This is a genomic window from Paenibacillus sp. J22R98 (genome assembly GCF_059383835.1).
This window is the reverse complement of record NZ_JBXENW010000010.1, coordinates 1-115,343: the sequence shown is the minus strand read 5'-3', so window position 1 is coordinate 115,343 and position 115,343 is coordinate 1. Positions and strand designations below refer to the sequence as shown.

The following is a 115,343-nucleotide window of genomic DNA, read 5'->3' as shown; positions in this document are numbered from 1 at the left end:
GCGGCGGGCTATGCGGTGGAGGTTGTGCGCCGTCCAAGGCCGGATATTATCACCTGTATGGGGGGCGGTTACACAGCCTCCGGGGCAGTTGGCATTGAGAAGCAGGCGCAGGTGTATTTGCCGGAGGGACTGGAGTTGTTTCCTCTTGAGGGGGCAGGCGAAGTGCAAACGCCCCTGCGCGTTCTAAAGAACGGGATTGCGCCTGCGATTGGCGACCCGGTCTACTTCCGTCATGCCAAAGCAGGCGAGCTGTGCGAGCGGTTCTTGCACATGGTTGCCGTGTCGAATGGGCAAATCGTCGGCGAATATGCAACCTATCGCGGAATGGGGGCTTGTTTTCTATGAATGGACATGCGGCGATGCGCGTAGCGTGGTCGAATTGGTCAGGCTCCGTACAGGCCACACCGAGTGTGATTCTGTATCCCGAATCGATAGAGGCGGTCGCCGATATCGTGCGATCGTGCAGGCGCGAGGGGAGGAAGCTCCGGGTTGTCGGAACGGGGCATTCGTTTACGCCAATTGCAGCTTCCGGCGATGTGCTTGTTTCACTAGACCGGATGCAAGGTTTGGTTGAGGTCGACTCCGAAGCTGAGACGGCAACGGTCTGGGCCGGTACGAAGCTGAAATTGCTTGGCGATCTGCTGTTTAAGCAGGGTCTGGCACAGGAGAACCTTGGCGACATTGACGTCCAATCCATTGCAGGTGCAATAAGCACAGGCACGCATGGTACGGGCCGGGCATTCGGCAACATAGCGACGCAGGTTATTGGGCTGACGCTTGTAACCGGGAGCGGCGAGGTCGTCGAATGCTCGATGGAGTCCCATCCGGAGACGTTTCGAGGGATGCAGGTCTCGCTAGGTGCACTTGGCATACTGGTGCAGGTGAAGCTGAGACTTCGTTCGGCATTCAAAATGCGCTACGAGAGCAAGCGGGCGAAGCTGACGGAAAGCTTAACGCAGCTGTCAACGCTTGCTGATTCGCACCGTCATTTCGAGATGTACTGGTTCCCCTATGCGGAGTCGTGTCAGCTCAAAATCATGAATGAAACGTCCGAGCCTGTCACACCGCGGCGGGTAGGCGATTATATCAGCGATGTGGTGCTTGAGAACGGCGCATTCGGTCTGCTCTCGGGACTGTGCCGCCGGATTCCGAAGCTGTGCAGATCCGTGAGCCGATTCTCTGCGGCGCAGTTCCCTCTGTTCAGTAAGGTGTCGTATAGCCATCGTCTGTTCGCGACGCAGCGTCTCGTGCGTTTCAACGAAATGGAATACAACTTGCCTGCGGAGGCTATGCCGGCAGTCATCGAAGAGATGCGTGCGGTTATGGAGCAGGAGCGGTTCGCGGTTCATTTTCCGATTGAATGCCGGTATGCCAAAGGGGATGAGATCTGGCTGAGTCCTGCTTATGGCCGGGATTCTGCCTATATTGCCGTACATATGTATAAAGGGATGCCGTATGGGACTTATTTTGCGGCTATGGAGAAGATCTTCCTGCGTCACGGAGGACGGCCGCACTGGGGCAAAATGCATTCCCTTCGCGCGTCGCAGCTGCAGGAGCTCTATCCGATGTGGGACGCATTCGTCCGTCTGCGGGAACAGTACGATCCGGATGGCGTGCTGCTGAATCCTTATCTGGAGAAACTGTTTGGCGTTCCGGAGCTGTCGTTATGACGGGGGGCACGCGCTGGTCCGTTATCGCTGCTTATGCGGGGTTAGTGGCTGTCACTCAGCTGCTGTGGGTGACTTTTACGCCCATTACAACAGATGCCTCCGAATACTGGGGGGTATCTGTAGATGCCGTTGGGTGGCTGTCACTGGTCTTTCCGCTTGTCTATGTTCTGTTATCTATACCATTTGGCCTCGCATCGGATCGCAGCTTCCGCGGTGCACTTGCTTGGGGTGCCGGACTTACCGTAGCCGGTGCGCTAATCCGGGTCGTACCCGGTTATGAATATGCGCTTGCCGGGCAGTTCGTCATCGCCGTAGGCCAGCCTCTGGTGCTCAATGCGGTAAACAAAATGGCGGTGCTTTTTGCGGCACCGCCCAAACGTCCAATTGCCATTGCGGCCGGCACAGCCAGCTTATTTGTAGGCATTATGATTTCCAATGTGACGGTGCCTTTTCTGCTGGGATGGGGCGGAATGCCTGCCGTCCTGTGGACGCAGGCGATGATTAGTGCAGTCGCTTGCTTGGCGCTGCTGATGACGCTTCGCAAGCCTCCCTTGTATGAAGGGGCGACGGATACAGAGCCGGCTCCTGCGCTTCGTACCTTGAAGGCGCTGTGGTCGCAGCGGTGGGTTCGGTTGTTTAGCTTGCTCCTATTCGCAGGCTTCGGCATTTTCATTACGCTGGCGACATGGCTCGAAGTGTTGGCGGATGCAATCGGTTACAACTCGGTGCAGGTCGGAACAGGCCTTGGACTCATGACGGCGGCTGGTATTATCGGGGCGGCGGTGCTGCCGGACTTCGCAATGCGCGGGAATCGTGCACGAAACGTGCTTGTGCTGTCACTCGCGGTCAGCGCGATACTGCTTGTGTTCCTTGCGACAGGGATGCCGACTTGGCTGTTTATGTCGCTGCTGGCATTAGCCGGTCTACTGCTGCTGGCGGACTTGCCTATTGTGCTTTCGTTTGCCGAGGCCAAAGCGGAGCCGCGCACTGCAGGCGCAATAACGGGGCTGCTGCTCTTGTTCGGCAATATGGGCGGCATCGTATTATCTCTGCTCGTGCAGCTGCTGCTCGATGAACGCGTTCTGGCAATCGGCGCTCTAGCGGTCGTAACGGTCATCCTTGTCCCCTTTGCCCTTCAATTTCCGGGGAAATCAAAACCAAACAAATAATGAGCGAAACAAGCCGCGTTTACGCGCAGGCGATGGGACAGAGACCGGCACTTCTATAGCTGCTGCGGTTTCGGCGGCGTATGGAGGTATGCTCAAGGGCGGAATTGGCTGCTTGGCATATTCGATTGCTGCGCTCAGATGATCAATCATCTTGCGCAGCTCCTCCAGCTCGGAGCGATGCTGCAAAATTTGCGCAGCGACGACCTCGTCGGCCTTCTGTTCAAGCCTGCGCTCGACCTGAGCCAAGCGGCAGTGAAGCTCGGAGTCCTGCGCTTCTGATGCGGCAGCCACTTGCTCGTTGTAGCCGTGGGGAAGGGACTGCTGACCGGAATCGTCGGTCTGTACTTCTGAACCCAATAGGCTTAGGCGTTCCGGCTTCTGCTCGGGTTCCGGCAACACGATCATATCCATCGTTTCTCCGCGTTCAAGCGATTCTTTGATATAAGCGAGCATCGACAGGTCACCGGGCGAGAAGACATAATGGCCGAATCGATCCTTTTGAAAATAATGAGGGAAGTGGGAAGCCCAGCGTTTGACCGTGGTTTGACTGACGTTCAACGACTCAGCTGCGTCCTTGCTTTTGACAAGTTCCATTCCTATCACTCCGTTCGGGTGGAATGCATAGGTAATTCGCGCTCTCGCAACCACTCCCTGCAAGGGCGACAAAGGAAGTGCTCATTCGCTAAACAAAGTGGTTTTACGCGTCATCTCGCGCATCCGCGGCAGGTGCTGTTCGTCAAGTTTCCCGTTGATTTCGGCACTCTCGCTCCTCCGGCCAACCACTACTCCAGCACAAAAAAGCCGAGAGTCCCACCCCCCGGCTCCCAGCTTTCTAACCCGCCTTTTACCCAACCCTCTTACCCAATCCTCTTAACCAGCCGCCTATTTCCCGACGCTGCTCCCAAAGCTGCTCACATCGATAAACGGTGTCGCTCCGCCGGTCACGCTCGGCAGTTTGCCATCCCATTTGTCCACGGCCATCTCTTGCACTTCAATTTGCTTAAGTTGAATCAGCTCCGGCGTCACCTCTTGTTTCTTCAGCTTCAGCGACTCCGCTTCCGCCTGGGCTTGCGCGATCTTTTGCTTCGCCTCGATCTGCACCCGTTTGAGATCATTCTCAGCCTTCAACGCCTGCTGCTGCGCGACCTGCTTCGCCTCAATGGACTGGTTGAACGCATCGGAGAACTTGAAATTGACGATATTAATGTCATTCACGATTAGATTGTACTTGGCCAGCCGCGTTGTGAGATGCTCGCGAATTTCACCTGCGACGACATCGCGTTTCGCGATTAAGTCTTCCGCCGGGTAGCGGGCCGTCACTTCTTTGACAATTTCCTGAATAGCCGGATTCACGATTACATTGTCGAACGAGCCGCCGACGTTGTTCATCAGCTTATACGCGGCCGTTTTGTCAACGGAATAGTTGACTGCCACGTGGGTCGAGACAGGCTGCAGATCCATGGAGGACGCGCTCGTATCCGTCTCGGCTTTGGTCACCTGCACATTCACCTGGATGATACTCTGCACGAATGGGATTTTCATATGAATGCCGGGCGCCAGTATGTTATCATTCAATTTGCCGAACGTTTTGTACAAGCCGACATTGCCGTACTGGACAGTCTGAAACCCGTTAAAGGCGACGATGACGCCGACCACGATCAGCAGGGCGTACAGAATATAAGGCTTGAAATTAACCTTCTTCACATTCGGTTCCACAACATGCATAATGGCAACCCCTCCTAGTAAATAGGTATGCGTACTTAAGGGATACATACGAGGTTGGCGAACAAATGGTTCAACAAATGCAAGCGGGAAGAGGCGATGGGAAAATGGAACATACAGCGCAAGAAGCAGCAGAGTGGATGGTACAGGAGCTGATGTCGGCGGGCATGCTGCGTCAGGAGCAGGCGGTCGCGCATATCAAGGCGCATTTCGGGGAGCAGTTTATTTATGTCAATGAGAATGGCAACGAATCCATCGACAAGGAAGTAAAGAAAGCATTCAAAAAGCTGCACGGCGGGCGTGCAGCTTGGGAGCGAGACGGGTTTTTCTGGGGCTGGGTATAAAGGTGAAGCGAGCTTACACAAGCTAGACCGTGTAGTCGATTTTGCCATCGGCCCAGATGATGAGCTGTTTGGCTGCCGCGTCATATTCGACGAGGCCGTGTGTAGAATAATACCAAGTCTTCTGATCCGCCGCACCATCTTCGACGAGAAAGATATTGAGCTCGTCATTATGCCGGCAAATCGCTGAGCCGATGGATTCATCCACGGCATCGATGCAGAGCTTCCAGCCTTCCCGGCCCTCTGCAGGTGCGACGGAGAAGGGGAGCTCATGCTTCTTCGAATCGAGAAATAATCGGCCGCCAACCGTGTGGCGAATGTACAAATGATCCAATGGAATCCCTCCTTGACAAAGCTAACTATAGCACACATACTTACATAAAGTAAGTGAGTAAAAATGAAATCATGAGGAGTGTTCTGGACCATGATCACAATATATCCGGCAGCATCGAGACATTCTGGGGACTTGGGATGGCTACAGTTTAATTTTAGTTTTTCGTTTGCAGATTATTACGATCCGGACAATTTGAATTTTGGTCCGCTGCGCGTATTTAACGAGGATTATATTCAACCAAGCAAAGGATTCGGCACGCATCCGCACCGCGATATGGAAATCGTTACGGTCGTGATGAAAGGCGAGCTGGCGCATGAGGACAATACGGGCGGCAAAGAGATTCTAAGAGCCGGCGAGGTACAGCGCATGACAGCGGGAACGGGCATTTTGCATTCCGAGGTCAATTCGTCTGACACGGAAGTAGCCAATCTGCTGCAGATGTGGTTCCTTCCCGAAGCGAAGGGACTTACGCCATCCTATGAGCAAAAGTCGTTCGATCCTGCTGCGATGAAGAACGCACTGCTTCCCATTGTCTCGAAGCATCTGCAAAGCGAAACGATCACATCGATTCATCAGGATCTGACCATCTATCTTTCTCGTCCGGAAGCGGGAAACAGCGTTTCGTTCAAGCAAGATGCCGCACGCAAAATCTTCCTGTTCGTGATGGAAGGCGATGTGGCGTTAAACGGTGAGCATCATTTGAGCCGAAGCGATTCCGCGCGTATTACCGATCTTGAAGAGCTGGTCGTCGCAAGCGAGAATGGCGGGCAATTCATGCTCATCGATTTGCCATAAATCTGTCCGATCCACGCATAAGCAGGGCTGTTGCCGTTAACAATGAGAGTAAACCTGAAATCTAGCAATGGAGGGAATCTCGTGAATTATAAACCGGCCCAACTAGACGGACAGCTATTGGCGCAGCTGCAGCAATTCGAATCGGATTTGCGAAAGCAAACAGCCAGCAATATCGTATTAATCGCCTATCAAACAACTGCTGAGGAAGCGGATAGCGGAGCAGCGGGCAGCAAGTAAGAGCGTGAAGGAAGAGCACGGATCCTAGAGGTCTGTGCTCTTTTTGCGTTGTTCTGAACGATTAACTTGCATGGGACTTTTTTCCTGCTCTTTGTTTGTGACTTTTGGAGGGAATTGGGATCTATCTGTCGAAAATTACTAAAAGATGTCACTAAACTGTTCGGGTAGGAGAGGCCGGTATGAAATTAATTTCGGGGAATGCGTTTGGTCAAACCTTTCGCAAATTTGGCGAGGACAAGGAAGAGTACACGAAGGTGCTTTTCCTCTTTATTTATTTGTTTGCGGTTTCATCGGCTTCCACGGTGGGCAGAACTGCGGCGGATGCGCTGTTTCTGTCCCGTTTTGGCGCCTCGCAGCTTTCCTTTATGTATGTGCCGCAGTCGGCGGCGCTTCTCTTAATCGGACTGCTGTTCCAGCGCTTCAGTCCGCGGTTTCGAATGGATCATCTGCTGAAGCTGCTCATTCCGCTTATTTCTGTGCTGGTGCTGCTCTCTCGGCTTGGCGTAGGCATGGATTTCAGCTGGGTGTATCCGGTTATCTACGTTGGCTATGATGTGTTCAATTTCCTGATGATTGTTTGTTTCTGGCAGTTTGCGGCATCCGTTCTGGATCAGCGCAAGGTGAAACGGACCATCGGTCTTGTCGGAAGCGGCGGCCTTATGGGCGGTATCATAAGCGGCTTCGGCCTGAAGCTTGTCGTTCCTCTGGTGGGGACAGCGAACCTCATTTGCTTCTATGCCGCGCTTCAACTGCTTGCGCTGGTAGCGGTAATCCGGTTATTGAAACTCGCAGGGAGAGGATCAGACCTCTTCACCTCCGTTAAGCCTCAGCGTAAGCAGGCGGGAGGCAGTGGCAGTGCGAAGAAGAAGGAGACCGGAGGCTTATTCCGCAATGTCCCCCATCTCAAATATATAGCCATCATGTCGGCGGCGCTTGTGATTACGCTGACGCTGATCGACTATCAGTTTAAGGTGATTTTGCGCGGTACGCTTCAGGATGAGGCATTGGCCGGATTTATGGGTAGCTTTTATGGATTCTCGGGCTTGCTGGCTTTGTTTATTCAGCTCTTTGTTGCTGGCAAGCTGCTGACCCGATTTGGCGTCATGACGGCGATATTGGTATTCCCGATTGCGCTGTTCACCGGAAGCCTCGGCGTGCTGATGATGCCCGTTCTTGCGATGGTTGTGATCGTAAAAGGAAGCGACAAAGTGCTTGGCGATACGATTTATTCCTCTGTCAGCCAGCTCGTCATGTTCCCGATTCCGCCGGAGTGGCGCAACTCGGCGAAGAGCTTCCTAGACGGCATCGTTCGTAACGGTGCCAAAGGAATCGCGGCAATAAGCTTGATTCTGCTGTCTCAGCTGCTTACGACGCAGCAGTTCAGTTATGTTATTTTGACGCTGCTTTGCGTCTGCATCGTAGCGGCTGTGAAGGTGAAAGGTGCTTACCTTGAAGCGCTTCTGTCTACCTTGAAAACAAGGGGACATGACTTGCACGAAGGGCAGCTAGATCTGATGGATCCTGCCAGCTTGAAGGTGCTGGCGGATACCCTTGTGCAGCACGATAAGGTGCAGGTGCTGTATGCACTTAAGATTCTGCAGGATATAGATGGCTTTGACCTTATGCCGCATCTGGAGAGGCTGCTTCGCCATCCCTCGCAAGAGGTATGTGTTGAGGCGCTTCGTTACATAGAACGCAAGCAGCCGGCCGGACAAGAGGAAGTACTGCTCGCGCTTATAGGTGAAGGTCACAGCCGCGTTCGTGCGGCAGCAATTCTTGCTTTGGCGGCTTATGCGAAGGATGAGCATTTGGATGAAATTACGGCAAGGCTAAGCGAAGCGGATATGGCTGTGAAGTCGGCGGCCATTGCGGGTTTGATCAAATATTACGGCATCGAAGGGATGTTCCGCGCCGTTGGTACGTTGAAGGAGCTTATGGAGAGCTCCCGCGAGGATGAACGAACCTCAATGGCAATCCTGTTCGGCCAAATTGGCATCCGCGAGTTCTACAAACCGCTGATTCCGCTGCTGCGAGATGAGGCACCGCAGGTTCGGAAATTTGCTGTGCAATCCGCCGCTGTACTGCAGGTGCCGGAGCTTGTACCGCATATCGTGCCGATGCTGCAGCATAATGAGACGAGGGAGGCTGCGATCGAAACGCTGGCTGCCTACGATGAGCGGGATATTCTGAAGCTGCTGGGCACGTATTTTGATGTGGAATCCGTCACCTTGCATTTGCCGAAAGTGTTTGAGCGAATTAACGGGCAGCAGGCTTTCGACTTGTTGTTCCAGCGGTATGAACCGGCTAATTTCGAAATGCGAGACAAGCTGCTGGAAGCGATGACCCGGATGCGCAAAGGAATACAGCAGGTGGATGCCAAAGGGTTCGAAGCGAACATCTTGCTTGAACTTGAACTGTATGGGCGGTTTACGTCGTACCAAGGCGATCTGATCGCCGCTGAAGGCTACGAGGAAGTAGCGGAAGCAGTCGAGCAGGTCCGTTCTGCGATGATTAAGCGGATATTCCAGCTGCTCGGTTTTATTTATGAAGCCAAAACCATTCAGGCGGTATACGCTAACTGGACAGAAGGCGGAGCGCGCCAGCAAGCGAATGCGGCAGAGATTATCGACCAGCTGGTACAGGGGAACCTGCGAATGGAGCTGGCGAAGCTGATGTCGGCTTCCCGTACGGTGACGGCGAATATCGTGAAGAACGAGGCGGCGCTTGATTTAGATTGGTTGAATGAGAAGGGAGATGAGTGGCTTTGCCAAGTCATTCAATTTGCTTCAAGAAGCAAACGCGTGGTTGTGGATGGGACGGCGGCGGCTCCGGGGCGTCATGCCGTGGATGAGTCGTGGTTAGGCGAGCAGATGGAACGGATCGCGATGTTGAAAAATGTCTCCTTGTTCGACGGCCTGTCATCTCGAGAGTTGTCGATGATTGCGATGCGCATGGAGCGGGTGACCTATCCGAAGGGAGCCACCGTGTTTCAGGTAAATGACCCGGGCGATGCACTCTATCTCATTCAGAGCGGGCGAACCGGTATTTATCGTGGAGCGGAGAAGCTCAATGAGCGTAGAGCCGGAGATTGCTTCGGACAGACGGCGATCTTGACTCGCCGTTTGCGAACGGCAACCGTCATGGCCGAGGAGGATCTTGTATTGTGGAAGCTCGATTCGTCGGGTTTCTACGATGTCATCTTTGACCGCACGGGCATTGCGCTTGAAATGATGAAGCTGCTTTCGAGGCGTCTGCGCTCCAAGCTGGCGCAGAAATCTTCGGTAAGTGCGATACCTTCGGATGAGCACCAAGCGGAAGTTGCGGCGGCATCTGCTGTTGATGGAGGCGGGGTGGCCATGGAGTCTTCAGAAGAGGAGCACGGCATGGCGAACGATACGATTTTGCGCCGCGTGCTGATTCTTCAAAAGATCGACCTGTTTGCTCGTTTATCCCAAGAGGATGTCATCGCGCTTGCGCAGCTTGTTGAGGAAGTCGAGTATGCGGCGGGGGAATCGATCTGCCGGGTTGATGATTACGGCGATACGTTGTACGGTATTATAGAGGGAAGCGTTCGTGTACATAAGGGCAGCGAAACCTTAGCGACACTTGGAGAAGGCGAATGCTTCGGCGAAATGGCCGTCATCGACAGCGGACTTCGTTCCGCAGACTGTACAGCAGCGAGCCGGGCGGTTCTGCTCCAACTGCACCGCGACCAAGTGTTCACGCTGTGCTTCCAGAACATTGGCGTTCTGCGCAGCATGATGCAGGTGCTTGCGGACAGGCTTCGTGGGATGCTGTAAGCTGAGGGTTGGAAGCGGGAAGCTGGCGTTTCGCGGCGTTTAAGGTAAGAGGGAGTGAAGGAGTGAAGGTTTGAAGTGAAACGAATCATGCAATTGATTATTTTATTAAGCAGCATTGCCGTACTGCTTGCGGCATGTGGGGGCAAGAGTGAAACGCCTCTGACGTTCATTGAGAAAGTCGGCTCGACAGACTTGAGCGCGGAGAAAAGCGACGATGGCGTGAAGCTCGGCCTCACTGAGCAGGAGCTCGTTGCCAAGTTGGGTAAGCCGCAGCGTACGCTCAATAACGGCCGCACTTTTCTATTCATGTATGAGGAATACCAGTACACCTCGCTCGATAATGTCGTGCTCGCCTACTCGCTCGGCCCCAAAGTGGCTACGGCGAAAGGTGTGAAGCTAGGCGACACCAAAGAAAGCGCACAAAAGCTGTACGGAGAGAGCTATTATACGCGTGGGAATTCGATCGGCTACATCGACAAAGAGAAGCGGCTGGCACTGGAGTTCGAGTTAAAGAACGACCAGATCATGGCGATCTCGGTAGCGGCACTTGCGATGTATGAGTAGAGGGAAGGACAGCTCGGGCTTGTGGAGCTGTCTTTTTTTGTTTGTTGGTACGGCGGTGAAATCTATACTAACAAAACTCCTCCTCGATTGACGCTGAGCGTGCGAAAATCGAACTCTCCGTGTCGAAACCTCGCCGAAATGAAGCTGAGAGTTCCAAAAACCGAATCTCAGCAAACAAAGTAACCCAATCCCCCCGTGATGGACGCTGAGAGTACTAGAATCGAACTCTCAGCGCCGAAGTCAAACGTAATGAAGTTCTACCCGAGCGGCTGAATTTCCTTAGCTTTAAGCGACATATCCGCTTACAGATTCAAAACAGCACTAAAAGTAACATCATTAGCGGATATACCGCTTATGACGCATGCAAACCGATCAAATTGGCCGCGAGCAGCCGAATTTCCTCACTGTAAGCGGAATATCCGCTTACAGTGTCAAAACAGCACTAAAAGTAACATCATAAGCGGATATACCGGTTATGATGCAAACAATCCCATCAAATTGGCCGCCGAGCAGCCAATTTTCTCACCTTAAGCGGCATATCCGCTTACAGAGACAAAACACCACCAAAAGTAACACCATAAAGCGGCCATATTGCTTACGAGCATCGCGAAGCTGGCTATTGCCGCTGCCTGCGCACTCATCCCAATAAAAAAGCCGCCCCATATAACCGGGGCGGCTAACAATCAAATCATGTCCACATAAAGTGGACCATATGTCTCTTCCTTGCCACCGGCAACCAGCTTCATCTCCAGCATGTCGCCGTCCGCCAGCGGACCAACGCCGGCAGGAGTGCCGGTGTAGATGACATCGCCGGCACCTAATCCCATGTTGGTGCCGATGAAGTCGACCAGCTGCTGCAGCGAGAAGATCATGTCCTGCGGACAGCCGGCTTGCACCGTCTCTTCGTTCTTAAGCAGGCTAAAGGTTAATTGCGTGAAATCCTCCACGCCCGTGAACGGCGTGAAGGGACTCAGCACCGCAGAGCCGACGAAGCCTTTCGCGAGCAGCCATGGATGGCGCTTCTCTTTCAGCTTCGACTGTACATCACGTGCCGTCAGGTCGATGCCGAGCGCGATGCCGTCGATCAGCTCATCGGCGCGCATGCCCGGGCGATAGCTTGTACCGATGCGCACGACAACCTCCAGCTCATAATGAATTTCGCCGATGGTACCCGGCAATTCCAGCTTGCCTACAGCAGGATGAAGCGCATGTGTCGGCTTGGAGAAGATCATCGGCTCCTCCGGCACATCGTTGCCTAGCTCCTTTGCATGCAGAGCATAATTGCGTCCAACGCAATAAATATTACGGATTGATTCCATGGATAAACGTCCTTTCGCATGTGGGGAATGGGGAGTACAGCAATGTTCTAACGCTATAAACATCATAGCACGGTAGAGGTGTTTTCATTAAGCTTCGAAATTGGTGTAAATGCTCGTTCTCCTTTACTTACTTGTTAGTCAACTCGTTGCAATTGCTCCTAATCCTGTATATTTTTGTGCCATTCTCCTCTACTAACTGATTGCAGAAGGAGTTGGTTTTCTTCACACAACCTTGAAAAAGCAAACCTCACTCCTTGATTTCGCGCATTGTTGCTGATGCCTCTGTGCATGATAATAAGCGTATATCAACCCGAGGGGGAATAGAGAACATGGCAAGCAAAACGATGAAAACAACTGCAGTTGCGTTGACGGCAGCAGCATTGCTGCTTGGAGCAACAGCATGCGGTAACAAAGAAAACAACACAGCAGATAATACGAATACAGGTACGAACGCAGGTACGAATGCGGGCACGAACGCTGGCGATGAGAAAGTAACGATCACGTTCCAAAACATCTATCCAGATCCTGAAACGCCTTCGTACAAAATGCTTCACGCGCTTGTGGATCAATACCAGAAGGATCACCCGAACGTAACGATCGAGCTGGACACATTGAACACAGACCAACAGAAGCTGAAACTTAAAACGCAAGCCGCTTCCAAAGAAGTGCCGGACATCACAATCGTGAATCCATCCGCACAAATGAAGCCTTTCGTAGACGCTGGCCTCTTTGCTCCGCTGAACGATATGCTGGATCAGAACGGCCTGAAAGATACATTCCAAAAAGGTCTTCTAGACTACTACAGCTTCGACAACAACGTATACGCGTTGCCGGATGGTAACAACATCGAAGTGGTTTACTACAACAAAGATCTGTTCGCACAAGCAGGTATCACTGAGGTTCCTACGACTTACGAGCAGTTCATCGATGACGTAAAGAAGTTGAAAGCTAAAAACATCACGCCAATCGCAATCGGCGAGAAGGATTCCTGGACAGGTTCGTTCTTGTTCATGAACGTATTGCTTCGCACAAACGGCGGCCCTGGCTTCCTGCAAGACGTGCAAGACGGCAAGAAAACATTCAACGATCCTGCATTCGTAGACGCAGTATCCAAAATGCAAGATCTGATCCAAGCTAAAGCATTCAACGAAGGCGCAACTTCCGTTGACTACAATACAGGCGGTAACCTCTTCAAAACAGGTAAAGCTGCCATGATGATCATGGGTACTTGGGAAACCGGCGCAATCGATGCTTCCTCCGTTGGCGGCAAAGTAGGCGCATTCAAATTCCCTACAGTTGGCGGTAAAGGCGATCCAGACCAATTCATGCTAGCTCCGGGTTCCGCATTCGCAATCTCGGCTAACAGCGAACACCTGCAAGCTACAAAAGATTTCCTTAACTACTTCATGCTGAACATGCCTAAGAAACAGTTCGAGCTGAAAAACGCAGTAGGTAGCGGTCAAATCATTGAAGGCGACTTCAAAGCAGCTGGCTACTCCGACCTTGCAATCAGCGTACTTGACCTGTTCAAAGGCGTAAAAGGCGGCGACCTGGCATTCGATAACACAATGAAACCAGCTATCGCGCAAGCTCACCTAAGCAGCATTCAAAACATGTTCGTTCAAAAGGTTGACCCTGCAGCAGTAGCTCAGGAGCACCAAGCAGCATTTGACGCGAACAAATAAGAGTCATAAATAGCTAGTCGTTTGCGGGTGGAAGCATGCTTAGCGGCTTCCACCCGTTTACGACTTTCTTTTCAATCCATTACGATCAGGAGGCAACCCCAGTGAATGTTTTAAAAGTCCCGGCCCGCACTATTGCAGTTTTCGTCCTGCCGTGTCTGCTTCTCTATATCTGCCTCGTGTTCGTTCCGATCGTCGTTTCGGTTTACGACAGCTTGCTGGATTGGGACAGCATCAACAAGGCGAAATTTATCGGGCTCGATAACTTTAAAACGATCCTGACCGAAGATAACAACTTCTGGCCATCCGTTCGCCGCACATTGATGTATTCGGTATTTTCCATGGCGGAAATTCCGATCTGTCTCTTTATCGCAGCACTGATGAATCGTTACGTGCGCAAAGCAAACACGTTGGTATCGCTATACTTTGTACCTGTAATTCTGTCTGTTGTTATCATTGGTCAGCTTTGGAAAACCATTTATAACCCAACTGAAATGGGCGGTATGCTCAATGGCGTTCTGACAGCGGTTGGACTGGAAAGCTGGACACGCAGCTGGCTGACAGAGCCGAAAGTTGCGATGTACTGTTTGTATTTTGTATCGCTATGGCAATACTTCGGTTACCATTTGCTCATTCAATACACAGGTGTGCAGAACATTTCGAGCGAAATTTATGAAGCGGCCAAAATCGACGGCGCGGAAGGCTTCAAATCCGACTGGTACATCACGTATCCGATGGCGATTCCGATCTTCAAAATCTCGATCATTCTGGCGTTTATCGGTTCCTTGCAAGCCTTCGACCTCGTTTGGGTTATGACAGGCGGCGGTCCTGCACATGCGACGGATACCATTTCGATGCATATGTACAACATGTCGTTCCTATCGCTCAAATACGGATACGGAAGTGCACTCGCTACAATCCTTGTAATGATTTGCTTAATCTTTACGGTCGTCATCAATTTCGTCTTTAAAAAAGTCGAAGCGAAATACAGCTAGAAGGGAGAACAAAGAACATGGCAGGTATTAAAAAAGGGCTCGTGTATCTACTTCTCTCGATCCTTGTCGTCACGCAAATTTACCCATTGCTCTGGCTTGTGATGTACTCGCTCAAAACGAACGAGCAAATTCTCGGCGGACATTTCTTTTCCCTGCCGACCTCGCCGCAATGGGGTAACTATAAAGCCGCCTACACGAGCGGTCACTACCTGAAATACTTGAGCAACAGCCTTATCGTTACCTCGATCACACTGATTTGCGTTATCGTGCTGAGCTCCATGGTGGCTTATGCGATTTCGCGTTTCAAATGGAAGTATGGACCGCTTGTAACACTGGTCTTCTTGCTCGGTATGATGATTCCGATGCAAGCAACACTTCTGCCGCTTATGGTTATTTTCAGCAACTTGGATATTCTAAATACACGTTTGTCGCTCATTCTGCCGTACATCGCGTTCTCGACGCCGATCGCCGTCTTTATCCTTAGCGGATTTATGCGCGGTATCCCTGCCGAGATCGAAGAGTCGGCCTTTATGGACGGAGCTAGCGTGTACCGGATCTTCCGCAGCATCATTCTGCCGATATCGGTACCGCCGATTATGACAGTCGTAATCTTGACGTTCATCACGATTTGGAATGAGTACATCATGGCAGCGACATTTATCTCTGCGGAGAAGTTGAAAACTCTTCCTTTCGGCATATATAATTTCGTTAGTCAGTACAACGCCAATTTTGGTGCAATCGGTGCATACCTGGTACTTGGCGCTTTGCCGGTCATGCTTGTTTACTTCGTACTCTCCGAGAAAATTACGAAGGGTATGGTTGCCGGAGCGGTGAAAGGGTAAGGACCCTAAGCTCATGCTTCTGAAATGAGTTTTGCTGGCAAAACTCCTAGGAGAGGCGGAAAGCCCAGTGTCGCGCGGATTTCATTCGATTCAATACCGATTATTCGTGCTGTTCCTCATCAGTATGTCTGCAATCTTACTGATCGTCAGCATTCTGTACTATAACCGAACGACGGTGCAATTTCATGAGAAGGTCAGCGGCTTATCCAAGCAGAACGTGTCGCAGACGGTGGGTTTGTTTGACCTTCTTCTGAAAGGCTATGACAGTCTGTCGAAGTCCGTCATCGGCAATAATGATTTGGCTCGCATTCTGAGCAATCCTGTAGTCGACAGCCCTGCTGTCGATTATTTTAATGAGCGGAATATTACCAATATCCTCGGCGCTGCCTTCCTGTCGCAGGAAGATATTATCGGGATTCATGTATTGACCGATAAAGGGAAAGTGTATAACTATGGCAACTACGCCAATGTAGTGGACCCCGATTATGCGAAGTCGGATTGGTATAAGCAGATCAAAGCGTCCACCGGCAGCATGGTATGGCTGGGCGTGTTTGAACACTCCATTATCGATCAGGTGGAGAACCGCTCCGTGTTTGCTTTTGGCCGGCCGATCTATGATTTGAACAATCATAAGCAGGTGGGAATTGAGCTGTTTGAAACCAGTCCGAGGGCGATTATTGCGGCTATGGACAATTTGAAGCTTGGCGCGCATAGCCAGGTTTTTTTGATGTCCAGTGAAGGGAAAGTCATCTCGACGACCTCCATCACCTGGGATGAACCGTGGCTTGCGAGCTTGGAGCGACCGCATGATGGCGTTCCGGTTGTGGTGGAGCAGGACGATCAATTAATCGTATCCTCGAAGCTCCCTTACGCAGATTGGACGGTGCTTAGCGTGACGCCGGATAAGGATCTGAATGTGGAACTAGCGGAGACGCAGCGTTTTCTGCTTCTGGTAGGCGCTGCGCTTGTGCTGGTCGCAACGCTTATTGCAACGATTTTCTCGCGGACGATTTCATCGCCGCTTAAGCGGTTGATCTCCGAAATGAAGCAAGTGGAGATCGGAAATTTCCGCGGCTCGCTGAATGTGACCTCGTATCAGGAAATTAATATACTGGTCGCCTCCTTTAATCAGATGGTGAATCAGATCGCCGAGCTCATTGAACGGGTGAAAATTTCCTCTGTCAGTGAGAAGAACGCGGAGCTGAAGGCGCTGCAATCGCAGGTTAATCCCCATTTTCTCTATAACACGCTCGATATGATCTACTGGATGCTCGATGAGAAAGGCCATGATCGTCTGGGCGAGGTCGTGCTGTCGCTATCGCGCTTATTCCGCTACAGCAGTCATTGGGATGTAGGCGCAGTCAGCTTGCGGGAGGAAATCGAACAGACCGAGCATTATCTGACGATCATCGTGACACGGCTTGAGGGGCGTTTGACCGTGGATATAGATGTAGGGGAACCGTGGCTGAACATCCCATTGCCCAAAATGACGCTGCAGCCCATTATCGAAAATGCGGTGAAATACGGTTTGGAGCCGCTTGTTGACCGGTGCGGCATGCTGCGGGTCTACACGGAAGCGGATGAGCGCCAGCTGCGTATTATGGTGCAGGATAACGGTGCGGGAATGGATGAGGCGGCACTGGCACGGTTGAACGAATCGCTGCTTAACCCGGAAGAAGCGAATATGCGCGAAGTGAACGAGGATGTTCGGCATGAAGGCGGCATTGGCCTTGTTAATCTTCAGCGGCGTATTCGGCATATGTATGGTGAAGCCTACGGCGTAGAACTTAAGAGTGTGCTGAACGAAGGAACGACGGCCATCATTACGGTGCCGCTTCTTCTGCCGCTGACCAAGGAAGGAGGAAATGCCCATGGCAGTGAATATTCTCATCGCGGATGATGAAGGCGTCATTCGTGAGGGTGTGAAACGGACGATTAAGCGGGCTTTTCCCGACTATTCCATTCATTTGGCAGCCTCGGCAGAGGAAGCGGTTAAGCTCATGGACGGCCAGCCGATTGATATCGTGCTGACGGATATCCTGATGCCCGGCATCGATGGTCTGGAGTTTATGAAAATGTCACGCCGGAAGTACCCCCATGTCAAATGGGTCGTCATCTCCGCGCATTCCGAGTTCTCGTACGCCCAGAAGGCGGTACGCCTCGGTGCGCGCGACTATCTGCTTAAGCCGATCGGCAAAACGCGCCTTGTCGAGCTGATGGCCCAGCTGGCAGACGAAGCGAAGCAGGAGTCCGCGATTTCGAAGGAAAGCGAGCTGCTGAAGACGAACCTGAAGTACTTGCGGGAAGCCGTCTTTCAGCGTCTGGCTTCGGGGCTTGATATCGGCAATATGGACATTGGCGAGCTGATCGATCGGTACCCGGAATTCCGATTGATCATGGTGCGGATTGAAGAAGCGGTTAAGAACGTGCAGCTGGAGCATTTTATTATCGAAAATGTGCTTTCTGAGCTCATTGATCGGCATGGACAAGGGTTTGTCGTCAACTTCGACCGACAGAGCCTGCTGGGGCTTGTACAGCTTGCGGATAACCGAACGGAAGGCGATCTGCTGCAGGAGCTGCGCACGCATCTCAGCCACTATTTGAAGGTGCCGTTTCATATTACGTATTCCGATATGATTCGGGAATTCACCCGCATCCCGGACGAGGTGCGGCGTCTGCGCCAATCATCGGTGACGACGGCAGGCGATCGCCAGGAGGGCGGGGACAAGGCAATCGAGGTGGCTTTGCAATATTTGAAGGCGCACTATAACGAGGAGCTGTCACTTGAGAAGGTGGCATCGGTCGTGTTCTTGAACCCGATCTACTTCAGCCAGCTGTTCAAGCAGAAGACAGGTCAAGGGTACAAGGACTACGTCATCAGTCTGCGCATCGAGCAAGCCAGGGAGCTGCTTCTGCAGCCCGGTCTCAAGCTGGCCGAAATCGCCGAGCGAATCGGCTATGCAGATGTGCGGCATTTCACGCAAGTGTTCCGCAGGAAAATGAACGTGACGCCAACGGAGTACCGCCAGCAGCTGATGGCGGAGCGGTAGCCAGGCGTAGATATCCCGGTGTGCTTTTCACCAACAACAGTAGTATTAGCTCAGGGCTGAGTGATCGGATACGATCACTCAGCCCTTTTTGTAATCCTTTGTTGCGACTCACCTAGGGAGTTTGACGCGATGACTCGTTGAGGAGAGGAAGTTAATGCTCCTCATCCTCATCCACGGCAACCCCCAGCTGGCGGTTCTTCTCCTTGAAGCGCGAGTTGTGCGAGGAGACGTAGGCCGTCTTGTCAGCGGCCGGGTCGAGATAAGTTTTGACGCTGTTAGTCGCGTTTACGGCATCGGTGAACGTACCGGCGATCAGATGAACCTTGCTATCATGTTTGACGAAGTCGCCTGCTGCGAAGACGCCCGGCAGGTTCGTCTCCATTTTGCTGCTGACATGGGCATTCCAATCCCCCATCTCAATTCCCCAATCCCGAATCGCGCCGAAGTTGTACCGCAGTCCATGATTGACGATGACCGCATCCACGCTGAGCTGCTCCTCCTCTCCGGTTTCCACATGGAAGATCGTTACGCGGTCGATGGCACTCCCGTTGCTGCTGTGCAGCGCTTGCACGGCGTATGGCGTCCGTACGGATGCAGACGACTGCCTCATCTGCGTCACGTTGCGCTCATGGCCGCCAAACTTATCCCGCCGATGCACGACGGTCAGGCTTGCCGCTATCGGCTCGATCATGTTGGCCCAGTCGACCGCCGAATCGCCGCCGCCGGAGATCAACACATGTTTGCCGCGGAACTCTTCAAGCGACTGCACCGTGTAGTGCAGATTTGTCACCTCGAAACGATCGGCGCCTTCGATCTCAAGCTTCGCCAGCTCCAGAATGCCGTAGCCGATCGCGAGCACGACCGAACGCGTCCAGTGTTTCTTCCCGCATGCAGAAGTAAGCAAGATCGTATCGTCTGCTTGCCGCTCGAGTCCGATAATATGCTGGCCGAGCACGACAGTCGGCTCGAAGGTCATCGCTTGCGTCACGAGCTGATCAATTAAATTGGCGCCTAGCGTTGGGGTAAGGCCGCCGACATCCCAAATCATTTTCTCCGGGTAGATGAGAATACGTCCGCCGAGCTCCTCGCGTGCTTCGATCAGCTTCGTCTTCATCTCCCGCATGCCGCTATAGAAAGCCGAGTAGAGACCCGCCGGCCCGCCCCCGATTATAGTCACATCGTATAATTCCAGTTCATTGTTCATCATTTGTTCCTACTTCCTTCTACTAAATTCCAGATCTGTGTACGGCTGCTTGAAACGGAATGAAAAGATGTTGACAAAAACGGAAAAGCCGATTAAAGTTTGAACTGTTCTGATACTGATAATCATTATCACTAACAATCATCATACAACGAAAGCGGGAGAAAGAAAATGAACAAAATGTTAATTCCTGTTGTAGTCTTATTCATACTCGTGCTAAGTGCTTGCGGAAACAACGGCGCTAATGAGAATAAGAATGCAGCTAACACAGCTAACTCCACAGAAACAAACACGACCAATGCAGCAACCACGACGAATGCGGCAAACACCGAAGAAGCTTCCGGCACGATTACATATCAGTCCCAAACCGGTCCTGTGGAAGTGCCGGCCCATCCGCAGCGCGTAATCACGCTAGCCGCTTACGCAGGCGACTTGATTGCACTCGGTGTAAATCCGATCGGCGTAGATGCCTGGTCCAAAATGAACCCGCGTTTCGATGCCCAATTGAAGGATGTACCGCAAGTGACGGATGAGGATCTGGAGAAAATTCTTGAGCTCAAGCCCGACCTGATCATTGGCCTCGACAATGTGAAGAACCTAGATAAGCTGAAAGAAATTGCACCAACCGTCGTTTACACCTATGGCAAAGTAGACTACCTCACTCAGCATCTTGAGATTGGAAAACTGCTTAATAAAGAGAAGGAAGCACAAGCGTGGATTGATGATTTCAAGAAACGCGCTGCTGATGCCGGGGAGAAAATCAAAGCGAAAATCGGCGCAGACACCACGATTTCAGTCATCGAAAGCTTCGACAAGCAACTGTACGTGTACGGCGATCACTGGGGCCGGGGCACGGAAATTCTCTATCAAGCCATGGGGCTGGCTATGCCTAAGAAGGTAAAAGAAATGACGGACAAAGACGGCTACTACGCGCTGTCTGCCGAAGTCATTCCGGATTACATGGGCGATTATGTCGTATTCAGCAAAAGCGCCGAAGCGGATAACTCCTTCCAACAAACCGATACGTACAAAAACACGCCTGCCGTGAAGAACAATCATGTCATCGAAGTGGATGCCAAAGAATTCTACTTCAACGATTCGCTGACGCTGGACTACCAACTGGATAAACTGTCTAAAGCCATTCTAGGTGAATAAAAGCAAATGAGAGGAATTCAATCTTCATCAGAATTCCTCTTTCCCCATTCTAAGAAGAAAAGATGAGAGAGCGCCAATGAGCCTAAAAAAACAAGGTACGACCACTTTTATTCTTAAGCTGTTCGCCGGTGTGATAGCGCTGGTAGGCATGTTTACAGCCGCGATGCTTTTTGGGGCTGCGGATGTCACGATACATGACCTGTGGAAGGTGATTTTCACGCGTGAGTCCGGCGATACCGTTACGATGATTCGCGAGATCCGCCTGCCGCGGGAAGTTGCGGGCATGCTTGTCGGAGCAGCGCTTGCCGTATCCGGTTCGATTATGCAAGGTCTGACGCGAAATCCACTGGCTGACCCCGGCTTACTGGGTTTAACGGCAGGTTCCAGTGCGGCACTCGCGCTGACGATCGCCCTGTTTCCATCGGCCGGTTATTTTCTTATTATGGTGGCTTGTTTTATCGGGGCTGCAGGAGGGACCTCGTTCGTGCTTGGCATCAGCGCAATCAAGAAGGGGGGATTATCTCCGCTTCGCATGGTGCTGGCCGGAGCAGCCGTTTCGGCGTTTCTGTACGCGGTGTCTGACGGCCTCGGTTTGATTTTCAAACTATCCAAAGATGTGACGATGTGGACCGCCGGGGGATTGATCGGAACCACCTGGGGACAAATTCAGGCGATCTCGCCGTTTATTCTAGTGGGCATCTTCATTGCGATTCTGTTATCTAAACAGCTGACCATTCTAAGCCTCAACGAAGAGGTTGCGGTGGGGCTGGGGCTTCGAACGGCGTACATCAAAGTTATTCTGTATATCGTCATCACGATTCTTGCAGGTGCTTCCGTTGCTCTGGTAGGCGACATGGCCTTTATCGGACTCATGATTCCTCATATTGTGCGCGCCATGTTCGGAACCGATTATAGAGCCGTCATTCCGATGTCGGCTATATGGGGAGCGATATTCATGCTGCTGGCCGATACGGTCGGACGTACGATTAACGCCCCTTATGAAACGCCTGTGGTGGCGATTATTGCGATGCTCGGACTGCCGTTCTTCCTGTTCATCGTGCGTAAAGGAGTCAAATTACAATCATGATCAATGCTGCTCTGGCTAGAAAACAGCGTGTCACCGTGACGGCGCTGCTGCTCCTTATCGTGGTGACGATCGTCGTGGGAATGGGACTTGGTCCGGCTTCGCTGTCATTCAACAGACTGCTGCCGACGATCTTCGGCAATGGCGATTTCAAAGAAAACTTCGTCCTGTTCGACATCCGTTTGCCACGCATTATCGTTACACTGCTCGCGGGTATGGCGCTTGCTTTATCGGGTGCGATTCTGCAAGGCATTACGCGCAATGATCTTGCGGACCCCGGCATTATCGGGATCAATTCCGGTGCGGGCTTTGCCGTTGCTGTATTCTTCTTGTATGTACCGATTGAAGATCCGGGCTCGTTCGTGTATATGCTGCCGCTTGTCGGGTTTGCGGGAGCACTTATCACAGCCACGCTTATTTATTTGTTTGCCTATAGCAGAAAAGAGGGCTTGCAGCCGGTTAAGCTGGTCCTTGTAGGCGTCGGATTCGCTATGGCACTCTCCGGGGCGATGGTCGTTATTATTTCATCTGCCGAACGAATCAAGGTGGACTTTATCGCGAACTGGCTTGCGGGTAACATTTGGGGAACGGATTGGCCGTTTATTGTGGCGCTTCTCCCGTGGCTCGTGATTTTGCTTCCATACACGCTGTACAAGGCGAATGCGCTAAATATACTGTCCATCAATGAATCTTCTGCGATCGGCTCCGGTGTAGATGTCAATCGGGAGCGGATGGTGCTGCTCGTGATCTCCGTTGCTCTTGCGGCGGCGGCGGTTTCGGTTACGGGAGGGATTGCTTTTGTCGGACTGATGGCACCTCATATCGCCAAATCACTGGTAGGGACTCGCGTGCAATTGTATGTGCCGGTTTCGATTCTGATGGGCGGCTGGCTGCTGCTGCTTGCGGATACCATCGGCCGCAACTTGGCCGATTCAGGTGTTCCGGCAGGAATTATGATTGCCTTCATCGGAGGGCCTTACTTCCTGTACTTGCTTCTTAAGAAATGAGAAAAGACCGAGCATAGAGTTAACCTCTCTGCTCGGTCTTTTCAATATCAATTACGCCTGTGGGAAGAACTGCGGCAAATAATCCTTGTTCGCTTCGAGCATCTCGTCCAGCAGCTTGATTGCGACTTCCACGTTTGGTACCAACGGGTGATGAACCATCGCTTGAAGCGCGATATCGCGGCTGCCGGTTACGGCTGCTTCAATTGTCAGCTGCTCATAGGTTTTAACGGCATGAATTAATCCTTTAACATGCAGAGGGACATTCGTCAGAGGAAGCGGCAGCGGGCCGGTCTTCGTCACGACACAGTTCACTTCAATCGATGCGCTGTCCGGCAGGAAGTCGATCGTGCCATTGTTAGCGACATTAAGGGTTTGGATGTCGTTCTTGCCATTGTAGAGCGACTTCATGAGATTAACGGCAGCCTCGGAGTAATATGCTCCGCCGCGCTGCTCAAGCTGCTTTGGCTTCTCGCTCAGCTCAGGGTCGGCGTACAGCTGGAAGAGCTCGTCTTCAACGCGCTTCACGACTGCTGCACGGTTCCCGTCCCGTTTGAAGGATTCTTGCTGATCGGCCAGCATCTCATCCGTCATATAGAAATACTTCAGATAATAAGAAGGAAGCGCGCCGAGTGAGCGGAGGAAATCCGGATTCCAGCCCGTTTGCGGGACGTTCTTGCCGCTAAAACCTTCCGTATTGTTCAACAGCTCAGGCAGCTTATCTACGCCGTTTACGTCCACGCGCGTCACCCAGTGCAAGTGGTTCAAGCCTACGAACTCGGTATAAATGTGCTCAGGCGCTGTCTCGTATGTGGTAGTCAACCATTTCGTCAGGCCAATCGGTGCATTGCACAGGCCGACGCTGCGTACGTTGGAATGGGTATGGATGGCCTCGGTTACGATGCCCGCAGGGTTCGTGAAATTGAGCAGCCATGCTTGAGGCGCCAGCTCCTCGATGTCTCGGCAGATATCCAGCAATACCGGAATTGTCCGCAGCGCTTTCATCATGCCGCCCGGACCGGTTGTTTCCTGTCCGATCACGCCGTATTTCAAAGGAATGGACTCGTCTCTGCCGCGAGCCTCGAGCATGCCGACACGCATCTGGGTGCTGATGAAATCAGCGCCTTTGATCGCAGTGCGGCGATCTGTCGTCAGATGCACCTCGATCGGAAGGCCGGAGCGTTCCACCATGCGTTTGGCTAAATTTCCGACAATATTCAGCTTATGAAGTCCAGCCTCAATATCCACGAGCCACAGCTCTCGTACCGGCAGCTCATGATGAAACCGAATAAATCCCTCTACCAGCTCAGGAGTATACGAGGAACCGCCCCCAATAACAACAACCTTCAATCCTTCTGTCATCCTAGTCACATCCCATCCCAAATTATAAGTCGTATGTTATAGCTTGATATCTTCAAATTCGCCAAGTGCCCGCATGCGGTCATAAATCTCTTGCTTAATTGTTAAGCCATCCGCTTCCATAGCAGACCAGACGGAGCCGAAGACGGGATCGACCGTCAACGTGACCAGCGCAGCCGAAGGGGCAACGGCCGCAACAAGCTCTTCGATCGGCCCGCGAATCCAGCCGCCGCGGTCGCCGCGCGTCAGCAGACTGCCTGCGAGCACGACATCAAAGGTCTCGCCTGTCATCCCCAAACGCCGCGCAACAGCGACCACCGACTTGCCCAGCTCCACGCCTTGGTGATGAAGGATAGCGATAGCCGCCTCATCGCCATGCGCCGCTGCTTCAAACAGCAGCTTCGTGACATCGACCGGTACTTTCTTGTCATGATCAAGGAAGTCGTGAAGCATCGTTTCCACATCGGGATATCCCAGGTAACGAAGCAGCAAATCAGTCAACAGCGTTGGCTTCTCGCGACCGTCCCATGCGCGAATTACGGTGCGGAACGCTTCGATGTTGAGAGCGCCGCCTCCGCCGAAATCGCCATGCATATATTCGAAGCCGCCGCATTGGAGATGGACGCCTTCCTTGTTGCGTCCGGCGCAGTTGGTGCCGGTACCGCAAATGACGGAAATACCGTAGGCGCGATCTGTACCCGCGCGCAATCCGATCATCGTATCACAAGTGATCGAATAACGGGGGAGTCCGATTGCGCTAACGATCGGATGCAGGATGCGATAATCCGCTTCCCGGTCAGCGCCGGCGAGACCGAAATAAGCATGCTGTACATCCTCGTGTTTGACGCCCGCCTGCGCAAGTGCCGCGGTTACGGCTTCCGCCAAATGGCGAGCAGCTCCTTCAGCGTCAAGCTGATGATTACCGTTTCCGCTTTGGCCTTTGCCGAGCACATTGCCGTGTTCGTCGGTTAGCAGGGCGTGCGTTTTGGTTCCGCCGCCGTCTATGCCTAAGTAATAAGCCATTAATGCCACTCCTGTCTGAATAGGCTTTCCATAGTAACGTTTGTTCTCCAAACGAATTGTGAAATCAAATAAGGATGATCCGGTTAGCCGCTCTTTTTGACAGCTCCGGTTGACTGGCGGAGCACAAGCTCCGGATCAATCCGCAAATTTGCCGCGCGCTTCATCGTGCCGTCGACTCGTTTAAGCAGCACTTCTGTAGCGGCTGCTCCGATACGGTCTGCCGGCTGCCGAATCGTCGTTAAGAGGGGGCGCAGCAGCGAAGCGACCTGTTGATCGTCATAGCCAATAACGGAAACTTCATCCGGAACACGGATCCCAGCCTCCATAAAGGCATTGATAACTCCGATGGCGATATAATCATCGCCGGCGAAGACGGCGCCCGGAAGCTGCTGTTCTTCGATCCACCGCCTAGCCGTTTGGTAGCCGAACTCAGCCGAGTATTCGCCGGAAACGAGCTCGAACGGCTGGATGCCGGCTTCCTGAAGCGCCTCCAGGAAACCGTTTCGGCGTTCCTTGGTGCTTCTAAACATCTCGCTGCCGCTGAGATGCGCAATGGAGGAGTGCCCGAGTTCAATCAGGTGTTTGGCCGCGGCGTACCCGCCCTTGAAATTGTTTACAGTAATCGAGTAAGCATCGTTCTCCGGCTTCTGATTATCGATGAGAACATAAGGGATATTCCGTCGTTTCATTTCGATAATATAATGGTCTTCTTCAATCGGGGAGAGCAGAATAATGCCGTCCACGCGATCCTCTTGAATCAGGTAGTGGCTATCTTCCTGCGTGATGCTCTTCGTCACAGCTACAGCAAGGAAGTATCCCTGCGCAGCCAGAATTCCGTTAATCTCATTCACGATTTCATCGAAGAAAGAATCCTGCATGGTGGTCATGATGAGACCGATAATACCGGTCTTGCCTCGGGCGAGGCTGCGAGCTGCCGCACTCGGGCGGTAATCAAGCTCCTTCATCACCTCAAGCACCTTCTGTCGATTCTTCTCACGCACAGACCCGGCACCGTTAAGCACGCGGGATACCGTGACGACAGAGAGGCCCGACTTCTTGGCGACATCGAAAATACTAACCTTCATGCGTATGCATTCTCCTCTGTCGAGTAAAGTTAAAGCGGTTATACTTTTATCAAAAAAAATATAGGGTCAAAACCTAGAATGAAGTAATTCATTCCCAAACAAAGTTAAAGTGCTTTAACTTTCGTTTTCTTTTCTTATTGTAGAGGAGGCTGATTTATTTTTCAAGTTTAATTTCCGTTCGTTCATGTACAAGCTTTCGAGAAAAGCATATAATAAATCCAAAATTACCCTCGGGGAGTGTTCGACGTGAGTGTCAGCTACAAGAACTGTCAAAGCTGCGGAATGCCTATAGCTAAAGGCGATAAGAACGGCACGGAAGCCGGCGGAGCGAAGAGCTTCAAGTATTGCATCCACTGTTACGTTGATGGCAAATTCACTTTGCCCGATCTTACGGCAGACGGCATGAAGGCACATGTGAAGGGCAAACTCGCCGACATGGGTTTTCCGAAGTTTACGACAGGGTTCTTTACGCGCGGCATTCATAAGCTGGAGCGCTGGAAGAGCTGACGAGCGCAAGAGCGGCTTTGGCGGAGAAGAGACAGACCCCGGGTCTTGTCTCTTTTTTGTTGTTTTCACGACTGTTTTTGCAACTGATTCGTATGAAGTGGTATGGTGTAAAGAAGCACTAGTAGGAGGAAGAACATGGCGAACGATTCGAGAAAAAATAAACATATAGCAAATATATCGCTGGGCATCATGGCAACGGGTTTCGCAGCCACGATCCCTTTCAGCGGGGCAGGGCTTAGCTTGCTGCATGTCGGCTTCGAGGCCGGCGTCATCGGGGGGCTCGCGGACTGGTTTGCCGTGACGGCGCTGTTTCGCCATCCGCTGCGAATTCCGATTCCGCATACGGCGCTGCTGCCTCGCAATCGCCAGAAGATGTCGGACGGCATCGTACGCGTTCTAGAAGATCGGCTGCTTGCTAAGGATAGCATGATCGAGAAGCTGCGTCAGATCGAGTTGGCAAAGCAGCTGCTGCCAGCCCTTCGGGGGGCAGCTCATTCAGCGGTACACAGCGAGCGACTGCCTCATCTGCTGGAAGGCGCGCTGCGTACGATAGAGCTGGAGAAGCTGGTCCCTATTGTCTCTGGGGAAATTCGCTCCGCGGTGGAGCGCATTGATCTGGAAGCGGCGCTTCGCGGCTTCCTGCGAAACGCGGTGGAGAATGGCGTAGATGAGCGTCTGCTCGATTTGCTGCTGGAGCGCGCGGAAGAGTGGGCGAGCACGGAGGGGATGCGCCGCGAGCTGGGCAATGCGGCGATGACGCTTGTAAAAGGGCTGAATTTAGGCGGCCTGATGCAGTTTGCGGTCAACGCGTTCATCGGGTATTTGGATGAGGATAAACTGGGCACGATGCTGCAATCCTTTATTTTGACGAAGATTCATGAGCTCAAGGTTCAGGGCACCAATCGGCGTGCTGTTATTATGAAGCATCTGCATCAAGGGCTCGAGATGTTGATTTCCCGTTTGGCCGAAACCGGACAGCTGAATGCGCTGCGCGATGAGCTGCTCGCTTCATTTGATCTCGAAAGCGAGATGACGCGCATGTTTGTATCCTTGCGGGAGAAGGGAATCACATTTCTCCATTCGGAGGATTTTGCAGCTAAGGTATGGCCGATGCTGGAGGGTCTTCTTGATCGCTTGGAAGCCAACCATGGACTGGTTCAGGATGCCGAACAATGGCTGAAAGGGCAGGTTGCCGGACTCATTGAACGGAATCACACGAAGATCGGCTCGTTCGTGAAGGAGAACCTCGATCGGCTCGACAATGATCAGCTGGTGGAGTTAATAGAAGATAAAGTTGGGCAGGACCTGCAATGGATTCGGGTCAATGGTGCCGTTTGCGGTTTCCTGATCGGTCTATTATTGCGGTTAATTGAGATGGGCTTCGGTTATAACTAAGGAGAAGAAGCGGGCAGTCCGTTCTATTTCGCCTTATTTGCGAGAAACGGCAAATTAGTGAGGTAGAGTGAGACTGCTTGCGATCGACTCCATTGTAAGCGTTATATTCGCGCCAGTTGGCTGGAAATGAGAACGAAACCGTTTGCGGCATTCCTTTACAAAAGACATGCGCAGGCGTAACATACGATTCATGCTTAATCTTCTGCTATAGCGCTGAATTTCTGATTAGAAATCGGGGGAACCACTCAACTGGGGTGAATCTTGAAGAACGGACCGCTCGGTCCATGCTTTAAGTAGGGCGACTCTCACGCCCGAATCCGTCAGCTAACCTCGAAAGCGTATACGAGAGGCAACGATTGTTCGTGCATATAGACACTTTGATGATAACTTGTGCCTAGAAGCCGCGAGAGGCGTTCCTCTGTGTTAAAGAGGCAATTCCTGCAGGCTTCTTTTTTGTGCTGTTTATTAGAATAAAGGTGGACACAAAGAAGAATAAGTTTGCGAAGATTATGTAAGTTTAAAGGTGTAGAAAGGAAGGCGAAGTTGTCATGGCTGGTTACCGCCGCAAAACCCCTGAAGAAATGCTCTTATCCATCTCCAAAATTCATCGCGGCCGTCTTAAAATTTATGTTGGTGCCGTGAGTGGCTCAGGCAAAACCTATCATATGCTGCGTGAAGGCCAAGCGCTTAAGCAGCAAGGCATTGAGGTTGTCATCTGCGCAGTATCGACGATGCGCCGGCCTGAAACGGTGGAGCAGCTTGCTGATTTGGAGCGGATCCCGAGCATTCATTGGTACAAGGGGGACGTGGAGAAGAAAGATCTTAATTTGGATGCGATTCTGGAACGGAATCCGGAGGTGCTGCTCGTAGACGGGCTGGCGCACGAGAACCGTCCGGAAGCGAAGTTCCCGACGCGTCTGGAGGACATCCAATTTCTTCTGAGTCACGGTATCAGTATCATCACAACCGTGAATGTATACGAACTCGAGGGGATAACCGAGCTTGCGCAGAAGCTGACAGGTATCTCGGCGGAATGTACAGTGTCTGCGGATCTGCTGGAATTGGCGGATGAGGTAAGGCTTATCGATGCATCGCCGGAAACGATTCTGTCACGCCTAAATGAAGGGCGTTTAAACAATATTAAAGATCCCGGGCTGCTCAAGCGCGGGAACCTTGGCAAGCTCAGAGAGATTGCCCTGCGGCTGATGGCCGAGGGCGTGAATGAGTCGCTGGAGAAATACCGCGAGGAGCAGGGCTTCATCGGTCCGTCCGGCGCTACGGAACGCATCTTGGTAGCGGCGCAGTATCACTGGAATGGCTCCATCTATATCCGGCGCGGTCAGCAAATTGCGAAGCGTCTTAGCGGCGACCTGGAGGTTGTCGTCTTCGTGGATTCGAGCCAGGAGCCTACGAAGGAACGGGATGACTTCAAGCGCTCCATTCTGAAGCTGACCGAGAAGGTGGATGCGGGCTTCAGAGAAATTACGGTGAGCAATCGAAGACAAATTCCGCGCGCGCTCATTAAATACGCGATGCTGATCAATGCAACCCGCATCGTCATGGGGCATTCCAAGCAGACGCGTGCACAGGAGATCGCACAAGGCTCTATCGCGGGCAGCGTGCTGAAACAAATGCGCAACATCGACGTTTTCTTCATGGCGGACAGAGCCGATCATGAGGGCGAGCGAGTGCTCCCAACGAAACGGGCGACGCCGAAGCTGACAGCCGAACCATACCGGAGGCTCAGCGCGCAAGAGGTAGAGAAGAAGATCGAGCGGATTCGCCGCGGGAAATTCAAGGTCTATGTCGGCGCAGCGCCGGGAGTGGGTAAGTCCTATATGATGCTTCGCGAGGGCAATGATTTGCTGCGCAAAGATATCGACGTTGTAGTTGGACTCATGGAGACGCATGACCGTGCGGAAACGCAGGATCAGGCCGGACGGCTTGAGGTTGTGCCTCGTAAGTCCATTGAATGCGACGGCAAGGTTTACTCGGAGATGGATGTGGATGCCATTATCGCACGCAACCCGGAGGTTGTGCTGATTGACGAGCTGGCTTATACCAACGCGCCGAGCTGTCGAAATAAACGGCGGTACGAGGATGTACAGGAGATTTTGGACGCCGGCATTTCCGTCATCGCTACGATGAATGTACACCATCTGGAAAGCTTGAAGGATGCGGTGGAGCAGATTACAGGGACGGCTGTGAAAGAAACCGTACCGGACATGATGCTGCGACTTGCCGATGAGGTTGAACTGATTGATGTGGCACCTGACACGCTGCAGCAGCGGATGCGGGAAGGCCATATTTATAAAAATGATGACGTAGAGGACGCCCTCTGCGGTTTCTTTAAGACAGGGAACCTGATTGCGCTGCGCGAGCTTGCCCTGCGGGAAATCGCTGACGATGTCGATGAGCGTCTGGAATCGTGGGAACGCAACGGCTCGCTCCGCGGCCCATGGCGTCGCCATGAGTCGATCTTCGTAGCAGTCACGGTGAACAAGAAAGCGGAGAGACTCATTCGCCGCGGTTTCCGAATTGCGCATCGGCTCAAAGCGGATTGGCATGTCCATTACGTGCAAACGGAAGCGATGCCGGGCGAAGAGGCGCGGATTGAAGAGCTGCAGGAGCTGACGGCGCGTCTTGGCGGTACATTCGAGGTGGAGCGCAACGTCTCGCGTAACGATGTACCTGCTGCTTTGCTGGCGAAGGCGAACGTGCTGAAAAGTACGCAAATGGTACTTGGCCAATCCGGTCAAGGCTTCTGGAGCAAGCTGCGTCATAAATGCGTGGTCGACACCATTTTGCGTGAAGGTCGGCACATGGATGTGCTTGTTGTAGCGGATTTTAATCCAAACATCGAAATTGGAGAAGAATAGATACTGGGGTTTCGGCTCACATTTATTCACGACCGTGGATATCCATTTATTTTGGTAATATGTGAGATTACCTGACAATTTAAAAATTTAAATTGAAACAGGCTGCTTTTCTTGATAGAATCTTAGTTAATTAAAGCTACTAAATAGGGGGAAGCAGAATGAAAAAGTGGTATATTATAGCTATTCTTACACTAGTGACAGCAGTAATTCTCTCTGGTTGCGGCGCGAAGAGCAGCAACAACAACGCAGGCAGCGAAGCGGGCAACAGCAGTGACGCTACAACGTACAAATTTGCAACAGACGCGGCTTATGCTCCAATGGAATATATGGACAAAGACAAAATCACAGGCTTTGATATCGAGTTCCTTGATGAAGTGATGAAGGAAGCCGGCATCAAGTATGAAGTGGATAACACGGGCTGGGACGGGATGCTGGAAGGCGTCAAGCAAGGCACGGAATATCACGCGGGTGTCTCCAGTATTTCGATTACGGATGATCGTAAACAAACTTACGATTACTCCATGCCGTATTTCGAATCGATCAACGTGATCATGGTGAAGGAAGGCAGCGACATTAAGAGCGCGCTTGACCTGAAGGACAAGAAGGTTGCGGTTCAAACCGGTACTACTGCTGATATCCTTATGACGAAGATTATGGGCAACAGCAACACGGATTTGAAGAAGTTCGACAGCAATGCGGTTGCTTTGCTTGAGCTTGATCAAGGCGGCGCTGATGCAGTAGTTGCTGATATCGCGATCGTACGTGATTACATTAAGAACAACCCGGACAAGAAATACGCAGAAGTTTCGGATACTACAAACTTCACGCCGGAATATTACGGCATTCTGTATCCAAAAGGCAGCGATTTGAAAGCGAAGCTGGATCCGGCGATCAAAGCGATCATCGAGAACGGCAAATATGCTGAAGTGTATAAGAAATGGTTTGGCGAAGAGCCGAATACGGCGAATCTGCTAAGCGCGAAGTAATAGGGACGCGAAGGGCATGCGTTAGTGGCGCATGTCCTTTGTTCTTGTCCATTTAAGGAGTATTCGCTGTAGCTTAGGCTAATCATCGGTGTAGAGAAGACGAAAGGGCGAATTAAGATGGATTTTAGATTTGATATTATTTGGGATTATGCGCCGCTTCTATTGAAGGGGACGCTGTATACAATCTTAATTTCTTTATCAGGCATTCTGCTTGGTTCGATTCTAGGCTTGATCGTTAGTTTCGGAAAAATGTCGCGTCGCTGGTTTCTTCGGTGGCCGATGCAGTCCTACATCAACTTCTTCCGTGGAACGCCGCTGCTTGTGCAAATCTATATCGTGCACTTCGGTCTTGTTCCGCTCATTTACGGGAAAACGAATGCCATTGTTGCGGCTATAACCGCCTTATCTTTGAATGCTGCAGCCTACACGGCTGAAATATACAGGGCTGGTATTCAGTCCATTGACAAGGGTCAGACGGAAGCGGCCAAATCGCTTGGTATGACCCATGCTCAAACGATGCGTTTTATCGTGCTGCCGCAGGCGATCAAACGGATGATTCCGGCTTTCGGTAATGAATTTATCGTCCTTGTGAAGGACTCTTCACTGGTTGCCCTTATTACGGCGCCTGAGATTATGTATTGGAGCAACGTCATGAAAGGGCAGTACATCCGCGTATGGGAGCCGTACCTGACTGCCGCGTTCATTTACTTTATTCTTACTTACTCATTAAGTAAGCTGCTCAATGCATTGGAAAGGAAAGTGTAATGCACATGAGTCCAATAATTCAAGTTACCGGGTTGTCGAAAGCGTTCGGCTCGAATGTCGTGCTCAAAGATATTAATGTCGACATCAACAGCCAAGAGGTTGTCGTTGTCATCGGTCCGTCCGGATCAGGGAAATCGACGTTTCTGCGTTGCCTTAACCTATTGGAAGAGCCGACCGGCGGCAATATTGTGATCGAAGGCAAGTCGCTTATGGACAAGAATACAAGCATCACCAGTATCCGTACTGAGGTTGGCATGGTGTTTCAGCAGTTTAATTTGTTCCCGCATCTGAAGGTGCTGGACAATATTACGCTTGGCCCGATTCAAATTCGCAAATGGCCGATTCAGAAAGCGCGCGCCAAGGCGCTTGAGCTTCTCGATAAGGTAGGCTTGGCCGACAAAGCGGATGCTTATCCGGCCTCGCTGTCCGGCGGTCAATCCCAGCGCGTCGCGATCGCACGCGCACTTGCGATGGAGCCGAAGATCATGCTCTTCGATGAGCCGACATCGGCGCTCGATCCCGAGATGGTTGGCGAGGTGCTTGCGGTTATGAAGCAGCTCGCGAAGGAAGGCATGACGATGGTCGTCGTCACGCATGAGATGGGCTTCGCCCGCGAAGTAGGCGACCGCGTCATCTTCATGGAGCAGGGCTACATTGTCGAGCAAGGCACGCCGGCGCAGATTTTCGAGCGTCCGCAGCAGGAACGGACGAAGGCGTTCTTGTCGAAGGTGCTGTAAGGAACTAACGAAATCATAAAAAGCACCACTCCGTGTGCCGTGAGGCTGTGGAGTGGTGCTTTTTTGTTGTTCTTTATTAGAACGCCCAGTTGCCGTTGCGGAACAGCGTTTCTTTCGTGCCGTCAACGCGCTCGCCTTCGATGTTCAGCTCTGCGGAGCCGATCATGAAGTCAACGTGGACAAGGCTGTTGTTCAGGCCGTTAGCGACTTGCTCGTCTTCGGACATCGTTTTGCCGCCTTCGATACAGAAGGCATAGGCTTTGCCGATCGCCAAGTGGCAGGAAGCATTCTCGTCAAACAGCGTGTTGTAGAACACGAGGTTCGTATCCGAGATTGGGGAACGATGGGGAACGAGCGCGACTTCGCCGAGGTAAGCGGCGCCTTCGTCCGTGCCAACAAGGTTCTTAAGCACTTCAAGTCCTTCTTCGGCTTGCACGTCAATGATTTGACCGTCCTTGAACGTCAGCGAGAAATCCTTGATCAGGTTGCCGCCGTAGCTAAGCGGCTTCGTGCTGGACACGGTGCCGTTCACGCCGCCTCTGAGCGGAGCCGTGAAGACTTCCTCTGTAGGCATGTTCGCTACGAAGATATCGCCCTTCGCGTTCTCGCTGCCTGCGCTGATCCAGATATGGCCCGGTGCCAGCTCAATCGTGAGATCCGTTCCCGGAGCTGTGTAATGCAGCTTGCGGAATTTCTTCTCGTTCAAGTGCGATGCTTTCGTATCCAGCACTTCAATGTGCGACTTCCAAGCGGCAACCGGATCTTCTTCGTTCATGCGGGTTGCTGCGAAGATTGCATCCCAGAGCGCATCCTCTTGCTTGCTCGGCTCTACATCAGGGAACACTTTAGCTGCCCAATCCGGGGATGGAACGGCAACGATGGACCAGCTGACTTTGTCGGACATCGTGTAGCTTCTCCACGTCTTCAGCGCGATGCCTGCCGCTTTGTTCGCATTTGCGATCCGCTCAGGCTTCGTGCCTTTCAGCAGATCCGGATTAGGTGCGATGATGCTTAGGAAAGCTGCGTTATCGGCAGCCATTTGCTCCCAGCCCTTCGCACGCCACTCCGGATATTCTGTGAAAGCTTCGTCTGGGGCAAGCTCGTATTTGGTGCGAGTGACGACATCGTCATTCCACTCTACATGTACGTTTTTGGCGCCGACTTCATAAGCTTTCTTCACGACAAGACGCACGAAAGGCGCGCATGACAGGGATGTACTAATCACTAAGGTTTGGCCGGGCTGTACATTTACGCCGACCTCAACAGCAAGAGCTGCGTAACGCTCGAGTTTTTCTTGAAAATTAGGCAATGAAATCACTCCTACAGCAGAATAAATTTATTCTAACATATAACCCTACCTTTTCCCTAAGGGGGGAATTTCGCAGAGGGCAGACGGGGTGGAATGCTTAACATTGCTTGCAGGGACAGGCTGTATAGGGTGTATACTAATAGAGATTAAAGGAGGTGCGTCATGACACCATTTACGCAACAAGTCATTGCAGTTATCGCGAATATCCCATCAGGCACGGTCATGACGTACGGTCAGATCGCGGCACGGGCCGGCAGCCCAAGAGGGGCGAGGCAAGTGGTTCGTATTCTTCATTCCATGAGCGAGAAGCATGGATTGCCGTGGCACCGCGTCATTAACGGAAAAGGCGAGATCGCCATCGGCGACGGTGAAGGGCGCTATATGCAGCGTGTCCTGCTTGAAGGCGAAGGCGTGTTCGTAAGTCCCGCCGGCACGATCGATTTGGGGGAATACCGATTCGAACCTGAACCGAATTATTAAGGAATAGAAAGAAGGATTACAGGTTGCCCAGACTCATCTATGTTGCACTTCTGCTGTTAAGTCTCATTTGGGGCGGTTCGTTTTATTTTATCAAACTATTGCTGCATGACTTTGGCCCGTGGTCGATCGCGTTTCTGCGTTCATCCTGCGGACTGGTTGTCGTGCTGCTCATTATGCTGGTCTTCAAGAAACCTTTTGCCTTCCGGAGCCTGCCATGGCCGGCGATGTTCATTATGGCCCTGATCAATACGGCGCTGCCTTGGACGCTGATCGGATTCAGCGAGCAGCATCTGACGAGCAGCATGGCTTCGATCTTGAATGCGATGACGCCGGTGTGGACGATTATCGTGGGCATTCTCTTCTTCCGGAGCAAGTCGCATTACATGCAGTGGGTTGGCATTGGCGTAGCAACAATCGGCTTAGTGATTCTGCTCGGCATTCGGCCCGGCGCCTTGCTGTCGGTCAATGGCATTGGGCTGATCGGCATGCTCACCGCAACGTTCTGTTATGCGGTGGGCTCGCAATTGTCCAAAAGACTGTCCGTTCGAGGCTGCTCGATGTACCAAATTACATACGGCACGCTGCTTAGCAGTGCGATCGTCAGCGGCACGCTCGCTTTCTCTACAGAATCCATTACATGGCCGCATTTGACCGATATGAGCAATGTGCCGCATATTATCGGGCTTGGGATATTTGGTTCGGGTTTAGCCTACATCTTGTTCTACTATATGGTCGAGATGGGCAGTGCAGAATTCGCCTCGATGGTCACCTATTTGGTGCCCTCCACGGCACTGATCTGGGGTTCGGTCCTGCTAAACGAAGCGATCAAGTGGAACATGCTCGCAGGGCTTGTCATTATTCTCTTCGGCGTCTTCCTGGCAAGCCGCAAACCGAGACGAGAGGCTGCGTTGAAGCCGCGAAGTGTTCATTGATCACGCTGCTGTAACGATAGGTTCAGACGATAGACCCGCCTTTGGCTGTCATTTCGCGTGCAGCTTGATGGCGGGTTTGCTTTTGGCGATATCGTGAGGTTCGTTTGCTGCGGGTAGGAGGAGATCTCCAATTTTGGACAAATTACTATAGGGATACAAAGTGCCAGGATGTGTTGGTGCAATCCCGCAGCAAGAGGTACAATCAAGGTAGTAACTTTTGGAAGAATGAATAAAGGGGGCAATATCTTGTCTTTCGTGACACGGCTTCAGTGGTTCTTCAAACTCAGATGGATGCATTACACGCTGGCCATCAGCTTAATGACGGTGGTCAGCTTGTTAACGACGGTTCCGCCGAAAATGATCGGGAACACCATCGACCGAATCCGCGAGCATACGCTGACGGCTTCTCAGCTGAGCAGCACCGTGCTGCTGCTCGTGAGTCTCTCATTGCTCTTATATGTGCTCGTTTATATTTGGATCACAACGTTGTTCGGCAACTCGGTGCTGATCGAGAAGCTGCTGCGTGGACGTTTTCTGGCGCATCTGACCCGCATGACGCCGTCGTTCTTCCAGCGCAACAACACCGGTCAGCTGATGGCGCTGGCAACGAACGATATTCTCGCCATTGGCAACACGGCCGGGTACGGGGTTATGACGCTCGTGAATACGCTAGTTGGCGCATCGGTCGTCATCATCACGATGATTTCGTTGATCGATTATAAGCTTATGTTAGCGGCATTAATTCCGCTGCCGCTGCTGGCCATTGTCATTAACAAGCTTGGACAGCGAGTGCGGGTTCGGTTCATGGCGGCTCAGGATGCTTTTGGCAAAATGAACAATCATGCGCTGGAATCGATCTCAGGTATCCGAGTGGTTCGTTCCTACGTGCAGGAGGAGCATGATCTGACTGCCTTTGACCGTGTGACGACGGAGGTTATGGATCGCAACCGTGAAGTTTCTATTCTTAATGCGCTGTTCCAGCCGCTGATCTCGCTTATTGTAGGCGTCAGCTACTCCATCGGCATCGGCTATGGCAGCTATCTGGTGTTTCACGATGAGATCACGCTGGGACAGTTAATCTCCTTTAATATTTATTTAGGGATGTTAATTTGGCCGATGATTTCCTTCGGCGAATTTATCAACGTCCTTCAGCGGGGAAGTGCTTCTGCGGACCGGTTGGAGCAGGCGTTTAAGCAGGAACCGGATCTTGTGGATGCAGCTTCACCTGTAGAGGTGGCTGTCCCGATGACGATTGAAATGAAGGGACTTACGTTTACCTATCCAACGGCTAATCAGCCTAGTTTGCGTGAGGTATCGTTTACCCTTGAGCGAGGTCAGACACTTGGCATCGTTGGTCGTACAGGGAGCGGGAAGAGTACGCTGCTGAAGCAGCTGCTAAGACAGTACCCCGTCGATTCGGATAAGCTGTTTATCTCGGGGGTACCGGTTGAGCGCATCGCCATCGATCAAGTGAAACGCTGGATCGCTTATGTGCCGCAGGAGCATCTGCTGCTCTCGAAATCCATCAGCGACAATATCGCGCTTGGCAAACCGCAGGCTTCGGAAGCCGAAATCGCGAAGGCGGTCGAAATGGCATCCTTCACCTCAGATATCGCCACGATGCCGGAAGGACTTGGCACGATTGTCGGCGAGAATGGCGTCATGCTCTCCGGCGGTCAGAAGCAGAGACTTGCCATCGCAAGGGCGCTGCTCATTGATTCGGAGATTTTGCTGCTGGATGATGCGCTGTCTGCCGTAGATGCCAGAACAGAAAGCCGCATCCTGCATCATATCCGCCAGGAGCGGGCAGGCAAAACAACCTTTATCGCAACACATCGCCTGTCTGCCGTCAGCCATGCGGATTGGATTCTTGTACTCGATGATGGACGTATCGTGGAAGAAGGCACACATGAAGAGCTGATGCATTTCGGCGGCTGGTACAGACAGCAATGGGACCGACAGCAGATGGAAGCGAGCTTGGAAGAATAGATGCGAATCGGCGCACAAGCTTGATCGCCAACAAATTAGCCCGCTTACGGGCATCCGAATTCAGGAGGTAGCTATGAATCCATCGACGACGAGAAGGCTTCTCGGCTATGCACTCGTCTACAAATACCGTATTATTGCGGCGCTGCTCATCCTTTGCATCGCGGTCGGCGCTGAACTCGGCGGGCCGTACATTACCAAAACCATCATCGACAAGCATCTATCGGTCGATGAGCGAGATATCGGCGCGGTGCTGAAGCTGCTGGGCCTCTACATGGGGCTGCTGCTTACAGCCAGCGTATGTAACTTTTCGCAGTCGTATCTGCTGCAAGCAACAGCGCTGCGCATCATTAAGAACATGCGGATCGACTTGATGCGGCATATCGGACGTATTCCGCTGAAGTATTTTGACAACACGCCGATTGGACAGGTTGTCTCGCGTATCGCGAACGACACTGAGGCTGTACGTGATCTGTTTATGAGCTTCATGGCGACCTTCGTCGTCAGTCTTGTGCAGCTGGCGGGGATTTACACGGCGCTGTTTATCTTGGATGCACGCCTTGCGTTGTTCGCGCTGCTGCTGCCTCCGCTGTTCGTGGTCATCATGTATGTGCATTTGAAATACTCGAAGATCTTCATCACCATCATGCGTGCTCGGTTAAGCGATATGAACGCGATGATCAATGAATCGATTGTTGTCATGCCGATCATTCAAGCGTTTCGCAGAGAAAAGGTGACGATCGAGGAGTTCGAGGTGCTGAACGAGGATCGTTATGTGAATCAAGTGAAGCAGTTTCGGGTGTTCTCTCTGTCCTCACGTAATATCGTAGGTACCATCGGAAGTTTGGTTACTGCTTATGTGGTGTGGTATTTCGGAAGAGATTCGCTGCAGACGGCCATTTCCTTCGGGGTCTTCTATGCATTTATTGATTATATGGGCCGGATCTTCCAGCCGATTATCGGGATATTCGATCAGCTGACCAATGCGCAGCGGGCTTTCGTTTCGGCCGAGAAGGTGTTCGCGATTATGGACATCGAAGGTAAGGAAGTTGAAGATACGGCAGGCGTTAACCGACCGGAAGGCGTTGTGAAATTCGACAACGTGACCTTTGCTTATAAGGAAGGCGAGAATGTGCTGAAAGGCATCTCGTTTGAGGCGCGAAGAGGCGAGACGGTTGCGCTTGTCGGCCATACCGGCTCAGGCAAAAGCTCCATCATGAACCTGCTGCTCGGCTTCTATGAGCCGCAGCAAGGTGTTATCACCATCGATGGACGCGATATCAGCAGCTTCTCGAAGCAGGCTCTGCGCAAGCATATGGGCATCGTGCTGCAGGATCCGTTCTTGTTCGCAGGCGATATCAAGTTCAATGTCAGCTTGTACAACAAGGATATTAGCATCGACCGCGTGAAGGATGCGCTGCGCGAAGTCGGCGCCGCGCCGTTCATCGAGCAGCTGCCCGGCGGCTATGATGAACAGGTTGTTGAACGCGGGAGCACGCTGTCATCGGGGCAGCGGCAGCTGATCTCATTTGCTCGGGCGCTGGCGTTCGACCCTTCCATTCTGATCTTGGATGAGGCGACGGCAAGCATCGACAGCGAAACGGAAGGCCTGATTCAGCAAGCGCTCAAGGTTGTTAGCGAAGGGCGCACAACGCTTGTGATTGCGCACCGTCTCTCGACCATCCGCGAGGCGGATCAGATTCTCGTGCTGCACCGCGGAGAGATCGTGGAGCGGGGCAATCATCGCGAGCTGATGGCGCTGCAGGGTCGATACTTCAAGATGTATCAGCTGCAAACGGGCGAGCAGGCGCCGCCGGCTTCAACGGATGCGCTAAGCGGGACGGACAGTTCCGCGGCCACTGCTGCGGCGAGTAAGAGTTCGTAAATAGGAGGACCGTTTCAAAAGCGTGCAAGGCGACTTTTGAGCCGGTCCTTTATTGTTGAACGATATCGTCGGGTGGTCGTTTCATCTATCTCGTTTTCCATGTACAATAGGCGGTATATGGGAAGGTTTCCCGGCAATGGAGGTGGCGCGCGTTGAAAGAAATCGTACGGCCGGATGGGACGCTGGATGATCGACGAATCTGGAGAAGAGATATTCTCTATACCGGCACGAACGGGAAGTGTGTGGAGCGCGTCTATGTGTCGCCGGATGAAAGCTATATTTTCAAGCCGTTAACGAATGAGAGTCAGCTTGGGCAAGAGGCCTGGGTGTATGAACATATATTGAAGGGGATGTCTTTCCCCGTCATTTATCCGCAGCTGCTGGCAGGCTCAGAGCTTGCTGCGAGCGAGAAGAGCTGGCAGCTGTTCGAGGATATGGGACCTCTTGAACACCAATTCGAAGAGAATGCCGCGCTTGAACTCATCTCGCATGTGGCGTGGTGGCACGCCTTGCCTGTGGAACACCTGCAGCAGCAACAGCTGCTTGGGCCGAAGCCATTCATCGAGGACATTGCGAAGCAGGTGATGGATCGCCGCCGCCATGATGAACTGCTGGATGCGCTGGCGACAAGGTTCGAAGATGCAGAGTCAGTCCTGCAGCATCTGGAGTCGCTGATGATGCGATCGGAGACTGCCACCCGGCACTGGCAGAGAAACGTGATTTCGCACGGCGATCTGCACCTTGGCAACTATGCCCGGGTGAAGGGGGCCGTCAGCGTGCTCGATTGGGAGCATGCGCATCTGAATAGCCGTTACTGGGACCTGTACCACTTGATCGATTCCACGCATCCCGTGTTCCCGAAGGCTATGACGCCTGCGCTGCGCGAAGAGCTGTTGAACCGATACTTGCTTCATAGCGCGAATCATGAAATCAAGCTGGACGCAGATTCATTCAAGCAGGGCTATTACTTATTCACGGCAATTTTCTCGTTATGGATGGTGCTGCTGATTGACGGTGATCTGCGGCGTCTCGCGGGCGTTGACGGCAAATGGTCCATTAAGCAGCTGCAGGAACAATTGAAGGAGACGCTGGACAATTTCGAGCAATGCGTCGACATGTTAGTCACGCAATCATAATCCCTCTAAGGAGTGACTCCGGTAGATGACGAACAATAGGATTGCGCTAGTGACCGGCGCAAGCGGCGGTATGGGAAGGGCAACAGCGGCGATGCTTGCAGCGGAGCACGGTATGAAGGTATTCATGCTTGCGCGAAATCGGGAGAAGGGACAGGCGGCAGTCGACTACGTGAACCGCAAATCCGGTCGCGGAGCTGCGGAGCTGCTGCTGTGCGACCTGGCTTCCTTCGCGAGCATCCGAGAGGCTGCGGCGGAGCTGGCAAGCCGGACAAGCCATCTCGACGTGCTGGTCAACAATGCGGGCATCATTACGTTGAAGCGGGAAGAAACGGCAGATGGGTTCGAGCGGCAGCTTGGCGTGAACCATCTGGGGCATTATCTGCTGACGGGACTGCTGCTGCCATTGCTGCGTAAGAGCGAATCGGCGCGGATCGTCAATGTATCTTCCGGTGCACATAAGATCGGCGCGATGGACTATGCAGATCCGGGGATGACCAAGAGCTTCACGGTCTGGCGCGCATACAGCCGCTCGAAGATCGCGAACATTTGGTTCACGAAGGAGCTTGCTCGCAAATTAAGCGGAACCGGCATCCCGGTCTATGCGCTGCATCCTGGTGTGGTTTCAACCGATATCGGGGTGAACCGGAACACGGGATTCGGCGGTCTCGTTCATAAGCTGATGCGGCCGTTCTTCCTGACGGCGGAGAAAGGCTCGGCGACAGCGGTGTTCTTAGCGAGCGCGGCTGCGACAGAGATTGGCGGCAAGTCCGGTGATTATTTCTACAAGCTGAAGCCAAGCGCGGTTGCGAAGCAGGCAGCATCCGCAGATGAGGCCGGCCGATTCTGGGCGTGGAGCGAGCAAGCGACGGGGTTCGCCTATTCAATCTAATAGATGGGGAGGGCACGGAGATGGGGACGATTCAATATCCTTGGATGGCTGAGGGGGCTACGATCGGGGTTACGGCACCTTCGTCCGGTGTAGATCCGGCGGCACATGGGCTGCTGGAGCAGGTTAGGGAACGACTGGCAGCGAGAGGGTTCACCATTCAGTATGGCGCGACAACCTATACGCAAAATAAAGCGAAATCCGCTCCGGCGGCCGTACGTGCGCAAGAATTTAATGCGATGATGCAGGATGGCGGAGTCGATTTAATCATTCCGCCTTGGGGCGGCGAATTGTTGATTGAGATGGTGGATCAGGTAGACTATGATCATCTGCCCGCCAAATGGGTGCTCGGGTATTCCGATCTGAGCGTACTACTGCTTGCAATTACGCTCAAGACCGGAATAGCGACGGCGCATGGCACGAATATCGTGGACCTCAGAGGAGTAGTGCCCGATGAGACGACTGCCATGTGGCAATCCGTTCTATCCACTAGAGCCGGCGAATCCTGTGTGCAGCATTCTTCGCTTCATTATCAGAAGGACTGGGTGAACGACCACCCTAATGTATTTAACCTCACGGAACCAACCTATTGGCGCAAAGTGCTGCCAAGCGGGGGGATCGAAGCACCTGGCGGTGAGCACGATGAGCGGTTCAGCGGCAAAACGGTCATAAAAGGAAGACTGCTCGCGGGCTGCATCGATGTCGTCCGGCATCTGATCGGCACGCCGTACGGCGATGTTCGGCAGTTCAGAGAGCAATACATGCCCGGGGAGCCGGTGGTCTGGGTGCTGGAGAATTGCGAGCTGAACACCGCGGATGTACGCCGGTCGCTGGTCCAGATGAAGCTGGCCGGCTGGTTCGAGAACTGCTCCGGCATTCTGTTCGGGCGCAGTCCTGCAAACAGACCGGTCGAGAATTACACCATTGAGGACGTGTACACCGACTTGGCCGCTGAGCTCGGACTGCCAATTGTCATTGACGTCGATTGCGGGCATGTTCCGCCGCAGATCACGCTGATTAACGGAGCTTATGCGGAAATCGAAGTGGAAGCGGGCAAAGGGACGGTTAAGCAATCTTTTGTATAGCAGGATGTGCAGTGGGGAAGCTACCGAACATTCGGTGTTAGGAAGCTTCGGAAGGTAGGGATAGGCAATGATATTTAAAGGCAAGAGGATCTACTATGTGCTGGGTGCAGTGCTCGTGCTGCTTCTGCTCAATACATTCATGGGCACGCGCAACAGCTCAACCGTGGAAGAAGTGCTCAATAAGGGCCATATGAAGAAGGTGCAGGTCCTGTATCAAACGAAAGCGGATCAGGATACGTTGGCTTTCTATTTGAGCGTGCCGGAGGACCAGGCGGTAAGTGCGGCCAAGGACCTTTCGGTAACGGATATGGGCTACGGGTTGTTGAAAAAGAACATTTTTGGCAAATGGGTAACGAAGCAGTCGGCGGAATATGGAAGCATCAAGGCTTACCTCGCGGATGACGGGTTTACAGGCGAAATCGCACTGGTACCGACAATGGTGTACGGAGTTATAACCGATGAGCGAATCGGATCCATAAACGTTACGTTTCAAGATGGAGATAAACAGGTCCAAACGAAAGCGACCGTCGTAGACACCAAACCCCTCCGACTCTGGTATGCACTGACGGATGAGCGGGTCGCAGATCGAGATGTGAAGCTGGAAGCTGTCGGTCAAGATGGCAAGGCTTTAGCGACGAAGAAGATTTCTTTTAAATAAAAGAGTCTTATGTGGGAGGGCGCTCGCGTTTGCAGGGATATAATGTGCTGATGATTTACAGCAAGGATGAGGAACGGCTGCTCATGTGCAAGCGACTGAAGGAGCCGTATAAAGGACTAAGCAACTTGGTTGGCGGCAAAATCGAACCCGGTGAATCGGGGATAGAAGCAGCATACCGTGAGCTGGCGGAAGAAACCGGGATCGCTCAAGCGGATGTCACTTTGCATCATGTCATGGACTTCACCTATTATCTACAGAGGTGTTACGTGGAGGTTTACGCAGGCAAGCTGAAGCGGGATGTCGAGGTGGCAGGCGATGAGAATGAACTCTATTGGTCGGAGCTGCACCATGATTTCTTCGACATGTCGCTCTATGCCGGTGAAGGCAACATCGGGCATATGATCGAGCAGGTAAACATGAGCAAGGTACTTGCGATGGATGAGACGTGAACAACAAACGCCCTTTACTAAATTCCGCCTAGAAGCGGCTTAGTAAAGGGCGTTTTATTTACAAGGATTTAGTTCGTCGAACCTTCCAGTCCGGCAGCTTCAGCCACGATCTCATAGGACCGCAGACGTGCGGCATGATCGTAAATCTGGGAGGTGACGATGAGCTCGTCGACCATCGTTTCGCTTAGAATTTCACGCAGGCGAGCAGCCACGGTTTCCTTGTTTCCGGTAATCCCATACTTGGCTCTGGATTGCAGGGCTTCCCGCTCATGCGACATCCACAGCTCATCCATGTTCTCGATCGGCGGCTGCAGCTTGCCCGGACGGCCGCGAATGAGGCTGAGGAATTGCTGCTGCTGCGAAGTCGCAAGGAAGCTTGCTTCCTCATCGGTCTCTGCGGCAACGATGTTGATGCCGATCATGACATAGGGCTTCGCGAGCACTTCGGAAGGACGGAAGCTGCTGCGATAGAGATGGATGGCCTGCATCAAATACTCCGGTGCAAAATGGCTCGCGAAGGAGAATGGCAGTCCGAGCTCGCCTGCCAGCTTCGCGCTGAAGCCGCTCGAGCCGAGCAGCCAGATCGGCACATCCAAGCCTTCGCCCGGCGTTGCGCGGACAGGCCTCAACGAATCCGCCGGCGGATGGAAGAAAGCGCGCAGCTCGGCAAGCAGCTCCGGGAACTCCTGCCCGTTCGAAGCCAAATCACGGCGAAGCGCGCGGGCTGTCGTCTGATCAGAACCGGGCGCGCGGCCAAGGCCAAGATCGATCCGGCCCGGATACATCGACTCCAGCGTGCCGAACTGCTCGGCGATGACAAGCGGCGAATGGTTCGGCAGCATAATGCCGCCGGAGCCGACGCGAATTCGTTTCGTGCCGCCGGCCACATAGCCGATAACGACCGAGGTAGCCGAGCTTGCGATGCCTGCCATGTTATGGTGCTCGGCGAGCCAGTAGCGGTTGTAGCCCAGACGCTCGGCGTGACGGGCGAGGTCTAGCGTATTGCGGAACGCGTCCGCCGGTGTCCCGACATCGAGAACCGGTGCCAAGTCTAATACAGACAGAGGAACTTTTATAGAATCAGTCATCGTTGATATGACCTCCTGTATGATCGTAGTTTAGGTGAGGGAGTGAACCATCGACACCCTTTATTATGGAACACCCTCAAAGTTTATTCAAGCAGCTAACTAATTACTAGTAAATAACAATTATACATCAACCTGTCGGGGAGGTAACTGGCGATTTGTGGAGAATTATGTAGGATACTCCTCCTGATTAATGTCACCATCACAGGTGGAGCGTTTCATGCCTGATAGAAGCAACTACTATGCCGGGGGTGGCAAATGCTGCTGAACATCCTGAAACGCATCGCTTCTGTGTCTATTTTACCCAAGCTTGTCCTCACTTTCCTTGTTACCCTCACACCGCTTTATATCATCAGCTGGAAAATGAACGAGACCGGCTCCTCCCACGTCCAGAAAGAAATTACGGACTCCCTTGTATCGCGAACCTCCCTATATATGAACATGCTGGAATTCGACATCGACAGTGCCATTCGGCAGCTGCAGGAGTATGTCAATGACGATGACTTACTAAAGCTGTCCTCCTCCTCCGAGGTGATGTCGGAGATTGAGAAGATGCAAGCGCAGCTGCGGCTCAAGAGCCGCTTGGATGCCCTTCAGAAATCCAGTAAATTCGTGAATAATGCCATTGCCTTCATACCCGCTATGAACCGTACCGTTTCTGCGAATGCCAACGTCATCGGCAATTTCGATGAGGCGCAGTTCATCGCGCTGAGCAAGTCGACGAATCGGTTCGAGTCTCCTTTTCTATTGTGGAAGGACCGGCTCTTCATTAGTATTCCATATCCCGACCCGGCTATCTCAAGCCGAAGAAGTCCGGTCTTCCTTCTTGCCATTGAAATTTCACGCCCTGAATTAAGTAAGGTACTGCAGGAGTTTACGAATGAAGGCGGCCATACGGCGCTGGTTGGAAACAAGCAGCCTTTTCTGATTACAGGCGGATCGGACGCGGTGGATGAGGAACTCATTCATGATTTTCAGCACGAGGAAGAAGCGGCGGAAGAAGGCAAGCTGCAGTCGGTGGAATGGAAAGACCAGTCCTATCTGGTGGTCTCCAATCATTCCCCGCGGCTCGACATGACCTTGCTTATGTATGTGCCTGCGAACAAAGTAAACGCATCGCTGCAGGTCTACCGGTTCTGGTTCTATGTGCTGTCTGCGATGTCCGTTTTTCTGGTCTTGCTGTTCTCCTACAGTATTTACCTCATCATTCATCAACCGTTAAAACGGCTCGTTCGGTCATTCCGGCGCATCGAGCAGGGGCAATTCAACCTGGAGGTCCATTACCCGCTGCAGGATGAATTCGGCTATTTGTACGGGCAATTTAACGGTATGGTGAAGCGGCTGGATGTACTTGTCCATGAAGTCTATGAGCAGCAGTATCTGGCCCGTCTGGCGGAGCTGCGCCATCTGCAGTCGCAAATCAATCCGCATTTTCTGTACAACAGCTATTTTATTCTGTATCGGATGGCCCAGCAGCGAGACCATGAGAACGTTATTTATTTCACGAAGCATCTGGGTGAATATTTTCAATACATTACGCGCGACGGCTCGGACGAGGTGCCGCTGGCAAGCGAGATTCACCATGCCCGTACTTATGCGGAAATCCAATCGATCCGTTTCTCCGAGCGGATTATGGTGGAGTTTGAAGAGGTGCCTGAGGAGCTGCGCGCGTTCCCGGTTCCTCGTCTCATCGTCCAGCCGATTATCGAGAACGCCTATAACCATGGCTTGGAGCATAAGCGTAAGAACGGTTTAATTACAGTCGAATTCAGCACGAAGCCGGGTGCTATCGAGATTTCCATTACCGACAACGGGGAGAACATGGATGAAGAGAAGCTGCGCGAGCTGCAATTAAGCTTGCTCGACAAAGCGCAGCCCACAGAGCATACCGGTCTGCTTAATGTCCATCGACGCATTATTATTAAATATGGGGGCGGCGGTCTGACGCTCAGCTTGGGGGAGGAACGAGGCCTCAAGGTGACGATGACGATTCCGAGGGAGGCTGGTGCAGAGGATGAACCGCTTATTGATTGTGGATGATGAGAAATTCACGGTAGACGGCCTATATGAGATGATCGAGGACACGCCGGATTTGGAGCTGGACCTCTACCGGGCCTACTCCCCGGAGGAAGCGCTGGAGTGGCTGGCAAGAACGAAGATTGACATTGTGCTCAGCGACGTGCGCATGCCGGGCATGACGGGACTTGAGCTCCAGCAGCGAATTGTGGCGCAGTGGCCGCGGTGCAAAGTGATTTTCCTCACCGGCATTCATAACCTGGAAACCGCGCAGCTGGCCATTCGGACAGGCTCCATTGACTATATTCTCAAGACCGAAGGCGACGAGGCCATTATTCGCAGCATTCGCAAAGCGATTGAAAGTCTGGCCGCGGAGTCGCAGAGCCAACAATTCATGCTGCAGGCCAAAGACCAACTGAGCCGGGCGCTGCCGCTGCTGCACCGGGATTGGCTGATGGCGGTGCTGGAGTCGAACGGAGTTCATCCTACTGTGACGGAAGAGAAGCTGCAGGAGCTGCGCATTCCGCTGCGCAGCGGCGCCCCTGTTATTCCGCTTATCGGTCGCATCGACCGCTGGGGACAAGGGAGCTACCACGACAGAGCTTTAATGCTCTACGCCGTCCAAAATATCGCTTCCGAATACTATGCCCCGCTTTCGGTATTCACCGCGAGCATAGATATGCATCATTTTGTCTGCTTCCTGCAGCCGGCAACCGGTGAGCACACCAGCGATTCGTGGCGCGACACGGTCAGCTTCGTGCAAGGCACTATGGAATCGATCCAGCAAACCTGTGACCGGCTGCTGCATCTGCCTGTTTCGCTTATTTGCGGCGCACAGCCTGCGGAGTGGGAACAGCTGCCGCATGTATATGAGCTGATGAAGAAGAGATTGGTTGTCGGACTCGGCACGAGGGATCGCATGCTGCTGATCTTGGACCAACGCGAGGAGGGGAGCGCTCCTCAGGCTGCCCTGCCACCGCTGCGAACACTAACGCTGCAGCTGGAGCGGTTGCTGGAAGACGGTACCGAGGAGGCATTCGCTGAGGTAATCAAGCACTATACCGCACTGCCTACGCAATATGCCGAATATGCGCTTGTCTACTATGCCATTGCCAATTTGCTGCTTAGTCAGCTGACACAAGGCGGGGAAGCGCTGACCGGCGAAGGGGATGCCGCTATTATGGATGGACTCATGAATCTCTCCGCCCATCAATCGCGAGAGGCATCGCTGAGCTATCTGCTTCAGACGGCATCCATGATCTATACAAGGCGCAGATCCATCCAGCATGAACGGACCCATCAGTTGATTGCGCGGCTGCATCAATATATACGGGGCAATCTGGGCGGTGATCTGTCGCTTACGAGCTTATCCGAAATCGTCTACCTAAACCCCGCCTACCTGTCGGTTCTCTACAAACAGCAGACAGGCACGAACCTCTCGGAATACATTGCCGAGCTGCGTCTTGAGAAAGCGAAAGAGCTGCTTACAGCCACGTCACTCAAAATCCACGAAATTGCTGACAAGGTCGGTTTTGAGACATCGGGTTATTTTATCCGCTTCTTCAAGAAACGAATTCAGCTGACTCCGCAGGAATATCGGGCAAGAGAATAGCTGCCTGAGCGAAGGGCAGGGACTGTTGTCCGAATCCTCGGATTCCCGTCCCACCCTTCGCGATTCCTATACAGGAGACCACGAATCTATAGATTGTTCCATAGTGAAGCAAAGCGCCGTCATTTTATACTGAAGGAGAAGGAAGCTTGCAAAATAAAAGGGAGGCTAGGGGAATGCGAAAGCCATTCAAATGGACTGCGGTTCTGCTTATGACTTTTATTTTCATTTTTGTAACCGCTTGCAGCTCGGGGAATAACAACTCCAACAAGAATACTTCCAATTCCACAGGGGATGACAAAACCAATACATCGACGAATACGGCAGATACGAGCAACAGCACGAATACGAATACAACAGAGCCGGAACCGGCGGCAGAGCCTGATCCGTACTTCGGCAAATACGATCCGCCGATCGACATCACAAGCGTGCGTATCATCAACGATACGTTCAAATTCATGGAAGGCCAAACGATCGACAACAACATGTGGACGCAGGCTCTCCAAGAGAAGCTGGGCATCAATGTAAAATATGACTGGGTTGTCAGCGGCGATCAGCCGGGCGGCCAAGGCGAGCAGAAGATGAACGTTTCCATCGCTTCAGGCGACCTGCCGGCATTCATTCCGGTTAATGCCAAGCAGCTCAAACAGCTGCAGGAAGCTGATGAGCTTGAAGATCTGACAGCTGTGTATGAGAAATACGCTTCGCCTTTCCTCAAGGAAATTCTCAATCAAGACGGTCCGGCCGCACTCGCTTCTGCTACGTTCGGCGGCAAGCTGATGGCGATTCCGAACACCGGCTCTTCCATGGATGGAGCGGGGATGATCTGGATTCGTAAGGATTGGCTCGACAAGCTTGGCCTTCAGCCGCCGCAATCGATGGCTGACGTGCTGGCGATTTCCGAGGCATTCACGACGAAGGATCCGGACGGCGACGGAAAAGCGAACTCCTACGGCATCGCGATGAACAAAGACCTATACGGCGGCTTCGCCGATATTACAGGTCTTATGAACAGCTATCACGCCTATCCGAAATCATGGATCAAAGACGCAAGCGGCAATATTGTCTACGGCAGCATCCAGCCTGAGATGAAGACTGCGCTCGGCGTTCTGCAAGAGCTGTACAAGAAAGGTCAAATTGACAAAGAGTTCGGCGTTAAAGACGGCGGTAAAGAAGCCGAATTGACGGCATCGGGCAAAATCGGCATGCAGTTCGGTCAAATGTGGAATCCGCTATGGCCGCTCGTTGACAATAAGAAGAACGACCCGAATGCGCAGTGGCAGTCGTACCCGCTTGCTTCTGCCGACGATCAACCGGTTACACCGCAAGTCGGCTTCTCGACAGGGCAGTATTTTGTCGTGAAGAAGGGTGCTGAGCATCCGGAAGCGCTGCTGAAAATGATCAACCTGTTCGTTGAAACCGGCTGGGGTGAAACAACAACGCCAGAGAATTATGCGAAATACTTCACTAGTGAAGGATTCGAGAAATTCAAAAACATGCCGTTCCAAGCATGGCCAGCTCGTAAAAACCTGGATATCTACCTCCATGTGACGGCTGCGCTGGACAGCAAAGATACATCTGCCCTTAATCCGGAAGAAAAGGATATGTACGATAAGACCGCTTCTTGGATGGATGGATCAAGCAAAGAACCGCTGAACTGGGCGTATGAGCGCGTCTTCGGCAAGGAAGGCTCGTTCAAAGTCATCGATCAATATGTCAGCGGCAAAGCACTCAAGCTGACCGAGTTCTACGGTGCTCCGACGCCTGCGATGGTCGAGAAAGAATCGAACCTGCAAAAGAGAGAGCTTGAGACGTTCACGAAGATCATTATGGGTGATTCGCTCGATACGTTCGATAAATTCGTCGAAGAGTGGAAGAAGCTTGGCGGCGATGAAATCACGCAAGAAGTGAACGATTGGGCGAAGAACAAATAAGTAGGCGTAGTTGATGCAGGCGGGGGGAGCGACGTCTTCCCCCGTTTTTCTACTAAGCAGGGCAGGGAGGGAACGCTTTGTTACGTAAAAATTGGAGCGGACAGCTTCCGCTGCACTTGATGATTTTGCCGGGTCTCATCCTCATACTGATTTATAGCTACGGTCCAATGTTAGGCTTTGTCATTGCCTTCGAGAAGTTCAAGCCCGCTATAGGCGTCATTCATTCCAAATGGGTTGGATTGGATAACTTCCGTTATGTGATGGAAATGCCGGAGTCCAGACAGATTGTATGGAATACGATCTTGATTGCTATTATGAAAATCATTGCCGGCCTAATTGCACCTATCGTTACTGCACTGCTTCTGAACGAGGTGCGCAAGGAAGTATTCAAACGCGGGATACAGACGGTTGTGTATTTGCCTCACTTTCTGTCTTGGATCATTCTCGGGGGCATTCTGATCGATATTTTGTCGCCGACGAGCGGGATTGTCAATCAAGTGCTGGGGTGGGTCGGTATTGAGCCGATTTATTTTCTTGGGGATAACAACTGGTTCCGTTATGTACTGGTGATCACGGATACCTGGAAGGAGTTTGGCTTCAATACCATCGTTTATTTAGCGGCATTAACGAGCATTAATCCGACGCTGTACGAAGCGGCTATCGTCGATGGGGCAGGCCGATGGAAACAGACGCAGCATGTAACGCTGCCGGGGATGATGCCGATTATTATCTTGTTAATGACCTTAAGCTTAGGAAACGTGCTGAACGCCGGGTTTGACCAGGTGTTTAATTTATATAGCCCGCAGGTGTACGAGACGGGAGATATCATCGATACTTTCGTCTATCGAATCGGTCTGGTTGATGCACAGTATGGGGTTGCGACAGCGGTAGGTATATTTAGATCGGTCGTCTCGCTTTTCAGCATATCATTGTCCTACTATTTGGCTTATCGATTCGCCAATTATCGTATTTTCTGATGAGAGGAGAGGGCGGGAGTGCTGGAGTATTACACGGTTAGTCGCAGATTGTTTCTATCCTTTAACTACGTCTTTCTTGCCTGTCTCGGTCTGCTATGTATTTTGCCGATTATCCACGTCCTTGCTATTTCGTTCAGTTCAAGTGCGGCTGCTCAGGCGGGTTATGTCAAGCTTTGGCCGGTGCAGTTCTCACTGAGCTCCTATGAATATGTATTGCACAAACCGGCATTCTTCAAATCCATTCTCGTTACCTTGAAGCGGGTTGCCCTTGGTATTCCGGTCAATATGCTGCTCACTGTGCTGATTGCGTATCCGCTTGCTAAGGAAGCGAAGAAGTTCGCCTTTCGGACGTTCTACGCTTGGGTGTTCGTCATCACGATTCTATTCAGCGGCGGTCTGATTCCGCTCTATATGACGATCAAATACACCGGAATTATGGATAGTATCTGGGCGATGGTGCTGCCAGGCGCAGTTCCCGTGTTCAACGTTATTCTGCTGCTGAACTTCTTCCGCGGATTGCCGAAGGAGCTGGAGGAAGCGGCGTTTATGGATGGTGCCGGACACTGGACGACGCTGTGGCGGATTTACCTTCCGCTGTCGCTGCCGGCGCTGGCGACAATCACCTTGTTCGCAACGGTTAACCACTGGAACTCCTGGTTTGACGGGTTGATTTTCATGAACTCACCGGATCACTACCCGCTGCAAAGTTATCTGCAGACGGTCGTTATTAACCGGGATTTGACGCTGATGTCCTCCGCAGACATGAAGTCGCTCACCGAGGTGAACGACCGGACCGCGAAGGCGGCGCAGATTTTCCTCGGCGCGCTGCCGATCTTGATGGTATATCCGTTTCTGCAGCGGTTCTTCATGAAAGGCATTGTGCTTGGAAGCGTGAAGGAATAGAGTTGGTGAAATGCTGGGCTGCCGATCTTATGTGTCGGTGGCCTTTTTGCTGTTTGCAGAAGGGAGTGCGACGCTTAACTGAAAGTACCGCGATAGCGCCTCTGTGGATGCTGAATGGCGCCGAGAGTTCGAAAATGAGACTCTCAGCCCTGAAAGTACCTGAGTTTCACCGCATACGTATGCTGAGAGTTCGAAAATTGAACTCTCAGCATCCAAATGGTCGCTGAATGGCGCCGAGAGTTCAGAAATGCGACTCTCAGCGCTGAAAGTACCTCAGTTTCGTTGCCTACGCAGGGCGAGAGTCCGAAGATGAGTCGGAAAACACTACGATGTTCCCACCGCACCGGCCACGCAAACCAAAAGTCGAACCCCCGCGCGCCGTTTATGAAGGAGTTAGCACCCGGTATAGCCAATTATATCCATGAGTGTCAGTTAACTTCAAAGGGGGATGGGCGACATAGCTTCATTTTTCTCGCGTCATACGACAGAACATTTCATCGCTTACTCCAGCTCGCACATGGCGGTGCTCGCGATTATGGTGGTACTGGCTCTTCTCATGTTCGGGTTCAAGTCAAAAATCAGGCTGCACGCATCAGCTAAAACGATCATCCATTTCGTTATTCTGGTAGGGCTGATCGTCCCTCAGGTGATCCTCTATTTCTGGTATGCCGACCAAGGGTTATGGGATGTCCAATATACACTGCCGCTCGAGTTATGCAGTATATCGCAATTGCTTGCAATCATTATGTTAATCACGCGAAGCCGCCTCTTGTACCAGATTGTCTTCTTCGCCGGAATCGGCGGTGCGCTGCAAGCTATGCTGACTCCGGATCTGGATTATCCGTTCCCGCATTTCCGGTTCTTTCACTTCTTCGTTGTGCACATCGCGATTATTCTCGCGGCGCTGTATATGACCTGGATTGAAAACTACCGGCCTACTTGGAAATCGATCGGAATCACGATGATTTTCCTAAATGTTCTCCTCGTTGTTGTGGGAGGTACGGATTACTTGTTAGACGCCAACTATATGTTCCTGCGGCACAAGCCGGAAGGCGCTTCTTTGCTCGATTTATTGGGGCCGTATCCCTACTATTTGGCCGTGGAGGAGCTCATTGCGCTGCTTATATTCACGCTGATGTATCTGCCGTTTGTTCGGTGGAGAAGGAAGGAATAGGGCACCCACCTGAAAAGCCCTGCGACTGCGAGGTGGATGCAAACAAGAAACGGCTAACCCTGAGGTTGCGAAAGGGCCCGTTATGGCCATGAGTTCACGCTAACGAATCCTGAAGGTCTTATTGCACGAAATTAGCGAGTAAATAACGCTAACGAATCGTAGAAGCACTATTGTGGCAAAATGGACCGAAATTGGGCCAATATACCCCGAATAGCTTCTGTAGGATTCGTTAGAATTATAAATCCTATTATTTTGTTGAAATAAGACCACTAGGATTCGTTAGCGTGCATGAGTTGGGGGATCGATGTTTAGCATCCAAGTCAATAAACTGACCCGGAAGCTGCAAGCCGCAAGGCGCAATTTCAGGTTAGCTTTTTCTTGTGAGTGCTTTTTCAAACCTAATAATTCGCTTATACAAATCTAACAGTTATCTGAAACTCTACTGCTATGATCGGGTTAGGTATCCATAGAGGGAGAGGATTAGATGACGCCAATCAGTAAAGAAGTACAGTCCCTTGTTAATCAACTTCATCTGTCAGACAATGAGATCGCAGAGAAATTCCAATTTACGCAATTTGGCGAGAAGCTATCGCTTGAAGAAGCGAAACGATTTATCGCGTTCCTCAAGCAGGAACTAATGGTGGCTTCTACCTAATTGCTGTGATCGTTAGCAAAATCTATCTATCTGCCATATAGAGATTCGTATAAAATTCCGCTGTGCTAGGAAACAAAATCCAGTATAATGGATGTCAAAGACTAGCATGGGAGCGTGCGAATGAATTATTCCGGGAGTTTGCCTGTATTGAATGTCATGGAACCTATTGTGGCGGCTGTGTTGGAGGAGCATTATGTGAAGACAGGAATCCTCAAATGTGGCTGTGACCGATGCAAGCTGGATATTTTACTCTTATCACTCAATCATCTTCCTACTCATTACACCTCTTCTCAAGAAGGAGAGGCTTATATTAAAGCGCACTATTTGAACCCGCAGCAGCAGTCCGATGTATTGCGTGAAATTACGGAAGCCATCAAAGTGATTGAATTAAAACCGAATCATAAGTGAGATGCCAACCATCCGTTCGTTTTATGAGCGGGTGGTTTTCTATGATTATAGCGCGGCTTTTTGCGAAGCAGCAGTAAAATATGGCAAGATAGAGACATACGGCTATAGAAGGAGTGGGAGTTATGCGTCAAGTGCTGGTATTGGGCGGTACGCGTTTTTTTGGCAAGAAGCTGGTGGAACGTCTGTTGGAAGCGGGCGATCAGGTTACGATCGTAACCCGGGGAGCGCAGGAACATCCATTCGGAGATCGTGTGCAGCATCTGCTGGTTGATCGGACGAATGCGGAGGCGCTGGCGTCCGCGATTGGAGAAGCTCGTTACGATGTCGTGTATGACAACATCTGCTATAAGCCCGGAGAGGCTGAGGAGGCGGTTAAGCTATTCGAAGGTCGCATCGGTAAATATATTGTGACCTCGACGCTTAGCGTCTATCCGTTCGGGGAGCCGCGTAAATCGGAGTCGTACTTTGATTCGTTGACGTATCCGATTCCACAGCCCTATCCATCGGAGATCAACTATGGGGAAGGCAAGCGGTTAGTTGAAGCGGTCTTCTTCCAAAAGGCTTCGTTCCCCGTCGCCGCAGTTCGTTTCCCGATTGTGCTCGGAGACGATGATTACACAAGGCGGCTGCACTTCCATGTGGAGCATGTGCAGCAGGGGCTGCCGCTTGGCATTCCGAATGCCGACGCGGTGATGTCTTTCATCGATGCGGATGAAGCGGCCGCGTTTCTGGACTGGCTGGGCCGCAATACGGAGACCGGCCCGTTCAACGCATGCTCTCGCGGGGAGATTTCGCCGGGCGGCATTGTGGCCTGGATCGAGAAGGCGACGGGTCAGCAAGCTTACGTGGCGCTGGAAACCGATGAGCAGCATAGCTCGCCGTTTGGCGTGCCGGAGCCGTGGTACATGGATACGGCCAAGGCGGAAGCGGCCGGCTACAAGTTCCGCGAGCTTAACGATTGGATGCCGCCGCTGATTGAGCGTATAGCACGGGAAAAGAAATAAAATTGAGCTGCCGAGTGTCGCAGAAATGCGATGCTCGGCAGCTTTTCTATTTATGCAGGGGAGGTTATCGCTCATATTTATTGGAAAAACAGTCCATACTACTTCGGAAAATGAGGAACAGATGGAGGGTATATGAAGAAGAGTCGATTTACACATACGGGCCGAGTGACTTGGAATGGACTAATAGCTGCTCTGCTTACGGTTGTTATAGGTGTTACGCTGATCGGGATGAATGGGACGGTCGCGCAGGCAGAGCCAGCTCCAGCGCAGGAGCAGGGGCAAGATCAGGTGAAACCGCCGCTGATGGCTGCGTTTGTACGCGGAGGCGCATTGTGGGTGAAAGTAGACGGCAATGAGAAACAGCTCACGCAAGCAGAGCATGTCATTTCGCCGAAGTGGTCTTATGACGGACAATGGCTTGCATATGCGGCCGGGGAGCAATCGAATGAGCTGTGGATGCTGGAGATATCGACAGGATCGAAGCATTTGATTTCCGCGAACGGCGGGCGCAATTATAAATGGTCGCCGAATCGGCTATTGCTCGCTTTCGAGGAACAGCAGCGGCTTTATGTCGTTGACCAGCAGGAAGCTGCGAAACCGGTAGAGGTGAGCTCGTCGATTGGGAACATCAGCAACTATGCTTGGCTGCCGAGTGGTGACGGGTTTGTGGCATCGACACAAGCGGAGTTTAACGGCCAGACGCCTGTGCGCATTATGCAGCTTACGATGCAGCCCGGGGCCGACTCCGTTCAAACGAAGGAGCTGTATGTGCTGCCTTCACAGTTGAACGAATTGCCTGTAGTGGGAACAAGCGTGTTCAAGTGGTCAGCCAGCGGCAAATGGATGGCGTTCCTTGCTATTCCTACCGCTTCCCTATCGGCAGATAGCAACACATTGTGTGTGCTGGCGGCCGACGGTTCCGTATTCAAGCCGGTCGATCAGATGGTGAACCACGCCAATTGGATACAATGGTCGCCACAAGACGAGGCGCTGGCTTATATCGGCGGAATTGGCCGAGAAGCCTCGTCGAATAAACAGCTGCGCGTGACGAACGTTCCGGAGATTCAGCTGAGGAATGATTTTACGCCGGCAGGTTTTGTCGATCAGGATTTCACCTGGCGAAGTCCGGTGGACATCGTCGTTTCGCGGGCGAAGGCGAGCGAAGGACCGGACAGCTCGGGGAACCGACCTTTTCCGAACCTGGTGAACGTGAAATTGGATGGGGGACAGCAGAAACAGATCACGAAGAGCGCAGAGGGCTACGGGGATTATGGTCCGGTTTCGCTTGGAACGAACGGACTTAGCTGGGTAAGATCGAATCGCAGCATGGCCAATGTGCTTCTGGCGCCTGCCGGTCAAGGGGAGAAGAAGGCCGCGCAGTGGATCGCGAACATCGATATCGGTACTAATTACTATGAGCAATGGAATTGGAATTCAGTACTGAAATTTTTTAGTAAATAGTGTAATTAAATACGCTCGAAATAGCCTCGAAATCAATGCTTTTGACTTTGAGGCTATTTTCTATGTCCAATCTAAGTTTGCGTACATCTTCCTTAAAGCAAAAGAAATAACATTCTTACCACAATTTAAATAGAACTTGGAAGAAACTAAATGAATGAATTTCGGGTATCTACCATTATAGTAGAAGTGTGTGTGTTACTTAAGTCCTATAACTCCATCAGATTTTCTTACCAATAGAGGAGAACCATATGCGAATCATCCTTTTATCCGGGGGGTCAGGAAAAAGATTGTGGCCCCTGTCTAATGATTACCGCTCGAAGCAATTTATGAGGGTTATGGCTGCCCAAGATCCCTCGGAAGATGTTCAAACCTCGATGATTCAGCGCGTTTGGGCAAAGCTGGAGGAACATGGCCTTGCCGAATATACAGTCATAGCTGCCAGTAAAGATCAGCAGGAAATCATTCAAGCTCAAATCGGGGAAGAGGTTCCCCTTGTTCTTGAGCCGAGCCGAAGGGATACATATCCCGCTATTTGCCTGGCATCCAGCTTCCTAAGCAGCAAATTGAAGGTCAGTGCCGACGAAGTGATTGTGGTTATGCCCGTCGACGTCGATGCGGATGACGATTTTTTCGCCTCGATTAAGCAGCTAGCTATTCAATTTGAAGGCACGGTGGGTAATCTTGGATTAATGGGGTTAAAGCCAACGCACCCATCCGAGAAATTCGGTTACATTCTCGCGAGCACCATGCACGAACAATCCACGCTGCTTCAAATTGATAGATTTGTAGAAAAGCCCTCCACGGAGGAAGCATCCGCGTTAATTAATCAAGGAGCACTTTGGAATTGCGGCGTTTTTGCTTATCGATTGCAGTATGTCCTGGACTTGATTAAGGCGGAATCGTGGCCGGTCGATTATGAGCGTCTCGAGCGCCAATATCCTACCCTGCCGTCGATCAGCTTCGACTATCAGGTTGTAGAACGGGAACGGAATATTCTCGTGTATCCGTATGATGGGAAATGGAACGACTTGGGCACATGGGACGAGTGGACCGATACGATGCCTCATCATTTGAATGGGAAGGGCATCATTAGCGACGATAGCGTGAACACCTATATTATTAACGAATTACAAATTCCGGTCGTCGTGATGGGCATATCGGATGCGATCGTTGCCGCAAGTCCGGACGGAATCCTGGTGATTGACCGGGAGGCCAGTCCAAAGGTAAAGGATCTGGTACAGTCCATTTCCACGCGTCCTATGTACGAAGAAACCGAATATGGCTGGTATCGCATCATCGACCAGGAAAATCAGCAACCAAACCGTCAAGTCGTGACGAAACGCGTTCATATTTGGGCAGGTAAACTTATGAGTTATCACGAGCACGAGTTTCGAGATGAAATATGGACCTTCATCAGCGGAACGGCGGAGGTTCTGGTAGACGACCGGAGATTTCAGGCGAAAGCCGGAGATGTCATCCATATTCAAGCCGGTTCGAAACATGCCATTAAAGCCATAGAGCCTGTTAACTTTATTGAGGTTCAAATCGGTGAGCATATAAGCGACTCCGATATATGCCGGCATGACTACGATTGGGAAGAACGAAAGTAGCAAGGAAAGGATGACCGCAAGCATGCAGGTTGTAAGAATCGGTGATGCCCTCCTGAAGGAAGGCTTAATAACAGAAGCCCAATTGCAGGAGGCCGTTGACTACCAAGCCAAATTCGGCGGTCGGATCGGCGATATTATTGCGGAGTTATTCCATGTTGATCGCGAGAACATTCAATTGGCAACAAAGAAGGTCGCTTCCAAAGGGCGGCTTGGCGAAATGCTCGTGCAGACAGGTGAAATTACGCAGGAACAACTGAGCAATGCTCTTGCTTTCCAGCAAAAAAGCGGCGGCGTGCTGGGCGATATTCTGTTGTCTTTGCGTTACATTGAGCCGGATCGGCTGTACAGAGCCATCGCGACACAGAATCAAGTAGGGCGCATTGGGAGCGAATTCTCGATCGAACAAGAGTTGAAGCTGCCCGAATCGACGGCCAGAGCCTTTAACGCCATTATTATTAATAACGATAAGAACCGACTGTTAGTAGCTGTTGGTTCGATTCTAACGGCAGAACAGCTAGTCGAGCTCGAACAGCACCTCGGACAAGCGGTAGAACAAGTCTTGGCTACCCGCGAAGAAATGGAGTTCTTCTGGAAGGCTGCCTATGAGCAGGAGCTCATGGATGAAAGCACGACGAAGCTCATGCTCGCGCAGCCCGAGAATTCAGCACACATTACGATTATGTCTTCCCAATGGCTCATGTTCGGCATTACCGTTGCGGTTTTGCTCGGCGGGTTACTATGGAATTGGCTTTGGACGTTAATCATTGTGAACATCATTATTCAAATCGCCTATATCGGCATGTCCGTTTTCAAATACACTATTATCTTGTTCGGCATGAAGCAATCTTCTCAGCTTCGTTTTACTCCGCAGCAGATCGATGAGATCGATGAACGAACGCTTCCGGTCTACACGATATTAGTGCCTATGTACAAGGAGAGCGCCGTCATTCCTCAATTGCTTCAGAATATCGAGGGCTTGGATTACCCCAAAGCCAAACTCGACGTAAGACTGCTTATTGAGGAAGACGATACGGAAGCACAGGAAATGCTGAAAGCGATGAATTTACCGGCCTATTATACGGTTCTTGTCGTACCGCACAGCCTTCCCAAAACTAAACCGAAAGCCTGTAACTACGGGCTGATTCGGGCATACGGAGAATACGTGGTCATCTACGATGCGGAAGATAGACCCGACCCCGATCAGCTCAAGAAAGTCCATCTGGCTTTCATGCAAGAACCGGAGAATTGCTGCTGTATTCAGGCGAAGCTGAACTATTTCAACAGCGAGCAAAACATTTTAACCAGATGGTTTACGCACGAATACAGCATGTGGTTCGAATTATTGCTGCCGGGTGTCATGCAATTGGACATTCCGATTCCTCTCGGAGGGACCTCGAATCACTTTAAGATGAGCGTGCTTAAAAAGTTGAATGCCTGGGATCCGTATAACGTGACCGAGGACGCGGATTTGGGGGTACGGCTTTACAAGGCGGGCTACAAGACGGCTATCGTCGATTCTCATACGTGGGAAGAAGCCAACAGCCGGCTAGGGAACTGGATTCGTCAACGCTCCAGATGGATCAAGGGATATATGCAAACATGGCTTGTGCATATGCGAAACCCGATCAAGCTATGGAGAGAAATCGGCACCAAAGGATTTATCGGATTCCAAGTCATGATCTTGGCGACACCGATGCTTCCGTTGTTGAATCCTATTTTCTGGGTGATGCTCGTGGTTTGGTACTTGGGGAAGGTGGACGCGATTTCGTTGTTCTTCCCGGGTCCGATTTATTACTTCGCCGCCGTTGAGCTGTTCTGCGGGAACTTCCTCTTTGTCTACAGCAATACGATGGGCATCTATCGCATTACCGAGCAGCTGCAAAACAAGAACAACTCGGTATTCTCGTTTGGTAACGTCAAATACACGCTGCTCACGCCGATTTATTGGATACTGATTAGTATCGCGGCAGTCAAAGCGGGCATTCAACTCATTACCAATCCTTTTTATTGGGAGAAAACAACGCATGGGCATGCACCTGCGAGCGCAAGTGAAAAGATCGGTGCATAGCCGCTGCTTACCTTACAGATGGAGGCTCGCAAACCATAATGATTCATTCATCTCCACAGCAGCAAAGTAGGGCGGACAGGCTGCTAGCTTGGATTTTGTTCTTATTCGTCAGCCTGACCGCGTTCGCGGTAGGTTTCTATATCAGCTATACGCAAGGGTACATGCATTCCGATTCGGTCAGCCGCGTCGCGAATGCGTTTTATGTCCTGTATAGCCGGGATCCCCATTTAGGCGCGATCGGGTTCGTCTGGACCCCGTTGCCGAGTTTATTGGATCTTGTCGTTCTACTGCTCTATCCCGTGTTCCCTGCTTTAGCGTCCCACGCGCTTGCCGCGGTCGTTGTCAGCAGCATCTTCTCGGGACTCGCGTCCATGTTGTTATACAAGACGGGAATCCGCTTCGGCTTGCCGAAGTGGTTAACGCTGAGCATCGTGATCCTGTACTCGCTGAACCCGTTTATCTTCTTGTTCGGCGTAAATGGCTTAAGCGATTCTCCTTATTTATTTTTCCTGCTCTACGCCATGATTCAGTTTACGGATTGGATGGAACGGAGGGACTCGACCAGTCTGGTGAAAGCGGGCTTTGCTTTGGCTCTCGCCTTCTGGACGAGGTATGAAGCGGTACCGGTAGGGTTTGCGATGGCGTGCGCGGTATTCGTCGTGATCTGGTTTATTTTCGGCCAAACGGGCCAAGAGGAATCAAGGAAGCTTCGATTCAAACGGAAGTACCATCATATCGAGGCGACTTGGATCCTTCTTCTTCTTCCGGTCGTATTCTCGGGTCTCATCTGGATTTTCTTTAACTATACGATCATGCACAATCCGCTTTATTTCTTGAACTCGGAATATTCGAATGTCGCGCAATCCGATTCGCTAAAGGCAGACGCTAACTTTGAGAAAATATTCAACAGTCCATTGCTTGCGCTGTGGCTCTGCATCAAGAAAACAGCGTGGTTCTCGGCCCCTCTTATCGGCGTTATTATCCTTAGGGTGATGAACAAGCGGCTTTTCAAGTGGGATATCGCGGTTCTCATTCTCGTGTTTTGTTCCATTCCCGCATTGCAGTTTCTGTTGCTGTTAAACTCGTCTTCCTTCGCATGGTTCCGTTACTTCATGTACGTGTATCCGATAACGGTAGCTTGGTTGCCCTATGAGTTAAGCAAGGTGAAAATAAACTTCCGAAATTGCGCGGTTATGCTGAGCAGCCTTGTCGTGACGGTTGGTTTGCTCACTTATGCCTTGACGAATCCGCTCATTGCGCCGGATGAGAATACATTCCTGACGTACAAGCAGGGCCGGCATATTAAAAGCATCCAATTGGATCGTTCGGTAGCCAAATGGCTGGACGAGAATCTGCAGAACGATACGATTCTAACCGATAGCGCCGCATCGTTCATGATCATCGTGAACAGTAAATATCCGAAACGATTCATGATTACGAGCGATTATGACTTTAGAGATGCCGTTTCTGATCCGAAGGGAAATGGGATCGATTATATATTAATTCCGCGTTTGCCTGTGTACAGCACGATTAATAAGACCTATCCGAACTTATTTGAGCATGGCAGTGAGTTTGCCACGTTCTATAAAAGCTTTGAAGATCCGATGCATCGTTATGAATGGCGATTATATAAGGTGGTAAAGGGGGAACAAACAATTGAAGGACATTGAAATTTCGGTCGTGATCCCCGTCTATAACGAAGCGGTTCATATCGCCGGTTCGCTTCGAACCGTCGCGGAACAATTGCAGAAGACGACATCCTCTTTCGAAATCATCGTCATTGATGACGGCTCCCGGGACGAGACGTGGAGCAAGCTGTCATCTCTCGGTCAGCAAATGCCTGAGCTGTATTCCTATAGGCTCAGCCGCAATTTTGGCAAAGAATATGCGCTTTGCGCCGGCTTGGATCAGGCGAAGGGAAGAGCCGTCATTATTATGGACTCTGATATGCAACACCCCCCGAGCCTGCTATCCCAGATGATCCATCTATGGAGGCATGAAGGCAAACAAATCGTCGAATGCGTCAAAGTAAGCCGCGGCAAAGAACGATTCGATAAAGCGCTTGGCGCATCGCTCTTTTACAGCTTATTGAATCGATTATCCGGCATGGACTTGCGCGGAGCCTCCGATTTCAAACTGCTCGATCGCAGGATCGTAGATGCGTGGAAGCTTATGCCTGAGCGAAACCTGTTCTTCCGAGGGATGACGGCGTGGGTCGGTTTTGAACGCGCGCAAATTCCCTTCGAGGTGCCGGAGCGCGTCGGCGGGGACAGCCAGTGGAGCCTATTTAACCTCATTAAACTCGCGGTACAAGCAATTGTTGCGTTCTCATCCATCCCGTTACGGGTTGTAAACTTATTTGGTGTGATCTTCTTGGTTGGTTCCGTCCTCCTGGGTATTCAAACGTTGGTTCGTTATTTCATGGGCACGGCCGTAAGCGGATTTACGACGGTCATCCTGCTCCTTCTCTTTACGGGTAGTCTCATCCTAATCTCGCTTGGTATAATAGGAGAGTACGTGGCTTCGATCTATCAGGAAGTTAAGGGCAGACCTCGCTATTTCATAAGGGAAGCTGCCCATGGAACAGCCGCGGGGGACAAGTTTGAATATCATGCGGAAGCGGCCGCAAGCATTGAGGAAACATGAAACTTAAGATCATGATCAAGTACGGTGTTGTTGGCATTATCGGAACGGCTCTTCACTTTATTTCGCTCATCGCATTGGTCGAACGCCTTCACTTCCATCCCGTGCTGGCATCGGCAATCGGCTTTATTGTTGTATTGGCGGTATCTTATTATTTGAATCAAAATTGGACGTTCTCCTCCGCGCCTTCCGGATTACGCGCGATAGTCAAGTATACGGTTGTGTCCGTAAGCGGGTTAATGTTAAATACCGGCATCATGTATGTCGCGGTTGAAGGATTGCACTTACGGTATACCGTCGGCCAGCTGCTGGTCACGGTCGTCATTCCTTTGTTTAACTTTGTCCTGAATTATTATTGGACGTTCCGCAGCGGCGAAACGACGGCTTTATCGTCGGAGAGAACCCACTAGAAAAAGAAAGGGCGGTTATGGCATGATCGTGAATGAGCAAATAAAAGCATCCGAGGTGCTGTTAACGGGGTTAAATGGCGAGTCGCTTGGCGTTGTCTCCCGTGAGGAAGCGCTGGCGCTTGCAAGAGAGTATAAGGTTGACTTGGTCTGCACGTCTCTGATGAGCAGCCCGCCGCCTTGCATGCTGATTAGCAGGGGGGCAGCCAAGCAGAACGCATCGGCAGTGAAGCGCGAGGAGCGGAAGAAGGATCAGCCGCTTAAAGCGAAGGAAATCCGGCTGACGCCGCATATCGAAGAGCATGATTACGACACGAAGCTGCGCCAGTGCGAGAAGCTGCTGGCTTCCGGCAATGCCGTTGATCTTGTCGTTCGTATCCAAGGGAAGGAAGGACCTAAGGCGAAGGAGCTGCTTGAACAGCTGCTGAAGGACCTATCCGGAAGCGGGAAGAAGGAAACGGGCATTCAGCTAAGCGGCAAACAGGCCGCGGTACGCGTACTGCCGTTGTAATAATAAAGGGGCATCCGTATAGTTGGCGGATGCCCCTTTGTTGTTTGGCACTAGAACGAGTGTCCGTCTGCGTGATTGGAGTAGCGCTGCTCTTCATCATTATCCGCGCCGTCAAAGGCATGCTGGACGTTGTCGACGATTTCTTCAATCGCATGGCTAATCATGTCCAGAGGGCTGGTGTCCTGATGGTCTAGCGGCGTATTGATGCCCGCCGCCGTATTAGAGGTTTCGTTGTATGCTTCTCTGTCTTGGTACTGCTCTCGGTTACGCATTGCTTAGGCCCACCTTTGCTTGGAGTATTCGTGTCTGTCACAATTCACTCCTATTTTGCCCCGCGATGTCAGGTTACAACCAAAATAAGCAACAAGTTCCAATTATCGCAGCGCAATATCATGGAATCGGTTATGGACCGTTTCCCGCATGAACTGCTTGATCCGTGTAATGGCTTCTTTCTCGTGACCTTTGGCTTCCCTAAGCAGAGAGGTCAGTCGGCCGGCATAAGCAGTATCGCAATCCTTATCAGCGTAACCATTGCCGGATGCGGCGCTCATTTCCTCCAACAGCTGACCCCACATCTCGCTCACCTTAGCGTAACATGCTGCGATCGGCTGGCAGCCGGGCCAGATAAGCCCGAGCGCGATTGTATACTCGGCGATATCATGCTTAGCTGCGGTATATGTGCGAATCACCGCCAGCGCCTCGGCTGGATCGTATTCACCATGCTCCAGCAGCTCGATCAGCGCGATGTAGGCCTGCTCACCGCAGGCGTATTCGCTTGCCGGGAGCAGCGCATCATGCGATTCCCAGTAGTGAATCGCTTGCATGAGCGACTCCCGGTACACCTCATGCGGATCAAGCGCGATGTGATTTTCGATGCGTTGATAGTACCAGTAAGGGGAGTCGCCGCTGCGTCCGAAATCCGCATAGGGCAGCTGATGAAGCGCCTCATCTGCTTCCGAACCGTCCGAATACAGAAGAACCTGCGAAGCATCGTCGTATCCGGCGGCGATGACGAATGCATCCTTCCAGAAGATCGCACCGGCGCCGCGGTCAAGGGACTCTTTAATAGCCCGAAGCGCGTGCTTCCGATATAAAGGGAAGGCATGATCGAAGTTGAAACCCGCGTGCTGCGCGCTGGTCATGCCAATGAAATCGGCAGCCAGAAAATGCTCCGCCAGCCAATTGTAAGCTGTAGTGGAGGGTGCGGCCAGCCTGCGATGGACAGTAAAACGAAAGCCCAACGAGGTCATACCTGCCAGCATCGATTTGGATTGCGTGAAGAAACTTTGATGGACGAGAACAGCGTGCATCGCATCGATATACGAATGGGATTGCAAAGTGAGCTGTAAACTTACTAGTCTTATCGGTGCCATGAGCAGGGACACCTCCTCCCTTAATTAACGCGGCGTGGCAACGCCCCATCTGCGAATTGTTGATCGACTCAAATCCGGATAACGCTCCGAAATCATCCGGAATACCGTGACTGCTCGCTCCTCAAGCTCCTCAGCATGATGCAGCAGCTCGCACAACGCATCTCGGCTTAAAGGGTCAATTTGCCTGCCTACTGTGCCATTCTCCTTGATGCACGTCTTCATGCGAGGAAGCAGCAGAAGCAGCTCCTCGTAAGCGGAAGCGGCCTTCTCCAGTCCGTTAAACGCCCCCGAGACATCTCGCAGATAAGAGGCAATTTCTTCACGGGTGTACATATAGTCATCCATGATGTACACGGCGCCGCCCTCATCGTAATCTCCGCTTTGCAGTCCATTCCGCAGGAAAGTATAAGCGAGTTTGCCGGAGGCGATATCGGTATTCGGCAATGTTTTGTATGGGGTATCCCAGTCGTGAATGGCGAGCCGCAGCGATTCCAGTACCATATCAGCGAGCGGGGGCTCCATCCGTTCACCGACAATCTGACAATACCAGAAGCCGGTGAAGTTTAAGCCGAGATTATCGTACAGCACGATTTGATAGTCGGAGGAATGTCCGTCTTGGACGTAAAAAACGGCATCCTCATCGTCGTAACCGCAGATAACGCCAAACTCCGGAATCCAGTAGATGACCCCGAGCCCGTCATCAAGCGATTGTTTAACCCATTTGACAGCATCTTGTTGGTAGTAAGAGAAGGTAGGGTGGCGGGTGCGTCCTGCGTCCCAAACCGTATACAGACCGAGATTTCGGATGGCTGGGGAGTGTTCGTCACCCCATTGCCCATATGCGGATACCGATAGGGGCAGCAGCCGCTCATGGACCGTGAATTTGAAAGCCATTCCGGTGAGACCGGCAAGCTTATACTTAGGGCCTTCAAATCGTTTCGCCGCCGATAATATGGCATACAGGCTGTCGATGTACGACTTGGATTGCCTTTTCATGGTGATGTCATCCAGCAATACGCGCGTCATGTTGTCGCTGCGCCTCCTTCTCCTAACCGTTCCAGTGTTCGTCTGCAAAGCGCATCGAGCTGGTCTCGAAGCCATCGCGGTGCGAACAGTGCCTCCCAAGGGGACACCATCAAATGATGCAGGAAGGATTCAATTTCATGAAATTCCACTGTATATAACGCCTGATCAGGCGTGGAGGAGCGTATACGATATCCGTGCCAGGAATCCGTTGCGATGGGCTGCGCCAGCTTTACTTGGGCTGTGTAAGGCTTGCGCTGCGGCGAGCCTGCCGCCGTGGAACCGCCGGCACCCCATTCCAGCGTTTCTGCATCCATGGGCTCGAACCTCGTAGAGGATACATCCACACTGCTGATGCCATCGAGCCGTAATAAGCGCTGCTTGTCAGCTTGTTCGCAATAGGCAATCATATAGTCGCTATTGTATTGACTCACTAGTTTGAGCGGGCGTAAGGACAACTGCTGCAGCCCGGATTCATCCCGATAGGTGACCCGTACGATGAAATGCTGCGAGATCGCATAGGTAAGCCGTTCAAAGGCGTGAATGAGCTGCGGATTGGTTTCAAAGATGGGGAGCCGCTGAACCAGTGCTTCGGACTCCGCTTCCTCCTCTGAGAAGCGGTCAAGCAAATGCGCGACACGATTTACCGATGCTGCATTATCGTAATTGTACTGACGATAGCGGTAGGCTAAATATTTTAACACCTTCTTCTCCTCGTCGGTCATATAGAGCAAGGGAAGCGCGTATGTTTTATTCTCGTAGCAATATCCGCGGTATTTAGCGACATAAAGCAAGGGGGCTGAGAGCGAGTAGGTCAAATACTCGATATCGCGCTGCGCCTGGCGCTTCGAGATTTCGAATTGCTGAGCCAGCTGTGTGCTGCTCGGGTACTTGCCCTCTCTGATCTGACTATCGAACCACCTGATTCGGTGCATGTTGCTCAAGTCGTACCCTCCTTTAAATCGAACGTTCAATTGCTGCCACTCTATGTATTACATCATCCGATGCCTTCGACTGACAAGCAAAGTTTGAGTCCGATATAGTCACCCGTCCCCCGGATGGAGAACGGGCTGCTGTCTAACCGGTAATGCGATCTACGGAATCCTGCGGAGAATGGATGCATCGTTTACATACTTTTACCGTAGATCCGTCTGTTTTAGCCCGAGGATAGAGCAGTTTGGTACGTGTTCTGCTGCAGACCGGACAAGTGCCGCGGCCGCGAGATGGAAGGCTCCACAGTACACGCCCGCGTTTTGTTTTTGCCATTGGTAGTGACCCTCTTTCGAAAGCTGAAGTGATTACAGGATTAAGTATAAAATAGCTGGTGCGACATAAAATGTCGTATCAGTACATGGTGCAAGTTTTGTCTTGCGTAGCTGCTGTGGTATAATCACAGCAAATATTACCGTTCCCCGGAGGCGATTATGCTCAGTTTTGACCAGAAGCTTTCGATTTTGGAGTCCTTTCCTGAGCTCAAGCGGAAGGACGTGTCACTCGGCCGTGTGAATTATCAGTATGATGAAAGTCTGTACGATAAGAAAAATGTGGCGTTCCACCTGCACCCGAATGGAAATGGGTACGTGTATGCCGGACATTTGCGCGGCTATGATACGGATGAGAAGGGGTTTGTGAACATCCGCGGCTATGAAGCCGATGCGTTCCGACAATTGGTAGAGGAGTCGATTCGTTCGCTATCCTACCGTGCGCCGGAGCCGACCTCGAAGAGCGCCAAGGCCGCTGCTGCCCCGCGCGGCGAGGTACATGCCTCGACTTGGTTCGGACCCGAGAAGCAGTCGCTTATTTTGAAGCATGAGGATGATCTGTGGTACGTGTATGCCGGACCGAACCTCGAGATGGTGCTCGAAACCTATGAAGAAGCTGAACAATATTTGCAGGAAGAAGGCTTCTTTCTTCTATAATCGGCTCAAAGAAAACCGCCCGGCTGTGATCGCTGGCGGTTTTTTATTATTATGAAGTGTTTCTTTTTGCTATTTACATAGAGGAAGCCGTTGGACTACGATCAAGGTAACGGAAATGGGGGAGATGCTATGTCGTCGTCGACGATTCGAGCGATTGTATTTGATTTCGATGGTACGCTGGTGGATACCGAATCATGCGCCTATGATGCGTTTTGCCGGATTTATGAGGAGCATGGCCATATGCTGCCACTGGAGAGATGGGCACTTTGCGTAGGGACAATAGGCGGACCTTTCGATCCGTATGAGGACTTGCAGGAGCTTGCGGGGAAGGACCTCGACAAGGCTGCGCTTAAGGAGCGCTTCGAGGTGCTGCATGACGAATCGCTTCGTGACGTGAAGCTTCGCCCCGGTGTTCTGGCGCTGCTGGAAGAAGCGAAGCAGCTTGGGCTGCGAATCGGCCTTGCATCGAGCTCCGATCGGGGATGGATCAACAGACATCTAAGGGAACAAGGCATCGCCGGTTATTTTGAGGCGATTTATACAAGAGACGATGTCGAGTTAGTAAAGCCCGATCCGGCGCTTTACCGATTAGCGGTTGAAGCACTTGGCGTACAGCCGTTCGAGACTGTTGCGGTGGAGGATTCTCTGAACGGCCTGAAGGCGGCCAAGGCTGCAGGCCTGAAGGCGATCGCGGTTCCGAATCCGATCACCTCGCATATGGATTTGTCGCAGGCGGATGTTCAGATTACGGGGTATGAGAATCAGACATTGGCGGGGCTGCTTGAGCGGCTGTAGATGGGCCGTTTAGGATGAGCCACCAACTAGAACAACATAAAAAGCCTCCCGATGGGAGGCTTTTTATGTTGTTCTAGTTGGCTTATTCTGTTGGAAGCTTTCTACGCAGCTGTTCCATTTGCTCATTGATTAGCTCATCTTTCGCAGGCGTGCCTGCTGTATTCGCAGTAGGTGCTCCATACGAATCGCTGTAGCCTGCGCCGTATGGTTGTCGGTTCATTGCAACATGGGCTTCCCATTGGGCGATTTTCTCTTCGATACGCTGGAAGCCGCGTGAAGCGGATCCGCCTTCGAGGCTGGCACGGCCAATGCTGAAGCTCGGCATGCCGGAGCGGGACTTCGCTGCCGTTTGCTGAATGCGAGCAAGCAGCTCTTCGCGTTTCTTGAGCAGCAGCGGGAGCTCCGCACGGGCTTTCTCAAGCCGCTGTGTCAGCTCAGCGATCGTCAGCTTCGCTTTCTCGATCCATAGCGAATATTCTTGCGCTTTCTCGGTGTAATGCAGCTTCGCCGTTAATGCCTCGCGCGCCGTAGCTTCATTGCCGGCTCTCATGGCATCGAGTGCTTTAGCTTCGCTGTGTTCTGCCATTACCGCTGCTTCGTTAGCTTGCTGTGCAAGTCCTTTAACCATCGCTTCTTGTTTGAACAGCTCCTGCTGTGCAGTTGCGATCTCTTCTTGCATGCCGCGCACATATTGGTTGAGCATCATGGCCGGATCTTCCAGCTTGTCGAGCAATTCGTTAGCAGCTGCTTGTGTAATATTGAAAATTCGATTTAGCAATCCCATTGTTGAACATCTCCTAGTTTTGGTTTTGTAGTTGTTGTCTGGCTTAATGACTGCGTGTTCCTTCCTTCAGGTTAGACGTGGAAGTGAAATGGGCTGTCTGGGGACAATACCTCGAATGGCGCTTTCGGTACAATCAAACTTGCGACGATGTACACGAGCAGCGTTGTGCCAAGGCTAAATACGCCGGATACGATGAGAACAAGTCGGATGATGGTTGGATCAACGCCGAGCCAATCGCCTAGGCCACCGGATAGACCAGTCAATTTGCGATTTAATGTAGAGCGGTAAAGCTTCTTCATGTTGAAACATCTCCTTTAGGTTTGTGTTTGTGTAGGGGTTGAGTTAGTGCCGTCTATTGTGAAGGTATGTTCTGGCGTATGGTGATGACGTTTAACTGATATCCTTAGTTTAAAATAGGACGGCCTTCCTCGAAACCGTCTGGCGGCTGTTCTTCATGCTGGCCTTAAGGCGGGGGCGGCCTCCGACCTCAGGCCGCTGAGCATGACAAATAAGCACTCCGAGTTCAGCTCGGCGCATGGCCGAAGCTGTCATTGGAGTGCTCATCATCGCCACTAAGCCGTGGTTGCACCGATGCTAAGGCAGCAGTTTAACGACATTAAAATTATCTTCGATTAGCAGCCAATTCTGCGGGAAGCTGAGACCCAGCTTCCAATAGCTGATGCCGCGGAGCTTGAGTTGTTTAAGCAGGTTGAATTTTGCTTGAATAGAACGGGCATCCTCAAACCATACCTTATGTTCTTTACCATTAGCATCCCAATAGGAGAAATTCGGCGCTTGAGCGGTGTAGTCGTATAGGATCTGGGCGTTATATTGTCTTGCGAGGGCAATAGCTGCTTGCGGACTAATAGCCCGGGCATAGGCGCCGCCGGCCACGTAGGGCAGTGTCCAGTCATAGCCATATAAGTTTTGCCCCATGACGATCTTGTTCGCGGGAATTTCCGTGAGTGCGTACTCCAGCACCGTTCGAACCGGACCGATCGGAGAGACGGGCATTGGCGGCCCGCCGCTGTATCCCCACTCATAGGTCATGATGATGACAAAGTCGGCGATCTGTCCATGGGCTTTGTAATCATGGGCCGAATACCATGCACCTTGCTGGGTAGCGCTTGTTTTGGGAGCGAGCGCAGTGGACATGGTGAGCCCGGCCTTGTGGATCGGGACGACAGCTTTGCGCAGAAAGCGATTGTAAGCTTCCTTATCTTCAGGACGGAGATGCTCCAGATCGAAATGGATGTCCTTATAATTCAGACGTTTCGCGGTGTCCAGGATGGTAGCAATCAGTTTATTCTGCAGGGCCGGGTCGTTCAGAATGAGCTGACCCAGCTCCGCGCTGAATTGATCGCCTTCCAAATTGGTGATCGTCATCATCATCGCTGTACGATAACGCCGTGCAATGGATTCGAGATCGCCAAGCGGAGGCAGGGCGAGTGTGCCGTCGCGCTGGATGCGGAAGCTTGAAGGTGCCAAATAGGTAAGAAGCGGAGCTGCGTTTCGGGCTGCTTCCGTTAAGGCAGGGGAGACCGTCGTCCCTCGTGGATCAATATAGGCATTGATCACAGCGTTGCGTTTCGGAATTGGCGGGATATAGAGGCGATGGCCGATCTGCAGCGTACTGTTGATCCCGATGTTATTGACTGCAGCAAGCGTGGCAGCCGTGGTACCGAATTTCCCGGCGATGCTCGTTAGCGTATCCCCCGGAAGCACCCAATAGTATTGCCCGACAATCGGAATAACGAGTGCCTGTCCGATCACCAATGTATCGGCCGGCGAAATCTCATTCGCTGAAGTTATGTCTGCAACGGGTATCCCATACGCCTGTGACAATCGGTATAGCGTCTGTCCCGCCTGAACGACATGAATTTGCATCGATTCCCCTCCTCCCGGAACTCACCTCTTACATGCTATTCCGTTCTACTGCCGCACATGTCAGGGGCAAAGGCGTTATTTGGTCGGAATTTCAGCGTTCGTTGCATCGATGATATCGGAAATACGCGCTTCAAAAGCGCTGACTCGCTGTTTCTGCTCCACAATCGTGCGTGAAATAGATACTAGTGTGGTTAACGATTGGAGCGTGCCTTCGTAGGAGTTGGCTTTGATCGTCTCGTTTAACGTTTTGACGACAGGCGATATATTCTTCTTCGTGCCGGAAATAACGGATTGGACCGATGTAATCTGACTTCGCAGCGGATCAGTCTCGGCGAGTTTGGCGCGCAAATGCTTGATCGTATTCGAAGTGGCCGCCTTTGCGGACTTAAGGATCTCTTCCTTGATGCGTATTTCAGTGCGGGCAAGCTGCGTGGAGGGCTTTAACAGATCCGCTTGAATCTGAAGCAAGGCAGCCAGCTGCTTCATCTTGAGGAACTTGGCGTCTTTGATTTGAGTATTTAACGACGTGTACATCGCAAACAGCGGTTGATACCGTTCTTTGGTTTGAGCTACGTCTTGTGTAAGCTTGCCGATCTTCGCGGCATCGATCTGGCTGATCCGGGCACGGATCGCGCTAAGTGCATTGCCATTGTAGTAATGGAGGGAAGCAATCGCGGTATCGAGTAAATCTTCCTTCTGCTGAAGAGCAGTCAGGTTCATCGATTGAGCCGTAAGATTCTGCTTCATGCTGTAGCTTGCGGTGGTTATTTGCTTCGAGAGCTTGCTTTGGGCCGATTCGGTCAGCTTCACGGATGATGCGGAGACGTTAGCAGGCATGGAGATCAATAATGCGAGCAGAGCAAGTAGTACGGCTGAAATCGGCTTTCTCATCATAGAATGTAACATAGTGATCAGCTCCTCCTTGGACGGGTTCCCCTTGTAAACGCAAAAACACCCGCAAGAAAGGCATGATAGCCTTTGCTTACGGGTGCTTCCAACGTAAGAGAACTTATTTTGTTTATTTTGTAAAATGTATCCTATTCGCCGGAAAAAGTCAATCGGTTTGTGAAGTCGGCGATTGCTGGATTTTACTGGTTTAAGCTATAATGAAATAACAGATTCCAAGCCTGAAGTTTTCGCCCTGCTACACCCCGAACGGATAGACCAATCCAAGAGTTCAGGAGGCTGTGACGATGAGTGAACAGAAGGATCGTGAGCTGATTTTCGTATTTACGGGACCGGACGGCTCCGGACGCAAGACAGTAGCTGACAGTGTAGGCACAACACTCGGTATTACCAAGGTAATCTCGTATGCGACTCGCAGACCACGTTCGGGAGAAGTGAACGGTCAGGATTATCACTTCATCACCCCTGAACTGTATGATCAATTCGATGCCGACGGCGATTTTATTGAAAGCGTTACCGTCAATGGGAATCGCTACGGTTTACGGGGCAAAGACATTGCGTACAGCCTGAAGAAGGGCGGCAGCATCTATTTGATCCTGAATCACGAAGGTGCCCATGCGCTGAAGGATATGTATGGTGAGCGGGTAGTGCGGCTGTTCATTTATGCAGATCGGCGAACCGTTCAGGAGAGGCAAACCCAAGAGGGAATCGACCCCGACATCATAAAATCCAATTTGGATCAATATGAAACCGCGATCCGCTACCAATCTCGATGCGAGCACGCTTTCGAGAACTATGACCTCGCGCATACCGTATTTGAAATTTCCAACACGCTGGAGAGTTATTTGGAGCGGAATTTGGAAGAACGCGATTAGTGATATGAACGACGTATGAGCCCGTCCCTTTACGTAAGGGGCGGGCTTTTGGTCATCTCGTTATCCCATCCGGGAGCGATAAGTCGTCGGTGCCGTATCCGTTAGCTTTTTGAACAATCGGGAGAAGTAGAACATGTCCGAATAGCCCAGGAGCGACGCGATTTCCATGACGGTCTTGTCCGTGTTGAGAAGCAGCTTCTTGGCCTCCGCTACTTTGAGCCGGTGAACAAACTCGCCAAGCGGATAACCTGTATAGTCGTGCACGATTCGTCTTAACGTCGGAATCGAGATATGATGCCGTGCTGCAAGCGCGATGCTGTCGAGCGGCTGGTAGACGGTGCCGGACAAGTCGTCCAGCAGGTTATGCACGAACAAGGCGCGGCTGCTCGTCTGCGTCTGATTGAAGCGCAGCGACATGTCGAAGAGCAGCGATTCCAGCGCGAGCGCCGCTCGATCTTGATTGGCGGGAACGGCGCTGTCCATGAGCTGGAAGATGAGCTCGATTTTGCTCAGGAAGCTCTCGTCGGTTCCGACGAATTTCACGAGCGCGGGATGCTCGTACCAGTTCGCAAGCCATTCTTCTACGCGTTCGCCCTCGAGTGCGAAATAATACTCATCCCAGTAGCCATCCGTCTCCGGTCCGTATTGAAACACCGCGCCGGGGTACAAACAGAAGAGCGATCCGGCCTCGACAATTTGCCGTTCCTCAGAGTCGGTTTGGTAGTATCCGCGACCTGCACCGATATATACGAATGACCAACGATCAAATTCGGCGTTCTCCCGCCTGGAAGTGCGTCCGGGCAAATGGCCGGCGTTCGTGATCATTAGCGATTTCACGCGCAGCTTCTTCACATCAACCATGCAGTCGAACAGGCGCATTGGAAGCGGACTGATCATATTGTCCATGTAGGTTGGCATGGTGTGCATTCTCCCATCCTTCATCACAAGGTAAACTCATTATAACGAAAACGATTACAGAAGGGAAAGGTTGATCAAATCATGACAACAGCGGAAAAGAAGTTAAATATAGGTGTAATTGGTGCCGGTTCGATTTCGGGTGCGCATCTGGGGGCTTATGCTTCCAATAAGGATGCTGTCCTTGTAGCAATTTGTGATAAGAACGAGGCGCGTGCTCAAGCGGCGGCCGACAAGTACGGCGCTGCTAAGATTTACACGGATTATCGTGAGCTGCTTGCTGATCCCGGCATTGATGCTGTAAGTATCTGTACTTGGAACAACACGCATGCTGAGATCGCGATTGCTGCGCTGGAAGCGGGCAAGCATGTTTTGTGCGAGAAACCGCTTTGCAAAACAGTCGAAGAGGCGGAACGCGTACAAGCGGCGGTTGAAGCTACGGGCAAATTGCTGCAGGTTGGTTTTGTGCGCCGTTATGCTTCGAGCATTGAGGTTCTGAAAGGGTTTATCGATGCCGGCGATCTTGGCGAAATCTACTATGCGAAAGCAACATGCCTGCGCAGACTTGGTAACCCGGGCGGCTGGTTCTCCGATATTGAACGTTCCGGCGGAGGTCCGCTGATCGATCTTGGCGTTCATATTATTGATATCTGCTGGTACCTCATGGGGAAACCGAAGGTGAAGTCGGTCAGCGGCAATACGTACCGCAAACTCGGCAACCGTTCGCATATTAAGAATCTGGGCTTCTATCAAGCCGCGGATTATGATGCAGAGAAGAACGATGTCGAAGATTTGGCAAATGCGATTATCCGCTTCGAGAACGGCGCTTCCTTGATGGTGGATGTCAGCTTCACGCTGCATGCGCAGAAGGATGAGCTGTCCGTGAAGCTATATGGCGATCAAGGCGGAGCAGAAGTAGAGCCGGCGCTTGTTATTATGGGCGAGAAACACAGTACGATCGTGAATACGACGCCGCAGGTGGATCACGCTACGTTTGATTTCAACGATGCGTTCGGCCGTGAAATCGGACATTTCATCAACAGCTGCCTTGGCCGTACAGAGACGTTGAGCCCTGTTCAAGATGGCGTAGAAGTAACGCGCATGCTGTGCGCAATCTATGAGTCGGCTGCAAAAGGGACCGAAATTCATTTTTAAACAGAAAGGTTGTTAATGAGCGATGACGATTCATTTATCCAATAAAATAGGCGTTATTGTGGACAGCTTCGGTATTGGCGTCCGTGAAGGATTGTTGAAGGCTAAAGAAGTCGGCGCAGAAGGCGTGCAAATCTATGCGGTATCCGGTGAGATGGATCCTGCGAATATGGATGCAAACGCCAGACGCGAGATGCGTTCGCTTATCGACGGACTGGGGCTGGATATCTCGGCACTATGCGGCGATCTGGGTGGACATGGCTTCCAAGATGCTGCAGCCAATCCGCAGAAAGTAGAGCAATCCAAGCGCATTCTTGATCTGGCTGTCGAGCTCGGCACCAACATCGTGACGACGCATATCGGTATCGTTCCGGATGATAAGAACAGTGCAATCTATGCGGCGATGCAGCAGGCATGCGAGGAGCTTGGCCAATATGCGAAGAGCTTGAATGCTTATTTTGCGATTGAGACGGGTCCGGAACCGGCCGCTCACTTGAAGAGCTTCCTGGACACGCTGAGCACGAACGGCGTTTCCGTTAACTTCGATCCTGCGAATATGGTCATGGTCACCGGCGATGATCCGGTACAAGGCGTGATTACGCTGAAGGATTATATCGTGCACACCCATGTGAAGGATGGCCGCAGACTGCGTGTGGTCGATCCGCGCCAAGTGTACGGGTTCCTCGGCTATCAGAAAATGACGCACGAGCATATTGCGGAGATGGCTGCCGGCGGATTGGACTTTGAAGAGGTGCCGCTTGGCGAGGGAACTGTTGATTTTAATGCCTATTTTGCTGCCTTGCAGTCCATTGGTTACACAGGTTACTTGACTATCGAACGTGAAGTCGGCGCGAAGCCGGAGCTGGATATCCGCAGAGCGGTCGAGTTTATTAAACAGTACCGCTAGGGTGCTGATCGGGGGATATGGACAATGAAAATCGCCATTAGTGTATGGAGCTGCCATAAATATTTGTACGACGGATCTTGGCAAAATGCGGACTTTATCGATTATGCCGCATCGGTTGGCGCGCAAGGCGTGGAGCTGCTCAGCGTGTTCTGGAATAAGGAGAGCGACGTGCCTGCGGTTCACGAAGCATTGGCTCGCACGGGCATTAAGCTGGCATGTTTCGGAGCTTGCAATGATTTCGTGAAAACGACGGCTGAAGAGCGTGAGGTTCAACTGCAGGATATCATCTTGGCTGTTGATATGGCAGTCGAGTTCGGCGCAGAGGTTGTTCGCGTGTTTGCGGGCGATCGCAAGGAAGGCATCAGCTATGAGCAGGCGAAAGGCTGGATCGTGGAAGGGCTGGCGCAAGGCGCTGCTTATGCAGAGAACAAAGGCGTCGTGCTCTGCTTGGAAAACCACGGCATCTTCGCCGGGAAATCGGAGCAGGTGCAGGATATCATCACATTGGTCGGTTCGCCTGCGCTACGCAGCACCTTCGACATGGGCAATTTCTTGCTCGTCGACGATGTGCCCGCACAAGCTTTCGAAGCGCTGCATCCGTTGATCCGTCACGTGCATGCCAAAGACTTCGCGCGCGTGGGCGAAGATCAGAAGGAAGGCGTGCTGCGCGCGCTTAGCGGCCAGCCATTCGTTGGCACTGTGCCGACGGAAGGCGACGTCGGCGTTGCCTCGATCGTCGCCAAGCTGGCCGGCGTAGGCTACGACGGCTGGATGAGCGTCGAGTACGAAGGCCTGGAAGAGCAGAAGAGCGGCACAGCCAGAGCGGTAGAGAAGCTGGCGCAAGCCGTTGCTGCAGCGAAGTAAGTTGAGATGAACCCCGGATTGCCATGCATGGTTACGCATGGTGGTCCGGGTTTTTTTGTTTGTGGAGGTAATGCGAATATGACGTACCGTACTGCAGCGAAGAAAGCCCAAAACTACGGAATGATGACATCTAAAATCGAAATAGGATTGAATATGTCAAAGAGTGATAGATATCTTTCCTGCAGATTCGCATACAAAGATTGGTTTTACCATTCTCCCTTAGTACCGATGAGCGTCAACCTGTTCTAAACTGAAGTCATTACAAGTATTGAAGCTGCATGAAAGCGCGTTCGCAGCAGAACGTAGTTCTCGTCATCAAAGCGCTAACGAATTAGGAGTGTAGTGCAATGGCAAGAAAAGAAGTTTTTGTAGGCATTGACGGTGGTGGTACCCGATCGACCGCGATCGCAGTCGATATGGAAGGAAACGTCTTGGCAAAGGTAATAGGCGGATCAATTAATTTCTATTCGATGGGCATGAAACGAGCGCGCGAAAATCTCAAACAAGTCATGAATCGGGTATCAGAAATAGTAAAGATAGACGAATTTGAAAGCGTATTCATCGGAAATTCTGCCCTGAGCCAAGAAGCGACGGCAGCGGTAACTGATGAGTTTACCACAGGCATCATCAATAGCCGGAGCGTTTATATGCACAGTGATACGTATATCGCATTAATGGCTATGACGATCGGTAAACCAGGCATATTGATCATCAGCGGAACCGGCTCGATGGGGATCGCTAAGGGGATGACCGATGAACTCCTAACCATCGGGGGCTATGGCTATTTGCTCGGGGATCAAGGGAGTGCATATCACATTGCACTTCAAGGGATTCAAGCAGCAGTGGCTGCTGAAGAAGGACTGGCTCAAACGACCGCGCTCAGTGATGCGTTGAAGCGATATTTCGCGATCCGGGATATGAAGAAACTCATCGAAAAATTTTACAATCCCCCATTAGATCGACATATTATTGCCGGCTTTGCCTCCGAGGTTGCCCTATGCGCTGAATTAGGGGATGAGGTTTCGCTGAGGCTGGTAAAGCAGGCGGCGCACGATCTCGCTAACCATGCGATGGAGCTGGAGAAGAGGTTGAACATTAAGGGCGTACCCATCGGTGCAAGTGGAAGCGTTATGACTAAAAACAACTATATCTACTGGGAATTCAAACGACTGCTGAATCAAAATTGTCCTCTATCCGCAGTGAGGAGAATCGAGTTCCCGCCGGAATTTGGCGCGATCTTCGCTTGCTTTCACGAAAACAAGCTGTTATTGGAGCCATCCGTGCAAGAACGCATGAAAGTAACCTATGCCTTACAGAAGGAGGTCTAAAGTGAACGCAGGATTGCAGTATATAGACGGGGTATTGGATTTAATCGGCAGGCTGAAGTCGGAAGAACAGGCGCATTTGAGCCAGGCTGCACATCTGATTGCCGATGCGATTGAAGCAGGCCGAACCTTGCACGTGTTCGGAACAGGCCATTCTCATATGCTCGCGGAGGAACTGTTCTATCGTGCAGGCGGGTTAGCATGCGTGAATCCGATCATGGAAGAAGGATTGATGCTGCACCGAAATGCAGTACAAAGCACGGATTTGGAACGGTTGGAGGGGCTTGCGGCTGTTCTTTTCAAGCAGCTGTCTGCTCAAGAAGGCGACGTTATCCTTATCGCATCCAATTCCGGTAGAAATGCGGTGAACATTGAGATGGCCTTAGAAGCGAAGACCAGTGGATTAAAGGTCATCGCCATTACGAGCCTTAAGCATGCAGAAGCATCATCATCCAGACATAGCAGCGGCAAACGGCTGCATGAAGTCAGTGATGTGGTGATCGACAATCATGGATGCATCGGCGATGCGTCGGTGGAAGTTTCAGGATTGTCTATAAAAGTATCACCAACTTCTACCGTACTCGGGGCTTGTATCGTGAACACGATAGTGGCAGAAGTGGTAGAGCTTCTCGTGCAGCGGGGAATCATGCCGGATCTGTTCGCCAGCAGCAATATGGATGAAGGAGAGGCACATAATCACCGCCTCATCAAAAAGTATAAAGGAGTTGTTCGGAGCCTATGACAACCTTGACCAGCATTTCGTCGCTAGGAGCGAACAGCGGGATCATTCGGAGCTGGTGTGAAAGCAATGGGTTTTCCTATATCACCGACAATAAAGGTGATATCCAAATTACAGCTTCGGAGTCAACTGAAGCGAGATTTAGCTATATTGAAGAAACGTGTTCGATCTCCGATGAGATTTACGAGCTGGCGATCAAAGGTGAGCCGCCTCATTACGAGGTGACAATTACCTATTCAGGTGAGCGAGGACTCCGATACGCGCTGAATGCCATTAGGCAAATGATGAAGCGCGGACAATGGCAGGAAGGTGTGAAATTCGACTATCCGTTATTTCCGATCAGAGGGATCATCGAAGGATTCTATGGACAACCCTGGAATGATGAGCAGCGTTTAAACATGCTTCACTTTATTGCTTCGCACAATATGAATACGTACGTATACGGACCGAAGGATGACCTCTATCATCGGGAGCGGTGGCAGGACCTTTACGATGAAGAGTCTTATTCCAGGCTAAGCAGCGTTTTTGGCGAGGCTGCTAAACTTGGGCTTACATTCTACTACAGCATTGCTCCGGGGCTGTCCATGCGTTATTCAAGCGAAGAGGATTTTGCCGCACTCGTTCGAAAAGTCGGTCAAATCTACGAGCTCGGGGTGAAACACTTCTGCTTGCTGCTCGATGACATTCCGGAGGAGCTTCAACATCAAGAAGATATCCGGATTTACAGTGATCTAGTAGAAGCACATGTACGATTAGTTAATCGCTTCTATACGGAAATCATGAAGTGGAATGAAGGAATTCGTCTTGTAGTCTGCCCTACGCAATATTGGGGGAAAGGAGACGAGCGGTATATCTCTCAGCTAGGCAGCCGCATCCATCCAGGTATAGAGTTATTTTGGACCGGACGTAATATTTGTTCGCCGGAGATTACACTTAGCGAAGCTGCCGTGTTTACACAGCAAACGCATCGAAAACCGCTCTATTGGGATAACTATCCAGTAAACGACGTGGAAATGACGGATGAGATGCATATCGGTCCCTACCGCCAGAGAGATCGTCATTTATACCGATTTGCTCGAGGTATTATTGCAAACGGGATGGAGTATGCCGAAAGCTCCAAAATTGCTTATGCGACAATCGCCTCTTACTTATGGAACCCGGAGCGGTATGATCCGGAAGCGAGCTGGCGTGAGGCGCTGGAAGAGGCCGTCGGTCAAGCGGATTTTGAACATATGCTCCAATTTGCAGATAACGTTCGCTATTCTTGCTTGTATCTGACTGACTCGCCGATGCTCGCCGCTGAATTGACTCGATTTAACTTTGCTTACTTTTATGGGGACCGTGAGCAAGCCATCGACGAATTGGAACAGTTCATCACCAAGATGAGCGATTCTGCAGCATGTTTATTGAATGGCATGGAGAATCAGCTGCTGCAGAAGGAACTCCAGCGCTGGCTTGTTAAATTCTCTGCCGGATGCGCAGTGCTGAAGGATTGCGTGGACTATATTCGCAGTCAGAATCCAAACGATCTCGAACAGGTCCGCCTCAATTATGAGCGGTATCGCGGTGATCTCACGTATGTGTTTGCCGATGTGCTTTTTTCTTTCTTGAATAAAGTGCTTGATCGATATTTTACCATTTAATAACCATCTGAGAGGGGTTTATAAAATGAAAAAAGCAATTATTGGACTCACGCTTATGACATCCATTGCAGCACTTACAGGGTGCTCCGGAACATCGAATTCAGACACGAATACAGCTGCCGATACAAAAGCAGGCAACAGCGACGAGAAGTTCACGATTCGACTCGCTGACGGCTCTCCGGGCGATGACATGCTCAAGGTATGGAATCAAGTGAAGGACATGTATGAGAAGGCGCATCCGAACGTTACGGTTGAATTCGTTCTGCAAGATCCTCAATTGTATCAAACGATGGGGCTGCCTAGCTTGCTAAATGGCGAGAATGCACCGGACATTTATTTTGAATGGGCCGGCGACAGGCTGAAGACGAGAGTACATGATGGATTTGCAGCAGACCTATCGAGTTATTTGGAAGAAGACGGCCTAAAAGGAAAGTTTACAGAAGGCAATTTCGTTGGCATGGTGTTCGACGGCAAGAAATATATGATTCCGACGGATGCCCAAGTTACGAACGTGATGTGGTACAACAAAAAAATCTTCAGCGAAGTAGGAATAACGCAGCCTCCTGCTACATGGGACGAGTTTATGGCCGATTGCGCGAAGCTTAAAGCCGCTAATTACACGCCGATTACGACGGGCAACAAGGATTTGTGGACGGCTGGCAACTGGAACGCCCATTTGATCTCCCGGGTCGTGGGAGAACAGGCTTATGCTGACGCGATGGAAATGAAGGCTCCGTTTAACACGCCTGAATTCGCTAAGGCCATGAGCTACATGAAAGAAATTTGGGATAAACAATACATTAACGACAGCGTTAACGGTATTAACGATGATGAAGGCGCAGCATTGTTCTTCAACGGAAAAGCTGCCATGTATCCATCAGGCGGATGGTTTGTTTCCGGAGCTAAAGATCATGCGCCGGATATGGATTACGACTACTTCAATATGCCGACGATGACTGACGGTAAGGGTGACCAAGGAAGCGTAATCGGCGTTTTGGAAGGCTATGTCGTCAACAAGAATTCCAAACATATTCAAGCCGCTGTCGATTATTTGAAACTGTTTGAATCGCCTGAAGTGGTTACGATGCTGAGCAAAGCCGGCTCATCCATGATTGCGCCGGGATCGGAACCAGAGACGAACCCTACAATCTTGAAACTTAAAGCTATGATGGACAATACAAAGTCAGTCGTATCTCCTCCCGATACCGGCTACAACTTGGAAGTTGCAGATGCACTCAACTCCGCTACAGCTGAAGTTCTCGGCGGCGTGAGCACACCGGAAGCAGCACTGGCCAAATTGGATGCCAAAATTGCTCCTCTCAAAAAATAAAGCTTGCCCTGTAAGCCGGCGCCTGTAGCAAGTCGCCGGCTTATTCATTTCAGACACCAGGAGGTCAGGAAGTAGTGCAAAAAAAATTTCGCATAACACCCTATTTGTTCACTGGGCCGGCAGTACTCTTATTCTCCTTTACCATCCTGCTTCCGATTGTAATGACGTTCATCTTCAGCTTCTATGACTGGAACGGCTTCGGAGCCATGAAATTCATCGGCATCGACAATTATATTCGGGCATTTCACGACCATATTTACCTTGTGTCTTACTGGCATATTCTCATCTATATCGTGCTGACGATCTTTCTTGAAGTGTTTGCCGGTCTTTTGCTGGCGGGGCTAATTACCGTGAAATTAAAGGGTTCGGGCCTGTTCCGTGTTGCGTTCTTTACTCCGGTTATGCTGCCAATGCTGGTTACCTCCTTTATGTGGAGGTTTGTATATAATTCGGACTTCGGTTTATTGAATGCCATATTGAAATTAGTAGGTCTGGATAGCTGGACACAGGTATGGCTGGGCAATCCGCACACCGCGTTATATGCGCTCTGTATCGTTTCCGGATGGTCCTATGCCGGATTCTACATGACGATTTTTTATGCAGGCATCCAGCGTATTCCAAACGATATTTATGAATCTGCTTATCTGGACGGCGCGACGGAGAGAGACATCTTCTTCAAAATCAAAATTCCAATGATTAAAAATTTGGTGGAAGTTGCGCTTACCCTATGTATTCTTGGCGGTTTCCAAGGGTTTGACCTATTCTATGTTATGACCAATGGCGGCCCGTACAACGCTACCGAAATTGTAACCACGTATTTGGTTAAGGTCGTGTTTACCAACGGGAGCATCGGCTACGGTTCTGCTTTGGCTGTTATCATGACGCTTGTTGTCGTTGGCGTCGGTTTACTATTGAACATGTTAAAGCGCAATGAGAATGAAAAGCTGGAGTATTAATTGCAGTCGACGGAATGAAAGAGGGGCTTAGGCATGGAAACATACACAGTGCGCAAAAGTGGCAGCAATCTTGGTTATCGAATGGCTTTTTATGTATTCATGAGCTTGTTCTCACTGATTTACTTCTATCCAATGATTTGGATGCTATTTTCTTCATTCCGCGGAAATAGCGAGATTTTCAACAAGCCATTCTCGCTTCCGAACAAAATCGATTTTCATAACTGGTCGGAGGCTTGGAAAATCGGCGGCATGAACACCTATGTGCTTAACAGCGTGATCGTGACCTCGCTGACAGTCGCTTTTATCTTACTGTTTGCAAGCTTAGCGTCGTTTGCTTTCAGCAAGCTGAAATTTATGGGAAGCAAATTCATGCTGCTGTTATTTGTGTTTGGGTTGTTCATGCCGCTGCAGTCGTTCTTTATTGCGCAGAACTATCTTTTTGATCATATGCATATTAAAAATACGTATTATGCACTAATTCTGCCTTATGTCGGGATGGGACTTCCGCTGGCGATTTTCTTGCTTAAAGCGTATCTCGATTCGATCCCGAAAGAAATGATGGAAGCGGCAAGAATCGACGGATGTACGGATTTACGCATGTTTGCGAGTGTTATTATGCCGCTGCTCATTCCAAGTTTGGCGACAGTTGCTATCTTCTCTTCGTTGAATGCATGGAATGAGCTGCTGCTTGCTTTGCTGTATGTTCAAAGTGACAGTCTAAAGACAATTCCTGTAGGCTTGCTTGCCTTTTCAAGCAAGCATTTGACGGATTATAAATTGTTGTTCTCGGCACTTACGATCATTACCATCCCGATGATTATGATTTATATCTTCTTCCATAAACATATCGTAAGCGGATTGACGGAAGGATCCTTAAAATAAGGGAGCATAACGCAGTATGAAAACAGCGATTATTTTAGCGGCTGGGCCCGGAACCAAGATGTGGCCCTTTGCGGAGATCCGGCCGAAGGCGATGATACCTGTCGCAACCAAGCCGATTATTGCGCATCAGGTGGAGTCGCTCAAGGAGCTCGGGTTTACGAGAATCGTAATTGTCGGCGGCAAGCTGCACGGGCAGATTCGTAATTATTTCCGAGAGAGCGGGCAGCATTCAGGTGCACGTGAGGATGTTGAAATTATCGTGGTTGCCGATGAGAAGGGGCAAGGCACGGCGCTATCGCTGTCTGCTGCAAGAGCAGCGGCAGGGGATGCGGCCGAGTTCCTCGTATTGTACGGAGACACGCTGCTAGATCCTGCTGACATCGGAGGGTTGCTGGCTTCGTTTGGCCTGCGCTCGAAGCGGGAGATTGCCGCTGTGCTTGTCAATCCGCTGCAGGAGCAATCCCCCTCGGATTGGATTTGCTGCAAGCTAGAGCAAGGCTTTGTCCAGCATATTATGGGACATCCTCGCGGCGGCTGCACGCATCGCTTTTGCGCATTCGCCTGCAGCCAGGAATTCTGGTCTTATGCCAGCGGCAATTCCGGCTTGTTTACAAGCGTTCAGGTAGGGATGATGCCTCCGTTAGAGGCACACCTCGAGATGTCGCTCCTGGATAGTATGAATGACGGCTATGCGGTACGGGCCGTTGAGACGACAGGTGATTTTGTAGACTTAGACAAGCCGTGGCATATCCTGTTAGCCAATGAGCTTGTTGCGCGCAAATCCTGTGCGAAGCTTACGGCTAATGTCCTTGCAGAGGGTGCCTCTATTGATCCCAGTGCATCGATCGACGGTTATGTACAGCTGGGCGCAGGCAGCAAAATCGGTCGCAATGTCATCATCGAAGGCAACATCATCGTCGGAGACCGGACGGTCATTGAGAATGGTGCCATTCTGAAGGGGAATCATATCGTCGGCAATGATACCTATATTGGGAACTATTGCTTCTTATCCGAGGGCACAACAGTTGGCGACCACTGCGTCATTAACCACTGTGCGGAGCTGGAAGGCGTTATTTTTAACACCGTCTACTTGTACCACTATATGGAGTTTTATGGGGTTATCGGTACCTCTACTGACCTTGGCGCAGCAACGGTTTGCGGAACCTTGCGATTCGATGATGGCAGAACGACCCATCGCATCAAAGGACGCAAGGAGATACCTAGTGAACATAGCGATGCCATTTACTTAGGTGACTTTGTTCGAACGGGCGTGAATGCCATTCTCATGCCGGGCGTTAAGGTCGGAGTCTATAGTATCGTAAGCTCGGGCGTCATTCTGGAAGAAGATGTGCCTAACCGTACTCTGCTTTATGTGAAACAGGACCTCGTCCGCAAGGAGTGGGGACCGTCGAAGTACGGCTGGTAAGGGAAGAAATAGGAACCTTGTAAGAGAGCGGAATGCTCAGGAGTAAAATCTTGTAGCGTGCGCTCTTTTCTTTTATGCCGCCATTATACGAAAATAACCTGGGAGGGTATCTGTTATGAGCAATCAACCACTTCGTTTAGCCATTGTTGGAGGCAATAGAGGGGGGCGGTTCAGAAGCGCGCTTGCTGCGCTTTCGGACCGGCTCCAGCTGGCTGCTATTTGCGATATTAATGATGCGGTTACTAAGCAATGGAAAGTAGATTATCCCTGGATCGAAACTTATCAAAGCTATGAACAGATGCTGCAAAATCCGAATATCGATGCCGTCTTTCTAGCCAGTCCAATGCTGCTTCATGCAAGGCAATCCATTGATGCTCTTAAAGCGGGCAAGCATGTATTGAGCGAGGTCATCGCAGCGCATACGCTGGATGACGCTTGGGAGCTTGTTGAAACGGTAGAGAAGACCGGACTGACCTATATGATGGCCGAGAATTATTGCTTTGCGCGCTCTAATTTGGCTGTCAAATACATGGCCGAACAAAAGATGTTTGGCGAGATTACGTACTTAGAGGGGGCTTATATCCACGATCTGCGCTTTAGTGTTCATCACAAGGACGGCTCGTTGACATGGCGCGGCGATCTTCATCATCGGTATAACGGACTAAATTATCCGACCCATTCCATCGGTCCGATCTCCCATTGGCTGGGGCTTAACAAAGACGGCGGAGACCGGATGAAGAGCATGGCGACTTTTACCTCGAACTCTCGATCCCTGCAATCTTATTATGAAGAGCGGTTTGGGAAGGATCACCCCGGATCGCAGCCAGGCTATTGGAAGCAGGGGGACTCAGCCGTCACGAACATCATGACAGAGAATGGCGTCCTCATCACATTACGAGTGGATTGGACCTCTGTCCGTCCGCATAACGTGCGCCATTATGTCGTTCAAGGTACGGAGGGCGCTTATCTTTCCCGGCGGCACGAGCAGGAGGATGATTTGGTATGGTTCAAAGGGCATTCGATGCAACCAGATGGAGAGCCCGAGCAGCAGGAAGAGATGTGGGAGTCACTGACAAAGTACCAGCCGGAATTCGATCATCCGACTTGGCGGCGCTGGGAGCAGCAGGCTCAAGGGTCAAGGCACGGCGGCGGAGATTTCTTCGTGCTTGAGGAGTTTGTCTCTTCGATTCAAGAACGGAGAAAGCCGCTTGTCGATGTATACGATGCGGTAACATGGAGCAGCATCTTTCCGCTCTCCATGCAGTCGCAGGCCAACAACGGACAGCCGGTTGTCTTTCCTGATTTCCGCAGGAATGGAGGGAAGGGCAGATGAAAGAGGAAAGAAAGCTGCCTCAGCTGGGCATGCGCTTAGCGAGCTTATCGGAATTGCCTGCGCTTGTATTGCCTGAAGGGTTTTATCTTCGGCATTTTGAACCGGGCGATGAGTCGAGCTGGGAATCGATTGTAGAGAAATCCTTTGGCTGGAACCGAGATTTCAGCCGCAAAATCGCAGCGCATGCCTATTTCAAACCTGAGAGGGTATTGTTCATCTGCGATCGAGAGAAGCCTGTCGCTACCGCATGTGCTTGGCATGAGCCGAAATGCGATGAAGATTGCGGTTATTTGCATATGGTGGGGGTTGATCCCGCGTATGCAGGACTGGGGCTTGGATACAGCATCAGTCTTGCAGCCTTGTACCGGATGCGGGAGGATGGTAAGCGTCATGCCGTACTTGAAACAGACGACTTTCGACTGTCGGCCATTCATATCTATCTGAAATTAGGATACCAGCCTGCGTATGAAGGGGCAGAACTGCAAGAAAGATGGAAGCAAGTTTATCATAAGCTGAATCTCACGTTCGTGGAGGAGAGTGATTGAGATGAGCGATACCATAGCGTCCAACCAATTACCGTCGCTGACGATCCAGGCTGCTACAAGACCGGGCAAATGGGATAAACCGAATGAAGATACGCTCGTACGGAATGAACGGAATCGTACGTACGGCGTCGTGGACGGGGTATCCTCCATGTCCGGTTACTTCGATGAGGAAGGGAATACGGGGGGATGGATCGCCGCCCAGCTGCTCGCAAGGGAGTTAAGCGTGTCTACACCGGACTTTGATTTGAGAACAGCGGTTCTAAGGGCGAATTTGCGGTTGCTGGAGCGAATGGAGGAGGCCGGCGTCGATATTTCGGTCAAATGGAAGCGGTGGGGTGCGGTGTTCGCAGTCGTGAAGATCCATGACAACCATTTTGAATTCGTGCAAAGCGGCGATTGCATGTTATTCGCGCGCTACAGTGACGACAGCATTCGTGTCTTAAGCCGCAACCAGGTGGCTGGCTTCGATCACCAATCTTTAATGGCGCTGCAGGAGATGAAAGCATATGGAACGTTGACGGATGAGGAAATCGGCAACCGCATGCGGCCTATCGCTATCATTAACCGTAATAAAGCGAACACGTCGGAAGGGTATTCCGTTATGAACGGGGATCCCCTCCTGGCGTCCTTTATGGAGTACGGCCATATTTCGCGGGCGAACGTGCGTCGGATTTATGCGGTTTCCGACGGCATGTTTCATTTTATCGAGAATGATGAGGACCCGAGGAAATGGGAGAAGTTCTTGGGAGAACTGGATGAGCGGGGAATTGAAGCTTATATGGCGCAATTAGTCGAGCAGGAAGAGCTTGACCCTATGTGCGAGAAGTACCCGCGTCATAAGAAATCGGACGATAAGTCGGCGGTCATTGTAGAGCTGAAATAATCCGGATATTCAAGAATCGATAGAAAAACTTGCCATAAATGTTTGCTTCATGCTCGGCGAACCCTTTGCTTGGGAACGTCCGAGCATTGTATTTTTGGAGCGCTGTATGAAAATCGAGGAAGAAGGTAGGGATTAGCTTGGCGAGCATTTGGCATATCACACATACGGAAATGGTACTGCGTCTTCTATGCGCGACCGGGCTTGGCGGTTTGATTGGACTAGAGAGAGAGTGGAGTAATCATGCGGCTGGATTTCGGACGCATATTCTCGTATGCATCGGCTCGACGGTCATCATGTTGCTGTCGATATATGGATTTGCGGATTTCGTTAATGAAGGCAACGTTAGAATGGACCCAGCGCGGCTCGCTGCGCAAGTGATTAGCGGCATCGGCTTTCTTGGAGCCGGCGCCATTCTTCGCAATGGATCCTCAGTAAGCGGATTGACGACCGCCGCTTCTATATGGGTGGTAGCCGCGATCGGTCTGTGCGTGGGCTCCGGATTTTACTTCGTCTCGGTGGTAGCGACTTTGTTTGTGCTGGTAAGCCTCTTCGGCTTAAACAAGCTGGAGAAGCATTGGCTGCACGCGAAACGCGTACAGGAAATCATAGTGAAGGTAAACTTGAATGCCGGTATTCTGGGAAACATCGTGGGGGCTTTCGAGGGAAGCGGGTTATCCATCTACAAATTCTATACGAAGCATGATGTAAGCATAGAGCGCAGAGGCGAAACCGGGCAAGTGATTGAGCTTCATTTTAGCTTCAAAAACCCGAATCAAGAGAAACTGCTTCTAGCCATGGAGATCATCTCCTCCCATGATAGCGTTATTTCAATGCACGCACCGCAGCAGATGAGTCCCAAGCAAAAGAAAGGGCGGCCGGCGCACCTTCTGCCATCTCAACTTCAGAAGTAAACCAAGCAGCTCTAAGCAAAACTAAAAACCTTAGCCCGGTACATCACCGGGCTAAGGTTTTTAGTCATTCTGTCGTTCGATTTAAGGAGTGGGTACGCCTTGTACAGGACATACAAATGTCATTACATGGCTATCTTCTTCAAATCTAGCACCTAAATCATCATAGGCATCAGGATCAGCACTAGGGTCAGCATTCACTGTTGTATCGGAATATGCAACAGTTGCGATGATATTGAATGCATTACCAGTCAGATAAGTGATTGCACCTGTGACAGGGTCAATTGTACCATCTGTAGGTGAAGAGGAAGAATAGATAACACTTACAAACGGGTTGCCATCTGCGTTTAGGTCATCTCTTTCCAATACTGCAGATAACCATTCCGGAAGGAAATAGGAAGTATCTGTAACATTAGCAGCAGCTATAGGTGCCGCGTCTTCATTGGGATCAACCACATTAATCGTATACGTGATTTTCTTCGGAGTTCTGAAGAACCCGTCGATTACGTATGCGGTAACCGTAACGGTTCCCGGTTTGAGACCTGTTGCATAAGCCCCATAATGTTCGCCCGCTACACTGATACCGGAAGCATCAACGTTTCCGACTTCACCATTAGCGGCTAATGTTCTAAGGTCAATGACTTGGAATTTGCTTGGGTCAGCATTTACTTGAGCAGGCTTTCCATCCACATATCCCGCTTGGTTCCAAGCGTCTGTCAACCAAGAAACGTTCTTGATATAGCCTGTCGCAATTGCATCAAGCTTAACAGAGTCACCAACATTAACGGTAAAGGTGTGCGTAGCTGCATCGTAGTTTGCGGCAGGATTCATCGCTGCCACATTAGTAGGATAAGTTAAGCTCTCTGTTCCATTGTTGACAGGAGCCGTAACAGCTTGTCCCAGAGCAGATACATAAGCAGAATCTTCAGGGTTCATCATTAACCAGAACGGCATCGAAATGACCGTTGAGGATTCCAATGATCTGGAGAAGCCGGAATCAATCGTTCTTCTATCCATCGTGCCGAAGATGTTGGTGTTATATTTCGACATCATCACTTCATCACGAGGGATCAGCTGATCGACCATGAGATCCGGTGTAACATGAGTTACATCGTTTCTGTTCGCAGCCAGAACATCCCAGTTCATGAAGTTGTTCGGCATACGAGTCAATTGCCAAGTGGAACCGGCAAGATCAACAGTCGGAGATCCGATGTTAAAGCCTTTGTTCTTCAATGCACCAAGAGATGCGGCATAGAAAGTGGACATGAATGGGTTTTTCTCGCGTTTCTCGTTGTACCACCATTCATTCAATCCTTTCAAAATACCTTCTGCATTAGAAGCATCGGCATGATGGGCCAGCGTATAGAATGCCAGTGCATCTTCTTCCTCGTCGGAATAGTTCATATAAGCTTCATGAGAAACGCCGTTCTGACCCATTCCATCTCCATTATGAGCGGCAATACCGAAGTATCTCGAGAGGTATTGCTGAGCCATATCAAGAAGAGAAGTGGAGAAGTACGTTTTCGGATATCTTGTTTCGTAATCGTTATGTGCAGTGGCAGGAGCTGTAGGAGCAACGCCATCCATTACATTTAATTCATTCGCATAATCAAGAGGGTTAGTAGCTGTTACGCCTTGAGTTGTAAGAGCAGCTTTCTCAGCGGCTGTATAAGTTCCCATATCCTTTGCAACGACAAGCATTTGCAGGGCAAGCGCTGCATTTAGCGGGCCATCCTCATAGTCATTTCTTCCCCAAGCATTAGAGACACCATCAAGGAACTCTGGATTCATATTCGCCCATTTCGTAGGAACCGACGGATAATTTAATCCATTGCCTTTAGCAGCGTATTCAACAGCGTTGGTAGGGTTGAAACGGGACTCTACCGGGTTTTCGCCCGTTACACTGACTTGATAGTAGTTGTTCAAAATAATCGTATTCGTGTGGTTGATCATGTCATTCTTAATAAGTGCGGCAAGCTCAGTATCGCTGTCTTTGAAAGCACTATAGGCGAGGTCAAGCGCAAAGTAATGACCAACCAACTCATCTGTTGAAGTTGTGGCTTTGTAATACACATTGCTGCTGTCCAGGTTGTTTTCCGTATTTTCTGCTCCACCATTTAGGTCGGCATAAACCTTAACAAGTCTGGAAGGAACGGAAACGGTGTCATACGCTTTCAATGCTCCGCTTGGAGAGGAGTAGTATACCGTTTTTCCGTTGATATCCGTAGTTTGTCCTGCTTTCTTTTGCAGCCAAGCGGAGTTTACACCTGGATTGCTGTCAGGAGAAGTTGCCCCGTTGTTTTTTCCAGCAACTTTATAGCTTCTAGCAAAGAATCCGGCAGAAGCAGGCTTACCTGTGTCAGTGAGCGTGTAGTTGCCATTATCATCTACAAAGACTGGCTTTCCTTCATCTTCGGGATTTGCGCCTAATGTGGCATAGATGGAAGGGTCGTTTACATTATTCTTGGAAGGAACCTTCAACTGCATACCGGAAATGTACCCGAGCGTAACGATAGATTCAACAGCACGCGTAGCAGAAGCCTTCGCATCGATCGTTCTCGCATCGTTATCGCCATAAGTAGACTTCATGTAGTTATACTTCCAGATTTCGCCGGAAACGTACATCGTCGTCCACAGGCCATCATTATCCGTGTCCCCGATAAAGCTTCCCGCACTTTTATCCGCGTTCATGATGGCTTTAAGCATATCGTCTTGTGTGCTGAAGGATACAGAACCGGACTGGAAGCCGAAGCGGTCCGCAAAGTTTCTGGAGATCTCTTCTTGAACCAAGGATTTAGCCATCAGCGACATCGGCTTTCTGACAATGTGTGTTGCATTGTCATTTGCGCCTAGGATCCAGAGACCATTATTACCGTCAGGCATGATTTTTTTGATCACTTCTTTTGCATTAATCGCTTGTCCGCCTTCGCCGGTTTGTGGAATATATCTGCCACCTTGCAAGTATTGAATTTGGTCAGCAGAAGCTAGGCTAGGATCGTATAACGTAACTGCATCGGATACAATGCCGGTAGTTACCGGAGTTGAGCTTGAACCCAATTTCACTTTATCCGTCGATTTGATTAACGTGTCTTTCGATACCATCCATTTCACGCCGTTTTGGCCTTCAACGTAACCGGCATAAGTTGCAGAAGGCCATGTTTTTCCCGCAGGAGCAGGAAGAGCTGCAGGGTTTAAAGCAGGAGCGTCAGTGAAGTCAGGAATTTGATCATCGCCAGCGTTATAATAGTAAACGATTTTTTCTAAGTTTGTAGCTAGTTTAGGGTCATTCGTTACGTTAACCGTAACTGTAACCGTAATACCTCCTTGTTTACCTGTAATCGTGGCTGTACCTGTAGTAACGCCAAGTACTTTCCCGGAGTAATCGCCGGTATTGTTGCCGATCGTGTCCACATAGGCAACATAAGGATCAGAGGTTGTCCACTTAATCGGCTGAGCCACATTCAAGCCTTCAGGCTGCAAGCGAGTAACTTGCGTGCTGTACATACTCACATTGCTTGCAGTAGAAATACTAGAAACCACAGGCGTGGAAGTGTCGCCGCCAGGGATTACACCGATACCACCGCCAGTATTCCCTCCATCGCCATCAGCAGTTACCATCTTTCCGGCAACGGTAGATGTAACGCCTGATGCAACTGTAACTTGGTCAGGCTGCTGGGAGATCGTGCTTCCGTTCGCGTTAATGACCGCGGTTTTAATGCTGCCCTCGCCGGAAACGTTCGCGCTTGTATTCAGGACTAGCTTGTTAAGAGAAGAGCCGGCATCCAAGTTAAGAGACGTAGTAGCACGAGTGTCTTTTACATTCGTTGTACCTGTTACGGATGATCCCACCAGGTTTACGTTTTTCGCAGAGACAACACTTAGATCGCCGTTTACCTTAACGTGATCGAATACAACCGGAGATGATGCCGCAGCATCAATGACATAGACATCGCCGTTAATTTGAAGATCCTTCAGAACAGCGCCTGGAAGCGCGATTGTAATATTGCCTGTGATCGGTGAAGTAAGGTTAGCTAGGTCCTCAGGCGTTCTAACCAACGTACCCATTACGCGGTCCGTCATAACAAAGGATTCGGCTCGCGTGATATTAGCTTGAGGCGCAAAGTCGTTACTGCCTCTTCCGTGCAAATAGCCCTTAGATGAAAGAGAGGAAACCGCTTCTGCAGCCCAGGCTGCGATTGCGGAAGAATCACTGAAATTCGAACTGCCGGTTCCGGCAACAACTTGGAAGCCTCTCGAAATGAGGACAGCTGCTTCTTGGCGAGTAATTGCTGCTTTGGGATTCGCATTATTACTGGCGTCGCCCATCAATAATCCAGCAGCTGAAGCCTTTTGAAGCTCTTCGTAATACCAATCGCTAGGATTAGCGTCAGCAAAGGTTTTTGAGCCGGCAGTACTTTGAAGATTGAAGACGCGATTTAAAATCGTAATGAATTCCGCACGAGTGATAGCTTCGTTAGGATTTAATTGGCCGTGTTCATCGCCTTTCAATAAGCCGTTGTCCATCCATTTTTGCAGCTCCTTAGCTGCCCAATGCGTGGAGACATCTTGTGTGGAATTTGCCGAAGTTGGACTTGGCGTAGTAGGACTTGCCAAAGCTGTTGTGCTCGTGATCAACATACTGCCAATTACGAGTGAAGAAATGACCTGCGAAGTTTTCTTCGATGCTTTCCTCGATGGTTTTCTCGACATTCTCCGTGCACCCTCTTTTTGATTTATTTGACTGACACCTCAATTATGAATCCGCTTTCAATTATGTCGAACTCTTGAATTCATTCCTAGTAAGATGATTTAGCATATTCAATCATCTATTGACGGCTTTATTTTTTCCAATCGTGCTAAGTTGTCATTATCTATCGTTATTTGATCAAAACAATCATTTCTGTGTCATTTATCGCTTTCCGCACTCTATTTCGTAGGACTCGGGATGGACAGGAGAAGGGCAGCCGACAATCGACTGCCCTTCTTCACGTTACGATATCTTGGACGAACTCCTTATTCCTATTCATTCAATACTGACTCAGGTTGTTTCCGGATCGGGAACGTAAGGCAGATTGAAGTTCCCCAGTCCTTCTTGCTTAGAATCGATATTCCGTATTGATCGCCATACGTAATTTTCAATCGTTTATGCGTATTGTGCAGTCCGATGTGTTGGCCGCCTTCAATCTCGGAATCCAGCTTGGCCAGCACCTCCCGCTTCCGCGCCTTATCCATCCCAACACCGGTGTCCGTTACGGTGAGTCTTAAATAATCACCGGCCATTTCTGCTTTTATCCGGAGTGTCGTTTTTCCATTCTTCATCCGAATGCCGTGGTAAATGCTGTTCTCGATAATCGGCTGCAAAATCAGCTTCATCACATCGCAGTCGGCCACAGCCTCATCAATGCGCCAGATGACATCAAATTTCTCTTTGTACCTGATATTCTGAATGTCCACGTAACGCATGGTAAACTTCACCTCTGTTTGCAGCGGAACGAAGGGTACGGAGCTGTCTAAGGAATATCTAAGCACACCCGAGAGATTCTCGATCATTTCATTGGCTTCATTCGGTTTGCCCGTATAGCTGGCAACCTTCCAGTAAATCGTTTCCAATGTATTGTATAAGAAATGCGGGTTAAGCTGAGCATGAAGCGCAATAAACTCCATGACTTGCAGCTTGTATTTGCGCTCAGATAGTTGCACGGTGAGAAACTCGTTCTCAACGAATTTCTTTACAATATTCTCCGTAATATAGCCGTAAGTATCGTTCTTCGTGCCTGAAACCACTTGCGGCAGCGGTTTGCCGCGTTCAGCGGCTTGGAGAATGGCATTGACCATTTGAAGCGTGCGGTACTTTCTCTTCGATAAGGAGTAAGCGAGAAACAGTCCGATCAAGGTGGAAATGAGCAGCAGCAGTCCAGTCAGCAGTCTAAGCTTGCTCGGAAGCGAGTAGAGTGCGGATTTGGGAACAATCGAGACAAACTTCCAGCCAAAACGTGATGACGTCAGCATTTTAATCTTATACGTGCGGCCATTTATCCCCATATCCCGTGAGAACGATTCATTGCTGTTCAGAACGTTATAATCGACGAATGGCAAGTAGTTGAGCTCAGAATTTTTGGCAATGGTATGGTTCTGTTTATCCATTAGAAGAATGCTTTGGCCATTGACCGTAGGAAGCTGGTGGAGCAGCGATTCGATATATTCGGCTTTAATATTCATGACGACAACGCCGCCGCCATTGTTCAGATGCAGCCTATTATAGATCGAGATAACGCGCGTTCCGGCATCGGAGGCACGCCTTTTCAAGATGCGGTTCTCCGTCCACACGCGTTCGTTGGTATGATTGTTATATAGCGAGTACCATTCATGATCATAGAATTTATCCACGGTATTCAAGCCGGTAACCGAGGATAAGAAACGCTTATCCTCATTATCGAAATAAATATAGAGCGAGTAAATGAAAGGATTCGCATAGACCGTTGAATCGACGAAATTACGGATAACCTTAAGCAGATCGAAATTGCTTCCAGTGATCTGTCCGGTGTCAAAGATGTCTTTCATGGCTACGCTTAGACCCGGGTTTGCGGAGAAGTTCGCGCTGAGGGAATCCATCTCGCGAAAGGAAAGCTCCATATAGGACTTAGTTTGGGACAAATTGGCTTCATCATTGGCATCAATCTGATCTTGAATATAGAGTTTAATAAGAAAAGTAGAAAGGGACCCCAAGATCAGCAACGGAACCAGCATGGGAATTAATAAGGTGATGAGATGGCCAAGCATGGAACGATGAGCCGTTGTAAGCCGACTTCTATCCATTTCGGTAATCCCTCGGGCTTTTGCCGTAGATCCGCTTGAAGGAGCGGGTAAAATTATGCGGATTTGTATAGCCCAGCATTTCGCTGATCTCATAGGTTTTGAACTTCGGGTCAGCCAGCAGCTCGGCTGCTTTCTGCATTTTGACCTGTATGACATAGTCCATGAACGTCATGCCTGTCTGCTGCTTGAATAGCTTGCTTGTGTAGGAATGGTTCAAGTGCACATGATTGGATGCGCTTTCAAGATTAACATTTGTGTAATGCTCGTCTATATATTTTTTTATAGCAGCAATATAGCGGTTTTCCTGCTTTGGATCTGCTTCTTCAAGCTGCGGCTCGGATTTGATGCGTTCTTTATCCAATTCCGACTTTAAGACCTGGAACACTTCAACCAGCTCTTTATAGACGGTAGGTTTCACGAGATAGTTCTTCACGCTGTAGGTCATAGCTTGCTTGGCATATTGAAAGTCCGAGTAGCCGCTTAGAAATACCAATTTGATAGTAGACTCGTTGTCATGCAGCTCTTTGGCCAGCTCAAGCCCCGTCATAACCGGCATCATAATATCGCTAAGAATAACATCAACCTGATGCTCTTTAAGAAGTTCTAAAGCTTGGCGGCCGTTTTCCGCTTCGCATACTACTTCGTAACCAATATCATTCCATGGAAAATAATTTTTCAAACCGGTGCGGATTTCAATTTCGTCATCCACAATCATCAAAGTGTACATATGATGCCTCCTCGAACCATTTCCAGGGATCTTCGAACTCTCAGAAAGTATACAACATCTAAAGTCAGTTATACAGAATTAACAAAGTAACAGACCAATTATGGATAGCTTTAACAAAAGGTGATAGATTATCGGATTATAGATGCGCATATAAAGATAGGAATTGCAACTTGTCCGTAGTATCACTCCATTCCAACCTATTCTAAACTGAAATTGTGGGTTAAGTTGAACGTGAATGGGAGAGTGCGATATGACGGAAGCAATCATTTTCGATATGGATGGGACGTTGTTTCAAACGGATAAGATTTTGGATTTATCTCTAAATGAAACGTTTGCTTATTTGAGGACTATTCATGAATGGTCAGGTGAAACCCCAACCCAGAAGTATAGGGATATTATGGGGGTTCCTCTGCAAGTTGTATGGGAGACACTGTTGCCGGAGCATTCAGACGTGATCAGGCAGCGTGCTAATGATATTTTCCACGAGCAGTTAAAGAAGAACATTCTTAATGGAAGCGGTGCCCTATATCCGCATGTCTATGAGGTGCTCGATTACTTGAAACAGGCGGGATGCTCCATCTATATAGCGAGTAACGGGGATAAGGAGTATCTGAATACGATCGTAAGCTATTACAAGCTGGACCAATGGGTGACTGAAACGTTCAGTATTGGGCAGATACAATCGGAGAATAAGGCCGACTTAGTATTCCATATTTTGAACAAGTACAACATTGCTGATGCTGCGGTAGTAGGTGACAGGCTTATTGATATTATGGCGGCCCAAAATAATGGCTTGCTTTCGATTGGCTGTCGGTTTGACTTTGCTCAAGAAGACGAGCTTGAACAAGCAGACGTCATTATGGATGACTTGCTGGAATTGAAAACACGATTAAACGTAGCGGTTCGCGGAAAGGAGATGAACGGCTGATGGAAATCAATATTTATCAGTTTGTAGAAGGGGCCAGGCAAGCGAAAGGCTTAACTGTCATTATTGATGTCTTCCGGGCTTTCTCCGTTGCTTGCTATGTTATGAATAACGGTGCAGAAAACTTGGTTCCGATCGGCAGCATCGAGATGGCTTATAAGCTCAAGGAAGAGAATCCTGCATTCATTCTGATGGGCGAAAGAGGCGGAGTCATTCAGCCGGGCTTTGATTACGGGAATTCCCCGGCTGCTGTTCAAGCTGCTAATTTTCTCGGAAGAACCGTCGTGCATACGACAAGTGCAGGGACGCAGGGGATCGTAAACGCGATTCATGCCGAAGAAATCATTACCGGAAGTTTCGTTAACGCGCAGGCCATTATCGATTATATCCGTGCGAAAAATCCGGATTACGTATCCTTGGTGTGCATGGGCTGGGAAGCCCTTGAAGAGGCTGATGAAGATACACTGTTCGCGAATTATGTGAAGAACGCGTTGGAAGGGAAGCCGAACGATTATGATGCCATCGTTAACTATTTACGTCATGAGAGCAAGACCGGGAAATTCCTTGATGTTCGCGGCGAGGCTTCTGCACCGGCTGAAGACTTTGATCTGTGCTTAAGTCTGGATCGGTTCTCATTTGTGTTAAAAGCCGTGCCTTACGGAGACGCTTTGGTGAAGCTTCATAAAGTGTGATAGGGAGTGGGATAAGATGCAATCACTTGTTAACGGACATGCAGGTAATCGCCGGGTACTGATTATAGGAACGGACGGGCTGAGGCCGGATAGTATTGACCTTGAGCTAATGCCCACCTATGCCGAGCTCATACAACGCGGCACGCTCTTCACTTCGTTTCATGCCGCTTATCCGTCGGAAACGCGGGTCAGTATGACAACGCTTACGACCGGCTGTTACCCTGGCAGGCATGGCGTAGTCGGTAATTTGAAATATGTCCCCGGCTTTGGGAAAGACGGATTTGTCCAAACCGGAAACGATAAGCATCTGCTGACTTACCGAGAGAGCATGCTTGAGCCTTTCATTCTGGTTCCGACCTTGGGAGATCGGCTTCATGCACAGGGCAAATGTCTTGCCGTAGCCGCCTCCAGCTCGCCTGGTGCCTCGTTATTGTGGAACTTGAATCATCCTGAAACGGTCATCAATCCGTCTTCTTGGTATGGTCGACGCGAGCTCGAGCAGCAGCATGACCGACTTGGCCCCGTTCCGGAAGAGCAAAGCCGCGTAAAGAAGGAGCGCGCGTTGTGGGCGGTGCGGGCCTTGATCGACAATCAATTGCAAAACCCGGATAACCAAGTGATGGTCTTATGGCTATCCGAACCGGATGCGAGCCAGCACGATTACGGGCTTGGGTCTCCGGCAAATAAAGAAGCGCTCCAGCTGATCGATCATTGCGTATCGGAAGTGCTAAAGGCCGTGGAGACAGAAGGTTTAATGGATCAGTTGGATATCTTTCTGATTAGCGATCACGGCCATTCGACACTTCAAGCACAGGGATCGTTGCAGGAGCATCTTCAGAAGGCATGCGAAGAGTTAGGGCTTAATTCTCGGTTTGTCGCAGCGGGGCACTCTATTTATGCTGAGGCTGGGCAAGCACCGTCAGTGGAGGAAATCATTTCTTTTGTTGAATGGCTGCAGGCCCAGAAGTGGTGTGATACCGTTTACGCCGGAGAGTCTTCACTCTGCGATTTGCCTGATGTTCTTCCGCTCCAGCATTTGCTCGGCCCGATTCACCACAATCGCGCGCCTCTGCTTGCGGTTCAGCCCAAATGGGATCATTCAGCGAATGAATACGGAGTGCCGGGTACGATTTATGCGCTGACGTCCTCCGCAATTCATGCGACGCACGGCACGGCTAGTCCCTATGACGTTCATGCTTTTTGTTTGGGAGTCGGCGGGAGCTTCAAACAAGGCTATGTTTCCGATAAGCCATGCAGCATTGTCGATATTGCTCCGACGGTTTGCCATTTAATCGGCCTTCGAGCGGAAGCCGGCTTCGACGGCAGGATTCTATCCGAAGCGATCCGGCCAGAGCTGCGCGAAACTAATCAACGACCTTAAGAATCGCGGCGTAGCTGCACTCGCCTTCCGGCCATTTTCCGCCTGCGACGAGAATGTATTGGCCGGGTTTAGAGGGAAGTAGGAACTCACCGTCTTGTTTCGTTAATGGCGTGAAATTCTGATTGACCCAAATCCCGGCCCAAGTTTCCTTAGGCTCAGGTCCGCTACGAAATGAAATCGTTAAAGCCGCATGAGAGTTAACGGTATAAACCTTCGAATCTCGGACCAGCATGTCGGGAGTTGGCGCGTCTGCGATGGCGTTATTCCATTGGTAGGAACCTTTAATAAGTGGGACCTCTACCTGATCGGCAACCCCGAAAGCGTTAGGTGGTTCAGTCGAGATCTCTTCCGAGGTGGACTGCTCTCCTCGCGAGCAACCGATACAAATCATGGCCATGAACAGTAGGCAAACAACCAGCAATCCCCATCTTTTCTTCATCGCACTCACCTCTATCCCTATAACGCGCTACATTTGCTAATTGTTGCCCAGCATATCGCATCAAAAAAGCCGTAACTCCCGCGCTGCGGGGGTTACGGCTTTCTCACAACTCATTAATTGATTAGCTTTGCCTCACGCAGCAGGTTATAAATCACACTTGCCGCTGTTTCGCGAGTGACAGAAACCGTTGGCTGGAAGTTAGCTTCGCCATTCAGGGCGCTGCCCTTCATCAGGCCGCTGTTTGTCACGAGTGCAATACTATCCGCTGCATACGAAGCGATATCGGCTTCATCGTGATACGCCGTATGCGGTGGAAGCGTTGAAGCAGGTACTTGAAGCAGCTTCAGCGCGCGAGCCAGGATGACGGATAGATCCTGTCTGCTGATTGGAGCATTTGGCTTGAATAAGCCTTTATCGTCGCCTTTCACTAGTCCGGCTTCCACGGCTGCGGCGACTCCATTTGCATACCAAGCATCCTGAGGCACGTCGGCAAAGGTGGACTTCGCGTCCGACGATTGCAGGCCAAGTGCACGAGCAAGCATGACAGCGAATTCGGCACGCGTGACTTGCTGTTTTGGCGCGAAGGTTGTAGAAGTTACGCCGTTGAGCAGGAACGTATCCGCAAGCGTTTGAATAGCCGACTTGGCCCATGAGAACTTAATATCCGTAAAGGCTGTATTCCGGTAAGCTGCGGCGTAAGTAGAAAGACCTGGACGGCTCACTACAACCGTAATGGTACCATCTGCATGAGTTTCAGAGGCGGCCGGAGCAGAGAAGTAGCTGCCGTTCTCCTCGAATAAGACGCCGAGTCTATCCACATCACTATTGCCTTTCACAGTGAAGGTGCGCTTAATTAGCGTCGTAATCGGTACCGAAAGTGGAGTTGCTCCTTTATCCGTCACGGTATCCACTTCGAAGGAAATCGGTGTTCCAACCAGAACGGCGCCAGGATACTCCGTCTTGAAAGCATCTGCAGCGGCTCCGTCTGCTGCGATTGTCACGCGAACGGATGCATCAGCAGGAAGATTCGCGAACAGGGATACCGGAAGTGAGATCGACGACGAACCTGTTGTCAAAATAACGGTGCTGCCAGCAGTTGCGCCAGCTAACAGCTTCAATTGTGCAGGTGTCAGCTCCAGCGCCGCCTGCTGCTTCTCGTCGGCGTTCACTTTCAGGACGAGTGCGGCAGGTGCAGGAGAGGCTTCCTGCAACGCTTTCTTCAGCTCATCATCCGTAATGGTTACTTTCAACATTGTTCCAGTTGTTGAAGTAGAGGAGTTGAGGAAGGAAGCGTGCTGCCCTTGCTCCAGCAGCTTCGCGATCGTTGGGCTATCATTTGGGATCGCCGGGGAACTAGGAATGAACCCACCGCCGTAACTGACTGCCGTAAGATCGACGGATTTAACAAGGCTTGTTTTGACTTCCGGTGAAATGGAAGAAGCAATGGTTACGGTAAGATCTACTTTTGTGGTGGCGGTCGGGAATGCTCTAAGAACTCCCGCGTTGTCAATCAGATCAGGTATACTGCTAGTTGTAACCTGATAGGAGATCCCATCCGTTGCCGGAAAGGACAGAACGGGTTGATTAAGGACGGTCGTATAGGAGCGATCTCCTGCAACAGCATTCGCCGCCGCTTGAACCAGTGCGCCGTAGGAGTGAACGGCGAAGGTGGCGAGTGTAGAGTAGGCGTACCCTATATTGTTCTCATCCACGAGCGGTTTGCCATCTTCCCCTAGTACCGGGGCAGCTATTTCTAAACGATAAGTACCATCAGCAAGCTCACCGAAGACCGGTTCATCCTGATCATCGAACTTAATATTGCCTTCTTCATCGACGGCCAAGTAGGTTGTAGTCAAATCCGTAATCTCGTAGATATCCGGTTGTAGAGGAACCAGATTTCCAGCCTCGTCGGTGTTGGTATAAAGCATAAGGTAGCCGATGAATTGATCTTCTAAATTGTACACGCGGACATCGATTCCGTAAGCATCAGGAGCACGTAAGTCAAAGCTTAGTTTCATCGACTCCGGCACGCCATCAATTCCTTCGAAAGGAGGGGAAATGACTTTAGGCGACAGCTCGACATCCTGTACACCATAACCATTATCCGGTGTTTGCTCCCCGACATGAACCACAAAAGGAAGATGCAGTTCAGGCAGCCCGGCGCTCTCAAGCACCACTTCGCCTTCATAAATCCCTTCCGCAGCATCCGCGTGAGGTGCAAGCGTAAGTGCAAATGGTGCCGCTGCTTGAGCGGAAGCCGTTATCACCCCGTCAGTCAATCCTGTTAGTTGAACGTCAAGAGCACTCGGATCAGGCGTATCGAGATACGAATACAGGTCTTTATGCATAACTATCGAAGCATGGTAAGACACGTCGGCATCAGAAGTGTTTTTCAGCTGCAACTGTTCAGTCGCGGCTTGATCGCCAGCGTGCATTAAACCGAAGCTCGCGGAGTCGCCGTAGTTCTTGACCTGAATCGGCTGCAAATTCTTATCGTAGATCGTCAGGTCATCGATCGTCTGCAGCAAGGCAGGCGTATCAATCGCATTCGCGACATTAACGCGTCCCGCGCCTTGCGTGTATACGTCATATTGCACGCCATCCTTGTCGTAAAGCGTGTCCGACGTATTCGCTAATGCAGCGCGTATATCGAAAGGACTCCAATCCGGATGCTCTTGCAGCAGCAGCAAGGATAGACCTGCAACATGAGGCGTTGCCATGCTCGTTCCGGAGATACGATTGTAAGCTTCCTCATAGGTAGCTTCAGGGTCATATTTGGCATACTTCGGCCATGTGGACATAATACTGTAGCCCGGTGCGGCAAAATCCGGTTTAATCCCATAAATGCCGTCCGAGTTTGGTCCTCTGGAGCTAAAAGCAACCATATGGTCGCCGCTGGCCATAGCGCTTTCGAAGCCGCTGAACGTCAGTGTAAGAGCTGTACCAGGATTAGCTAAGATGGCGTTTGCAAAAGCACGGCCTTCCACACCTGACATGTCATAGGTCGGGATGAAATCGAAACTGTCTCCAAGGAAACCATTCTCTCCGATAAAGCCGTCACGACCTGTAAGGGAGGCCGAGAGGTCAGCCTCAGCAGGGTTACTCGCCTTGGCATTGCCGTTGAAGATAACGGCTGCTTTGGCGCCGTGGCTCTTGGCAATTGCGATTTTGTCCACGAATGCAAGCGTACCCCGGGAAATCACAACTACTTTGTCGGTTACGTTCAGATTCTGATAATCAGCTTCCGCCCCAAGGCCGACATACACTGCATCCAGCGGCGCCGCGCCAAGTGTTTCTTCAAAATTCTCTTCGGCCGTCCGCCAGCCCATGGCATGAAGCTCATAGGATGTGCTGCTTAGCGAGCTTACAGCGTCAGCTGCAAAACGGCTTCCGGGGCTGTCCGCAGCACCGACAGAGATGCCGAGCTGTGAGGAGGCCGGCGTTCCCATCGTGTAATAGTAGGGATAACCATCACCGGCGTTACCGTTTGCGATAACGACTACAATGCCGGAGAGAACGGCATTATTAACGGCGATGGCATCCGGTGAGTTTGGATCCAAGTCTCCGTCAGCGCCGAGAGACAAATTAATAACGTCCATCCCGTCCTTAACAGCATGCTCGATGCCGTCGATGACGGTTGCTGTTGTACCTGTGGCATTGCCGCTGGCATCAGCCGACAATACTTTATAGACATACAGATCAGATTCGTACGCGATCCCCTTCTGTACCACACTCGATGTAGGATTGGCCGCTCTACCGACAATGGTGCCGGATACATGCGTCCCATGCTCTGATGAAGCTAAACCATAGTCTTCGTAAGGATCATTGTCTGCGTTGGCGGAGTCATAACCGCCTTTATATGCTCCGGCTAAATCCGGATGTAAATAATCTACACCGGTGTCGATAACGCCGACTTTGAGTCCCTTACCGGTATAACCTTTTGCCCAAGCGGCATCAGCACCGATCTGATGGATCGGGTTGATGTCGTAAGGCGTATCTTCTTCAGTCGCTGTAGGCTCCATTACCGGAATGCTCGTATACGTACGGTTCTCGTAAATGGAAAGCACGCCCGGCAGCTTGGCTAGCTGTGGAATTTGATTAGCAGGCACGGACACCTCGAGACCGTTCAATACCGTATTGAAGCGGTAGTTAACCTTGAGATTGATGCCTTTAGTAAGCGCTGTGTTGATAAAACCGGTCTGTTCCGTTCGAAGCGAGCTCTCCGACGATTCGGCTGCAAGCGAGCTGATGCCTGATTTTGCAGCAAATTGACCTGCAGCTATGGGTTGGCTGCTAAGTTGAACGATGACGCGAGTGACTGCGGATGATTCGGTATGCAAATGAGGTGAGATAAAGGCCGGTTTGCGGGCAGTTGACTTAGGTGAGAGGGAGGCGGGCAGGCTGTTTGACTGACTGTTGAAGTGGATGAGATTTGGGCTTATTCTTGAGGGTGTTAAGGATTGTGCAGATGCGACTTGCTGCAAGAGTAGGGTGGCGAGAAGTGTTGAGCACAAGCTGACTGAGGTCGTTTTGATCAGTCTTTTTAATGACAAATAGCGTCTCTCCTTCGCAAACTTATATATACAAACTGTATCGTATAAAATTCTAGCACGACTCTAGCGGGTTGCCTATTCAATTTTTTCTAAATTGTAGTAGATTAGGAGGATGAGCTAAATACACGAAGGAACGGAAACGGGGTTTGTTGAGCTTGCAAAGAGAGGCGCTGGGCAGCTATATTTCGAACCTGCACATGCATATATCGGAGGCGGCATTCTTCACCTGCACCTCAAGCTGGTACCATATGAATGTGTTATCGGATTTCAATCGACTCTATTATTTTCTGGGGGATGGAGGGCATGTTCGAATTGGCGAAGAAGAGCTGTATCCGAAGCGCGGACAGCTTGTCATTCTGCCTGCAGGAACGATGCTGTCGGTACGTACACTGGAGGAGCGGGTATTCAGCAAATTCTTTTGCCACTTCAATGCAAGAGCCGGGGAGCAGGAGCTCTTCCAACTATTGGAGGCGCCAAGCTGTGTCGATGTTCCGGATCAGGAGGCGACGTCGGAGCGGTTTAGCGAGCTTGTGCGCCACTACCGGGAGAATGGGCTGACCTCCATGCTTCGGGCAAAGCTGCTGCTGCAGGAGCTGCTGTGCGAGTTTCTGGAGCAGGGAGGCGACGTGCGTCTGCGGCAATCCGAGGCTGGCGGGTCGCTGGATAAGGTTAGCCAGGTGCTGGCTTATTTGGATCATCATTTGGCCGATGACGTGAGGCTGGATCAGCTGGCGGGGCTTGTCCATTTCCACCCGAATTACTTCATTCGCGTGTTTAAGTCGGTAACCGGCTGCTCGCCGATTCAGTATTTGAACCAGCGGCGGATGGAGAAAGCGAAGCAGTGGATGCAGTCGACGGACATGTCCGTCTCCGAAGCGGCAGAGCGAATTGGCAGCTCTTTATATCAATTCTCCAAAATGTTCAAGCAGCACACCGGCGTCAGCCCCAGCGACTACCGCAAAGTAATGCGTGAGCAGTCACCTCAGCAGTAACAGAGCGTTAAAAGCCCTCTACGATCGCCGGGTTGGCGACTGTGGAGGGCTTATTGTTGCTAGGAATAATCGGTCACTTCGCTGCCGACTTGATTCCAAGCGGTTCCGAACGGTCGATAGGTTCCGGACTTCGAGAGCGGCTGATGGCGCTTCGGCAAACGATAAGTCGCAGGCTCGCACCGTACTAACTCCCTGCGCTCACCGCAGACCATAATGCCCGTGTCGTTGAACAAATTATCCGCGAGCTGATAGGCATCATCGGCCCGGTACGAAATTACGATGCCTCTGCGTTCCTTACCGGATAGATTGACAGGGGAGCCATGCAGCGTCAAGCAATGGTGGATGCTGATGCCTCCTGCTTTTGGCGTAATTTGCACGGTCTGATCCGCTGCATCCTCCCAATACTGCGGCTCCTGGCAGCCGGCGACAAAATAACCATCCATCGAGTGATCGAGCAGCCCTAGCTTGTGGCTTCCTTTGACCATTTGCATGCATCCATTCTCAGGTGTCGCGTCGTCCAGCGTGATCATGACGGACAGCAGATCCGTGTTCGTATGCGGGTAGAAGGCAAAATCCTGATGCCACGGGAATTCGCCAAGCCCTTTGGCCGGCGGTTTCGTAGCCAGCTTCGAATGCTGAATTTGAATGTCCGGCCCGAGGAGCGGAATGATTTTGGATACGATAGCAGGATGTCTCGCTAAATCCAGCAGCGCCGGATGCATCGTCGTTAAACCAAGCAGATGAACCGTTTCTTGCTTATACGTCGCTTGCGAGCGATGGGATACAACGGCATCGCTTGCGCAAATCGTCCGGTAGAGCTCGACCTCCTCGGCCGTAAGCGCATCGTCATACACGAGAAATCCATCCTCCCAATATTGCCGCACCTCATCTTCGGTAAGTCCGTCACGCCATGCACTCATGTCCGCTGCACTCCTTCTCAATACTATTAAGTGGTTGTATAATGAGCTTCGAATACAATAAATGTAAATGAAAACGCGGGGTACAGCGATAATCAAACGGTTCTTTTCTAGCACGATTCGGTTATTTGGAGAGGCGGGCCGAGCATGCAGTGTCAATTCGACTTTTTGTTTTATTTCACACATAAGCCGGACACATACGTGGACTTGCATAAGCATAACTGCTATGAGCTCGTTTATTATGTAAGCGGCACCGGAATGATGAATTTGAACGGGGAATGGTACCCATACAGCGCCAATACGATTACGTTAACGAGGCCGGATCATCTGCATGATGAGCGGCATGATACGGAGACGGAAGTGATTTTTATCGGGTTTACGTACGACGATTATCCGATTCCGCTTGCCAATGGCATCTATATGGATGATGCGAACCAGACCTTATTATCGCTGCTGCTGCTGATGAAGCACGAAATGCTGGAGAAGAAGCCGCTGTTCAGCGTCAAACTGGATGTCCTCACACAGCTTGTTGTGATTGAATTGGAGCGTACGGGCAAAAGAGTATCCGCACTGCCGGATAGCGAGAAGCTGCTGCATGCGAGGCTGTATATCGATGAGAATTACAGCCAGAAGCTGAATATGCCGCAATTGGCGCAAATCTCCGGCTACAGCTACGATTATTTCCGGCATTTGTTCAAGCGCAGCACTGGTCTCTCGCCGGTCCAGTATTTGATCCAGCGGCGTGTCAATCAAGCGAAGCTGGAGCTCGCCAATACCGATAAGAAGCTGGCTGCCATTGCGATGGATTGCGGCTTCTCTACGACGTCGCAGTTCAGCAGACTTTTCAGGGAGCTGACAGGCGAGCAGCCAGTCGGTTACCGTAGAAGGACGAAGAGTCTTGCCCCGCAGGAAGCGATCCCATGATAAAAAGCCCTCTCTTTCGCCGGTTAGCGGAAGCAGAGGGCTTCGTTATTGGGAGAACAACCTAGCTGAACGCTAATGCTGGATGCTGCTTTGCTGAACGCCAAACGTTAGTCGCTAGCCGTTAGATGCCCATCCGAGTCAGTGCACCTTCGAAGGACACATCGACATTGTCGTCGCCGGTTACATAACGCCACAATTTAGCCCGCTGCATATGATCGAGGCGGTCTTCGTTGCCCTGCCAGCGCTGGTAGCCCTGCTGGATAATACGGGCGACTTCCGGGTCGCGGTAGCCTTCGAGATTGAACAGACCGCGCTGCTCCTGGCCCGGACGCAAGCGGAGCTTGAAGACGTAGCGGGTTTTGTCCGTATAGTTCGGCTGCGCGCAGTGCCAGATGCCATGATGGAGAATGGCGAGCGAGCCGGCTTTGCCTGCGAGCTGCCGTTGACCGGTAATATTTTTGTACCGAGCGAGACTGAAGGTGTTGATCTTGCGCAAATGGGAGCCCGGCAGAATAAGAGTCGGTCCCATCTCCGGCGGCGCGTCGTGCGAGAAGTAGAACAGCTGGATATCGAAGGCATGCGGCCGGACATCAATGATGGAATCGCCGTGCCAATCCTGCGCGATGGGGTAGTTTGCAGGAACGATATGCTGAAAAGAATGGTCGTACACGGGCTCGAGCCCGACCAAGCTTTGAATAATGCCCTGTACCTCAGGCAGTTCGAATACGCTGCGGATATGCTTGGATTCCTTCCAGAACATATGGCCTTGGCTGTGCTGAATTTGCTCATTATAAACCAGCTCGTTCAGGTGCTGAGGGATGAAGGCATCCAGCAGCAGAAATCCGTCGGTGACGAACTTAGCCATTTGCGCAGCCGTGAGCAGATGCTTCGGATCTGCCGGTGTCATGTTCAAGCTACTCATGTACGGGCACCTTCCTCTCAAGTACATATTCGTAAGGCAGATGGCCGGTATCATGCTCCTGGCCTGCGGGATAGTGCGGCAGCGAAGGGACTTGAATGACATTCCAGCCATCTCTCATGGCATGAAGAACGGATTTGTATGGCGGCTCGTTGGAGTCGCCGGTGTTCATAGGCAGTGCATCCTCAGGCGCTGCGCCGTCGTACAGGGACCAGGCGATCGTAGGGGATTTTAAATCCGGCGTAGTCAAATTCAGAAACAAGATCTGCTGTCTCATGGCAACCAAATATGACGCCTCCTTCAATGGGTTCGTGCTCTGCTTTCATTGTATGGATTTGAAAGTTTGATGAGGATATGCAGAATTAAGAACGATTTGTGCAATATTAATAATCATTGGAAAAGATGCTGTTCAAACACAGATAAATTGTTTACAATAATATTGTATAAAATATAAATGAGGTGACGTGGCATGAACGTGTACGACTTTAAAGTGCAAACGGTCAGAGGCGAGGAGAAATCGTTGTCCGATTACCGCGGCCAAGTGCTGCTTATCGTAAATACAGCGACCAAATGCGGGCTGGCGCCTCAGTTCAAAGAGCTGCAGCGGCTGCACGAAACGTATAAGGATGCGGGGCTTACCGTGCTTGGTTTCCCGTGCAACCAGTTCCAGAATCAAGAGCCCGTGAAGAACAGTGACATGGAAGAGACCTGCCAAATTAATTTTGGCGTAACGTTCCCGCTGCTTGGCAAAATCGATGTGAACGGGCCAAACGCCGACCCGTTATATAAGTATCTGAAGAGTGAAGCATCCGGTTTGTTCGGATCGGGGATCAAGTGGAATTTCACGAAGTTTCTGGTGGATGCGCAAGGGCGCGTCGTGAAGCGTTACTCGCCGACGACCAAACCGTTGAAGTTTGAGGCGCATATTAAGAAGCTGCTGGAGCAGGCGAAGACGAAGACTCCGGTTCATCACTAATCATGCTGCAAAAAAGCGAGGGGCGCATTAGCGCTCCTCGCTTTCGTTTTGTTCTTCCACGATCCGATGACCATGGGTATAGACATTCATTTCATTGCCTCGGATGAACCCGACACATGTAATGCCCAGGTCCTCCGCGAGCTTGAGCGCGAGGTCGGTCGGTGCTGACTTCGAGAGCAGAATGCCGACGCCGATTTTGGCCGCCTTCAGGACGACCTCGGAAGAGAGGCGACCGCTGAAGGCGATTATTTTATCGGCGATCGGAACGCGCTGTTGCAGCGAATAGCCGAACAGCTTGTCGAGCGCATTGTGGCGGCCGATGTCGGTTCGTACGGCAAGCAGCTCCGTGGCGGTGCAGAGTGCTGCATTATGCACGCCGCCGGTCAGCTTGAACTCGCCGGAGCTATTTTGCAATAAGCGAATAAGTGCGATGCATTGTGCCGGAGAGATCGTCATGCGGCTCATCGACGTACGTGCAGTACGGGCATCATTATGAAAATAAAACTGGCGGCTCTTCCCGCAGCACGAGCCGATGAAGCGTTTGGAAACCTCATCTTTACTTGTCGAGTGTTTGTTGAAGAGCTCGACATAGACGAAGCCGCGTTCCTCGTCAATACGAAGCGATTCGATCTCGGCCGCCTGCCTGATGACGCCCTCAGAGGCCAAGAAGCCGATGATCATTTCCTCCAAATCCGTTGGCGAACAGACTATGGTGGCGAATTCCTCGCCATCCAGGCGCACCGTCAGCGGGTACTCCGTTGCGATGTCGTCCTCCTGCAGGGAGGCTGCACCGCCGCTGTACTTGCGAATGCGCCATTTGGCTGTGATGCTCGGCAGCATTTTTCATTCCTCCCTGTTGGTTGCTCCGGCTCGCGGCTACTCCTCGTCCGCTATTTCCTGATCCAGCTCCGCGATGCGTTTCTCCACATATCTTGTATCCTTCAGCGCATGATACGTTTCTGCCCGTTCCATCACGACTGCTGTATTGTACTCCGGTATCCCGGCAAAAGGTTCATACACTTTCTTCGGCAGCAGCGCGTTGCACTCCGGCCAGTACAGCTCCAGATTGCCGGAGGCAATATCGGCGAATTTCGCTCTGCCATGGAAGCTGCCGCTGCTGTTATAGAGGACAACAGCCTCGCCTTCCGTAATGCCATGCTTCGCCGCATCGCTCTTGCTCACCAGGACGTCGTACCGATCTGCCGCGTTGAACGGATCTTTGTTGCTATAGATCATGGAGTTGAATTGTTTACCGCGGCGCGACGTGATATAGAAATGCCCTTCCGGCTTGCGCAGCTCCGGCAATTCAACCGGGATAAGCTGTCCGCGGCCATCCTTCGTCGGGCAGACACCGTCCTCGCACAGCCAAGCCCCGCCCCACTGGAACACATCGCCTTTGTTCTTCAGATGCTGGACACCATCGTAATTCGGGGAGGCTTTGGCGATTTCCTCGCGCAGGGCATGCGCGTCCTTGAACTGCACAAGCGCGGCGCGCTCCGGATCTACGCGCGCAGCGAGATCGCAATAGATCTGCCATTCCGTGCGGGCTTCCTCGATGCGAGGACCGGCGATTTCCGGCGAGAAATACACCATCCGCTCCGTTGAAGTAGAGGTGCCGCCTCCGGGCTGCTCGTAGCGTGTCATCGCCGGAAGGACGATGACGGCTTCCTTCGCATCGGCGAGTGTGGAGGTGTTGAGCACGATATCCTGATGTACGCGGATTTGGATCGACTCCAAACATTCGCGGACAAAATCCGGCTCCGGCATCGTCTCCAGGAAGTTTCCGCCGGAGGTATAGAACAGCTTCAGCTTCCGCTCATGATCCTCGGGGAGCAGCGCATTCTCCAGCGTGACACCGACGATATCGCCTTGCCACGTTGGGAGCTTAAAGCCCCAGACCTCCTCGATGCGTGGGATGTCCTGCCCTTTAAACTCGCCGCCCGGCAAGCTGAAGGGATCGGCACCCATCTCGCCGGAGCCTTGTACGCCGCTGTGTCCGCGGATCGGCATCAAGCCGCAGAATTCGCGGCCCAGAAAACCGCGCAGCAGCGCAAGATTGGCCACCTGCGAAATGTTGTCCGTGCCGAAGCGGTGCTGCGTCAGTCCCATGCTCCAGACGAATACGCCGGACTTCGAGGCAGCAAGCAGCTCTGCGAATTCCTCCATCCGCTGCCGCGGGATACCGGAGGAACGCTCCAGCTGTGCCCAATCTTGGCTCTTGACGTGCAGCCGCAGCTCCTCGTAGCCGTTCACATGCTCGCGGACGAATTTACGGTCGATGGCAGAGCCGGGCTTCTCCATCTCCATGGCGAACCAATGCTTCATTATGCCATGCATGAAGGCGATATCGCCGCCAATGTTCACTTGATAGAAGTCGTCGGCGAGCTTGGTGCCAAACAGCGCAGACTCTGCGATGGAAGGGACCCAGTATCCGTCCATGGCGGGCTCGCGATAAGGATTAATGACGATAATCTTCGTCCCTTTGCGTTTGGCCGCGTACATATATTTGGTCGATACCGGCTGATTGTTAGCGGCCACGCTGCCCCAGAACACGAGCACATCGGTGCCGATCCAATCCTTGTAGTTGCAGCTTGATGCACCTATACCTACGGATCGCTTGAGTGCCGTCTTGGAAGGGGAGTGGCAGATACGCGAGGCATTGTCGATGTTGTTCGTTCCCAAGAAGCGGGCGACCTTGGCCGCGGAGTAGTAAGACTCGTTCGTAATGCCGCGCGCCGTTAAATAGAACGCCAATTGCTTCGGATCAATTTGGCGGATGCGCTCCGCGATCATGTCGAGCGCGGCATCCCAGGACAGGCGGCTGAAGTTGCGCTCGCCTTTACGTCTGATGAGCGGATAGGGCAGCCGGCCTAGCTTGCGCAGCTCGGTGCTGTCCATTTTGCGAAGCTCGTCAATGTCGGCATGCAGTACATTTGGCTTGATCGCCGGCATCGTGTTGAGCCGCAGCAGGTTGAGTCTGGTCGTGCACACATGCGGGCCTGCCAGCGTCTGATCATAGAGCCCGGAAACGCCCAGCGCGCAGCCGTCGCACACGCCTTGCGTCAAGATCCGCATCGCATACGGCAGATTATCTCGGTTGTCGGCCATCACTTTGATCGTGTCGCGAATATGCTTCGGCTTCACTTTGCCGAGTCCGAACGGGACTTTGCTTATCCATAGCTTCGGATCGGGTTTGCTCGGGAGCTTGATTGGCCCGGTATGTTTGGTTTTACCCATTAGAGGTGGCCTCCTTCTTATTTGGCGGGGCATAAAAAAACCGCGCAGAGCCCGATATTTTCTTTTCCAAGAAAAATCGTCTCTTCGCGGTTAGTCTCTTGCAGGTTCGCTGCGAAGTGCCAACACGTATCGTTAACGGCTGCTGCTGAATTTGCGCTCAATGTCTTGATCGAACACAAACACGGACATGCCGAAATCTTTGTCAATATCGATATCTACATATAATTCCAGAAATCGTGCGCCGAGCAGCTGCTCCATCTCAGTAGGAGGATGGTTGCGGTAAATGTCCTTTACCCACTGCGTTCGGGCTTCGCGCAGCATCTGTTTGCCGTCGCTGGCTGATGCGATAAATTTCTCGATTGGGGACAGATTGCCGTCCATCTCGCAAATCGCCCAGTGCTTGCAGAAGGTCGTCGTGATTCGGCTCGGCCCTTTGCCCATATGCCGTTTGCGGAACGATTTGACCAGATTGCTGAATTCCGCTTCCGTTTGATTCATAATAACCCCTCTTTTATCCGCAAAATCGGTGGCAGGTTCGCTGCTCCGTACCGAGCGGACCAAGGTGAAACGGCGTTGCCGTCCTTGGGTGGTGCAGCACGATTCATTCCGGAGAATGCTAAACCCAGTTATCATCGTGTAACGTATGCATACTTAGAATGGAATCGAAAGCCTGCTCTCATCTTAGCAAGAAAGCGCACTCATGGCAATGACGATGTGGCTTAGCATGCGTTTCGGAGGCAGTTATGGTACTCTTTTCACATATAGCGTGCACTAAGGGGGAAAAGGATTCATGAATACATTGTCATACGGACTTCTCGGCATGCTGGTACGCAAGCCTTGTACGGGGTATGAGCTGACAAAACTGCTCAAATTGTTCTGGCAAGCCAAGCACAGCCAGATCTATCCGCTGCTCGCCATGCTGGAGCAGGAGCAGCTGGTGACCTGCGAATTAATCGGGCAGACGGGGAAGCCGGACAAGAAGCTGTACACGGTTACGGAGGCCGGAGCTGCAGCACTTCGGAGCTGGATCGACGACGCTCCGGCCGGGGAGAGCATCGAGCGCGACGAGTTTCTGCTGAAAGTCTATGCGATCGGACTGGTGGAGCCCGGAATAGCACTCCGTCTGTTCCGAGAAAGGACAGCTGCACTCATGGAGAGATTGCAGCGAGTGGAGGCGGAACTCGAGATCATGGAGGCTGACCCTGCGATCGTAAAGGATTCTACATCCAAACAATTCGGCCGTTACCTGCTGTACCGCCGCAAGGTGGGGCTGTTGAAGGAAGAGCTGTCCTGGATCGAATGGGCGATGCCCCTTATTAATGTGGATGAGGAATCGTGAGCAGTCAAAGGGCGCGCCGTGATGGCTGAAGGCGGCCGCTTATAGGTGCCAAACGAGGCGCGAAAGAGATGCATAAGCGGAATATCCGCTAAACGCATACTGATGCCGCTGAAATAGCAGGAAATAGGCTCGCCGCGAGGGCTGTAAGCGGATATTCCGCTTATA

Annotated in this window: 102 protein-coding genes and 1 riboswitch (1 of these 103 running past the window's edge); of the genes, 71 read left to right on the top strand and 31 right to left on the bottom strand. The window is 51.2% G+C overall.

The features are described 5' to 3' along the window. The 3 genes in view from AC50Y3_RS24520 to AC50Y3_RS24510 are tightly spaced (each overlapping or abutting the next) and all read left to right on the top strand, a layout consistent with a single transcriptional unit that may run on beyond the window. On the top strand, positions 1-345 hold the 3' end of the coding sequence (locus AC50Y3_RS24520) for an amino acid deaminase/aldolase (protein ID WP_494821350.1). Its footprint begins 849 nt before the window's first position; 345 of the gene's 1,194 nt are visible here — the last part of the coding sequence; its start codon lies beyond the left edge, outside the window; it ends in the stop codon at positions 343-345. Then, complete coding sequence (locus tag AC50Y3_RS24515; RefSeq protein WP_494821349.1) at positions 342-1,670, top strand: D-arabinono-1,4-lactone oxidase; 1,329 nt, start codon at positions 342-344, stop codon at positions 1,668-1,670. The genes AC50Y3_RS24520 and AC50Y3_RS24515 overlap by 4 nt, the downstream gene beginning before the upstream one ends. Then, a complete protein-coding gene (locus tag AC50Y3_RS24510) occupies positions 1,667-2,839 on the top strand; it encodes an MFS transporter (protein ID WP_494821348.1) in 1,173 nt (390 codons plus the stop codon). Before AC50Y3_RS24515 ends, AC50Y3_RS24510 begins: the two co-directional genes overlap by 4 nt. On the opposite strand, the gene AC50Y3_RS24505 is transcribed toward AC50Y3_RS24510, so the two are convergent. Together AC50Y3_RS24505 and AC50Y3_RS24500 are read right to left on the bottom strand one after the other, a co-directional pair. Then, positions 2,822-3,433: a MerR family transcriptional regulator gene (locus tag AC50Y3_RS24505; protein ID WP_494821347.1), complete on the bottom strand. Its 612-nt coding sequence runs from the start codon at positions 3,431-3,433 to the stop codon at positions 2,822-2,824. The two genes, AC50Y3_RS24510 and AC50Y3_RS24505, sit on opposite strands and share 18 nt — an antisense overlap. Before the next feature lie 288 nt (positions 3,434-3,721). After that, positions 3,722-4,564, bottom strand: a complete 843-nt coding sequence (locus AC50Y3_RS24500) for a prohibitin family protein (protein WP_494821346.1) — start codon at positions 4,562-4,564, stop codon at positions 3,722-3,724. A gap of 104 nt (positions 4,565-4,668) precedes the next feature. On the opposite strand from AC50Y3_RS24500, the gene AC50Y3_RS24495 reads away from it, so the two are divergent. Beyond that, entirely contained in the window at positions 4,669-4,905 is a 237-nt protein-coding gene (locus AC50Y3_RS24495) for a DUF6953 family protein (RefSeq protein ID WP_494821494.1), read from the top strand. Between the two features lie 22 nt (positions 4,906-4,927). Here the strand turns inward: AC50Y3_RS24495 and AC50Y3_RS24490 are convergent, their stop codons facing one another. Beyond that, positions 4,928-5,236, bottom strand: coding sequence for a hypothetical protein (locus AC50Y3_RS24490; protein ID WP_494821345.1), 309 nt, complete (start codon positions 5,234-5,236; stop codon positions 4,928-4,930). A 90-nt stretch (positions 5,237-5,326) separates the two neighbouring features. On the opposite strand from AC50Y3_RS24490, the gene AC50Y3_RS24485 reads away from it, so the two are divergent. The 4 genes from AC50Y3_RS24485 (at position 5,327) to AC50Y3_RS24470 (ending at position 10,632) form a co-directional block, all read left to right on the top strand. Further along, the gene (locus tag AC50Y3_RS24485) at positions 5,327-6,031 is read left to right on the top strand and encodes a pirin family protein (protein ID WP_494821344.1); all 705 of its coding nucleotides are present in this window, start codon (positions 5,327-5,329) and stop codon (positions 6,029-6,031) included. A gap of 81 nt (positions 6,032-6,112) precedes the next feature. Next, entirely contained in the window at positions 6,113-6,268 is a 156-nt protein-coding gene (locus tag AC50Y3_RS24480; protein WP_494821343.1) for a hypothetical protein, read from the top strand. A 179-nt stretch (positions 6,269-6,447) separates the two neighbouring features. Continuing rightward, positions 6,448-10,068, top strand: a complete 3,621-nt coding sequence (locus AC50Y3_RS24475) for an Npt1/Npt2 family nucleotide transporter (protein WP_494821342.1) — start codon at positions 6,448-6,450, stop codon at positions 10,066-10,068. Between the two features lie 75 nt (positions 10,069-10,143). Continuing rightward, the gene (locus AC50Y3_RS24470; protein ID WP_494821341.1) at positions 10,144-10,632 is read left to right on the top strand and encodes a hypothetical protein; all 489 of its coding nucleotides are present in this window, start codon (positions 10,144-10,146) and stop codon (positions 10,630-10,632) included. Positions 10,633-11,315: 683 nt separating this feature from the next. On the opposite strand, the gene AC50Y3_RS24465 is transcribed toward AC50Y3_RS24470, so the two are convergent. Next, positions 11,316-11,951 carry a fumarylacetoacetate hydrolase family protein gene (locus AC50Y3_RS24465; RefSeq protein WP_494821340.1) on the bottom strand — a complete coding sequence of 212 codons (636 nt, stop codon included), beginning with the start codon at positions 11,949-11,951 and terminating at the stop codon, positions 11,316-11,318. Positions 11,952-12,280: 329 nt separating this feature from the next. Between AC50Y3_RS24465 and AC50Y3_RS24460 the strand changes: the two genes are divergently transcribed. The 5 genes from AC50Y3_RS24460 (at position 12,281) to AC50Y3_RS24440 (ending at position 18,520) form a co-directional block, all read left to right on the top strand. Then, entirely contained in the window at positions 12,281-13,636 is a 1,356-nt protein-coding gene (locus tag AC50Y3_RS24460; RefSeq protein WP_494821339.1) for a sugar ABC transporter substrate-binding protein, read from the top strand. Positions 13,637-13,737: 101 nt separating this feature from the next. Further along, positions 13,738-14,628 (top strand): carbohydrate ABC transporter permease, encoded by an 891-nt coding sequence (locus tag AC50Y3_RS24455; protein WP_494821338.1) that lies wholly within the window; start codon positions 13,738-13,740, stop codon positions 14,626-14,628. A 17-nt stretch (positions 14,629-14,645) separates the two neighbouring features. After that, positions 14,646-15,470 (top strand): carbohydrate ABC transporter permease, encoded by an 825-nt coding sequence (locus AC50Y3_RS24450; protein ID WP_494821337.1) that lies wholly within the window; start codon positions 14,646-14,648, stop codon positions 15,468-15,470. Between the two features lie 67 nt (positions 15,471-15,537). Next, positions 15,538-17,370, top strand: coding sequence for a sensor histidine kinase (locus AC50Y3_RS24445; RefSeq protein WP_494821336.1), 1,833 nt, complete (start codon positions 15,538-15,540; stop codon positions 17,368-17,370). Continuing rightward, positions 17,348-18,520, top strand: a complete 1,173-nt coding sequence (locus AC50Y3_RS24440) for a response regulator (protein WP_494821493.1) — start codon at positions 17,348-17,350, stop codon at positions 18,518-18,520. Before AC50Y3_RS24445 ends, AC50Y3_RS24440 begins: the two co-directional genes overlap by 23 nt. 151 nt (positions 18,521-18,671) lie before the next feature. On the opposite strand, the gene AC50Y3_RS24435 is transcribed toward AC50Y3_RS24440, so the two are convergent. Next, positions 18,672-19,724: an NAD(P)/FAD-dependent oxidoreductase gene (locus AC50Y3_RS24435; protein ID WP_494821492.1), complete on the bottom strand. Its 1,053-nt coding sequence runs from the start codon at positions 19,722-19,724 to the stop codon at positions 18,672-18,674. 168 nt (positions 19,725-19,892) lie between these two features. Between AC50Y3_RS24435 and AC50Y3_RS24430 the strand changes: the two genes are divergently transcribed. The 3 genes from AC50Y3_RS24430 to AC50Y3_RS24420 all read left to right on the top strand — a co-directional run bounded on the left by AC50Y3_RS24430 (position 19,893) and on the right by AC50Y3_RS24420 (position 22,967). After that, positions 19,893-20,876, top strand: coding sequence for an iron-hydroxamate ABC transporter substrate-binding protein (locus AC50Y3_RS24430; protein ID WP_494821335.1), 984 nt, complete (start codon positions 19,893-19,895; stop codon positions 20,874-20,876). 76 nt (positions 20,877-20,952) lie between these two features. Then, positions 20,953-21,963 (top strand): FecCD family ABC transporter permease, encoded by a 1,011-nt coding sequence (locus tag AC50Y3_RS24425; protein ID WP_494821334.1) that lies wholly within the window; start codon positions 20,953-20,955, stop codon positions 21,961-21,963. After that, positions 21,960-22,967: a FecCD family ABC transporter permease gene (locus tag AC50Y3_RS24420; protein ID WP_494821333.1), complete on the top strand. Its 1,008-nt coding sequence runs from the start codon at positions 21,960-21,962 to the stop codon at positions 22,965-22,967. The genes AC50Y3_RS24425 and AC50Y3_RS24420 overlap by 4 nt, the downstream gene beginning before the upstream one ends. Before the next feature lie 51 nt (positions 22,968-23,018). On the opposite strand, the gene AC50Y3_RS24415 is transcribed toward AC50Y3_RS24420, so the two are convergent. From AC50Y3_RS24415 to AC50Y3_RS24405, 3 genes are all read right to left on the bottom strand, one after another. Continuing rightward, positions 23,019-24,326, bottom strand: coding sequence for a 6-phospho-beta-glucosidase (locus tag AC50Y3_RS24415; protein ID WP_494821332.1), 1,308 nt, complete (start codon positions 24,324-24,326; stop codon positions 23,019-23,021). Positions 24,327-24,362: 36 nt separating this feature from the next. After that, positions 24,363-25,346 (bottom strand): N-acetylglucosamine kinase, encoded by a 984-nt coding sequence (locus tag AC50Y3_RS24410; RefSeq protein WP_494821331.1) that lies wholly within the window; start codon positions 25,344-25,346, stop codon positions 24,363-24,365. A gap of 83 nt (positions 25,347-25,429) precedes the next feature. After that, complete coding sequence (locus AC50Y3_RS24405) at positions 25,430-26,431, bottom strand: LacI family DNA-binding transcriptional regulator (RefSeq protein ID WP_494821330.1); 1,002 nt, start codon at positions 26,429-26,431, stop codon at positions 25,430-25,432. A 246-nt stretch (positions 26,432-26,677) separates the two neighbouring features. Between AC50Y3_RS24405 and AC50Y3_RS24400 the strand changes: the two genes are divergently transcribed. The 6 genes from AC50Y3_RS24400 (at position 26,678) to AC50Y3_RS24375 (ending at position 33,700) form a co-directional block, all read left to right on the top strand. Then, positions 26,678-26,938 (top strand): zinc ribbon domain-containing protein, encoded by a 261-nt coding sequence (locus tag AC50Y3_RS24400; RefSeq protein ID WP_494821329.1) that lies wholly within the window; start codon positions 26,678-26,680, stop codon positions 26,936-26,938. Between the two features lie 135 nt (positions 26,939-27,073). Next, entirely contained in the window at positions 27,074-28,333 is a 1,260-nt protein-coding gene (locus AC50Y3_RS24395; protein ID WP_494821328.1) for a DUF445 domain-containing protein, read from the top strand. 201 nt (positions 28,334-28,534) lie between these two features. Then, positions 28,535-28,687, top strand: a riboswitch (cyclic di-AMP (ydaO/yuaA leader). Positions 28,688-28,881: 194 nt separating this feature from the next. Further along, positions 28,882-31,212: a histidine kinase gene (locus tag AC50Y3_RS24390; protein ID WP_494821327.1), complete on the top strand. Its 2,331-nt coding sequence runs from the start codon at positions 28,882-28,884 to the stop codon at positions 31,210-31,212. A gap of 158 nt (positions 31,213-31,370) precedes the next feature. Then, positions 31,371-32,198, top strand: a complete 828-nt coding sequence (locus AC50Y3_RS24385) for a basic amino acid ABC transporter substrate-binding protein (RefSeq protein WP_494821326.1) — start codon at positions 31,371-31,373, stop codon at positions 32,196-32,198. Positions 32,199-32,315: 117 nt separating this feature from the next. Next, a complete protein-coding gene (locus AC50Y3_RS24380) occupies positions 32,316-32,963 on the top strand; it encodes an amino acid ABC transporter permease (protein ID WP_494821325.1) in 648 nt (215 codons plus the stop codon). A 14-nt stretch (positions 32,964-32,977) separates the two neighbouring features. Beyond that, positions 32,978-33,700, top strand: coding sequence for an amino acid ABC transporter ATP-binding protein (locus tag AC50Y3_RS24375; protein WP_494821491.1), 723 nt, complete (start codon positions 32,978-32,980; stop codon positions 33,698-33,700). Between the two features lie 76 nt (positions 33,701-33,776). Here AC50Y3_RS24375 and AC50Y3_RS24370 read toward each other — a convergent pair whose 3' ends face one another. After that, positions 33,777-35,009: an aminopeptidase gene (locus AC50Y3_RS24370; protein ID WP_494821324.1), complete on the bottom strand. Its 1,233-nt coding sequence runs from the start codon at positions 35,007-35,009 to the stop codon at positions 33,777-33,779. Positions 35,010-35,171: 162 nt separating this feature from the next. Between AC50Y3_RS24370 and AC50Y3_RS24365 the strand changes: the two genes are divergently transcribed. From AC50Y3_RS24365 to AC50Y3_RS24325, 9 genes are all read left to right on the top strand, one after another. Further along, positions 35,172-35,489 (top strand): MGMT family protein, encoded by a 318-nt coding sequence (locus tag AC50Y3_RS24365; protein ID WP_494821323.1) that lies wholly within the window; start codon positions 35,172-35,174, stop codon positions 35,487-35,489. 23 nt (positions 35,490-35,512) lie between these two features. Next, positions 35,513-36,421, top strand: a complete 909-nt coding sequence (locus tag AC50Y3_RS24360) for a DMT family transporter (protein WP_494821322.1) — start codon at positions 35,513-35,515, stop codon at positions 36,419-36,421. 246 nt (positions 36,422-36,667) lie between these two features. Next, positions 36,668-38,410 (top strand): ABC transporter ATP-binding protein, encoded by a 1,743-nt coding sequence (locus AC50Y3_RS24355; protein ID WP_494821321.1) that lies wholly within the window; start codon positions 36,668-36,670, stop codon positions 38,408-38,410. A 73-nt stretch (positions 38,411-38,483) separates the two neighbouring features. Then, the gene (locus AC50Y3_RS24350) at positions 38,484-40,292 is read left to right on the top strand and encodes an ABC transporter ATP-binding protein (protein ID WP_494821320.1); all 1,809 of its coding nucleotides are present in this window, start codon (positions 38,484-38,486) and stop codon (positions 40,290-40,292) included. Between the two features lie 152 nt (positions 40,293-40,444). Further along, a complete protein-coding gene (locus AC50Y3_RS24345) occupies positions 40,445-41,428 on the top strand; it encodes a phosphotransferase (RefSeq protein WP_494821319.1) in 984 nt (327 codons plus the stop codon). 25 nt (positions 41,429-41,453) lie between these two features. Next, the gene (locus AC50Y3_RS24340; protein ID WP_494821318.1) at positions 41,454-42,317 is read left to right on the top strand and encodes an SDR family oxidoreductase; all 864 of its coding nucleotides are present in this window, start codon (positions 41,454-41,456) and stop codon (positions 42,315-42,317) included. 20 nt (positions 42,318-42,337) lie between these two features. Further along, the gene (locus tag AC50Y3_RS24335; protein WP_494821317.1) at positions 42,338-43,399 is read left to right on the top strand and encodes a S66 family peptidase; all 1,062 of its coding nucleotides are present in this window, start codon (positions 42,338-42,340) and stop codon (positions 43,397-43,399) included. Positions 43,400-43,466: 67 nt separating this feature from the next. Beyond that, on the top strand, positions 43,467-44,057 hold the full coding sequence (locus AC50Y3_RS24330) for a hypothetical protein (RefSeq protein ID WP_494821316.1): 591 nt from the start codon (positions 43,467-43,469) through the stop codon (positions 44,055-44,057). A gap of 29 nt (positions 44,058-44,086) precedes the next feature. Continuing rightward, the gene (locus tag AC50Y3_RS24325; protein ID WP_494821315.1) at positions 44,087-44,506 is read left to right on the top strand and encodes an NUDIX hydrolase; all 420 of its coding nucleotides are present in this window, start codon (positions 44,087-44,089) and stop codon (positions 44,504-44,506) included. A gap of 68 nt (positions 44,507-44,574) precedes the next feature. On the opposite strand, the gene AC50Y3_RS24320 is transcribed toward AC50Y3_RS24325, so the two are convergent. Beyond that, complete coding sequence (locus AC50Y3_RS24320; protein ID WP_494821314.1) at positions 44,575-45,594, bottom strand: LLM class flavin-dependent oxidoreductase; 1,020 nt, start codon at positions 45,592-45,594, stop codon at positions 44,575-44,577. A gap of 255 nt (positions 45,595-45,849) precedes the next feature. Between AC50Y3_RS24320 and AC50Y3_RS24315 the strand changes: the two genes are divergently transcribed. The 16 genes from AC50Y3_RS24315 to infC all read left to right on the top strand — a co-directional run bounded on the left by AC50Y3_RS24315 (position 45,850) and on the right by infC (position 64,971). After that, on the top strand, positions 45,850-47,631 hold the full coding sequence (locus tag AC50Y3_RS24315) for a sensor histidine kinase (protein WP_494821313.1): 1,782 nt from the start codon (positions 45,850-45,852) through the stop codon (positions 47,629-47,631). Next, positions 47,606-49,219, top strand: coding sequence for a response regulator transcription factor (locus AC50Y3_RS24310; protein WP_494821312.1), 1,614 nt, complete (start codon positions 47,606-47,608; stop codon positions 49,217-49,219). The genes AC50Y3_RS24315 and AC50Y3_RS24310 overlap by 26 nt, the downstream gene beginning before the upstream one ends. A gap of 173 nt (positions 49,220-49,392) precedes the next feature. After that, positions 49,393-51,150 carry an extracellular solute-binding protein gene (locus AC50Y3_RS24305; protein ID WP_494821311.1) on the top strand — a complete coding sequence of 586 codons (1,758 nt, stop codon included), beginning with the start codon at positions 49,393-49,395 and terminating at the stop codon, positions 51,148-51,150. Between the two features lie 119 nt (positions 51,151-51,269). Next, entirely contained in the window at positions 51,270-52,127 is an 858-nt protein-coding gene (locus AC50Y3_RS24300; RefSeq protein ID WP_494821490.1) for an ABC transporter permease, read from the top strand. 18 nt (positions 52,128-52,145) lie between these two features. Then, positions 52,146-53,030 carry a carbohydrate ABC transporter permease gene (locus AC50Y3_RS24295; protein ID WP_494821310.1) on the top strand — a complete coding sequence of 295 codons (885 nt, stop codon included), beginning with the start codon at positions 52,146-52,148 and terminating at the stop codon, positions 53,028-53,030. A gap of 448 nt (positions 53,031-53,478) precedes the next feature. Further along, the gene (locus AC50Y3_RS24290; protein WP_494821309.1) at positions 53,479-54,204 is read left to right on the top strand and encodes a YwaF family protein; all 726 of its coding nucleotides are present in this window, start codon (positions 53,479-53,481) and stop codon (positions 54,202-54,204) included. A 484-nt stretch (positions 54,205-54,688) separates the two neighbouring features. After that, on the top strand, positions 54,689-54,859 hold the full coding sequence (locus AC50Y3_RS24285) for a hypothetical protein (RefSeq protein ID WP_494821308.1): 171 nt from the start codon (positions 54,689-54,691) through the stop codon (positions 54,857-54,859). 120 nt (positions 54,860-54,979) lie between these two features. After that, the gene (locus tag AC50Y3_RS24280; RefSeq protein ID WP_494821307.1) at positions 54,980-55,267 is read left to right on the top strand and encodes a late competence development ComFB family protein; all 288 of its coding nucleotides are present in this window, start codon (positions 54,980-54,982) and stop codon (positions 55,265-55,267) included. A gap of 122 nt (positions 55,268-55,389) precedes the next feature. Next, positions 55,390-56,271, top strand: a complete 882-nt coding sequence (locus tag AC50Y3_RS24275; RefSeq protein ID WP_494821306.1) for an NAD-dependent epimerase/dehydratase family protein — start codon at positions 55,390-55,392, stop codon at positions 56,269-56,271. Positions 56,272-56,403: 132 nt separating this feature from the next. After that, complete coding sequence (locus AC50Y3_RS24270; protein ID WP_494821305.1) at positions 56,404-57,732, top strand: translocation protein TolB; 1,329 nt, start codon at positions 56,404-56,406, stop codon at positions 57,730-57,732. Positions 57,733-57,980: 248 nt separating this feature from the next. Beyond that, the gene (locus AC50Y3_RS24265; protein WP_494821304.1) at positions 57,981-59,342 is read left to right on the top strand and encodes a sugar phosphate nucleotidyltransferase; all 1,362 of its coding nucleotides are present in this window, start codon (positions 57,981-57,983) and stop codon (positions 59,340-59,342) included. Between the two features lie 22 nt (positions 59,343-59,364). Next, the gene (locus AC50Y3_RS24260; RefSeq protein ID WP_494821303.1) at positions 59,365-61,410 is read left to right on the top strand and encodes a cyclic di-GMP-binding domain-containing protein, MshE-related; all 2,046 of its coding nucleotides are present in this window, start codon (positions 59,365-59,367) and stop codon (positions 61,408-61,410) included. Between the two features lie 38 nt (positions 61,411-61,448). Then, positions 61,449-63,080: an ArnT family glycosyltransferase gene (locus AC50Y3_RS24255; RefSeq protein ID WP_494821302.1), complete on the top strand. Its 1,632-nt coding sequence runs from the start codon at positions 61,449-61,451 to the stop codon at positions 63,078-63,080. Next, complete coding sequence (locus tag AC50Y3_RS24250; RefSeq protein ID WP_494821301.1) at positions 63,067-64,056, top strand: glycosyltransferase family 2 protein; 990 nt, start codon at positions 63,067-63,069, stop codon at positions 64,054-64,056. Before AC50Y3_RS24255 ends, AC50Y3_RS24250 begins: the two co-directional genes overlap by 14 nt. Next, positions 64,053-64,463: a GtrA family protein gene (locus AC50Y3_RS24245; protein WP_494821300.1), complete on the top strand. Its 411-nt coding sequence runs from the start codon at positions 64,053-64,055 to the stop codon at positions 64,461-64,463. Before AC50Y3_RS24250 ends, AC50Y3_RS24245 begins: the two co-directional genes overlap by 4 nt. 22 nt (positions 64,464-64,485) lie before the next feature. After that, positions 64,486-64,971, top strand: coding sequence for a translation initiation factor IF-3 (gene infC / locus AC50Y3_RS24240; RefSeq protein WP_494821299.1), 486 nt, complete (start codon positions 64,486-64,488; stop codon positions 64,969-64,971). Between the two features lie 50 nt (positions 64,972-65,021). Here the strand turns inward: infC and AC50Y3_RS24235 are convergent, their stop codons facing one another. From AC50Y3_RS24235 to AC50Y3_RS24215, 5 genes are all read right to left on the bottom strand, one after another. Further along, positions 65,022-65,243 (bottom strand): hypothetical protein, encoded by a 222-nt coding sequence (locus tag AC50Y3_RS24235; protein WP_494821298.1) that lies wholly within the window; start codon positions 65,241-65,243, stop codon positions 65,022-65,024. A 102-nt stretch (positions 65,244-65,345) separates the two neighbouring features. Further along, positions 65,346-66,344: a hypothetical protein gene (locus tag AC50Y3_RS24230; protein ID WP_494821297.1), complete on the bottom strand. Its 999-nt coding sequence runs from the start codon at positions 66,342-66,344 to the stop codon at positions 65,346-65,348. A 24-nt stretch (positions 66,345-66,368) separates the two neighbouring features. Next, a complete protein-coding gene (locus AC50Y3_RS24225; protein ID WP_494821296.1) occupies positions 66,369-67,370 on the bottom strand; it encodes a cysteine peptidase family C39 domain-containing protein in 1,002 nt (333 codons plus the stop codon). Continuing rightward, the gene (locus AC50Y3_RS24220; protein ID WP_494821489.1) at positions 67,367-68,302 is read right to left on the bottom strand and encodes a helix-turn-helix transcriptional regulator; all 936 of its coding nucleotides are present in this window, start codon (positions 68,300-68,302) and stop codon (positions 67,367-67,369) included. Before AC50Y3_RS24220 ends, AC50Y3_RS24225 begins: the two co-directional genes overlap by 4 nt. 142 nt (positions 68,303-68,444) lie before the next feature. Beyond that, positions 68,445-68,633, bottom strand: coding sequence for a hypothetical protein (locus tag AC50Y3_RS24215; RefSeq protein ID WP_494821295.1), 189 nt, complete (start codon positions 68,631-68,633; stop codon positions 68,445-68,447). A gap of 158 nt (positions 68,634-68,791) precedes the next feature. Between AC50Y3_RS24215 and AC50Y3_RS24210 the strand changes: the two genes are divergently transcribed. Both AC50Y3_RS24210 and AC50Y3_RS24205 read left to right on the top strand, forming a co-directional pair. Beyond that, a complete protein-coding gene (locus AC50Y3_RS24210; protein ID WP_494821294.1) occupies positions 68,792-69,286 on the top strand; it encodes a hypothetical protein in 495 nt (164 codons plus the stop codon). Positions 69,287-69,415: 129 nt separating this feature from the next. Next, on the top strand, positions 69,416-70,081 hold the full coding sequence (locus AC50Y3_RS24205) for an HAD family hydrolase (protein ID WP_494821293.1): 666 nt from the start codon (positions 69,416-69,418) through the stop codon (positions 70,079-70,081). 82 nt (positions 70,082-70,163) lie between these two features. Here the strand turns inward: AC50Y3_RS24205 and AC50Y3_RS24200 are convergent, their stop codons facing one another. From AC50Y3_RS24200 to AC50Y3_RS24185, 4 genes are all read right to left on the bottom strand, one after another. Next, on the bottom strand, positions 70,164-70,865 hold the full coding sequence (locus AC50Y3_RS24200) for a PspA/IM30 family protein (protein ID WP_494821292.1): 702 nt from the start codon (positions 70,863-70,865) through the stop codon (positions 70,164-70,166). Between the two features lie 71 nt (positions 70,866-70,936). Next, positions 70,937-71,164 carry a PspC domain-containing protein gene (locus tag AC50Y3_RS24195; protein ID WP_494821291.1) on the bottom strand — a complete coding sequence of 76 codons (228 nt, stop codon included), beginning with the start codon at positions 71,162-71,164 and terminating at the stop codon, positions 70,937-70,939. 295 nt (positions 71,165-71,459) lie between these two features. After that, positions 71,460-72,752: a LysM peptidoglycan-binding domain-containing protein gene (locus AC50Y3_RS24190; RefSeq protein ID WP_494821290.1), complete on the bottom strand. Its 1,293-nt coding sequence runs from the start codon at positions 72,750-72,752 to the stop codon at positions 71,460-71,462. Positions 72,753-72,827: 75 nt separating this feature from the next. Beyond that, positions 72,828-73,658: a hypothetical protein gene (locus tag AC50Y3_RS24185; protein ID WP_494821289.1), complete on the bottom strand. Its 831-nt coding sequence runs from the start codon at positions 73,656-73,658 to the stop codon at positions 72,828-72,830. A gap of 287 nt (positions 73,659-73,945) precedes the next feature. On the opposite strand from AC50Y3_RS24185, the gene AC50Y3_RS24180 reads away from it, so the two are divergent. Then, positions 73,946-74,533 carry a guanylate kinase gene (locus tag AC50Y3_RS24180; RefSeq protein WP_494821288.1) on the top strand — a complete coding sequence of 196 codons (588 nt, stop codon included), beginning with the start codon at positions 73,946-73,948 and terminating at the stop codon, positions 74,531-74,533. A 60-nt stretch (positions 74,534-74,593) separates the two neighbouring features. Here AC50Y3_RS24180 and AC50Y3_RS24175 read toward each other — a convergent pair whose 3' ends face one another. Beyond that, complete coding sequence (locus AC50Y3_RS24175; protein ID WP_494821287.1) at positions 74,594-75,451, bottom strand: helix-turn-helix domain-containing protein; 858 nt, start codon at positions 75,449-75,451, stop codon at positions 74,594-74,596. A gap of 81 nt (positions 75,452-75,532) precedes the next feature. On the opposite strand from AC50Y3_RS24175, the gene AC50Y3_RS24170 reads away from it, so the two are divergent. The 14 genes from AC50Y3_RS24170 (at position 75,533) to AC50Y3_RS24105 (ending at position 90,344) form a co-directional block, all read left to right on the top strand. After that, complete coding sequence (locus tag AC50Y3_RS24170; protein WP_494821286.1) at positions 75,533-76,603, top strand: Gfo/Idh/MocA family protein; 1,071 nt, start codon at positions 75,533-75,535, stop codon at positions 76,601-76,603. Positions 76,604-76,625: 22 nt separating this feature from the next. After that, positions 76,626-77,507: a sugar phosphate isomerase/epimerase family protein gene (locus tag AC50Y3_RS24165; protein WP_494821285.1), complete on the top strand. Its 882-nt coding sequence runs from the start codon at positions 76,626-76,628 to the stop codon at positions 77,505-77,507. A 24-nt stretch (positions 77,508-77,531) separates the two neighbouring features. Further along, positions 77,532-78,371, top strand: a complete 840-nt coding sequence (locus AC50Y3_RS24160; protein WP_494821284.1) for a sugar phosphate isomerase/epimerase family protein — start codon at positions 77,532-77,534, stop codon at positions 78,369-78,371. A 347-nt stretch (positions 78,372-78,718) separates the two neighbouring features. After that, a complete protein-coding gene (locus AC50Y3_RS24155) occupies positions 78,719-79,699 on the top strand; it encodes a BadF/BadG/BcrA/BcrD ATPase family protein (RefSeq protein WP_494821283.1) in 981 nt (326 codons plus the stop codon). A 1-nt stretch (position 79,700) separates the two neighbouring features. After that, positions 79,701-80,438, top strand: coding sequence for a sugar isomerase domain-containing protein (locus AC50Y3_RS24150; protein ID WP_494821282.1), 738 nt, complete (start codon positions 79,701-79,703; stop codon positions 80,436-80,438). After that, complete coding sequence (locus AC50Y3_RS24145) at positions 80,435-82,078, top strand: protein O-GlcNAcase (protein WP_494821281.1); 1,644 nt, start codon at positions 80,435-80,437, stop codon at positions 82,076-82,078. The genes AC50Y3_RS24150 and AC50Y3_RS24145 overlap by 4 nt, the downstream gene beginning before the upstream one ends. A 25-nt stretch (positions 82,079-82,103) precedes the next feature. Continuing rightward, complete coding sequence (locus AC50Y3_RS24140) at positions 82,104-83,408, top strand: ABC transporter substrate-binding protein (RefSeq protein WP_494821280.1); 1,305 nt, start codon at positions 82,104-82,106, stop codon at positions 83,406-83,408. A gap of 74 nt (positions 83,409-83,482) precedes the next feature. Beyond that, a complete protein-coding gene (locus AC50Y3_RS24135; protein WP_494821279.1) occupies positions 83,483-84,364 on the top strand; it encodes a carbohydrate ABC transporter permease in 882 nt (293 codons plus the stop codon). A 33-nt stretch (positions 84,365-84,397) separates the two neighbouring features. Then, the gene (locus AC50Y3_RS24130; RefSeq protein ID WP_494821278.1) at positions 84,398-85,246 is read left to right on the top strand and encodes a carbohydrate ABC transporter permease; all 849 of its coding nucleotides are present in this window, start codon (positions 84,398-84,400) and stop codon (positions 85,244-85,246) included. A gap of 16 nt (positions 85,247-85,262) precedes the next feature. After that, positions 85,263-86,672, top strand: coding sequence for an NTP transferase domain-containing protein (locus AC50Y3_RS24125; RefSeq protein WP_494821277.1), 1,410 nt, complete (start codon positions 85,263-85,265; stop codon positions 86,670-86,672). A 115-nt stretch (positions 86,673-86,787) separates the two neighbouring features. Further along, complete coding sequence (locus AC50Y3_RS24120) at positions 86,788-88,005, top strand: Gfo/Idh/MocA family oxidoreductase (RefSeq protein WP_494821276.1); 1,218 nt, start codon at positions 86,788-86,790, stop codon at positions 88,003-88,005. Next, positions 88,002-88,550, top strand: a complete 549-nt coding sequence (locus AC50Y3_RS24115; protein WP_494821275.1) for a GNAT family N-acetyltransferase — start codon at positions 88,002-88,004, stop codon at positions 88,548-88,550. Before AC50Y3_RS24120 ends, AC50Y3_RS24115 begins: the two co-directional genes overlap by 4 nt. A 1-nt stretch (position 88,551) precedes the next feature. After that, positions 88,552-89,433: a protein phosphatase 2C domain-containing protein gene (locus AC50Y3_RS24110; RefSeq protein WP_494821274.1), complete on the top strand. Its 882-nt coding sequence runs from the start codon at positions 88,552-88,554 to the stop codon at positions 89,431-89,433. 170 nt (positions 89,434-89,603) lie between these two features. Beyond that, entirely contained in the window at positions 89,604-90,344 is a 741-nt protein-coding gene (locus AC50Y3_RS24105) for an MgtC/SapB family protein (RefSeq protein ID WP_494821488.1), read from the top strand. 81 nt (positions 90,345-90,425) lie between these two features. Here AC50Y3_RS24105 and AC50Y3_RS24100 read toward each other — a convergent pair whose 3' ends face one another. The 3 genes from AC50Y3_RS24100 to AC50Y3_RS24090 all read right to left on the bottom strand — a co-directional run bounded on the left by AC50Y3_RS24100 (position 90,426) and on the right by AC50Y3_RS24090 (position 97,884). Beyond that, positions 90,426-95,051, bottom strand: coding sequence for an S-layer homology domain-containing protein (locus AC50Y3_RS24100; RefSeq protein ID WP_494821273.1), 4,626 nt, complete (start codon positions 95,049-95,051; stop codon positions 90,426-90,428). A gap of 309 nt (positions 95,052-95,360) precedes the next feature. Then, entirely contained in the window at positions 95,361-97,157 is a 1,797-nt protein-coding gene (locus AC50Y3_RS24095) for a sensor histidine kinase (RefSeq protein WP_494821272.1), read from the bottom strand. Further along, the gene (locus tag AC50Y3_RS24090; protein ID WP_494821271.1) at positions 97,150-97,884 is read right to left on the bottom strand and encodes a response regulator transcription factor; all 735 of its coding nucleotides are present in this window, start codon (positions 97,882-97,884) and stop codon (positions 97,150-97,152) included. The genes AC50Y3_RS24095 and AC50Y3_RS24090 overlap by 8 nt, the downstream gene beginning before the upstream one ends. Positions 97,885-98,134: 250 nt before the next feature. Between AC50Y3_RS24090 and AC50Y3_RS24085 the strand changes: the two genes are divergently transcribed. Genes AC50Y3_RS24085 through AC50Y3_RS24075 form a run of 3 tightly spaced genes read left to right on the top strand, consistent with a single transcriptional unit; the run spans position 98,135 to position 100,882 of the window. Then, positions 98,135-98,812 carry an HAD-IA family hydrolase gene (locus tag AC50Y3_RS24085; protein ID WP_494821270.1) on the top strand — a complete coding sequence of 226 codons (678 nt, stop codon included), beginning with the start codon at positions 98,135-98,137 and terminating at the stop codon, positions 98,810-98,812. Then, entirely contained in the window at positions 98,812-99,501 is a 690-nt protein-coding gene (locus AC50Y3_RS24080; RefSeq protein WP_494821269.1) for a 2-phosphosulfolactate phosphatase, read from the top strand. The genes AC50Y3_RS24085 and AC50Y3_RS24080 overlap by 1 nt, the downstream gene beginning before the upstream one ends. A gap of 16 nt (positions 99,502-99,517) precedes the next feature. Further along, positions 99,518-100,882, top strand: a complete 1,365-nt coding sequence (locus AC50Y3_RS24075) for an alkaline phosphatase family protein (protein ID WP_494821268.1) — start codon at positions 99,518-99,520, stop codon at positions 100,880-100,882. Here the strand turns inward: AC50Y3_RS24075 and AC50Y3_RS24070 are convergent. Beyond that, the gene (locus tag AC50Y3_RS24070) at positions 100,866-101,321 is read right to left on the bottom strand and encodes a hypothetical protein (protein ID WP_494821267.1); all 456 of its coding nucleotides are present in this window, start codon (positions 101,319-101,321) and stop codon (positions 100,866-100,868) included. The two genes, AC50Y3_RS24075 and AC50Y3_RS24070, sit on opposite strands and share 17 nt — an antisense overlap. Before the next feature lie 113 nt (positions 101,322-101,434). Next, positions 101,435-105,874: a S8 family serine peptidase gene (locus tag AC50Y3_RS24065; protein ID WP_494821266.1), complete on the bottom strand. Its 4,440-nt coding sequence runs from the start codon at positions 105,872-105,874 to the stop codon at positions 101,435-101,437. A gap of 149 nt (positions 105,875-106,023) precedes the next feature. On the opposite strand from AC50Y3_RS24065, the gene AC50Y3_RS24060 reads away from it, so the two are divergent. Further along, positions 106,024-106,866, top strand: coding sequence for a helix-turn-helix transcriptional regulator (locus tag AC50Y3_RS24060; RefSeq protein WP_494821265.1), 843 nt, complete (start codon positions 106,024-106,026; stop codon positions 106,864-106,866). A gap of 59 nt (positions 106,867-106,925) precedes the next feature. Here the strand turns inward: AC50Y3_RS24060 and AC50Y3_RS24055 are convergent, their stop codons facing one another. Beyond that, a complete protein-coding gene (locus AC50Y3_RS24055) occupies positions 106,926-107,786 on the bottom strand; it encodes a phytanoyl-CoA dioxygenase family protein (protein ID WP_494821264.1) in 861 nt (286 codons plus the stop codon). A 144-nt stretch (positions 107,787-107,930) separates the two neighbouring features. Here AC50Y3_RS24055 and AC50Y3_RS24050 point away from each other — a divergent pair, with 144 nt between their 5' ends. After that, positions 107,931-108,707: a helix-turn-helix transcriptional regulator gene (locus tag AC50Y3_RS24050; protein WP_494821263.1), complete on the top strand. Its 777-nt coding sequence runs from the start codon at positions 107,931-107,933 to the stop codon at positions 108,705-108,707. A gap of 121 nt (positions 108,708-108,828) precedes the next feature. Here AC50Y3_RS24050 and AC50Y3_RS24045 read toward each other — a convergent pair whose 3' ends face one another. Both AC50Y3_RS24045 and AC50Y3_RS24040 read right to left on the bottom strand, forming a co-directional pair. After that, positions 108,829-109,629 carry a phytanoyl-CoA dioxygenase family protein gene (locus tag AC50Y3_RS24045; RefSeq protein WP_494821262.1) on the bottom strand — a complete coding sequence of 267 codons (801 nt, stop codon included), beginning with the start codon at positions 109,627-109,629 and terminating at the stop codon, positions 108,829-108,831. Continuing rightward, positions 109,622-109,912 carry a hypothetical protein gene (locus AC50Y3_RS24040; RefSeq protein WP_143111697.1) on the bottom strand — a complete coding sequence of 97 codons (291 nt, stop codon included), beginning with the start codon at positions 109,910-109,912 and terminating at the stop codon, positions 109,622-109,624. Before AC50Y3_RS24040 ends, AC50Y3_RS24045 begins: the two co-directional genes overlap by 8 nt. 183 nt (positions 109,913-110,095) lie before the next feature. On the opposite strand from AC50Y3_RS24040, the gene AC50Y3_RS24035 reads away from it, so the two are divergent. Next, positions 110,096-110,602 carry a glutathione peroxidase gene (locus AC50Y3_RS24035; protein ID WP_494821261.1) on the top strand — a complete coding sequence of 169 codons (507 nt, stop codon included), beginning with the start codon at positions 110,096-110,098 and terminating at the stop codon, positions 110,600-110,602. Between the two features lie 27 nt (positions 110,603-110,629). Here AC50Y3_RS24035 and fdhD read toward each other — a convergent pair whose 3' ends face one another. The 3 genes from fdhD to AC50Y3_RS24020 form a co-directional block, all read right to left on the bottom strand. Further along, positions 110,630-111,442, bottom strand: a complete 813-nt coding sequence (gene fdhD / locus AC50Y3_RS24030) for a formate dehydrogenase accessory sulfurtransferase FdhD (protein ID WP_494821260.1) — start codon at positions 111,440-111,442, stop codon at positions 110,630-110,632. Between the two features lie 36 nt (positions 111,443-111,478). Then, the gene (locus AC50Y3_RS24025) at positions 111,479-113,839 is read right to left on the bottom strand and encodes an FdhF/YdeP family oxidoreductase (RefSeq protein ID WP_494821259.1); all 2,361 of its coding nucleotides are present in this window, start codon (positions 113,837-113,839) and stop codon (positions 111,479-111,481) included. Between the two features lie 132 nt (positions 113,840-113,971). Then, positions 113,972-114,337 carry a Na-translocating system protein MpsC family protein gene (locus AC50Y3_RS24020; RefSeq protein WP_494821258.1) on the bottom strand — a complete coding sequence of 122 codons (366 nt, stop codon included), beginning with the start codon at positions 114,335-114,337 and terminating at the stop codon, positions 113,972-113,974. Positions 114,338-114,629: 292 nt separating this feature from the next. Between AC50Y3_RS24020 and AC50Y3_RS24015 the strand changes: the two genes are divergently transcribed. Beyond that, positions 114,630-115,178, top strand: coding sequence for a PadR family transcriptional regulator (locus AC50Y3_RS24015; RefSeq protein WP_494821257.1), 549 nt, complete (start codon positions 114,630-114,632; stop codon positions 115,176-115,178). Positions 115,179-115,343 lie beyond the last annotated feature (165 nt).

Excerpts from the sequence above, each read along its gene's own strand:
- AC50Y3_RS24515 (WP_494821349.1), top strand. The coding sequence starts at position 342 with ATGAATGGACATGCGGCGATGCGCGTAGCGTGGTCGAATTGGTCAGGC.
- AC50Y3_RS24510 (WP_494821348.1), top strand. The coding sequence starts at position 1,667 with ATGACGGGGGGCACGCGCTGGTCCGTTATCGCTGCTTATGCGGGGTTA.
- AC50Y3_RS24505 (WP_494821347.1), bottom strand. The coding sequence starts at position 3,433 with ATGGAACTTGTCAAAAGCAAGGACGCAGCTGAGTCGTTGAACGTCAGT.
- AC50Y3_RS24500 (WP_494821346.1), bottom strand. The coding sequence starts at position 4,564 with ATGCATGTTGTGGAACCGAATGTGAAGAAGGTTAATTTCAAGCCTTAT.
- AC50Y3_RS24495 (WP_494821494.1), top strand. The coding sequence starts at position 4,669 with ATGGAACATACAGCGCAAGAAGCAGCAGAGTGGATGGTACAGGAGCTG.
- AC50Y3_RS24485 (WP_494821344.1), top strand. The coding sequence starts at position 5,327 with ATGATCACAATATATCCGGCAGCATCGAGACATTCTGGGGACTTGGGA.
- AC50Y3_RS24475 (WP_494821342.1), top strand. The coding sequence starts at position 6,448 with ATGAAATTAATTTCGGGGAATGCGTTTGGTCAAACCTTTCGCAAATTT.
- AC50Y3_RS24465 (WP_494821340.1), bottom strand. The coding sequence starts at position 11,951 with ATGGAATCAATCCGTAATATTTATTGCGTTGGACGCAATTATGCTCTG.
- AC50Y3_RS24460 (WP_494821339.1), top strand. The coding sequence starts at position 12,281 with ATGGCAAGCAAAACGATGAAAACAACTGCAGTTGCGTTGACGGCAGCA.
- AC50Y3_RS24450 (WP_494821337.1), top strand. The coding sequence starts at position 14,646 with ATGGCAGGTATTAAAAAAGGGCTCGTGTATCTACTTCTCTCGATCCTT.
- AC50Y3_RS24435 (WP_494821492.1), bottom strand. The coding sequence starts at position 19,724 with ATGAACAATGAACTGGAATTATACGATGTGACTATAATCGGGGGCGGG.
- AC50Y3_RS24430 (WP_494821335.1), top strand. The coding sequence starts at position 19,893 with ATGAACAAAATGTTAATTCCTGTTGTAGTCTTATTCATACTCGTGCTA.
- AC50Y3_RS24425 (WP_494821334.1), top strand. The coding sequence starts at position 20,953 with ATGAGCCTAAAAAAACAAGGTACGACCACTTTTATTCTTAAGCTGTTC.
- AC50Y3_RS24420 (WP_494821333.1), top strand. The coding sequence starts at position 21,960 with ATGATCAATGCTGCTCTGGCTAGAAAACAGCGTGTCACCGTGACGGCG.
- AC50Y3_RS24415 (WP_494821332.1), bottom strand. The coding sequence starts at position 24,326 with ATGACAGAAGGATTGAAGGTTGTTGTTATTGGGGGCGGTTCCTCGTAT.
- AC50Y3_RS24410 (WP_494821331.1), bottom strand. The coding sequence starts at position 25,346 with ATGGCTTATTACTTAGGCATAGACGGCGGCGGAACCAAAACGCACGCC.
- AC50Y3_RS24405 (WP_494821330.1), bottom strand. The coding sequence starts at position 26,431 with ATGAAGGTTAGTATTTTCGATGTCGCCAAGAAGTCGGGCCTCTCTGTC.
- AC50Y3_RS24395 (WP_494821328.1), top strand. The coding sequence starts at position 27,074 with ATGGCGAACGATTCGAGAAAAAATAAACATATAGCAAATATATCGCTG.
- AC50Y3_RS24390 (WP_494821327.1), top strand. The coding sequence starts at position 28,882 with ATGGCTGGTTACCGCCGCAAAACCCCTGAAGAAATGCTCTTATCCATC.
- AC50Y3_RS24385 (WP_494821326.1), top strand. The coding sequence starts at position 31,371 with ATGAAAAAGTGGTATATTATAGCTATTCTTACACTAGTGACAGCAGTA.
- AC50Y3_RS24380 (WP_494821325.1), top strand. The coding sequence starts at position 32,316 with ATGGATTTTAGATTTGATATTATTTGGGATTATGCGCCGCTTCTATTG.
- AC50Y3_RS24365 (WP_494821323.1), top strand. The coding sequence starts at position 35,172 with ATGACACCATTTACGCAACAAGTCATTGCAGTTATCGCGAATATCCCA.
- AC50Y3_RS24350 (WP_494821320.1), top strand. The coding sequence starts at position 38,484 with ATGAATCCATCGACGACGAGAAGGCTTCTCGGCTATGCACTCGTCTAC.
- AC50Y3_RS24340 (WP_494821318.1), top strand. The coding sequence starts at position 41,454 with ATGACGAACAATAGGATTGCGCTAGTGACCGGCGCAAGCGGCGGTATG.
- AC50Y3_RS24335 (WP_494821317.1), top strand. The coding sequence starts at position 42,338 with ATGGGGACGATTCAATATCCTTGGATGGCTGAGGGGGCTACGATCGGG.
- AC50Y3_RS24330 (WP_494821316.1), top strand. The coding sequence starts at position 43,467 with ATGATATTTAAAGGCAAGAGGATCTACTATGTGCTGGGTGCAGTGCTC.
- AC50Y3_RS24320 (WP_494821314.1), bottom strand. The coding sequence starts at position 45,594 with ATGACTGATTCTATAAAAGTTCCTCTGTCTGTATTAGACTTGGCACCG.
- AC50Y3_RS24315 (WP_494821313.1), top strand. The coding sequence starts at position 45,850 with ATGCTGCTGAACATCCTGAAACGCATCGCTTCTGTGTCTATTTTACCC.
- AC50Y3_RS24310 (WP_494821312.1), top strand. The coding sequence starts at position 47,606 with ATGAACCGCTTATTGATTGTGGATGATGAGAAATTCACGGTAGACGGC.
- AC50Y3_RS24305 (WP_494821311.1), top strand. The coding sequence starts at position 49,393 with ATGCGAAAGCCATTCAAATGGACTGCGGTTCTGCTTATGACTTTTATT.
- AC50Y3_RS24300 (WP_494821490.1), top strand. The coding sequence starts at position 51,270 with ATGATTTTGCCGGGTCTCATCCTCATACTGATTTATAGCTACGGTCCA.
- AC50Y3_RS24290 (WP_494821309.1), top strand. The coding sequence starts at position 53,479 with ATGGGCGACATAGCTTCATTTTTCTCGCGTCATACGACAGAACATTTC.
- AC50Y3_RS24285 (WP_494821308.1), top strand. The coding sequence starts at position 54,689 with ATGACGCCAATCAGTAAAGAAGTACAGTCCCTTGTTAATCAACTTCAT.
- AC50Y3_RS24280 (WP_494821307.1), top strand. The coding sequence starts at position 54,980 with ATGAATTATTCCGGGAGTTTGCCTGTATTGAATGTCATGGAACCTATT.
- AC50Y3_RS24275 (WP_494821306.1), top strand. The coding sequence starts at position 55,390 with ATGCGTCAAGTGCTGGTATTGGGCGGTACGCGTTTTTTTGGCAAGAAG.
- AC50Y3_RS24270 (WP_494821305.1), top strand. The coding sequence starts at position 56,404 with ATGAAGAAGAGTCGATTTACACATACGGGCCGAGTGACTTGGAATGGA.
- AC50Y3_RS24265 (WP_494821304.1), top strand. The coding sequence starts at position 57,981 with ATGCGAATCATCCTTTTATCCGGGGGGTCAGGAAAAAGATTGTGGCCC.
- AC50Y3_RS24260 (WP_494821303.1), top strand. The coding sequence starts at position 59,365 with ATGCAGGTTGTAAGAATCGGTGATGCCCTCCTGAAGGAAGGCTTAATA.
- AC50Y3_RS24255 (WP_494821302.1), top strand. The coding sequence starts at position 61,449 with ATGATTCATTCATCTCCACAGCAGCAAAGTAGGGCGGACAGGCTGCTA.
- AC50Y3_RS24245 (WP_494821300.1), top strand. The coding sequence starts at position 64,053 with ATGAAACTTAAGATCATGATCAAGTACGGTGTTGTTGGCATTATCGGA.
- infC (WP_494821299.1), top strand. The coding sequence starts at position 64,486 with ATGATCGTGAATGAGCAAATAAAAGCATCCGAGGTGCTGTTAACGGGG.
- AC50Y3_RS24235 (WP_494821298.1), bottom strand. The coding sequence starts at position 65,243 with ATGCGTAACCGAGAGCAGTACCAAGACAGAGAAGCATACAACGAAACC.
- AC50Y3_RS24230 (WP_494821297.1), bottom strand. The coding sequence starts at position 66,344 with ATGGCACCGATAAGACTAGTAAGTTTACAGCTCACTTTGCAATCCCAT.
- AC50Y3_RS24225 (WP_494821296.1), bottom strand. The coding sequence starts at position 67,370 with ATGACGCGCGTATTGCTGGATGACATCACCATGAAAAGGCAATCCAAG.
- AC50Y3_RS24220 (WP_494821489.1), bottom strand. The coding sequence starts at position 68,302 with ATGCACCGAATCAGGTGGTTCGATAGTCAGATCAGAGAGGGCAAGTAC.
- AC50Y3_RS24215 (WP_494821295.1), bottom strand. The coding sequence starts at position 68,633 with ATGGCAAAAACAAAACGCGGGCGTGTACTGTGGAGCCTTCCATCTCGC.
- AC50Y3_RS24210 (WP_494821294.1), top strand. The coding sequence starts at position 68,792 with ATGCTCAGTTTTGACCAGAAGCTTTCGATTTTGGAGTCCTTTCCTGAG.
- AC50Y3_RS24205 (WP_494821293.1), top strand. The coding sequence starts at position 69,416 with ATGTCGTCGTCGACGATTCGAGCGATTGTATTTGATTTCGATGGTACG.
- AC50Y3_RS24200 (WP_494821292.1), bottom strand. The coding sequence starts at position 70,865 with ATGGGATTGCTAAATCGAATTTTCAATATTACACAAGCAGCTGCTAAC.
- AC50Y3_RS24195 (WP_494821291.1), bottom strand. The coding sequence starts at position 71,164 with ATGAAGAAGCTTTACCGCTCTACATTAAATCGCAAATTGACTGGTCTA.
- AC50Y3_RS24190 (WP_494821290.1), bottom strand. The coding sequence starts at position 72,752 with ATGCAAATTCATGTCGTTCAGGCGGGACAGACGCTATACCGATTGTCA.
- AC50Y3_RS24185 (WP_494821289.1), bottom strand. The coding sequence starts at position 73,658 with ATGTTACATTCTATGATGAGAAAGCCGATTTCAGCCGTACTACTTGCT.
- AC50Y3_RS24180 (WP_494821288.1), top strand. The coding sequence starts at position 73,946 with ATGAGTGAACAGAAGGATCGTGAGCTGATTTTCGTATTTACGGGACCG.
- AC50Y3_RS24175 (WP_494821287.1), bottom strand. The coding sequence starts at position 75,451 with ATGCCAACCTACATGGACAATATGATCAGTCCGCTTCCAATGCGCCTG.
- AC50Y3_RS24170 (WP_494821286.1), top strand. The coding sequence starts at position 75,533 with ATGACAACAGCGGAAAAGAAGTTAAATATAGGTGTAATTGGTGCCGGT.
- AC50Y3_RS24165 (WP_494821285.1), top strand. The coding sequence starts at position 76,626 with ATGACGATTCATTTATCCAATAAAATAGGCGTTATTGTGGACAGCTTC.
- AC50Y3_RS24160 (WP_494821284.1), top strand. The coding sequence starts at position 77,532 with ATGAAAATCGCCATTAGTGTATGGAGCTGCCATAAATATTTGTACGAC.
- AC50Y3_RS24155 (WP_494821283.1), top strand. The coding sequence starts at position 78,719 with ATGGCAAGAAAAGAAGTTTTTGTAGGCATTGACGGTGGTGGTACCCGA.
- AC50Y3_RS24145 (WP_494821281.1), top strand. The coding sequence starts at position 80,435 with ATGACAACCTTGACCAGCATTTCGTCGCTAGGAGCGAACAGCGGGATC.
- AC50Y3_RS24140 (WP_494821280.1), top strand. The coding sequence starts at position 82,104 with ATGAAAAAAGCAATTATTGGACTCACGCTTATGACATCCATTGCAGCA.
- AC50Y3_RS24130 (WP_494821278.1), top strand. The coding sequence starts at position 84,398 with ATGGAAACATACACAGTGCGCAAAAGTGGCAGCAATCTTGGTTATCGA.
- AC50Y3_RS24125 (WP_494821277.1), top strand. The coding sequence starts at position 85,263 with ATGAAAACAGCGATTATTTTAGCGGCTGGGCCCGGAACCAAGATGTGG.
- AC50Y3_RS24120 (WP_494821276.1), top strand. The coding sequence starts at position 86,788 with ATGAGCAATCAACCACTTCGTTTAGCCATTGTTGGAGGCAATAGAGGG.
- AC50Y3_RS24115 (WP_494821275.1), top strand. The coding sequence starts at position 88,002 with ATGAAAGAGGAAAGAAAGCTGCCTCAGCTGGGCATGCGCTTAGCGAGC.
- AC50Y3_RS24110 (WP_494821274.1), top strand. The coding sequence starts at position 88,552 with ATGAGCGATACCATAGCGTCCAACCAATTACCGTCGCTGACGATCCAG.
- AC50Y3_RS24105 (WP_494821488.1), top strand. The coding sequence starts at position 89,604 with ATGGTACTGCGTCTTCTATGCGCGACCGGGCTTGGCGGTTTGATTGGA.
- AC50Y3_RS24100 (WP_494821273.1), bottom strand. The coding sequence starts at position 95,051 with ATGTCGAGAAAACCATCGAGGAAAGCATCGAAGAAAACTTCGCAGGTC.
- AC50Y3_RS24095 (WP_494821272.1), bottom strand. The coding sequence starts at position 97,157 with ATGGATAGAAGTCGGCTTACAACGGCTCATCGTTCCATGCTTGGCCAT.
- AC50Y3_RS24090 (WP_494821271.1), bottom strand. The coding sequence starts at position 97,884 with ATGTACACTTTGATGATTGTGGATGACGAAATTGAAATCCGCACCGGT.
- AC50Y3_RS24085 (WP_494821270.1), top strand. The coding sequence starts at position 98,135 with ATGACGGAAGCAATCATTTTCGATATGGATGGGACGTTGTTTCAAACG.
- AC50Y3_RS24080 (WP_494821269.1), top strand. The coding sequence starts at position 98,812 with ATGGAAATCAATATTTATCAGTTTGTAGAAGGGGCCAGGCAAGCGAAA.
- AC50Y3_RS24075 (WP_494821268.1), top strand. The coding sequence starts at position 99,518 with ATGCAATCACTTGTTAACGGACATGCAGGTAATCGCCGGGTACTGATT.
- AC50Y3_RS24070 (WP_494821267.1), bottom strand. The coding sequence starts at position 101,321 with ATGAAGAAAAGATGGGGATTGCTGGTTGTTTGCCTACTGTTCATGGCC.
- AC50Y3_RS24055 (WP_494821264.1), bottom strand. The coding sequence starts at position 107,786 with ATGAGTGCATGGCGTGACGGACTTACCGAAGATGAGGTGCGGCAATAT.
- AC50Y3_RS24050 (WP_494821263.1), top strand. The coding sequence starts at position 107,931 with ATGCAGTGTCAATTCGACTTTTTGTTTTATTTCACACATAAGCCGGAC.
- AC50Y3_RS24045 (WP_494821262.1), bottom strand. The coding sequence starts at position 109,629 with ATGAGTAGCTTGAACATGACACCGGCAGATCCGAAGCATCTGCTCACG.
- AC50Y3_RS24035 (WP_494821261.1), top strand. The coding sequence starts at position 110,096 with ATGAACGTGTACGACTTTAAAGTGCAAACGGTCAGAGGCGAGGAGAAA.
- fdhD (WP_494821260.1), bottom strand. The coding sequence starts at position 111,442 with ATGCTGCCGAGCATCACAGCCAAATGGCGCATTCGCAAGTACAGCGGC.
- AC50Y3_RS24025 (WP_494821259.1), bottom strand. The coding sequence starts at position 113,839 with ATGGGTAAAACCAAACATACCGGGCCAATCAAGCTCCCGAGCAAACCC.
- AC50Y3_RS24020 (WP_494821258.1), bottom strand. The coding sequence starts at position 114,337 with ATGAATCAAACGGAAGCGGAATTCAGCAATCTGGTCAAATCGTTCCGC.
- AC50Y3_RS24015 (WP_494821257.1), top strand. The coding sequence starts at position 114,630 with ATGAATACATTGTCATACGGACTTCTCGGCATGCTGGTACGCAAGCCT.